Source organism: Bacillus sp. FSL K6-1145, assembly GCF_038003425.1.
Classification (GTDB): Bacteria; Bacillota; Bacilli; order Bacillales; family Bacillaceae; genus Bacillus; species Bacillus pumilus.
Genome location: NZ_JBBOPC010000001.1, coordinates 3114261 through 3229603, shown reverse-complemented (window position 1 = coordinate 3229603; position 115343 = coordinate 3114261). Strand labels below are relative to the sequence as shown.

Genomic DNA, 115343 nt, shown 5'->3' with positions numbered 1-115343 from the left:
CAATCTACAGAAGAAATTATGAACATGCTTGAGAAAAAGCTTCATAATCGAGTGGTTTATGGAGTCGGCAATATTCATGGTGCCGCTGAACCGTTAATCGAAAAAATTCAAGAATACAAAATTAAGCAGCTTGTCAGCTAGGAGGAAATATAGAAAATGTTCGGATCAGATCTTTATATCTCGTTAATTTTAGGTGTTCTACTTAGTTTAATCTTTGCAGAAAAAACAGGAATCGTACCAGCTGGACTTGTTGTCCCAGGTTATCTGGCGCTTGTATTTAACCAGCCAGTCTTCATTTTAGTTGTCTTATCTGTCAGCTTGCTTACGTATGTCATCGTTCGCTTTGGTCTATCGAAATTTATGATTTTATACGGACGCAGAAAGTTTGCTGCAATGCTGATTACAGGGATTGCCTTAAAGCTAGTCTTTGATTTCTTCTACCCAGTGGTCCCATTTGAAATAGCAGAATTCCGCGGAATCGGTATTATCGTTCCTGGATTGATTGCAAATACGATTCAAAAGCAAGGTCTTACGATGACCCTTGGAAGCACGTTACTTCTAAGTGGTGCAACATTTGCCATCATGTATGTTTACTATCTATTTTAAGATAAGGTGTGTCCAATGATGAATAAAAAATTGAGCTTTCAGGAAAAGCTGCTGAAAATCACAAAGAACCAAAAGAAAAAAACGAATAAACACGTGCTGATTGCTTTACCGATCGTCATTGCTTGTACATTTCTATTTACGTTTATCGGGCAAGCAAAAGTGCCAACTGTACAAAAGAATCCAGAAAACATCCTGACCGCTTCGTTTGTCGGTGACATTATGTTTGGAAGAAACGTAGAGAAAGTAACCGATCGCTATGGAAAACAGCATCTCTTTCGCTATGCCAAGCCATACTTCGATGTGTCAGATTATGTGACTGGTAACTTTGAGCATCCAGTCGCATCAGACCGGGAACAAGCGGCGCAAAAGAATATTCATTTAAAAACGGATGAGGATTCGGTCAAAGCGTTGAAGGATTTGAATTTCTCTGTATTAAACTTTGCGAATAACCATGCGGCAGACTATGGTGAAAAAGGGCTGAACAAAACGATTGATGCCTTTAAACAAGCTGACATGGATTATACAGGCGCAGGCCATAACCTTCAGGATGCGAAGCAGAACATTTCGTATAAAGAAGTAAATGGTGTCAAAATCGCTACACTTGGTTTTACTGATGTGTATGGGAAAGATTTTAAAGCAACGAATCGCCAGGCCGGTATCTTGCCAGCCGACCCATCTATCTTTATTCCGATGATTTCGCAGGCTGCTGAAAAGGCAGATGTCGTCGTTGTTCATGCTCACTGGGGACAGGAGTACAACAATGAGGTAAACGATAGACAAAGAGAATTGGCAAGAGCGATGTCTAAGGCTGGTGCTGATATCATTATCGGTGCTCATCCGCACGTTCTTGAGCCAATGGAAGTCTATAACGGCACGGCGATCTTCTATAGCTTAGGAAACTTTATTTTTGACCAAGGCTGGTCAAGAACACGTGATTCTGCACTTGTTCAGTATCATCTGAATGAAGATGGAAAAGCGACATTTGAAGTGGTCCCAATGTACATCAAAGAAGCAACACCTGCTCCGGTTAAAGCAGGATCATTTGAATCAAAATCCATTATCCGTATGCTGACAAATGGTACGAATGCGGATTGGAAAGAAAAAGACGGACACATTTTCTTTGAAGTAGATCACGCTGATAAAGTTAAACACTTAAAAGAAAACGGAGGGAAAGAGAAGAAATGAAATTTCTAAAAGCAAGCTGGCCGTTTGTTGCGTTAATTTTAGTCTTTGTCTTTATGTCTGCTTTTAAATTTAGTGACAGCCTCACAGATCATGAAAAACAAAAGATCTCGGTTGAAATGCAGAAAATCGAACAACAAAAACAGTCAAAAACGGAAGCAAGTAAATAACTCTAACGAGCATAGAGGGCACGCATTGCGTGCTCTTTTTTGTCGAAAAAAGGTGTAAAAGGTTAGGTGTCATGCCGAAACTATAGAAGAAAGGAGGGGAAAGATCATGAAGTGGAAAGGAATATTGATTGGTGGGTGCGCGCTCGTAGGGCTGATGTTCATGACTCAATCAGAAGCAGTTGCTCAAACAGCGTCTCCTTTGCAGCAAGCGGAAAAGCTGATTGGAACACCTTATCATAAAGGAGGAACCGATCCAAAAACGGGCTTTGACGCATCAGGGTTTACGCAATATGTGTACAAGACATCAGGCGCTTTTGATTTGCCGCGGAAGGTAATCGATCAGTATCAGATTGGAAAAAAGGTATCATGGGACAAAGCCCAGCCAGGTGACCTTGTATATTTTCGAAGCCTTGAAGAAACAAAGGATATCCCGACACATGTAGGATTTTACGCTGGTAACGATCAGGTCATTCACATCACGCTTAGTCAAGGTGTGGTGAAAACAAACGTCAGCAAAAGCAAATACTGGACGGACCGATTTTATGCAGTCAAACGACTTCCCGGCACACCGAAAATCTCGGATAATCATCTTGTGAAAGATGCGATGAAATATGTAGGTATTCCTTATGTATTTGGTGCAGCAGACCCTAAGAATGGCTTTGATTGTTCAGGCTTTTTACAATATGTATTTGAAAAATCACTAGGGATTTATTTGCCTCGAAGTGCTGAACAGCAGTGGATGGTTGGAGAAAAAGTGGCATTAGATGATATACGTCCTGGGGATTTTGTCTTTTTTAGCAACACATATAAGCCAGGCATTTCTCATGTAGGGATGTATATTGGGGGCGACCGTTTTATTCATGCGAGCCGTTCGGAAAGTGTCACGATTTCTTATTTGTCCGAATCGTATTGGCGCGAAAAATGGACAGGTGCGAAACGATTAACAGAGCTGAAATTAGCAAAAGAAGACCCGATTGTCTCAAAAGCCGCTACGTATATTGGAGAAGTTCCTTATGTCAAAGGTGGGACGAATCCAAAGCAAGGCTTTGACACAGCAGGGTTCACACAGCATGTGTATCGTGAAGTGCTTGGTATTGAGCTGCCTCGTTATGCGTCAGGTCAAGTCAAGGCAGGTACGCCTGTGAAACGGTCGGAGCTGAAGCCGGGAGATCTCGTTTTCTTTAGTGGAACGTCATTGATACCGGCCATTTATGCAGGATCAAATCAAGTGATTCATATGACCGTCTCAAATGGTGTCGTGCTTACGAATATGAAAACAAGTACGTACTGGAAGGATAAGTATGAGACGGCTGTTAGAATCAAAAAATAAAGAAAAAGCCCGATCCACGCTCGTATCGGACTTTTAGACTTCTCTTTAGGCGCTGATCAGACAAGCGTCTTTTTTTCGTGGAATTGATTTTGTAAAAGGAGATCAATAAAGTAAGCAACACCGTCTTCATGATTGCCTTTTGTAATATAGGTGCTCTTGTCTTTAATGACATCAACGGCATTCCCCATTGCAATGCGGTGGCCTGCTTCCTCAAACATGGATAGATCGTTGGGGCTGTCGCCAATCGCATAAATATGTGAGCGGTCTACGCCGTAATGAGCTGCGAGTTTTTTGAGAGCATGTCCTTTTCCAGACTCTTTTGGAAGAACCTCAATGATATGTTTTCCAGAAGAGGTCAATGAAAGCTCAGGCATTTCCGCGAGAAGATCTCGAGCTTCCTGTAGTTTGTTCATATCAAACGAGAAGCAGAGTAATTTATAGGTCGCTTCATTCGACCCAAAAATCTGACGAATATCATCCACTGGTTTGATGCCGAATTGTTTGAATTGAGTCATTGCCCCTTCCCATAAATCAGCTATATCTTCATTTGGATTCGCGCTTTTGATCACATCAAATTCTGCTTTCAGCTTCTCTTTTCCATCAAAAGGAGAGAGGAGCGCATCGTCCGTGTAAACCTCAAAGTAAATGTTTCGTTCTACTAAAGCCTGAGCCGCTCGTTTTCCTGCTTCTTGGTCAAGTGTGATACGGCTGAAAAGTTCGTAACCTTCTGTATGAACGGTTCCGCCGTTTGCTGCAATAATAGGGATGTCCAAATCGCCAAGCAGTTCCTTCACGTCAAAAGTCGCCCGCCCTGTACAGATGGTGACAATATATCCCGCTTCCTTCGCGCGGATCAATGCCTCCCTGTTTTGAGCAGATATTTCACTTTTTGTATTTAAAAGTGTACCGTCTAAATCAATCGCAATCATTTTTTTCATCGCTGTCAAATCCTCCTTCATGCATGCAATAGCCTCTTCAAAGTATGTACGATTTCGTTCATTCTCATGAGCAATACGATGCTTGTCCTCTCTATCAAGGCTAAACAAAAATGATCGAATGATCAAGGAAATAAGCCAAAGGGGAAAAATCTGCATCATCGTCAGCAAGTAAAAAAGCGCCCCTTAGGGACGCTTTCAGCGTGTAGACAAACCCTCGCATTCGGTGTCAGTCCTGTGCGCCGATGCTCACGAATATTAAATTCGCTCCGCTTCTGTGCTCGTTCTTCCTAGAGTGCAAAGGTTTTCTATCACGCTGAAAAGAAGACAAAGGGCTAAAATAAAAACCAATTTAGCCCTTTGTCAACAATCAAAAAGCGCCCCTTAGGGACGCTTTCTGTTTATGATAATTCAAGCTGCTTCTTCAATTCAGTCTTCACTTCGTTTAGCTGGTTTTGATCCAATTGGTAATAATAAACTCCGTTTGGCTGGTAATCAGAGCCTTTCAGCTGAATGGTATCAACCGATTTCAATGACGTCAGAAGCGGGAAAAGCCCGACTAGCTCTTTCATTGAAAGGTTGGTCGCGACATTATCACCAAGTGTATCAATGATATTGTCATATGACGGAATAGATGTTAACGATTTTGATTTATCAAAAATGGCTTTTAATACTTCCATTTGACGCTGCCCGCGCATTAAATCACTATCTGCTTTTCTTGTTCTCACATATGCAAGAGCTTGATCACCGTCTAGTGTATGGGTTCCTGTTTGAAGCTGTACCTTGCCCTTTGTATCTTTTAGAACCTGTTTAACTACATATTCATCCTTGACGTTAATAGAGACCCCGTTTAGTTCATTGACGATCTCTTTAAATGCTTTGAAATTACTTTGGATCACAAAATCAACCGGAATATCTAGTAAATCTTCGACTGTACTTAAAGTTAAATCTGCACCGCCAAATGCGTGTGCATGTGTAATTTTGTCATAGCCATGCCCTGGAATATTCACGTATGAGTCCCTTGGAATGCTTAATAATTTTACGGTTTTATTTGTACGATTGACGGTTGCTAAGACCATCGCATCGCTTCGTGCTTGTTTCACTGTTTCGCCCGGTCTGCTGTCAATACCAAGCAGCAAGACAGAAAAGCTGTCTTTCCCAGGATCGAATGCTTCAATCCGTTTGACAGATTGAGCGCCGCGATCTAAAGATACTTGTGCTTTTTTTGCAGCGCTTGTCACTTTATAGTAGGCATAGCCTGTGACAGAAGCGGTTGTCAGTAAAAGGATACCGACTATAAATAGAGTGACTTTCACCCATGGTTTTAAACGCTTTCTTCCTTTGCGTTTGCTTCTTGATTGATCCATATATTTTAAACCCTCGCTATGATTTTTATAGTAAAGATGTCCTTCTTTTTGCTTACAAACTAAAACAAATATACCTTAAAACGGGATATAGTGCGACGTTTTTTTCACTAACGCTTAATTGACGTTTCCTTATCGTAAAAAGTTTCAATGATACGCAAATGAAATATATTTGTCATAAAACATCGAAATGTTTGAAGTGACAGAAAGTGAGGAAAATGATTTTTCATAGAGAAACATCCAGTACATACAGAACAAAAGAGGGGTTATGAACATGAAAAATCGGAATGGATGGCTTTATTTTTTCGGCGCACTTGGCGGCGCCTTATATGGCTATGATACAGGTGTCATTTCTGGCGCCATCTTATTTATGAAAGAGGATTTAGGGTTAAACGCATTTACAGAGGGACTTGTTGTCAGCTCGATTTTAATCGGAGCGATGCTCGGTTCCTCTTTATCTGGAAAGCTGACAGATCAATTTGGGCGGAAAAAAGCCATCATCGCCGCAGCGATTTTATTTATTATCGGCGGATTTGGTACAGCCCTTGCTCCGAATACCGAAGTGATGGTCTTATTCCGAATTGTGCTAGGACTTGCTGTCGGGTGCTCGACCACGATTGTTCCATTATATTTATCTGAACTTGCTCCAAAGGAATCGAGAGGTGCACTGTCCTCATTAAACCAGCTCATGATCACATTTGGTATTCTTCTCGCCTATATTGTGAATTACTCTTTAGCGGATGCAGAGGCATGGCGCCTGATGCTTGGAATTGCGGTCGTGCCTTCTGTGCTTTTATTATGTGGGATTATGTTTATGCCGGAAAGCCCCCGCTGGCTGTTTGTCCATGGACAGGCAGACCGTGCGAAAGAGATATTATCTAAACTCAGAAAGAGTAAGCAAGAAGTGGAAGAAGAAATTTCAGACATTCAACAGGCGGAAAGTGAAGAAAAAGGCGGTTTTAAGGAATTATTTGAGCCATGGGTACGCCCAGCATTAATCGCTGGTGTCGGTCTTGCCTTTCTGCAGCAGTTTATCGGTACCAATACGATTATTTACTATGCACCAAAAACATTCACAAGCGTTGGCTTTGGTAATTCAGCGGCCATTTTAGGAACCGTCGGAATTGGGGCTGTGAATGTTGTCATGACGTTTGTGGCGATTAAAATCATTGACCGTGTAGGGCGTAAAGCGTTGCTCTTATTTGGGAATGCTGGCATGGTCCTTAGTTTAATAGTCCTGTCAGTGGTCAATCGATTTTTCGAGGGGTCAACAGCTGCGGGATGGACGACTATTATTTGTTTAGGGCTCTTTATCGTCATCTTTGCTGTCAGCTGGGGTCCTGTCGTTTGGGTCATGCTTCCTGAGCTGTTTCCGGTACATGTCCGAGGAATCGGTACAGGCGTCTCTACCTTCCTCCTTCATACAGGGAATTTAATCATCTCGCTTACATTCCCAACTTTACTGAGCGCGATGGGTATTAGTAATCTTTTCCTTATTTACGCGGTCATCGGCGTAGGCGCCTTCTTGTTTGTGAAATATATGGTGACTGAAACGAAAGGGAAAAGTCTTGAAGAAATTGAAGAAGATTTAAAAAAGAGGAACCGTTCTGTCACAGGTGACGAAGGAAAAACGGTGTGAACAATGACCGGCTGCCCGCATGCAGCTGGTTTTTCTTTGTTAAACAAACGTTTAATCAAGAAAGGACAATCTCTCATCTTCTGAACGTGCTGCATATGACATACATATGGAATAGGCGGGCGAAAGGTGGAAATGAGATGAAAGGGAAAACGAGCATTGTCATCCTGACATATAATGAACTGCATTTAACGAAAAAATGTATCGACAGCATCAAGCAGCATACCCGAAGTGACCAATATGAACTCATCATCGTTGATAATGCGTCAACCGACGGGACGAAGGAATATGTGAGAGAGCTGAAAGATGTGATTTTCATAGAAAATGCAGAAAATCGAGGCTTTGCAAAGGGCTGTAATCAAGGAGCAAAAAAAGCGACTGGGGATAGCATTCTCTTTTTAAATAACGACACGATCGTCACGGAAAACTGGCTTTCTCCATTAAAAGAGGCGTTATTTGCATCAGAACGTATCGGGATGGTAGGGCCAGTCTCCAATTATGTGAGCGGTCCTCAAATGGTCGAGCCAACGTATACAGATGTAAAGGAGCTTCCAGCCTTTGCGAAGAATTATACGGCTGCAAAAAAAGGTCAGAGAACTTATGTACATCGGCTTGTGGGATTTTGTCTGCTTGTGAAAAGAGAGCTCATTGAAGAGGTGGGTTTATTTGATGAGAGGTTCGTGTATGGATCTTTTGAGGATGACGACCTTTGTTTGAGATCCTTGCTGAAGGGATATCAGCTTCAAATCGTTCACGATTCATTTGTGCATCATCACGGTCATGCAACCTTTCGAGCGAATCAAGAAACGAACATCTCTACATTGTTTGCGGAGAACAGGCTTCGGTTTTTAGATAAATGGGGCATTGATCTTAATTTGATGACCCCTCATCCGTACTTTGCGGCTCTGCTGCCTGAAGATGCTGTTTGTGTACTGGATGCGGGATGCGGCGCAGGAGCAACAGGGCTTGAACTAATGAATCGGCAGTCTGTTGACATGTACGGAGTAGAGGCTGATCCATTAAAAGCAGCCATTGCAAAGGCATATTACAAAGAAGTCATCGAGGCAAAAGCAGATGAGTACCCGTGGTTAGAGAAAGAGGCTTTTTTTGATGCAATCATTTTTTCGGATGTTTTAGAGCATGTGTCAGATCCTTGGCACATCATTGAACAAGCGCACGCATCTTTAAAGCCAGGCGGTGTGATCATTTGCTGCCTGCCCAACATGATGCATGCGGAGGTGCTTTTTCCGTTAATGACAGGGGATTTTACGTATCAAGATGTAGGAATTTTAGACCGAGGTCACCTGAGGTTCTTCACACCAAATACCATGCGTGCGCTTTTCCCAGACCATTTGTTTGAACGGGTGATCGAGCAGAGGATCAATGTTCCGATTGATCAAAACGTCCAATTGTTTTTTGACGAGGTGGCAAGAGTAGGAGTGTCACTTGGCTTTCAAACAAAAGCGTTGACTGATCAAGTGACTCTATATCAGCTTTTACTTGTCGTGCGTAAAAAAGGCGGCTCCCCTTCGGGATAACCGCCTTTTTGCTTTACCATTTAAAGCTTTTTGTTGCACCTTCTGCACCAAAGTTCAAGATGCTGACTTTGACATCGTAATCAATGGCTGCTTCTTGGAAGAGCCTATCCCACTCGGTACCATGCTGATTCCAATAGTCAGGATATTTCATACGGAATTGCTGGTTAAACAATATGGGATCAACGCCCACTTCTTTTTGCACATGATGGATCGCTTTTTGAATGCGTTCTTTAATGTTATGAGCAAAGATCCGCTCAAATCGTTTGATATACTGCTCATCGAATGAGTTTTCAGGAGGATATTGATCCTCAGACAATTTTCCATTTGTTTGTACGCTAATTTTAAAGGATACCTTTCCATTTTTCAGATAGGGCTCGACCTTCGTTTTTGCTTTTTTGATTTCATACGTTATCGGATAACCTTTGTAGGTGGCAGGTACAACGCCGCCTGAAATTCGGTCCATCACCCAGTTTAAAGATTGGACATCCTTCGCAGGGATGAAACCGATCAGCTTACGTGTTTTTCCGTGAATGATGCCTGCTCCATCATAAATAAGTTCACCGTCTATCGCATCTACACTTTGCACAAGGAAACTAACGCCCATCTGAAAGTAATCAGACGCCCGGCCAATACGTGTTGGCGGTACGATCTTTCCGTTAAAGCTTCGATTTTTAGATGTTTCGAAGATATGCTCAACTGGGACCTTTTGCTGTGATTTCAATTTTTGGTTGACGACTTTTGACGCATCTCCTCGTGTCACGAGGAGATAGCTGCTGCGCCGAACCTCATCATCTCGAATAAAATGATTGAGTGTTCCTTGAATATCGTGATGCTCCGCCTGAGTTTTACCAAACAAAAAGATTTTCAAGTGATCACTATAGATCGGCGGGTCCTTCAAGGCGACATTACTGACAGCCTCCAGCACATTTTTTCCCTTCGAGACAACATTCACATAGCTGGGAGAATCGGCTTCTTGTGTTCCGCCTGTTTTCGGTACAAGGTTTTGGTAGGTCAGCTTAACGCCATCCTCGTCTTCCTCGTCAATACCAACACCGCGTACAAACGATAGTTTTTCAATATCCTTTAAATCCCAGCATCCTGCTGATAGAAGAAAAAGGCAGCAGGAAAAAAAGAATAACAGTACACGCCTTCCTCTCATGCAGAACGACCTCCCCATTTTTTGCGTATCATCAGCAGAACAGCTGTAATAAAAGGAATGGCTAAAACCGCGAACAATGCGTAGCCGAGTAAAGTAGAGTAGTAAAAGACTTCATTGATATTTTTCGGAAATAAAGAGAGGGCAGAGGTAATCAAAAACAGCAGCCAAAGCAGTCTCGTTACATTGGTCGTCTTAAAGACTGTGTGGCATCCTTTAATGGCAAATTGGAAAAAGCCAAGCATGCAAATAAACTGCTGGCACGTCCAGATCGTCAGTAAAAAAATATCAAATCTTTCAATGAAGACCCCTTCAAGTTCTAGTGCTTGAATGAGTGAGACAGTGGGCCAGGTGAGGGATTTTGTTTCTCCCACTGTCATGGAGCCAATCACAATAAAAAGTGTGAGCGAGTACACGAGGGTTGTAATTCCAACTCCAATGGCAGCGGCCCATTTCGCCTTCGACCATTTGTCTTTATAAATGAGTGGTACAACAAACAAAATGACCTCAAAGCCTGTAAATTGAATAAATGTTTGAGAGAACAAATTACTGAAATCTTTAAACCCGTGCGCCATGACAGGACGTAAATAATCAAAATCAAATATTTTCAGACAAAACAGCATGAGCCCAATGTAAATGATCAAGGCGATGGGATAAATGTACGTGACCATTTTGACGACTGGAAAAATACCACTTTTCAAATGATAGATCGCCACGAGAAGAAAAATCATCACAATCACTGCCATGGGAGTTGATTCCAGCAGGAAAAACTGAACCACTTCCCCAAGGACACGCGCTTCAAAGCCGACAATGCCTAGTAAATAGGAAATCAGCATTAAATTAAAGATCGTGCCAACGATTGCCCCTGCTCCTTTTCTATTTGACTCAAAAATGGTGTCTGGTGCATTTTTTTCAGCAATCCATCCTAACAAAAAAGCAACGAAAGCAAAGATGACTCCCTGTATTAATACAATGATCCAGCCATCAGGGAATCCTGAATTGGCAGAACTGCGAGGAATGGTTAAAATTCCAGCGCCTATCATTGTAGAGCTGCACAGAATGGTGACTTGTAACAATGATAGCTTCTCAGCTCTGTACATCGTTTAATCTCCTTGTCTTTTGAGATTTTTTATTTTTGCTGTTTTCGGTCTCGATTTAAATAGCCCAATTGGTAAACGTACGTACGTATCCTTTAAATCTGAAAACGGTGAAGACAAAACAGGTGTGAAATAGTCAAAACCAAAGGTCTTTAATTGCATCAGGTGACAAAGCACAAATAAATAACACATGATTAAGCCATATAACCCAAACATCGCTGAACTGAAAATAGCCATAAACCGCAAGATGCGTAGTGGGAAACTAAAGTCATAGGATGGTGCCGTAAAGTCAGCAAGTGCAGTCAGCGACACAATAATCACCATTAAGGCGCTGACGATATTGGCTTGGACAGCCGCCTGACCAATGATGACGCCGCCAATGAGCCCAATTGTCTGCCCGATGGCTCTAGGAAGCCGAAGTCCAGCTTCTCGCAGCAGCTCTATCGTAAAAGACATAAGAATCGCCTCAACAACAGGAGGGAACGGAACATTCTGCCGGCTGCCTGCGATGGTGAGTGCCATCCGTGTGGGTAATAAGCCTGGATGATAAGAGACAAGTGCAATGTAAAGCCCAGGTAAAAAAATCGTGAGCAGCACGGCGATATAACGGAGTAAACGTAAAAGAGTCGCGCTAGTCCATCTCTGATAATAATCTTCAGGTGATTGCATCAAGGCTGTAAAGGTCATCGGTAAAATGAGCGCAAAAGGAGTGCCATCGAGTAAAATTGACACTTTTCCTTCAAGCACAGATGCAATCACTCGGTCAGGACGTTCTGTATTTTGAATCTGCGGAAAAATGGAGATGTGGCTGTCCTCAATTAGCTGTTCAATATAGCCGGTTTCAGGGATGTCATCCATTTTGATTTCGGTCATACGTGATAAAACATCTTCTACTAATTTAGGGTCAACAATATCACGAACGTACACAAGGGCTGCGGACTTCTTATTGCGAGTACCTACATTTACCTTTTGAATGACAAGGTTTGGGTCGTTTGCCCGCTCACGGATCAAAGCCGTGTTTTTTTCAAGATTTTCAATAAAACCGATCCGAGGCCCTCTTACAAGGACTTCCGATTGTGGCTCTTCTACTTCTCTAAATTGAAAAAGGTTCGTTTGGAGCGCAAGTGCTTGAGTCGCGCCATCTACAAATAAAATAGCCCTGCCGTTATATAACTGCTCGATGGCAAGGTTCATATCCTCCAGCACGTCATTTTGGATGCCAAAGAACGTTTTAGACAGGGCTGGAAGCGTACTAGAATCAACCTCGGTGATAGCCAGTTCCTTTTGCATGGGTGAAATGATTTGTTTGGAAATCATCTCAAATTCTGTGAGTCCTTCAACGTACATGAGACATGCAGAGATAGCAGAAGGGCCAAATGAAAATGAGTGGAACACGATATCATCACTTTTCCCAGCAAAGCTTTTGACGCGCTTGATGACGGACGCTATATCTTGTTCAATACGACTTTTCATAATACCTCACCCTCATGTCATGTTTTTTATAGAGTGACTCGGATGGTGGAGAATTATGCAAATAGAAAAAAGAGAATCCCTGCAAATAGGAATTCTCTCGTCTGTTTATCTCGCAAGCCAGCCGCCATCAACCGCTAAAATATGACCGTTCATATAATCGGAGGCTGGTGAGCTAAGGAAAACAGCCGCACCGGCTAGATCCTCAGGCTTTCCCCAGCGCCCGGCAGGGATTCGTTTGAGAATCTCTTCATTTCGATTCTCATCGTCCCGAATGGCTTGCGTGTTATTGGTCGAAATGTAACCAGGAGCGATCGCATTCACTTGTATATGCTGGTTCGCCCATTCGTTTGCAAAAGCCTTCGTCAGCCCTGCGACTGCGTGTTTACTTGCTGTATAAGCGGGGACAAAGACGCCGCCTTGAAACGATAGAAGGGAGGCGATATTGACGATTTTCCCTTGCCCATTTTTCAGCATCTGCCGCCCAACCCTTTGAGTGAGGAAAAAGAGACTATTGATATTCACATCCATGACCGTATGCCAATCTTCCTCTGAATAATGAGCGGCCTGCTCTCTTTTAATGGTGCCAGCATTATTGATTAAAATATCGATCGTATGCTTTTGTAACATGGCATCGACAGCCTGCTTTGCAGTTTGAGGGTCGGAAAAGTCAACCTGAACCGCATGAAACGAGCGGCCCGCCTGTTCGACTAGCGCTTTCGTTTCCTCAAGCGGTGTGTGGTGGTATGTGCCAATAATATCTGCGCCTGACCTGGCAAGCGCCACAGCAATGCCCTGCCCAATGCCGGTTCCAGGGCCTGTCACAAGGGCTGTTTTGCCTTCAAGAGAAAAGAGGGACGCTACATAGGATGCTGTCGTCATCACATTACCTCAGCTGGTCCATTGGGACAAAGTCCATATCTTTAAACGTATAGTTCTCGCCCGCCATCGCCCAAATAAATGAATAATTCGCTGTACCCGAGCCTGAATGAATAGACCAGGCAGGAGAAATGACCGCTTCCTCATTGGCCACAACGAGGTGTCTTGTTTCAGATGGCTCCCCCATAAAATGAAAGACACGAGCATCTTCTTCGATATCAAGATATAAGTACACTTCCATACGCCGATCATGAATATGAGCGGGCATCGTATTCCACGTGTTATTGGTTTCCAGCTGAGTGATTCCCATCATGAGCTGACAGCTTTGGATGCCGTTTGCGTGGATGACTTGATACAGGTTTCGTACGTTTGAAGCAGACGCTTCCCCTAAGTGATTCGGTGTTAATTCAGCGATGGCTGCTTTTTGCGTAGGGTACGCTTGATGAGCCGTGGCGGATACAAGATAGAACTTGGCTCCCTCGCCGGATGAACTAGCAAACTGTACATCTTCGTGTCCAAGCCCAATATATAAGAAATCTTTGTGCTCCAGTACAAAGGCTTCACCATCGACAGTGACTGTTCCTTGACCGCCGACATTTACAATGCCGATTTCTCGTCTTTCAAGGAAATATTCTGTACGTAGAAAGTCGCCGGCATCTAATTTGAGCGGCTCTGCAGATGGCATGACTCCGCCAATCACCACGCGGTCCTCATGTGAATAGTAGAGCTTTAATTCACCGCTGACGAATAGTGTAGGAATATGAAAATGACGACGAAGTTCCTCTGTTGTAAAACGTTTGACCTGCTCAGGATGTACAGCATAACGATTTTCCATTTGAAATAAGCCTCCCTTTCCATCTGAAACAAAGTATGGGTATTTTATTTGGTATCGGTTTCAAGGAAAATTTTAGAGGAAAAAGAGCATGCCGTCAACCGTTATTTTGAAATCGCTTTCTTTTTGTTTATTTAAATGTTTTTTTGCCATCTCCAAGCAAAAAAATCTTCTGGAATTCAAGAAATTATGATATGCTCTTTTTAAGTTATTTGAAATCGGTTTCGAAACAAATGAGAAGACATTGATTGTGGGAGTTTTTTGAATGAAAGAGAAAAAGCAAACGAAAGTGACCATCAACGAAGTGGCCGCTTATGCAGGTGTTTCAAAATCAACTGTATCCAGATATATCAATGGCAGAACAAATGAAATTTCTACTGAAAAGGTCAAAAAAATTAAAAAAGCCATTGAGGAACTGCATTATCGTCCGAGTCAGCTCGCACAAGGTTTGAAAGTAAGAAAAAGCAAGGTCATTGGGTTCATTGTAGCCGACATTACGAACCCATTCTCTGTAGCGACACTTCGCGGAGTCGAAGAAATTTGTGATGAATATGGATACAGCATCATGGTATGCAACACAGATAACCGACCAGAAAAAGAACGAGAAATGCTCCTCAAGCTGAATGCACATTATATTGAAGGGCTCATCATCAATACGACAGGTCAGAACAATGACATTCTGCAGGATTTGAAGGAAAACGGTGTGCCGATTGTCCTTGTTGACCGGAAATTACCTGAACTAAAAGTCGACACAGTGACAACGAATAACCGTGATATCACCATCCAGTTGCTTCAACAAATGTATGAGAAAGGCTATGAGCACATCGCCTTCTTTACTGAACCGGTCGATGGAATCAGTCCTCGTGAAGAACGAAAAGAAGCATATGAACAGACAGCCATGAGTAAATATAAGAAGCCGCTCATTGCAGAAATTGATTTGAAACAAAAGGAACAACTGCGAGAAGAGCTTGTCCATTTTGTACAATCAAGCCAGCAAAAAAAAGCGATTTTAGCAGCCAATGGATTACTTATGCTGAAGCTGATCAGTGAGCTTGTAGAACTCGGGTTAAAGATTCCAGAAGATATAGGCATCGCAGGCTTTGATGATACAGAATGGTATAAGCTGATTGGGCCTGGAATCACAACGGTTGCCCAGCCATCTCATGAAATGGGGAAAGCCGCCATGCAAAAAATCAAGACTCGGCTTGAAGGGGATGAAAGTGCGCCCCAAACCATTCAGCTTGATGGAGAAATCATCGTAAGAAAATCCTTATAAACAGACAGAGAAGAGTATACATACGTGCATGCTCTCTCTTTTTCAACTGATTTGAAACCGGTACCAAGAAAGGGGAGAAATGAGTGAAAGCATTGGATGCGGTCACATTTGGGGAATCAATGGCGATGTTTTACGCAAAAGAAGCCGGAGAGCTTCATCAAGTGCATACATTTCAAAAGGCGCTTGCTGGTGCCGAAAGTAACGTGGCAGTCGGTTTGGCGAGGCTAGGTTTTGATGTGGGATGGATGAGCAAAGTCGGAGCAGATTCACTTGGCACATTTATTTTAGAAGAGCTTCAAAAAGAAGGAGTCGATACAAGTGCAGTGATCCGTTCAAATGATGGGTCTCAAACAGGGATTTTACTTAAATCGAAAGTGATGGATGGAGATCCTGACGTCACGTATTATCGCAAAGGCTCTGCTGCGAGCACAATGAGTCCAAGCGACTTTCCCGCGAATTATTTCAAACAGGCAGGCCATCTCCATATGACAGGTATTCCACCTGCATTATCCAATGAAATGAGAGCGTTTTCTTTTCATGCTCTTCAGAAGATGAAAGAAGCAGGCAAAACCATTTCATTTGATCCAAACCTTCGGCTGCAGCTATGGGAAGAGGAGGAAGATATGATCCATACAGTGAATCAGATGGCTTTTCAAGTAGATTGGTTTTTTCCGGGGCTTTCAGAAGGGCAAAGGCTCACAGGCTATCACGAGCCGGAAGAGATTGCCGATGTTTATTTGCAAAAAGGCGTCAAGCTTGTGGTCATTAAGCTTGGTGCAGAAGGTGCCTTTTATAAAAGTGCAGCCAGTCAGGGGATTGTGAGCGGCTTTTATGTGCCAAATGTCGTGGATACAGTCGGTGCCGGTGATGGGTTTGCCGTGGGGGTTATCAGCGGTTTACTGGACGGTTTATCATATGAAAAATCTGTGATAAGAGCCAATGCTGTAGGGGCTCTTGCGGTGATGTCTCCAGGCGATAAGGACGGCCTGCCTACTCGGGAAGAGCTTCAGGCCTTTATGAAAGACGCCAAACGATATCAGAGACGGGAATATATGAAGGGGGACGAAGGATATGGGAAAGTCAGCAAGTTTGAGCGTTAAAGAACATCTCGCGGCTTGTAAGCTGATCGCAGTGGTGAGAGCGGGGAGCGAAGCAGAAGGCATTGAGATCATAGAGCGTTTAAAGAAAAAGGGCGTTCGTGCCATTGAAGTGACGTATACCACGCCCAATGCGGAACGCATCATCGCATCCTTTCAGCATGAGCAAGATCTGATTGTAGGAGCGGGCACAATCACCACCCTTCAGCAGGCGCAATCAGCCATTGACGCAGGCTCGCAATTTATTGTCAGTCCAGGGTATCTCCCTGTCATTGGAGAGCATCTCTCATTTCACAACACACTCTATGTACCAGGTGTCCTCACCCCAAGTGAAATCATGCAGGCAAAAGCAGCTGGATACTGCTTGCTCAAGCTTTTTCCAAGCGGCTCCTTCGGGTTATCCTATATGAAAAACTTACAAGGCCCATTTCCAGACATTGAATTTATTCCAACGGGTGGGATTCATCCAGCTGATGTGCCAAAATGGCTGAAAGCAGGCGCAGTGGCTGTAGGGGTCGGAAGTCAGCTGGAGAGCAGTACAGCAGAAGAATTACAAGCGGTTCTTTCTTCATAAATAAGCGCTATCAAATGAACAACTGGCAGATGGATGCCGGTTGTTTGTTCGTTTATCTGACATAACAGCAGGTGAATGGTGACTCTTCACGTACAATATTTGTGAAGGAGTGATAGATGTGTACATTCAACAAGATACACTCACGGATGGACAAATAGAGCAGCTGATTACCGCTCATATAGAAGAAATGAAAGAGCATTCCCCGCCAGAAAGCATTCATGCCCTTCCGTTAGCTGATTTGAAAAAGCAAGATGTCACAGTGTGGAGTGTGCGGGATGGAGAAGAGCTTCTTGGCTGCGGAGCGTTAAAGGAGCTGTCAAGTGATCACGGCGAAATCAAATCCATGAGGACCGCAGCTCACCATATGCGAAAAGGTGTAGCAAGGTATATGCTGAACCATCTTCTCCAAGAGGCAAAAAGGCGCGGCTATTCACGTATCAGCTTAGAGACAGGCGCGATGTCTTTCTTCGAGCCAGCAAGAAAACTATATGAGAGTGTTGGGTTTTATATTTGTCCGCCTTTCGGTTCATATCACGAAGATCCAAACAGTTTATTTATGACAAAGGAATTATAGAGGTTGAGAGAGTATGCTTATAAGCAGCTCTTTTTTTATGCGCAATTTTTGAAAGGGGGAGGATGTGGTGAAAGTATCAAAGTGGATCGGGGTGGGCGCCTTTCTCACTTTTTGTGTCGTATCTGTCATTTTTTTAACATCATTAGGTCAAGATTTATTTAAAATTGAAAACGCTTCCGAAAAAGCGTCAACAACTTATCAATATCACTTTGTCCTTGTACCGGAGGAGCTTGATAACGAATATTGGCAGCTAGTACAAAAGGGAGCTGCTGATGCGGCAGCCGCTCATCACGTGTATTTAGAATATTTGGGTCCGAAGCAAGCCGATATAGACGACCATTTGAAAACCATTGATATGGCAATCGCAGGGCATGTCGATGGCATTATGACACAGGGACTTGATGCGAAAAAATACAAACCGCTTTTTCAGAAGGCGAGGGAAAAGGGCATTGATGTTGTCACCGTTGATACGGATGCAGAGGGGAGTAAGCGTCAAGTGTATGTAGGCACGGACAATTATTATTCTGGCTTTATCGCAGGACAGGCACTCATCGCAGATACAAAAGGCGAACAGTATGTAGGAATTGTCACAGGCAGGCTTGATGCCGTTCATCAAAAGCAGCGCGTCAAAGGGTTTGGAGATGCCGTCGCCGCTGAAAAACGCATTCATATTGCTGGAATAGAAGAATCAGCCATTACCAAATCAGGGGCCTCCGGTGCCGCGTATAAACTATTAAACGATCATGCGAAGCTTACCGCATTTTACGGCACGAGTGCATTAGATGGTGCAGGGATTATTCAAGCAACAGCGCAATATCAATCGTCCGCAGATATCTATGTACTCGCATTTGATACGTTGCCAGATACGATTCAGGCGCTCGATGATGGAGAGATTGATGCAGTCGTTGTTCAGCACCCTTATGAAATGGGCTATCAAGCAGTGGAATCGCTTGTGCGTTTGCAAAAAGGTGAAAAAGAAGAACCGCTTCAGTACACAGGAACGAGTGTGATTCGGCGCGAGGATCTGCCGCTGCAGCAAACAGACAGAAGGCAGGGGGTGCAGCCGTGAGAAGGATTCGAAGTAAATTGCTACTGGCATTTTTGACCCTTGTGTTCCTTGGCAATGTGGCCGCTTTTTTCGTCTATTGGAGCAGCTCGAATATCACATCAGAATATAGCAGAAGCTTTCGTTCTTTTCTCCTGCTTAATGATATATCGACAGAGGCAAAAACGATGTATGAAAAGGTCAATGCGTATGCGATTGAAAAGGATCAGCAGTTTGCCAAAGAATATCTAGCTTCAAAACAAAAAATGAAATCCTACGACCAGGCATTGCGAAAAGATGCCGGGCTTCATGCGGCCATTCCTTCTATCGAAAAATACCAATATATGATGCGGACGCTCATCAATGAAAGTGATGCGACCATGACACATGTAAAAGAAGGGAAAATCAAAGAATATGCAGCAAGTGTGAAGGAAGTAAGAACCGTCTCCTCCTACATACAAGAGCAAACGATGACCCTGCTTGATGATGAATTGTCTGAGTATCAAGTACTCTATCAATCTCTGCAAAAAAGACACCAAACCTATGCGCTCTTTACCCTATGTTTGTTTACGCTGTCCATTGGGGTCGCCTTATGGATGGCGTATATGATTGCTGGCGGGATATCAAGACCGATCGTCCATCTCTCTCGAAGCGTAAAGGAAGTATCAGAAGGAAACTTTGATGGAGCGAACTTGCATGTCACCTCAAAGGATGAAATTTCTGTATTAAATGAGGCTTTTCAGCGAATGCGACAAGAGATGAAAATGATGATTGAAGAGATGAAACAAAAGGCAGCCTTAGATCAAAAAATCAAAGACATGAAGCTGAAAACGCTGCAAAACCAAATGAACCCACATTTTTTATTTAATACCTTAAACATCGTCTCACGCATGGCTTACTTAGAATCAGCGGATGCCACATCGAGGTTGATCCAATCTGTTTCCACTCTCATGCGTTATTCGCTGTCAGCTCTCAGTGCATCCGTTACGCTCGAACAAGAAGTAAAAGTGGTCAAAGAATATTTTCATATACAAGAAACGAGATTTGCCGATCGTATCACATGCAAAACGATCATAGATGAATCGTGTTTATCTGTACATATCCCAAGTCTCACCTTACAGCCGCTTGTTGAAAATGCCTTTATTCATGGCGTCGAACCAAAGGAGGAAGACGGGCTTGTCGAACTCTCGATCTATCAAGAAGGCGGCTATGTGATGATTCGGATTCGGGACAATGGGATGGGAATCAACGAACAAGAGAAAAGGAGATTGCTATCAGAAAAAGAAGAGGAATATCCAAACATCTTGAGTAAAGGGCACTCGACAGGGATCGGTCTTCGCAATGTGATGTCAAGGCTGCATTTGTTTTATGGGGTAAAAGATGCCCTGCAAATTGACTCAAAGCCAAACGAAGGCACCACCATTCAATTGGCTATTCCGATGAAGGAGGGACCATCATGCTGAACGTGCTGATTGTGGATGATGAAAAAATAGAACGGCTAGCGATGCGGAAGTTCATGACGGATTGGCTTCCAGAGTGTCATATCGCAGGAGAAGCTGAAAATGGAAAGAAAGCGGTTGAATTCGTGCGAACTGAGCCCGTTCATCTTGTGCTCATGGATATTCAGATGCCGGGAATGGATGGACTCACAGCGATCAAGCAAATCAAAGCGAGCAGCCCTCATACAAAATTTATTATGCTGACAGCCTACGATACGTTTGATTATGCCAAGCAAGCGATGCAAGAAGGGGTGAAGCAATACCTCGTTAAACCGGCTGACAAAGATGAAACCATCGCCGCCATTCGCACGGTTGCGGCAGAGATTCAGCAGGAGGCGTCTCAGCGGCAGGCGATGGCGGCCGGTCAGCAGTCAAATTGGCTTGAAGCTCATGTCATAAACGGTCAATCCTATACCTCAACGGAGTTTCAACAACTGTTTCATGAATTCGAAGCAGGTCTTGTCATCGCTGTACAGCGGACAATCAGGGATCAGCTGTTGATTGATTTACAGACATCTCCCCTTTTTCATACAGTGCCGATTCAGGTGAGTGGTGAGCTGTTTACATGTCTTATTTATCGTCACCAAGCGCCTGGTCAGTTAAAGGCAGATGTCCTGCAGGCGATTCGAACCGCCACAACAAACGATCAGCCTTCACCTGTCGTTGGCATAGGACACCCGGTCTCAAATCCGCTTTATCTTCAGAAAAGTGCAGCAGAGGCGAAGCTTGCCTATTATCAGCGGAAAAAGAGCCCCGGCGTTGTTCGTTATGGTTTTTACCAAACAGAAGAACAGTCTCATCCATTGATCCATCTGCCTGAGCTTGCAGACGATATGATGCAGGCAATGGAAGAAGGGAGAAGAGAGGATGCGCTCGCTTTATTCGATGCCTTTGAGCTAGAGGGGGCGACCCTGTCACAACTAAAAGAGCTGCTGATTTTATTTAAATCACGGCTCCGAACAGACTGGCCAATATTAACGATCAGCACCGCTGCTGAATGCCGTCAGTGCTGTGAATATTTATTTGACGTGTACGAAGCAAGAAACCAGACTGTGAATGATATCGAGCGGGCAAAGCGCTACATCAAAACGCATTTTTGTGAACAGATCACGCTGGAGCAGACTGCGGCCTATGTTGATTTAAGTCCGACCTATTTTACAAAAAGGTTTAAAGACGAGACAAGGCTGACATTTAAAGAATATGTGACGACCTGTCGGCTGGATAAAATTAAAAAACTTCTCAAAGACAGCTCGCTTAGTTTAAAAGAAATTACCTATCAGGCAGGATACACAGACCCCAATTACGTCAGCCGTGTGTTTAAGAAGATGGTGGGTTGTTCACCGAAGGAATATCGAAAACAGACCGTAAAAAAATGAAGAATTTCATAAAAAAGTGAAGAAGTTTGCCTAAAAAAAAGAGAGGATCTGCCATTATACTTATCTTGATAACGCTTACAAAATGAGGATGGGGGATCAATCATGAAGGTTAAATTAGGCTTTACGCTGTTAGTGCTCTGTATGCTTATCGTCACTGCCTGTAGTTCATCGACGAGCTCAGATGCGAAAAAAGAAGGTGGAGCAGAGAAGCTCGACATTTTCTCTTGGTGGACTGGAGCAGGTGAGGAGGACGGACTGAAAGCACTCATTCAATTGTTTGAAGAGAAAAATAAAGATATTCCAATTGAAAATGCAGCTGTCGCAGGTGGTGCTGGTACAAATGCAAAGGCTGTTCTGACTAGCCGGATGCAAGGAAATGACCCGCCAGCTACATTCCAAGTACATGGCGGAGCGGAGCTGAATGAGAGCTGGGTCGCAGCAGGCAAAATGGAGCCTCTGGATGATCTATATGAAAAAGAAGGCTGGAAGGACAAATTTCCAGAATCACTCATCGACCTTGTCAGCAAAGATGGGAAAATCTATTCAGTACCAGTGAATATTCACAGGGGCAATGTGCTTTGGTATAACAAGAAGGTATTTGACGATGCAGGCTTAGAGCCACCAACGACCTTTGATGAATTTTTCAAAACAGCAGATGCATTAAAGAAAAAAGGCATTACACCGCTCGCACTTGGGGATAAAGAGCCTTGGGCAGCAACACATTTGTTTGAGAGTGTGCTGCTCGGCGTTTTAGGCGCTGACGGTTATCAAAAGCTTTGGGCTGGCGACATGAAAATGGATGACGCAAAAGTGAAGGAAGCGGCAGACATCTTTGGACGTATGCTTGAATACGTCAATGATGACCACAGCTCACGTAACTGGCAGGATGCCTCGCAGCTCGTAGCAAAAGGAGACGCTGCAATGAATGTCATGGGCGACTGGGCGAAGGGGTACTTTGTGAATGATCTGGATCTGAAGGTGAATAAAGACTTTGGATACGTGGCGACTCCTGGCACAGAGGGAAGCTTTATGGTGATCACCGATACATTTGGACTGCCGAAGGGCGTGAAACAGCCAGAAAACGTGAAGAAATTCTTATCTGTCTTAGGATCTGTGGAAGGACAGGATGCATTTAATCCGCTGAAGGGATCGATTCCAGCACGTGTGGATGCAGATGTTTCTAAATATGATGAATACGGAAAATCGGCGATGAAGGCATTTAAAGAATCAAAGCTGGCGCCGTCTCTCGCACATGGTTCAGCTGCTGAAGAAGGGTTTGTGACAAAAGCGAATCAAGCCGTCAATATCTTCGTCACACAAAAAGACAGCAGCCAGTTTGTTTCATCTTTAAAAGATTCAATGAAATAAAGACGAGGAGGCGGCGACTAAGCACCGCCTCTTTTTTAAAAAGGAGTGTAGCTTCATGCGTATGGATACATCGCCGATCACAAAAGCAGCAACACCCAAAGTCAAACGTGTGCGGAAAAAATGGAGTGGGGATCAGCTGCTTGCGCTTCTATTTTTAGCCCCGTCGGCTGTTTTATTATTCATCTTTGTTTACGGCTTTATTGGCTGGACAGGGTATGTGTCATTATCAAATTGGACCTCGCTTGTTCCTGATTTCTCTTTCGCAGGTCTTCAAAACTATATGATGCTGTTTCAAGATTTCCGCTTTCAGTCAGATCTTCGAAACACGGTCTTTTTCACTCTATTCTTTATTGGAGCCGTTATTGCCTCTGGGCTCGCACTTGCGATTTTACTAGATCAGAAGATCAAGGGTGAATCTCTATTTCGGAATTTATTTTTCTTTCCAATGGCCCTTTCCTTCGTTGTGACAGGGGTCGTCTGGCAATGGATTTTAAACCCGTCCACAGGGGTGAATCTATTTTTAAAGACGCTTGGTATCCAGCCTAAGTGGTACACGGATACGAACATTTTAGCTGGATTTGTCTGGGGGAAAATTGAGTTTGGTGTCCCTGCAGCAATGATTGCAGTCGTGATTGCAGCTGTTTGGCAGATGACTGGATTTTCTCTAGCAATGTATTTGGCGGGTTTGAGAGGCATTCCAGAGGAAGTAAGAGAGGCTGCTAGAATGGATGGCGCAACCGAGTGGCAGATTTACTGGAAGATTATTTTTCCTCTATTAAAACCGATTACTGCAAGTGTCATTATCATCATGGCTCATATTTCATTAAAGATTTTCGATTTGATTTACTCGATGACAGGACCGGGTGCAAACTTTGTCACAGATGTTCCGGGCGTTTACATGTTTGAAATGACCTTTAGAGGAAACCATTATGCAGGCGGTGCCGCCATCGCGATTGTGATGCTGATCTCTGTTGCGGTCTTTATCGTGCCATATCTCCTGTCGAGCCGGAAGGGGGCGTCATCATGACAGCTAGATGGTTTGTCCGTCCAGTCCTTTATGCTTTATTGATTTTGTGCAGTCTGTTTTTTCTGATGCCAGTCTATGTCATGCTCGTCACAAGCTTGAAGCCCTTAGGTGAAGTGACCCTTGAGAAAATGTGGGCGCTGCCGTCAACACTCGATTTTTCAAGCTATCAAATCGCATTTGAAAAGCTAGCGCCCAATTTAATGAATTCTCTTTATCTAGTCATTCCGGCTACCTTATTGTCAGCTGTCTTAGGGGCGATGAATGGCTATGTCCTATCAAAATGGCGTTTCAAAGGATCAGAAGTGGTCTTTACGCTGATGCTGTTTGGAATGTTTATTCCATATCAAAGTATCCTCATTCCACTCATTCAATTTTTACGCGAAGTCGGATTGTATAATTCGATTCCAGGTTTGGTGCTTGTCCATGTCGTATATGGACTCCCAATCACAACGCTCATGTTTAGAAACTTCTATGTGAGCATTCCTGATGAAATGATTGAATCGGCAAAAATGGACGGCGCAGGGTTTATCGGGATTTTCAGACATATGATTCTTCCGCTTTCGATCACAGGATTTGTTGTAGTCGCCATTTGGCAGTTCACAAATGTGTGGAATGAGTTCTTATTTGCAGTCACGATGACCACTGCGGAGCATCAGCCAGTGATGGTTGCCTTGCAAAATCTATCGGGCAGTCAAATTGTGCAATGGAACGTCCAAATGGCAGGGGCAATATTGGCCGCATTGCCGACACTCTTGGTCTATATTCTGCTCGGAAAATACTTTGTCAAAGGGCTTCTCGCAGGCTCTGTTAAAGGATGAAACATTTTAGTGTTATCGTTTTCATTTGGTGTACTGAAAGGATTGACTTCTCTTTAGATAGCGTCATAATAAAAGTTGAGACTTGCTAGTTTTCATCAAGCTTGGCAAGGATTATCAAAGGGTAGCAAAGGGAGGAGTCATCCTGAATGAAGCAGTCACCAATTTTTTTACTGCCTGAATTGAAGGAGAGAATATGGGGAGGTACAGCCTTAAGAGATCAATTTGGCTATGATATTCCTTCTGATCAAACGGGAGAATGCTGGGCAATTTCTGCTCATCCAAACGGACCAAGTGTCGTGCAAGACGGTCCATATAAAGGGAAAACGCTGATCGAACTATGGGACAATCACAGAGAATTGTTCGGGGGAATAGAAGGCGATCGATTCCCGCTGTTAACCAAAATTTTAGATGCAAACCAGGACTTATCCGTTCAAGTTCATCCAGATGATGATTATGCGGAAAGACATGAAAATGGCGAGCTTGGAAAAACAGAGTGCTGGTATATCATTGACTGCAAAGAAGGAGCAGAAATGATCTATGGGCACAATGCAAGAACAAGAACTGAGCTTGTGACCATGATGAACAGTGGAGATTGGGAAGGTCTTTTACGTCGTGTGAAGATAAAGCCTGGTGATTTTTATTATGTGCCAAGCGGTACCATTCATGCGCTTTGCGAAGGAACGCTTGTCCTCGAAACGCAGCAAAGCTCAGATACCACCTATCGGGTATATGATTATGAACGAAAAGATCAGAATGGCAATGAACGTGAACTTCATTTTGCGCAAGCCATTGATGTCACAACGGTTCCCCATGTAGACGGGTATGCAGATGAATCAATTGAAACACGCCGTGGGCTGACCATTCGAACGTTTGTTGAAGCAGAGTATTTCTCTGTGTATAAATGGGAAATTGATCAAGCAGTGGAGCTTTCGCAAGATTATTCATTTTTGCTGTGCAGTGTAATTAGCGGGGAAGGGGCTCTAACGCATGATGGACATACATATCCATTGCCTAAAGGAGCTCATTTTATCCTGCCAGCTGAAACAGGAAGCTTCTCAATTGAAGGAACTTGTGAGCTGATTGTATCGCATATATAAAGAAAAAGAGGACTTTGAAGGGGTCCTCTATTTTTCTATTGCATAAATGACTTGAAAGAGTACTTGTTTTTGTCGATAAAGAGATTAGTAGACTATTATGCAAAGTAAGAGAGGGACAGTGAACGTGAAAAAAACCATCAAGATTATGTTACTCGCAGCTGCCTTTGGTATGACAATACAGACGGGCAAAGAAGTGCAAGCAGCCTCCTATGTCGATCAATCCATTTACACGATGAACACCTCAAAGGTATTTACAACAGAATCAGAAGTAAAAAAAGCAGTGGAAACATTGAAGAAGGACAAAAAGTGGACAGCCACTTATCAAACCTCAGGAAACACGTCGACCTATCAGCTCACTGCCTCAGGATATGAGTCACAAGCAGCAGCGAGTGCAAGTGCAGCTGCATTAAAAAAAGAGACGGGTATGAGCGGTACGGTGTCGCCAGTAGGTGACCGCCTTCCATTACAAAAGGTCGTATCTGACCCCGTCAATGATGAAGCTCAGGCGAAAAAGCTCTCACTCGAGCTAACGAAAACATCAGGACTCAATAGCACCTATGAAGTTATCAATCAAAGCAGACCTTCTTATCAGGTCATTTCAGGGACCATTGATTCTGAAACGAAAGTCAAAAATATTCAAACCGAATTACAAAAGCAGGCCGGTGTCACTAGTACATACCAAACTGAAAACAAAGCAGGCACTGTGTATCAGCTGATTTCAGGCGGTATCGTTGGGCAAAGTAAGGCGAATACGATCCTGCAAGGCTTTCAAAAAGAGTCTGGTTTAAAAGCGGTGCTTCAAACGGTGACAGCAGGCAAGCCATATTACATCGTCACATCAGCTGCACAAGCGAACCAGTCAAAAGCACAAACGCTTCTTACCCAGCTTCAAAGAGAAGCAAAGATCAGCGGGAAGATTCAAAAGACAGGCGCTTTAAAAAATGTGTATCGCTTGGAATCAGGCTATTTCAAAGACAACAAACAGGCATCCTCAGCTGCGGCCCAGATTAAGAAACAAACCGGCGCTACAGGGACTGTGCAGCGAGTGGGAAAAACAAAAAATTATATCGTGAAGCTCAATCAACTGAACGATACAGCATACGGAAAAACGGTGGCCTTTTTCAAGAAAAAGAAATGGCGCTACACATCGCAAAAGATCTCTTCTACACAGCCATATCAAGTAGTGACTGGAAACCTATTAGGAGATGATCAAGCGAAAAAAGCAGCAGCTTTCTTCCAAAAGAAAAAGGTATCAGCAACAACGAAAAAAACAGGTAAAGCATCTGACAGCACGTATCGACTTGTCGTCAATCAATCAGCGGAGCAAGCCAAAATAAATAAAGGTGCCGCATATTTAAAAACGCAGAAAGTGACAAGCAGCATTACAACTGGTAAGGGCCAAGCTGTCAGCAAAACGTATAGTCTCAAGACAACACCTGTATATGAGCAAAGTAAAGTCAAGCAGGCTCAAGAGATTATCAAGAAAAATGGCGTTGCCAGCAGTACAAAAACGTTGACAGAAGCGGTTAAACAATACCGGATCACGACAGAGCCGACGGTGAATCAGACTAAACTGAATCAAGCGCTAAGCTATTTAACGAAACAAAAAATGAAAGCAGCTGCTCAAAAAACAGGGACAACTGATTATGGTCAATATCAGATCAAAACAGGTGCCATCTCAACAGCTGCATTGCGCGATCAAGGCATGGCATTTTTCAAAAAACGGAATGAACCAGCTGCCTATCAAACAACAACGAAACCAACCTACAAAATCAACATTACGCAGCAATTCACAGGATTACCAACTGTAAATGCAGCGATTGCTTTTGTGAAAAGTCAATATGGCTGGACAGCTACAGCCGTAAAAATCAAAAATGGCCCAATGGTCATGCAAACGAACTACAACCTCACTGTCAATGAGATGGTGAACAAGCAAATGAAGGTGTCACCACAGACAGATGGCGTAGCCTATGTCTATGCACCATATGTCGACCCGGCGACGTCAACTGTGAATACGGACGGCTTAAATGTTCGTTCGACACCTGATTCGAGCTCTGCGAGCAACATCGTGGCGCAGCTGAATAAAGGAGCAAAAGTGAAACAGCTTGGGAAAGAAGGAAACTGGATCAAGATCAGCCTTGGCTGGAGAAATGCAAGCTCAGCAGAGGTGCAAAAATATGTAGATCCAGCCAATATTGCTGAGGGCACTCAATCTTATTTTCAATTTCTGAAACTCTCTGAAGCTGCGAATCTCAATCCGGCAGAAGTCAATTCAAAGATTCTAGCAGGCAAAGGGATTCTTGCAGGTAAAGGACAAGCCTTTATTACGGCAGCGAAAACGTATCATATCAACGAAATTTATCTCATTTCTCACGCGTTGCTTGAAACAGGTAACGGAGGTTCCATTTTAGCGAATGGTACGATGTTTAATGGAAAGAAAGTATATAATATGTATGGCATTGGCGCATACGACAGCAATCCGAATTACCTCGGTGCAAAATATGCGTATGAACAGCAATGGTTCACGCCAGAGGCAGCCATTATTGGCGGGGCAAAATTCATTGGCAACAGCTATATCAATCACGCCACATACAAACAAGATACGATTTATAAAATGCGCTGGTCTAGTTCAGCGACTCATCAATATGCAACAGATATTGGCTGGGCATATAAGCAAGTCACTCGTATGTATAGCTTGTATAACTTACTTGATAACTATACGCTCTATTACGATATCCCGGTTTATAACAAATAAAAAAACGTCCGTGCTTCCTAATGAGAAGCCGGACGTTTTTTGTGTAAGAGCTGCTGTTCAATAAAGAATAAGAGCTGCTCACTGGACCTTCCCTTTGAATATTGATTCCATTCCTCGGCGAAGGTTTTAATTCGTTTTAGTTGATCTGATTCATGAAGTAGCTCCTTCAAGAGCATGCTTTGAGTGATACAAGCCTTCCCAGGAATGATGTCCTCATACCGATCGACTAAGCCGCGTTTCTCTCGATAAGTGTCTAAGTCATAAGTGAAGAACAAAACAGGCTTTTCAAGCAGTGCATATTCAAACACAATCGATGAGTAATCTGTGATCAGGACATCGCATGCACAAAGCAATGGATAAAGCGGCTGATCGGACACATCAAATATCCATTCATCGTCTGTTTCCGCCTTCGCTAAATGTTTGACCGCAGGATGAAGCTTGACGAGCAGAATATAATCTCCGTTTAGCTCTGTTTGTAATTGCTCCTTTGAAAAAGGCAGGACAAGACTGTCCATTGCAAAGTCTCGATAGGTCGGTGCATAAAGCAGGATCTTTTTCCCTTTAGGAAAATCATTCGGCTTCAAGGAAGACGGGCGCTGGTCATAGTACACATCCGTCATCGGTACACCTGTTGGTAAAAAACGTTCATCATTCACCCCAAACGAAGACTTAAAAATCTCGCGCATATGATCTGAGCCTGTAACGATATAATCGAAAGACGCATAGACTCGTTTGAACCGTTTGATGTCACGAGGACTTCGTTCCGAATTTGAAGCATCTTCAAGACCGAATTTTTTCAACGCCCCATTGGCATGCCATACTTGAATACAGGTGGTAGAAGGACGTTTTTTGAGTACGCTTGTCATGAGAAAGTAATTATCTGTCACGACAACCTTGCTTTTAAACATCGTATAAATACATTGAATGAGATGGAGAGGATTTTTTTCATGAAAATAGCGAAATGACAGATGAGACTCGTCCTTTTCTATCGCAGAAGCATGCTTCGTATAGAGGACAGTAAGCTTCATCGTCATGTTCGCCTGTTGTTGATAAGTATCAATAAGAGCAGCTGCATTCTCTTGAAATGAAACAAGCAGCGTCACCTGGTTTTCACGCGGTTTCACGCCGCTCATCAGCCATCCAATAAAAGAAACGAAAGCTGCATAGCTTGAAATGATCATTGAGCGTATATTTATCATTGGTCAGTCTCTCACAGCTGCTTCGTCTGATCCTTTACTTGCTCAGGATAGTAACGTTTTTTCCCTTTGTTTTCTTTCAATACGGCAAAAGCGTATTTAGGAATATTCAACATTCGCTTCCATCTCCATGGATTCACAACAAGTCTGTACAGCCATTCTGTATTTGTTTTAATCATCCAGCGTGGTGCACGCTTCACCGTTCCGCTAAATACATCAAAGCTTCCGCCTAAACCGATGCAAACAGCCTGCGGGAATAAATGACGGTATTCATAAATAAAGTTCTCCTGATTTGGATAACCTAAAGCAACGAACACCATATCTGCTTTCGAGCGAGCGATTTGTTTTGCTACGAAACGTTTATCTGCTTGATAACCGTCACAGCTGCCTGCAATGACCACATTTGGATATTCCGTATCAATTCGCTGTTTAACAGCCTCAAGCACTTCTTTTTTCGCCCCATATAAAAAGATACTTTTAGACTGCTTGTTTGCTAGATCAAGCATAGACATGAAAACATCAAAGCCAGCAATTCTTGACTTCAGCGGACTTTGTGTCAAACGTGACATTAAGACGACGCCTACACCATCCGGCAGCACATAATCCGCAGAAGAGACAACTTGATGATACGTCTGATCCTTCATAACAGCATAGCCAATCTCTGGATTGACAGTCGCAATCATGGCGCCTCTTCTTTGAGAAATATGATGGTGATTCATATAGCTAATAAATTCATCTAGGTCGCCATTTACATAAGAAAGGTTAGAGACCACTTCTGTTTGCATTGTTTAGACCTCCTTTTTCATCTTGTTATCTATGAACGTTCATTGTAAATTCATTCTTCGTCTACTCATCATTTTATCACAGATGCTCCATGAAATATTAACAATAACTTTACAAACCTTTAAATTTCATGACATTTTCATCAATTCATAAGGAGGCTGCTGCGAGAAACATTGATTCTTCGGACTTTCGCTTCTGCGCCCAATAAATTGGAAATAGTTTGTCTTTACATCTGCTTAACGTTTGATGGGCGCTGTGATATAATGAGGTTCCGAAGAGCGAAAAAATACGAACGAAGATCATAGGATTACGGATAAACGTTACTGCATGAAAGCAGTTGAATAAGGAATGAAGAAAGGAGTTCATGTTTGCGATGAAGAAAGTTATTACTTACGGTACATTTGATTTATTACACTGGGGGCATATTAAGCTGCTCGAACGTGCAAAGCAGCTTGGAGATTACTTAGTGGTGGCCATTTCGACAGATGAGTTTAACTTACAAAAATCAAAAAAGGCTTATCATAGCTACGAGCATCGAAAGCTCATTCTTGAAACGATTCGTTATGTAGACGAAGTCATTCCAGAAAACAGCTGGGATCAAAAAGTCCGTGACGTGCAAGAGCACGATATTGATGTGTTTGTCATGGGAGATGACTGGGAAGGTAAATTCGATTTCTTAAAAGAGCATTGCGAAGTCGTGTACTTGAAAAGAACAGAAGGCATCTCGACAACACAAATTAAGGAAGAAATTGCTGGACTTTAATAGATCAAAAAAAGTACTTCTTATCTTTTGGTGAGAAGTGCTTTTTCATGTAAAATACAATGAGCAAGTTATCATTATTTTTAAGGAGAGCTTCCTTTGTTTCAAAATTGGATGAAGAAAAAAGTTGAACACACATTGGATCAACCTGAACAACATGAAACAATGACATCAGTTGACATGCCTGATATGGACTACTACTTTATCATGGGTGATGTACCAAAACAGGATGAGCACTTAACGAAGTCTTTAAAAGCGAGATTAAAGCCATTGGCGGACAAACATAAACGTAATGCCATTTTAACTTTGAATTATGATGCAAATGTGAAAGAACATATTCATAGCTTGGAGGAGACCCTTCTGCACCAAGTTGACATCTTGAATGTATTTGAGCACTATATTCTACCGGAAAGCGGAAGTAAAAGGCGTTACTCGGAATTTATCATCGGTACATCTTTTCAATCGATCAATGAAGCAGTGATGCCAGCAGAAGAATCAACAGTGCAGGTGACGAGATATGAACTGCCATCTTCCCCTATTTGTTATATTGATCAATATAATGAAGAGCAGGAATTAGTAAAGAGGGAAGAGTACAATTGGCAGGGCGTTTTGTGCAGAGTACAAAGCTTTGTTCCTCATACAGGTGCCCTATACTTGGAAGAACTAATCAATGACGATGGCAATATCTATATGGAGATCATCTACCCTGGAGATACAAAAAAGAATCCAGTGCGGCATATTAATTGGTATAAAAAAACAGGAATTCAAACTTTTACAAAGAAGACAGATATAAAGCAACGATGGTTATCTAGTATTCAAACACAAAATGACCGTTTGAAACTGATGATTACAGAAGACCGGGATCAAGACCGTCACCTGTTTAAAATCAATCAGCCCGAAACAACGTATTACGCTGCATTTGTACATGACGCACATTATGAAGAAGATCCGCATCAACTCAATTCTCAATATGAAGAATTATTTAAACAAATAAGAAAACAGCAAGTGGATGCCGTCTTCTTTGGAGATACTAAGCATAAGGTAGATGTTGAGAAGGTATTGGGAGAACAAGCCTATTTTTATCTTGTGCCTTCTGACGAAATGTCTCTTTGGAATACAGCACTTCATCATATGCTCGAAAATCGTGAGCGTAAAGATGAACTGAGAAGGATCGTGGACCGCATGAAATGGGTTTTGCGTGATCTAAGCGCTGAACATCATGTTCTTCATCTTCAGCTTGAGCTGAATGACCAAATGAGTCATGCGGATCATGTGCAAATCGATTTCGCAGGATATGATCGAGTGAATGGAGCTGAAATCATATCTCAAACAATCGATGAAAACCATCAAGTCAGCTTCCCAATTGGGCATTTTCAAACAAAGAAAAACATTGAAACCAATCAAACAAAATACGTTGATTTTTACATTCGTTTTAAAACAGAAGAACTTCAGGAAGTTTTGCAGCGTCTAGAAGTAGAGGAAGAGCTGCTCACCAATAAACCATCGTCAATCGATGGGTGGTCGTATCAAACGAAACAAGGAAACTATTCTTGGAAAGTAAAATAATGTGACAACACAACGGTAAGATTTCTGAACAGAGGAGATTAACGATTAATGATTGAAGAGGGAATTCATAAGAAGAGTGTCGTTGAAGGGTTAAAAAATCATCATGAGAAACTAGAAATGCTTATTCGCATCGACGATGACATGCCATTAACAGATAGAGAATTTTATTTGTTTATGAGGGAAAGGGTATCAAAACAAGAGCTTTTCCTTCCGCTTGTTCATCAAGAAGACAATCTATTCAAATTGGTATTGAGTGAACCATCGCTTCCGCTTGCATTAGAGCAGGGTCAGACATACAACCTGTATGTGACGGACTATCTGAGTGCAAACAAAGAAGAGGATGAGGACGAGCTTGAGGACTCAGCCTATGATTCTGATTCGGAAGAAGAGGAAGAAGAACTTAAAGAAACGGATCATGCCGAAGTAGAAGAGAAGACGTCATACTATAAACGCCGTTTAAAAATGGAAATAGAGAAGCCAGAGCTGACTTATTTAGAAAATAAAGACGCGATGCTGTATGTCATCCCGTATCGTACGGATAAAGGAAATGCATCGTTTAAAATCAAGCGTGAGCTAAAGGTTGTGAAATTCAATCATATCGAGCTCAACAAAGAATGTACGTTATCTTTATCTGGTTATGCAGGCGTTCTCAGTGCAGAGCATCCTTATGAAATCAAGGAAGTAAAGCTTCTAGTGAAGAGAAATGGCGAAGAGCCAATTGAGCATCGCTTTCCGGTAAATATGACCCCAATAAAAGATGAAGTGGTCAAATACCGTGATGATCAACAGGTACCTCAGCTTTATCAATTTCTAGCAGAAGTTCCTTTAGAGGAATTGACCTATTCGTTAAACAAACGTTTTGTATATCGCTTCTATTTTGAATTTATTTGCGATGTAGGTGGAGTAGAGGAGACTTTAACGACCACTTCTCTAGTCCTTGGAGATCGCTCAAACAAACTCAAAGGGCTTGTTCAAATTCATAAAAGAAATGATGTACCGATTCGATATGAGGTGTATCGAAAGAAAAAAAGACAAACGCTTGGCATTCGAATTAATGATTATACAATGAAAACACGTGCGAAGTACTATGTCAAAAGCAAGTGGAAGAAGTTCAAAAAGCAAATCGGTAAAATCAAAAAAGTCCGTAACCGTCTTGTAACAAGGACCTTTAAAACGACCTTTCAGCTGGCGAGCAAGCTGTCTGTGAAAAAGAAAACCGTTATGTTTGAAAGCTTTAATGGAAAACAATTTAGCTGTAACCCACGTGGGATCTATGAGTATATGAAAGAAAATCATCCTGAATATACGTTGATCTGGAGCGTGAAAAAAGGGCACGAAGCACCGTTTAAGGAAAAGGATATTTACTATATCAATCGTCTGTCATTGAAATGGATTTTTGCGATGGCAAGAGCTGAGTATTGGGTCGTCAACAGCCGTTTGCCGCTGTGGATTCCAAAACCAGAGCATACAACATACTTGCAGACATGGCACGGTACGCCGTTAAAACGACTGGCGATGGATATGGACGAGGTGCATATGCCTGGAACAAACACGAAAAAATACAAAAAGAATTTCACGAAGGAAGCGTCGAATTGGGACTACCTCATTTCTCCAAATGCTTACTCGACTGAAATCTTCACACGTGCCTTCCAATTTCAAAAGACCATGATTGAGTCAGGATATCCGAGAAATGACTTCCTTCACAATCAAAACAATGAAGAAACGATGAGAGCACTCAAACAAAAGATGAACCTGCCGCTTGATAAAAAATTGATCTTATACGCTCCGACATGGAGAGACGATCAATTTTATAAAAAAGGGCAGTACAAATTTGATTTAGACCTTGATTTGCATGAGCTGAGAGCCGCTATCGGAGATGAATATATTATCATTCTGCGTATGCACTATCTAGTCGCTGAAAATTTTGATTTAGGACCATATGAAGGATTTGCCTATGACTTCTCTCATTACGAAGATATTAGGGATCTTTATATGATTTCTGATCTGCTCATCACTGACTACTCATCTGTATTCTTTGATTATGCAAACCTTAAACGTCCGATGCTATTCTATGTGCCAGACATCGAAACATATCGTGACAAGCTGAGAGGCTTCTACTTTGACTTTGAACAGGAAGCACCTGGACCTCTTGTGAAAGAAACAGCCAGCGTCATTGACTGGGTAAGAGAAACAGAACAGCCAACCTTTACTTTGCCAGCTTCATTCGCACCGTTTTATGAGAAATTCTGTTACTTAGAGAGTGGGGAGTCTTCGAAGCGTGTGGTGGAAGTGGTGTTTTCTGAAAAATAGTTTAAAAAGTACCGTTCTTCACCTTTGAACGGTACTTTTTTGTGTTTTTTATTCCAATGTACACATATTTAAAAGTTATGGTAAAAATAAAAAAACATAGAATTTTAACAGTAAACATGCTAAATTTAGATAAGATTATCCGGTAATGTAAATTTGCTGAAAATAATATAGAGGTGCTTCAATGTACAAACTTTATCATAATTTTTTAGAAATTCTTAATTTAGATGAACACAAGTTAGTTATATATATTGATAACATAGAGAAGTTGTGCACTTTTGAATTTAAAGAGCTAAATGTAAATGAGTCAAAGTGGATTTGTGAAATTGATGTAAAGGATCAGATGATTTTTGAATCCACAATAGACAATTCTAATGAAATGATCTATCTCTATGCAAAGGAGCATAACCTGTATATTGTCAAAGAATGCTCAGACATGATCCAGCCGGATCAAATACTTCCTATTGAAATTAACAATCAATTTGCTGATATTTATGTCAAGCAATTAGGGTTAGATCGCTATGGCTTATACAGCGGCGAAGAGGAACTGTTATTATTTTCAGGGCTACTGAATGTAGATGAGATCAATCGGAATTATAAAATAGATTTGCCCATTAAAGAGGTAGATAGACGATTTGTGGATATCTCCTTTATCGGATACAGTATTTTCCATTTTGTGATTACCTATGATTGTCAGAATAAGGAGCTAAATGTAAGGAAAATTTTGTTTGATGTGATGCAGGAACATAAAGATATTGAAGTGACTGTGAATAATCGTAATCAAATCAAAATATCAAATAAAGTGACGGATCAAAAGAAAATCGTCAACTTTAGACTCGTTCCTAGATATCAGCCGCTAAAAGTTTTTGGTAAAGATACCTTGGAGCAGTTCAAAGATGACAATATTCTCAATATCTTGGTGATTAATAAGCAAAGATATTACATCTATGTCAGAACGAATGGCGTTTACTTAGTGAGAGGAAACCCATATCTCGTTACAAAACATACGTCGAGATTACGCATCTTTAGTATGTTTAATAGTTTTTATGTTTATGGAAGATTGACGCATTATGCGTATAATTCAGACCAAAAATATGAATATCTTTACATTAGAAACTCTGAGCACCAGCTGGCGAAATTTATAAGACCATTTAGAAAGATTAAATTCTTGAAAAGATATGGTTTCTTTAAAATTTCGTTAAACGATCTTGATTTAGATAGCAGAATCCACAATAACTTGTTCGTAGGAAATGATCACCGAATTATCCATAGTTTAAGGTTGAGAAAGAGGGATAAAAAGGTCAAAACATATATCACGAAAAAGAATGGGGACAAGCTGCAAGTCCTAAGAACCAATCTATTTGGAAATGTGACATCAACCATTATTCCTTATTCACAGGAATATTCTTTATTTAGTAAAGTGAAAATAAAAATAGCGAGTATCCTATCATCATTCTATAAAGACAAAAAGTATCGTGTGAATTTGTTTTTTGAGAAAAAGAGTGATAAAGCAGATGAATCAGCTATTAGAGTGTATGACTATGTACAGGAAAATTGTCAAACAGACTCAAAAAATTACTTTATTCTTAATAAGAAATCAAACGCATATCCAGCATTGAAAGCGAAATATGGAAAGGGTATCATACCGAAATACAGTCTCAGACATTATTTAAGTATATTTAATGCCAGTTATTTTATATCAAGTGAATTATCTAACCATGTTCTGAATGATAGGTTGTATATTGACCATCTCAGAGAGAGAATCATGAGTGTCCCACTCGTCTTTTTACAGCATGGCATTATGTTTGCTAAACCGGTTGATAATCCAATGGCCTTTGGATTCCATAAAGACAAGAATCAATACAATATTTATAAATCAGTCATCAGCTCTGAATTAGAGGCCGGTGAATTTTATAAAATGAACTATGATCGTGAGGATTTGATTTTGACAGGTCTGGCAACCTTTGATCATGCCAAATTAGTAGACGGTGCAGATAAGATCGCCTTTATGCCAACTTACCGATATTGGGAAGAGGGACTTATTTATACAAATAGAATTGAAGAAACATCTTACTATAGAGTTCTAATCAAAATCATCAAAAGCTTTGAAGAAGCAGGTCTTCTTGATCGTCTGTTAATTGTACCGCATAACAAATTTTCACAGTACGTTTATCAAAATCTGCCTCAGTATAAACATATTATTTCTGATAACCCATCGGAAGCGCTAAAAGTGTCAAAAGTGTTTATTACTGATTATTCATCTGCTATTTATGATGCACAATATAGAGGTGCCTACCCTATTTTTTATTGGGAAGAAAAAGATTACTTGATTAGACAGTATAAGGCGATTCCTCCTGTAAACGATGAAAATGCACCAGGACCGATAGCATATAATACACAAGAGCTGATTCGAATCGTGAAACATGCGATCGATTGTCAGTATGTTGTGGAAGATGAATATAAAGAAAAATACCTGAAAATCAACAGCTTTAACGATAATCAGAATACGAAAAGAATTACGGATTTCTTAAAAGAACACCAAATTATCTAATATGTGAGGACCCTCTGAATCAACGATTGAAAGGATTCAGGGGGTTTTTGTCTTCTAGTTTGACGTGCATGACTTTTGTTATAAGATGAAATGTGCATCGTTATCTGTTACAATTATGAGCGGTGCTTTTTAAAAAAGTAATCCCAAAAACTTATATCTAAGGAAGATTAGAATGAACGCAATGTTGACGATATTAAAGGAGCAAATCAGCTCATTTCCGCTGATTATGCGACTTGCTGTTTATGAAACAAAATCAAAATATCAGATGAATTATTTAGGTGTTTTATGGCAGTTTTTAAATCCATTGATTCAAATGCTGGCTTACTGGTTTGTTTTTGGTCTGGGAATTCGCGGAGGACAGCCAATTGTCATTGGAGGGATGGAAGTTCCGTTTATCATTTGGATGCTGGCTGGATTAATCCCTTGGTTCTTCATTAGTCCGACGATACTTGATGGATCAAACAGTGTGTTTAAACGTATTAATATGGTATCGAAAATGAATTTCCCGATTAGTGCGCTGCCGTCTGTAGTGATTATGTCCAACTTGTTCAGCTACTTTGTCATGATGGGTGTCTATCTGATTGTGCTGATTTCCTATGGCATATATCCTGATGCGCACTGGCTACAATATATATACTATCTTATTTGTATGATCGCGTTTATGTTTTCGTTTAGTTTGTTTAATTCCACGATTAGCGTACTCGTGAGAGACTATCAATTTCTTTTACAATCAGTGACACGTTTACTTTTCTTTTTGCTGCCGATTTTTTGGAATATCTCAGAGAAGCTCACTGGAGACAAAGCATGGATCGGGGATATACTAAAATTGAATCCTCTTTTCTACATTATTGATGGTTTTAGAAATAGCTTGTTAAAGGGAGAATGGTTCTTCCATGATGTGAAATATACGCTTTATTTTTGGCTGATCACGCTACTTCTTTTAACAGTTGGTTCATTGCTTCATATGAAATTTAGGGATAAATTTGTCGATTTTCTTTAAAAAGTAAGGAGATTATACGATGAAACTAAAGGTTTCGTTTCGAAACGTATCCAAGCAATACGTCCTATATAAAAAGCAGTCAGATAAGATTAAAGGGCTGTTTTTTCCTAATAAAAATGAAAAAGGTTTCTTTGCTGTTCGTGATGTGTCCTTTGATGTATATGAAGGCGAGACGATTGGTTTTGTAGGGATCAACGGATCTGGAAAATCAACGATGTCGAATCTTCTTGCGAAAATCATTCCACCGACAAGTGGTGAAGTTGATATGGACGGTCAGCCTTCGTTAATTGCCATTGCGGCAGGGCTAAACAACCAATTAAGCGGGAAAGACAACATTCGCCTCAAGTGCTTGATGATGGGGCTGACGAATAAAGAGATAGACGAACTATATGAAAAAATCGTAGAGTTTGCGGATATTGGTGACTTTATTGATCAGCCTGTGAAAAGCTATTCAAGCGGAATGAAGTCACGTCTTGGCTTCGCCATTTCAGCGCATATCGATCCAGATATCTTGATTATTGATGAAGCGTTGTCTGTTGGTGACCAAACCTTCTATCAAAAATGCGTGGATCGAATCACAGAATTTAAAGAACAAGGGAAGACGATCTTTTTTGTCAGCCATTCCATTAGCCAAATTCAAAAAATCTGTGACCGAGTGGCTTGGATGCATTATGGTGAGCTTCGTATGTTTGATGAGACGAAGAAGGTCGTGAAAGAGTATAAGGAGTTTGTTGAATGGTTTAACAAGCTTTCTAAAAAAGAAAAAAAAGAATATCAATTGAAACACAAAGAAGGTCGCAAAGGTGTACAAAAAAAGACAGAGAAGGTGTCTCGATATGATGAGAACGGAAAACGACGTTCCTTTTTTGGACCAGCCTTTCAAGTGACGATAATAGCTGTTTTAACGATTTTACTTGCCTTATCGATGTTTTCGGATCGTCCACTTCGTACACTGGCGACGTTTGGCGCCATCCCAGCAGATAAGACAGAATCGCCTCAGTCAAAGAACCAGCTAACAAAAGGGGCGCCTGATATGAAAAAGGTGGATCGACAGACGCTTGTCACGGCAGATCCACTCACGGTGTACAAAGATCAAGCCATGAAAAAGAAGGCAGGTGTCACTTTGCCATTCGGGCAAGAGATACAAGCTGTCGCTGAAAATAAACAAACCGTTCAAATCAAAACAGCATCAGAGACGTATTTTGTCAAACCTGAAGGGCTTCAACCTGCAGAGGAATTAAAGTCTTTATCCATTGGACCTGGACAGTTCAACTCGTATGTATCGCCCGCATCTGCTGGCTCGTATGAGTATTTACTTTCTTTCCTTGGAAAAGAGGAATCTGTGCTTAAGCAAAAAATGCAAACGCTGAGCTCGATCAAAAGTGATCAAGGCGGTACGATTGAGCGATTGACCACAGAGAAAACTGACTATGTCATTCAAAATGGTCAAGCAAATGCTATTGTCTTTCATGAGGTGATGCCGATCTCTCCTTCGACACTTGGACTGACAGAACAGAAGGTTTGGATGAATGAGAAACAAACGAAATTCGCAGTAAAGGGCGAAAGCAATCTGTTTGTCATTGATAATGAACAGCATACACTGACGATTTCAGTGATGAAATAAAAAGCTGCCGATTCCGACAGCTTCAGCGTGTAGACAAACCCTCGCATTCGTTGTCAGGTCTGCGCGCTGGTGCTCACGAATATTCAATTCGCTCCGCGCCAGTGCTCGCCCTTCCTAGACTTCAAAGGTTTTCTATCACGCTGAAAAGAAGACAAAGTGCTAAAATAAAAATCATTTTAGCACTTTGTCAACAATCTAAAGCTGCCGATTCCGGCAGCTTTTTTTAATTCACTTCTTCTTTTTCGAGAAGCTGTTTCATAAATGGAATGAGTTTCTTTTTCAGATCCTCATCTTGAAGGGCAAACTCGAGAGTCGTCTCGATGAAGCCTTGCTTCTCACCAACATCGTATCGTTTTCCTTCAAAATCATAGGCGAATACACGCTGGATATCATTCAGCTTTTGTATGGCATCTGTCAGTTGAATTTCCCCGCCTGCACCAATTTCTTGCTGATCAAGGTACATAAAGATCTCTGGCGTGAAAATGTATCGTCCTAAGATGGCTAGATTGGATGGTGCTGTACCTTGCGGCGGCTTTTCTACAAAGTTTTTCACTTGGTAGCGGCGTCCTTCTTGTGTAAGAGGGTCGATGATCCCGTAGCGATGCGTATCGCTGTCTGCTACCTGCTGAACACCAATCACAGATGAAAGGGTCTTTTCGTATTCATCCATCAGCTGGCGAAGCCCCGGTGTTTCCGCTTGAACAATATCATCACCTAATAAAACGGCGAATGGCTCATCACCGATAAAATTGCGTGCGCACCAAACAGCGTGTCCAAGTCCTTTAGGTTCCTTTTGACGTATGTAATGAATGTCAGCAATGTTAGAGGATTTTCTCACCTTCTCTAGAAGCTCGCTCTTCCCTTTTTCCTCCAGGTTGCGCTCTAGCTCTGGTGCAAAATCAAAATGATCCTCAATGGCTCTTTTTCCTTTTCCAGTGACGATAATAATGTCTTCAATTCCTGATTCAACAGCTTCTTCAATAATATATTGAATGGTTGGTTTATCAACGATTGGCAGCATTTCTTTAGGCATAGCTTTTGTTGCAGGGAGGAAACGTGTCCCAAGACCTGCAGCTGGTATAATGGCTTTACGTACTTTTTTCAATGAACTTTGCACCTTCCTTACATAGATAACCGATTTAATCACTCAATGTTTGTTCGTGGTCGTCTGTTTAAAGTGTAACTTACAAATCATAGGAAAGACAAATGATTTCACTAAAATGAATTTTAGATAATTCATATTTTATATGTTAAATGTAAAGGAAAGAGAAATTTAACGTTAATTCAATGTAAATTCTTTTTTTATACCATTAAATTTATCCTCCAAATTGTGTATAATTGAAAGTACTATACTAGGAAAGAGGATTAAACAAGTGAAAAAACTAAATGTAATGACTATTTTCGGTACTAGACCTGAAGCGATCAAAATGGCACCACTTGTCCTTGAATTAAATAAACATCCACTGATAAATTCGATTGTCACTGTGACAGCCCAGCACAGAGAAATGCTTGATCAAGTTCTTGAGGCTTTTTCAATTACGCCAGATCATGATTTAAACATCATGAAGCAGCGCCAGACATTATCTGAAATCACATCAAATGCACTGTTAAAGCTAGACCAATTATTCCAAGAAGAAAAACCTGATATTGTCCTTGTCCATGGGGATACTACAACAACCTTTGCAGGAAGCTTGGCAGCATTTTATCACCAAATTTCAGTTGGGCACGTCGAAGCAGGATTGAGAACACACAATAAGTATTCGCCGTTCCCAGAGGAATTGAACCGTCAAATGACAGGCACTATTGCCGATATTCATTTCTCTCCTACAGAGGAAGCGAAGCAGAATCTTTTAATTGAAAATAAAAAAGAAGAGACCATTTGTGTGACAGGGAATACAGCGATTGATGCCCTGCAAACTACAGTTACTGAGCATTATCAGCACCCTATTTTAGAGAAAATAGGCACGGATAAAATGATTTTGTTAACGGCCCACCGCAGAGAGAATCTCGGCCAGCCGATGAAAAATATGTTTAGAGCCATTAGACGTGTTGTAGAAGAGTTTGAAGATGTTCAGGTCGTTTATCCTGTTCATTTAAACCCTGCCGTACGTGATGCAGCTCAGACAGAATTTAGCGGTCTCGATCGTGTACACTTAATTGAACCGCTTGAAGTCGTTGATTTCCATAACTTTGCTGCCGCTTCGCACTTTATCTTAACGGATTCTGGCGGTGTACAAGAGGAGGCGCCTTCTCTAGGTAAGCCAGTTTTAGTGCTCCGTGATACAACAGAACGTCCAGAAGGCGTGAAAGCAGGCACACTTAAGCTTGCAGGTACGGATGAAGAGACCATTTACAAAATGGCTAAAGAGCTGCTAGTAGATCAGAAGGAGTATGACAGCATGTCGAAGGCGTCTAACCCTTATGGTGACGGACAAGCATCGAGACGAATTGTCGAGGAGCTCCTCCATCGATTTGGATTAAGTGAAGAAAAACCTGCCCCATTTAAATCATAAAAAAAGAAGACAAAGAGCTAAAATAAAAACCATTTTAGCCCTTTGTCAACAATCTGAGACTACATTCATGTAGTCTTCTTTTTTTACTGCTCCAAACTGTCCTTCAATTCCTTCTTCACTTTAGCCAAACTGCTATCATCAAGCTGATAATAATAGATATTATTGATGCGTGCTCCCGTTCCTTTCAGCTCGTGCTGCTTCACACGCTGTCTTGCGTCACGGTAGTCATTCATCATCGTCCACATATCATCAAATGACATATTAGTCTTCATATTGTTTTCCACGACTTTGAACATATCGCCGAACTTCGTAATAGATGAAATGTTTGCCCCTTTAGCAATGATGCCTTCAATGACTTGACGCTGCCTTTGCTGACGTCCGAAGTCACCCTTTGGATCTTGTTTTCTCATCCTTGTGTAGGCGAGGGCTTGATCGCCATTTAGATTAATTTCTCCTGTACCAAATGAATGACCATCATAGCTGAAAGCAAATGTGCTGTTCACTGTAATGCCGCCAAGTGTATCGACAATATCCTTAAAGCTTTCCATATTGACTTTCACGAAGTAATCAACAGGTACATCAAGCAATTCCTCTACAGTATCAGCTGCCATTTGTGTGCCGCCGAATGCATAGGAGTGGTTGATTTTATCCATTGTGCCTTTTCCGACAATTTTCGTATACGTATCACGCGGGATACTCACCATCTCAGTCGTTTTGGTTTTTGGGTTAACGGTCATGTATATTAATGTATCCGCACGGCCGCGGTCATTTTTTCTTTCATCAACACCCATGACTAAAATAGAAATCGGGTCTTTCTTATTTAAATCGACATCTTTGTCACGCTTATCTGACTTCTTTAAATTCTCCTGAATGCCTGCCACGGTTGATGCTGCTGTATTCCAAAGATGATATGCATATCCGCCAGTTGCTAATACGAATAAGCCAATAATCGATAAAACAATCCAAAGAACCTTTTTCTTCTTTCGTTTTCTTTCAGCTCTCATAATGTCCCTCACCTTTTCTATGATTCTTCCATGATTATAGGTTTACGAATCTTGATAAACAAGTTATTTTTTTACTCTGAACCTAGATATAGACGTTGTAACAAAAAAAAGGTTTCAAAAAACCTTAAATTTACCTTAAAATATTAAGTTATAAGACGATACAAAGACATGAGGTGAAAAAAATGAAGAAAATCGTCGTTTTACCGTTCTTAATACTACTACTTGGTATCGTGCTCACAGCATGTGGAACGGCTGAGCAGTCCTCGGGAGAAAACAAGACAAGCAGTTCAACTCCTCAGGTGCTGGAAGAAAAAGCTGAATTTATTGGAATGGCTGATGCACATACAGTCGAAGTGAAAAAAGTGAATATGACCTTAAGCTATGAATTTACGGATAATTTTAAAGATGTGTTAAATGAATTCAAACCAGGAGACAAAGTAGAAATCTCTTACTTTATCAATGACAGTGGTCAAAAGGAAATTCAAAAGATTGAAAAACAGAAGTAAAAAAGATGGGCGGGATAAACAAAATTGAAGAAAACAGGCGTTACACTTATTGTTCTCATGACAATGACTCTACTAATCGCACCCTTTCAGTCTGCCATGGCTAGCTCGACAATTTCAGTGAAATTGTCTAATTATATCGGAAATAAAAAAACGATGGATCTATCCACAGCTGGAGAATACAAGCTGTCAGGATCGAATGTGGCTGTCACGAAAAGATATGATGGCAAAAATCGATACGAAGTTGCCAATAGCATCGCGTCTGCCGGCTGGAAGAATCCATCAACAGTTGTCATTGTGAGCCGTGATGCATTTGATCATGCCATTTCTGTATCACCGTTAGCTTACAAACTAGGCGCACCCATTTTGTATACAAACATTGAAAAACTAACAAAAACAACTGAAAACCAGCTGAAGAAAATGAAGCCGGATAACATCCTAATCGTTGGTAACACGAAAAGCATTTCAACAGCTGCTGAGAAATCTATTAAAAAGTATGGGAAAGTCAGACGCATTAGTGGAAAAGACAAGTTTGAAATCTCCCAAAAAATTGCTAAAGAAATGGGTAACTATAAGCAAGCTGTCGTTGTCGGTGGAAACTCATTTATGAATGGGATTGCGATTGCATCCTATGCATCGAGAAAGGGATACCCAATCCTGTTAACAAAAAAAGATTCCATTCCGTCTTACAAGCTGCCAAGCAAAGTCATCATCATCGGTAGTACGAAAAGTACGGGACAAAAAGTAGAGAATCAAATTAAAAAAACGTCACAGGTAACAAGAATCAGTGGTGCCAATCGCTATGAACTCTCTGTGAATATAATGAAGAAATTAAATATCAATGCAGATAAAGTTTATTTGGCAAAAGCCTCTAGCTATATTTATGCTATGCCGCTGTCTCAATTGGCAGCAAAGTCTAATAGTACTGTTGTGTATGTGAAACCGGATTCTGTCACAGCGTCACTAAAAAAACTGCTGAAAGAAAAGGGTACATATGCTTATCACCTTGCTGGTAGCACAAGTGCGATTAAAGATAGCTTGAAGAACTCATTAGCCAAACAAGTCTATCTGAAAAAAAATCAAAACTACCAATTGAATATTTCTAACGGAAAAATTTCATTAAAAGGCATAAAGACGTATAACAATGTAAGAGTTGTTCCTGAGAAATATTCAACGAAAAATATCCTTCAAATTGCAGGGAAGCCTTACCTAGGCAGCGTCAACTTTGCAATTGAATCAGGTTATATCAGGCCGACTCTCGAAAATATTCCATTTGAAGACTATCTAAAAGGCGTGGTACCAAATGAAATGCCTGCAAGCTGGCATGTTGAAGCGCTAAAAGCACAGGCAGTGGCCGCTAGAACGTATTCAGTGAAAAGTATTGGAAAAGTCGTACCTGATACAACTGCCTTCCAAGTATATGGAGGATATAACTGGTACACAAATTCGACAAAAGCTGTCGATGCCACAAAAGGGAAAGTACTGAAATACAACAATCAGCTCATTTCAGCCACCTATTATTCTAGTAATGGCGGATATACAGAGGCAAGTGAAGAAGTGTGGGCAAATGCACTGCCGTACTTAGTGGCCAAAAAGGATACAAAAGATCCGATCAATGCATGGACATTAAAACTCTCTAAAAAACAGCTAGGCACAACATTGACTGCTAGTACAGCAGCATCTCAGTGGTCTAAGGCAAAAGAGACAAATGCAACGGATCTTGCTGGTCTCAAATCATGGCTGCTCAAAAACAAAGAGACAGCTGCATCTGATATGAAGATTGCATCCATCTCAAGCCTGACGTTCTCAGGAAAAACAAAAGGACAACGTGCGAAGACGGTATCAATCAAGCTGACATATCATCTGAAAAATAAAACAGGCACATATGCAGTAAACAAAAGTACAACGGCAAGTATGAAGATGACCGAGTTTAGATCCATCATGGGCGCAACAAAGGTGAAGAGCACATTTGCGTCAGTCAAAAACAATACAAATGACTTTACGATTTCAGGAAAAGGATATGGTCACGGCATTGGCATGAGTCAATACGGTGCCAAAGCTAGAGCAGAATCTGGAAACTCATATTCTTCCATACTTTCGTTCTACTATCCAGGTACAAAACTAACAAACTATTAAAGGGTTAAAGGAGGACATAGATGATGCGCTCAATCATGAAAACAGCCATCCTCAGCCTCATCGCCATTTTCGTTATTGTTCCAACAGCTTCAGCAGATAATTCAGTCTCACGAATTGATGGCGGAAGCAGATATGCTGTAGCAGCAAACGTAGCGAAAAAGGGATGGGGAACTGCAAGTACAGTCGTAATAGTAGGGAAAACTGCGTATGCAGATGCCACAGCAGGGATTCCACTTGCACACCAAAAAAATGGACCAGTTCTTTATACAAACAGTAAGAGTCTTTCAGGTGATACGAAAAAAGCCCTAAAGGCTTTAAAAACAAAGACAGTGATCGTTTTAGGCAGTACATCAAGTGTGTCAAATAACGTAATCAATGAAGTGAAGAAGATGGGCATCTCTACACAACGTATTTCAGGAAAAAATCGATATGAGCTATCTGCAAATATCGCGAAGAAAATGAAAAAGCCAGCAGGCGTCGTTGTCGTTGAAGGTTCCTTCTATGCTCATGGGATTGCAATTGCACCGGTAGCAGCACAAAAAGGTTTCCCGATTCTCTACACAGATAAAAAGGGACTTCGTTCTGAAATCGCATCTGTTGCAAAAGCAAGCAATGTCAAACAAACCATTGTAGTCGGCGGAGAAAATTACGTCACAAAAGCAGCTTATAATCAATTGAAATCTCCAACACGAATTAAAGGCTCCACTCGTTATGACGTTGCCGCTAATATTGTGAAAAAGTATAATATGAGCACGAACAATACCTATGTAGGAAGAGGGTTTGGCTACGCCACTTCATCTTCTGCTGCAGGGATCGCAGCGAAGCAAAACAAAGCATTGCTTCTAACGAATGAAAAAACATTACCAAAAGTAACAAGAGCAACCATTAGCAGTAAAAAAATCACCAAATTCACTGTCGTAGGTAGTGCAAATACGGTGACACCAACTGTTGTGAATCAATTGAAAAACCCTGTCGTCGGGAAAAAAGTATTCATTGACCCAGGTCATGGCGCACATGATTCAGGAGCTGTAGGCTACGGGTTATATGAAAAGAACTTGAATTTAGATGTAGCTAAGCGTTTAAATACGAAATTAAACAACGCGGGTGCACTTGTTACCATGTCAAGAACATCAGACACATTTGACAGTCTTCAAACACGAGTGAGCAAAGGTGCGTCAGCAAATGCAGATATCTTCATTAGTGTCCATGCAAACTCAAATGATAACAGCAGTGCAAACGGAACAGAAACGTATTATGACAAAACATATGCGTCTGCAAACAGCTTGAAGCTTGCGCAAAACATTCAGCCGAAAATGGTCAGTGCACTTGGTACAAGAGACCGTGGTGTGAAAACAGCTGGATTCTACGTGATTAAATATTCTAAAATGCCGAGTGTTCTTTTAGAAACTGGTTTTGTGTCAAGTCCAGTTGATTCAAACATCTTGAAATCGGCTACGTATAAAGATCGTTTAGCGTCAGGCATTTCAAGCGGTGTGTCAGGTTACTTTAGATAAGAAAATACAAACATGAGGGGTGCCTCAGATACTCCTCTTAGGCTGCTCGAGAACGTCTCTCGGCAGCCTTTTTTCAAAAGTCTATGAAGTGATCGGGTCGTCAATAATGTGTCAAGTTAAAAATACATTTCATTTCTAGTTATCTTTGTTATAATTGAAACATAAAAGGTGAATGGTTTACGCATGAATCTAAGCGACAGCCAATCGACAAATCATGAAGAGGTGACAATTTTGAAAAAATTAATCACAATGCCGTTTCTAGTATTGCTTCTAGGTGTACTACTCACAGCATGCGGCACAACAAATCAATCAAGCGACAACAATAAGGATGACAGCAAAAAGGAAACAACCGAAGCAGCTGATCAAAAGAAAGAAAATGCTTCAGAGAAAAAGGAAAAAACAGAAGATCAGTCATCAAATGAAAAAGCAGATGATCAAAGCAAAGAAACAGTTGCTCCAAAAGAAGAGCAATCTGGTCAATCTGATGAAGACGCAAAAGACAGCTCAAGTAAAGAAATCACAAAAGAAGAACCTACTAAGGAACAATCAAAAACTGATTCTAAAACAAAGAAAGAATCAACAACAAATAAGAAAAATGAAGTTACTAAGGAAGGCACATATGTCGGCTTGGCTGATGGACATACCATTGCTGTGAACATTGATGGCAAAGAAGTTGCTATTCAATTCGGAAATACGTTTTCTAAACAAGTGAACAGCTTAAAAGAAGAATCAAAAGTGAAAGTCACTTATACAAAAGATGCAAACGGAACCCTTCGATTAAAAACGATCGAATCCGTTAAAGCAAAATAAAAAAAGACCCAGAGACCCGCAGAATTGCGGGTCTTTTTTACGTTGAAAAGGGCATAACTTGATATAAGTGCACATTCTTAACACAGTTTTACAAGACTTAACAGCGCATTTACATTTGCTTAATGTTGCTCTGCTAAACTGACTTTCATAGAACATCTCTTTACACAACAACTACTTTGAATGGTGAGGTGCAGGTCAGTGAGTGCAGAGAAAGCGATGAATCTTTATAGAGAATATGAAGTGAGACGAAACCACTCTTTTGCCTTAACAGAACATATGGTTCGTTATTTATTTGCAAAACGTTTCATAGATTTAATGTTCTCGTTCATCGGATTGATGTTGAGTACGCCAATCATTTTGCTGTTTGCTCTTTTGATTAAGCTGGAAACATCGGGACCAGCCTTTTATATGCAGGAGAGGGTCGGGAAAGACGGTGTTTACTTTAAATTATGGAAGCTCAGATCGATGAGAACCGATGCTGAAAGCGGAGGAGCGAAATGGGCACAAAAAAACGACCCACGTATCACCAAAGTGGGAGCCTTCATTCGTAAAACAAGAATCGATGAACTCCCTCAATTCATCAACGTGTTAAAAGGAGAAATGAGTATCGTAGGTCCGCGTCCGGAAAGACCGATGTTTACCGCAGAATTTAATCGGACGATTCCAGGTTTTACGAAAAGATTAACGGTCAAGCCGGGACTGACAGGTCTTGCACAAGTAAATGGAGGATATGAAATGAGTCCAAGTGAAAAATTAACACACGACTTACAGTATATTCAAAACTTGACATTTTCTCTCGACACGAAGATTATGGTAAAAACGTTAAAAGTCATCATGACGGGTGACGGAGCCAGATAAGTAAAGTAGGGAAGAGAAATGGCAAGTATGAAAAAACACATACTAGGCGGGGCAAAATGGACAAGCTTGTCCGCATTCATCATTACGATCATCCAAATTGCACAGTTCGCCTTTTTAGGGAACGTGATGTCACTGAAAGAGTTTGGACTCGTTGGCATGATCACAACTGTCACAATATTTACGCAGATTTTACTTGATCTAGGGATTGGGGCAGCGATCATCCAAAAGGAACAAACAACAGAACGTCAATTATCTACATTATATTGGATCAACTTACTCACTGGCATTATCTTATTCTGTTTACTCATTCTAGTAAGCCCAATGATTGCCGCCTTTTATAACCGGCCAGAGCTGGAGGGTTTGCTCAAACTATTATCGATCATGTTTCTGATTGCACCAATCGGCCAGCAATACCAATACATGATGCAAAAGGACTTAGCCTTTAAAACATTAAGTGCCATTGAAGCCATTGCAACTATGATATCGCTGTTTGTTTTACTCGCTTTGGCCTTCTTCATCAATCCGATTGTAGCCTATGTCATTTCTCAAGTGCTTCTGCAATCTGGAAAAGGGCTTATGTATGCCGCAGCTTATTGGAAGAAGTGGCGCCCAGCACCTGTTTTTGCATTAGGAGAAGTGAAAGAATTTTTCTCATTCGGTGCATTCCAGCTCGCATCCAGACTAGTCAATCGAGCAGGATCGAACATAGACATGATTTTAATCGGCCGGTTTCTAGGAGCAGAAGCGTTAGGTATTTATAGCTTGGCGTATCAAATCGTGACGATCCCCGTGCTAAAGATTAACCCAATCGTGACGAGAGTGGCTTTCCCGGTTTTCGCAAAAAGTCAGCGAGATCACTCCATGCTGCGAGAGGGCTTCCTCAGTATGACGAATATGCTCGCATTGATTAGCTTTCCGTTATTAATCGGTCTTGCTGCCGTATCAGATAGCTTTATAGAAGTAGTGTTTGGCGAGAAATGGCTCGTAGCTGTTCCGGTTCTTAATATATTGTGCATTGTCGGCCTTCTGCGTGTGCTGATGAATCCAAACGGGTCAATACTCCTTGCAAAAGGGAGAGCGGACTTAGCCTTTTATTGGGATACGGGGATGCTTCTTGTGTATGGATGCGCCTTATACGCAGGTGTCAGCACAGGCAGTCTGCTCACAGTAGCTTGGGTTTACTCAGGTGTCAGCCTGCTCAACTTCATTGTCGGCAGATGGCTCATGGCGTATGTCATTCAGCTAGATATGAAGGTTTATTTAAAATCACTTGGCAAGCCTGCTGCTATGACGCTATTGATGGCCGCCTGTGCGGTAGCCCTGCATCAAGGCATGAAGCTGACGTCAGCCGACATTTTACTTCAATTAGGATTGACGATTTGTGTCAGCGCAGCATTGTATGGCTTGCTGCTCATCAAAATGTATCCGCAGGTGGCAGGCAAATTATTGAGAAGAGGTCGTTCGTCATGAAGGTGCTGTGGCTGACAAGTGTATATCCTAGTGAAAAACATCCAAGTGAAGGCGTATTCCATGAAACGCAAGTGCAGGAGCTGCTCAAACAAGGAATACAAGTGACCGTCATCTGTCCCAACCCGGTCAATCCACCGGTTTTGCGGATGCTGAAGGCGTCCTATCGGCAGAAAAAGGATCTGCCCGAGCAGGAAGTGAGAAACGGAGTGACCGTATACAGGCCGCCCTATACAGCGCTCCCTGGACAGCTGAAATGGGCACTGCCGAGTAAACGAATAGCTTCTACTGTTCTCAGCGCCATGCAGCGTTATCAGCTGTCACCAGATTTTATCCATGCTCACTTTGCGATGCCATCTGGCGGAGCGGCGGCTGTGATTCAGAAAAAAACGCAAATTCCTTATCTTTTGACCTTACATGGCAGTGATGTGAACGTGTATCCGGGCTATAGCAAAGGGGCACATGCAGCCTTTGAAACGGCGGTGAAACAGGCATCTGCTGTTCTGACGGTGAGCGAGGAGCTTGCTAAAAAGACAAATGACATGACAAAGGTAGAAGCGAAATGCCTCCCGCTCGGTATTCCGCTCCAGTCATTTTCTAAAACGGAAGAAGATCAACAAGTCATCAGGAAAAAGTTAGGCTTACCCCTTCACGACAAGCTCGTTGTCTTCGTCGGGCGATTAGTCAAAGAGAAGGGCTTACTTGAATTAGCTGATGCTGTCAGCGGCTTGGATGGTGTGAAAGCAGTTTTTGTTGGAAAAGGTCCCCTTGCAAAGGAGCTCACAGAACGGGCTGGAGCATCTATTCTACTCCCAGGGCAGGTGCCGAATGAGCAGGTGAAAGACTACTTAATCGCATCCGACCTGTTTGCACTTCCTTCTTATAGTGAAGGGATGCCTACCGTCGTCCTAGAGGCGCTCGCTTTAAAAGTACCTGTCATTGCGACACGAGTTGGCGGTCTCCCAACCTTATTTTCTAGCTATCAACACCTGCTCATTGAACCACGTTCGACAAGTCAGCTGAAAGAGGCCATTCACGCCTACCTTTATGAAAACAGATGGAATGAGCAAGTGAAAAGCGATCTTCATCAAATCGTTCATACAGAATACTCATCAGCAAATAATACGAAGCAGCTCATACAGCAATATGAAAAGGTGCTTCATCAATCAAGATCCATCGTTTAAACAAGATGAAATGTGCAAAGAATGATAGATAAACAGCTTGGAACGGACAATATGCTTTTACTGAGAGGATGAAAAATGTTGAAGAAAATTGCTGTGATTGGAACAGGGTATGTCGGGTTAGTATCGGGTACTTGTTTTGCTGATATCGGAAATCGTGTCATCTGCTGTGACATCGATGAATCAAAAATCAACAGCTTAAAAAGTGGTGTCGTTCCCATTTATGAACCGGGTTTAAAGGAATTGATTGAAAAGAATACGGAAGAAGGAAGACTGTTTTTTACAACCAATATTCCTGCTGCTATCCGGGAATCAGAGATTATCTATATTGCTGTAGGGACTCCGATGACAGCACAGGGGGAAGCAGATTTAACGTACGTGAAAGCTGTCGCTCAAACAATTGGTGAACATCTAAATGGCTATAAAATCATCGTCAATAAAAGCACAGTACCCGTTGGAACAGGCCGGCTCGTTCAAGCCATTGTCGAAAAAGCATCGCGCAGTAAATATCCTTTTGATGTCGTATCCAATCCAGAGTTTCTCAGAGAAGGATCTGCCATCCAAGACACGATGAATATGGAGCGGGCAGTAATCGGCTCGACAAGCACCCATGCGTCGACCATCATCAAAAGATTGCATGATCCGTTTCAAACAGAGGTTGTGGAGACCAATTTAGAAAGTGCTGAAATGATTAAGTATGCTGCAAATGCCATGCTTGCCACAAAAATCTCATTCATCAATGACATTGCAAATATTTGCGAGCGGGTGGGCGCTGATGTTGAAAAAGTTAGCGAAGGCGTTGGATTAGACAGCCGTATCGGGCATAAATTTTTAAAAGCGGGCATTGGATTTGGTGGGTCTTGTTTCCCGAAAGACACGATGGCTCTTCTCAAAATTGCCGAAACAGCTGGCTACCGGTTCAAGCTGATCGAGTCCGTGATTGAAACGAACAATCACCAAAGAGCGCACCTTGTCAGCAAATTGATGAGTGTATTCGGTGATATTAGAGGAAAAACCATCTCTGTTTTAGGTCTCGCATTCAAACCGAATACGAATGATATGCGTTCTGCACCTGCATTAGACATTATCCCAATGCTGAGAGAGCTGGGTGCTTTTGTGAAGGCCTATGATCCGGTTGCTTATGTAGAAGCAGAACGAGAGCTTGGCCCGCAGGCTGTCTTCAGTAATGACCTGTATGAAACAGTAAAAGATACGGATGCTTGCCTCATCCTAACAGAATGGGATGACGTACAGAAGATGGATAAAGATCAAATCAAGCAGCTGCTTCGTTCACCGATTGTAATTGATGGAAGGAATTTGTTTGATCCAGCAGAAATGAAAGAGAGAGGATTTATTTACCAGTCTATCGGCCGCCCAGGCGTATGGGAAGCAGAATTGGTATCAAAGGCACAATAACAGGGGGAGCTTGGATGAAGAAAGTATTGGTTACTGGGGGAAGCGGATTTATTGGATCACACACGGTAGAGGCTTTACTAGAAAAAGGCTACGAGCCCATCGTTCTTGATAACTTTTCAACTGGATCTCGGGGAAATATTGCCCACCTTTCCGTTCAATGCATTGAGGCAGATGTCACAAAATCAGAAACGGTCGATTTGATCAAACAAATAAGACCGGATTATATCATTCACCTTGCAGCACAGGTGAGTGTCGCCGTGTCTGTTCAGAATTTCGTTTATGACGAAGAGGTCAATATCAAAGGGTCCCTGCACGTCATGAAAGCAGCGGCTGAAGCAGGGGTGGAGAAGGTGGTATTTGCCTCATCGGCAGCTGTCTATGGAGATCCAGTGTATTTGCCAGTGGATACCGCTCACCGGCTAAAGCCTGGTTCGCCTTATGGTTTATCGAAACTCACAGTAGAGCGATACTTAGAAATGGCAAAATCACTGTATGATGTGGACTATTGTATTCTTCGGTATAGCAATGTTTATGGTCCGCGACAAGATGCACTTGGCGAAGGCGGGGTTGTCTCTATTTTCTCTGATAAGTTTGCAAAGGATGAGGCTCCTTTCATTTTCGGAGACGGAGAACAAACAAGAGATTTCATCTATGTAGGTGATCTAGCAGCGGCTAATGTTGCGGCTTTAACAGCTCAATCAAACGTTTGTTTAAATATCTCGTGTGGTGATTCAATCACTGTGAATGAGCTGTTTCAAACGATGAAGCGAGTAACGAGGTCGCATCTTGAACCAATTTACAAGCCGCAGCGTGCAGGAGATATTGTGCATAGTACATTGGCAAATGAGGAAACGAAACAAGTCTTAGCATGGGAGCCTGTTGTGAGTTTACAGGAAGGTTTGGCTCGTACCATTTCCTACTATGAACAGGAAGTCAAGGCTTAATCCCTCAAATCGGATGGGTTGCTTAGGAGGAAAATGGGTATGAGTGTGAAGCATACAGCATGGCAAATCATGATTGGATGTATATTGTTTGCAGCAGGGATCGGTCTTGTACAAATGGCAGCCGCGCAGCCCGTCGGGTTAAAGAAGATGGTGGCTGTTCCAGTTATACTTCTGATCCTGTCGGCTGCTCTCGTGTTGATGAAGCTGTACATGAATGGTGAGCAAATCTTCATGTCAGTCATCTATCTTTTGATTACATTGACCTTTCTCAACAACGCTTTCTTTTCTATTAGTGCAGGATTCTTTAGTCTTTTTCTCTACCGTATCATGCTCATCGCCGCCTTTGCTTTATTTATATGGCGGATGAGAGATCAGGGGACGTACATATCGCAGTGGCAGCAGATTCGTGTCAAAGGAATTCTTGGTTTTTTCGCTGTATGGTTTCTTTACGGTCTCATCTCACTGCTTTGGGCTCATTCTGTCACAGACGGCCTGAAATATATGTCCCTTCTTGCAATGGGGATGGGATTTGTCTTTCTAGTCGTCATGTATATTCAGCGAATGGATCAAGTGGTGACCTTTTATAGCATTTGGCTGGTCATGACTGTGTTTGTGATGGGGATTGGGTTCTATAATCATTTTACATTGAACCATTTACCGAATACCTCATTGTATCTAGGGCCAGCGTATAAACAGCACTATCCTACATCTGTCTTTTTTAATCAGAATGACTTTGCAACGTTTTTATCGATTAGTTTCTTCTTATATCTAGCATGCATGCGTCAAATGAAAAACGGTTACATCAAAGCGTTTGGATTATTAGGTGCAATCGCCGCGCTGTATCTCATTTTGTTAACCGAATCCCGCGCTAGTCTGCTTGGGATATTTGCAGGAGTGGCGATCTATGTGTGGCTGCTGCTGCCGCGTTTTCTCAAAAAGTGGTCAATCATTGCAGCAAGCGGACTTGTCGTCATCGGTATCGCTGTTTTTTCAGCTAAGATTTATTCGGTCTTTTATGACTTGTTTCTCGCTTCTCAGGTCGCGCATTCTTTTAGTGAACCACTCCCGTCTAACATCGCGAGAGCGAATTTAATCAAAAATGCTTGGCACTTCTTTACGAATTCATACGGATTCGGAGTTGGAGCGGGGAATGTGTCTTACTACTTAGCTCACTTTTCGATCTTTGACACAGACCAGGTCGTAGAAGTGCACAATTGGCTGCTGGAATTGATGACGAACTTCGGATTTGCAGTCATGCTGGGCTATATCTCTGTATACGCCTATCTCATGTTCACACTGTACAAACAATACCAATGGGCTGACACAAGATCGGCAAAAATGATCATTGAGGGGTTGTTTGCAGCCATGCTGAGCTTTCTCGTTTCAAGTATCAGTCCTAGCTCTGTCTCGAATTTATATTTCCATTGGGTATTTTTAGGACTGGTGATCGCAGCGGTGAATATGTTGAAAAACAAACAACGACTCAAGCTATGGTAAACCGTGTGTGATGCTGCGTTTGTATGGCTACACTAGTGAAAGAGCAAATACGTCAATGTTGGGAGAATGAACATGTCTGGTTTCATATCTAGGATAGGGAAGCGAATCAAAAAGTACATCGTATGGCTCATACTGCTGCCTGTCGTATTAGGCGCCTTTGGTTTCTTTTTTGCTAAAGGAACTACGCAGCAGTCTAGTTACACAGCTGCTGTTACTCTCACTCTCGGTAAATATGATGATGGGGTGTATAACAACATGGCAGAAGTGACATCTCTATTAAAAAGCGATGCATTTCTAAATGAAGCACTCAGTGATGTGAAAGAAGAAGAAAGACAGGATGTGAAAACTCGTCTCATCCTTACTAATCAATCAGATACACAATTACAGCTGTCTTTCACGGATGCCGATAAGGATCGTGCTTTGGCTGTCGTGAAGCAAGTGTCGGATACATTTCTCAAGCAAGATAAAGCATTATTTACAAAAAGGCAGCAGGTGATTGAAAGTAGATTAGCTGCTCTTGAAGACGAATCGGTCAGCAATGATTCCAAAGTCGATAAAGAACGATTCTTATATGAATTGGAGTCAACAAAGCTTGGAATGAAACAGGCAAAAATTGTTGATCCTGCACAAGTACTTGATGAAGGCAATAAAGGCATGTCAGCCAAAAAACGGGCACTTCTTGGGCTTGTCATTGGCTTTAGTATCTCGCTTATGTTTGTGGTCTTACCCGAAGTGTTCAAAGAATCTTAATAATGAACTGGAGATGAGTCTTAGGTGAACAATCAACCGTTAGTATCCATCATTACACCTGCGTATAATGCGGAACGTTATTTAACGGATACAGTTCATTCCGTCCTTGCCCAAACCTATTCCAATTGGGAGCTGATCATTGCAGATGATTGTTCTACAGATGGAACTCGAAAGCTATTAGGGGATTTAAGTCAAGCGGACGACAGAATCAACGTCATTTATTTAGAGGAAAATGGGGGAGCTGCCATTGCTAGAAACGCAGCCATCAAACAGGCAAAAGGACGCTTTATCGCTTTTTTAGACAGCGATGATATGTGGAAAGAGACGAAGCTTGAAAAACAGGTAGACTTCATGCTGACAAATGATTATGCCTTTACATTTACGGCATATGACATCATTGCAGAAAACGGAGAACCATTAGAAAAAACCGTCACTGCGCCAGCGAGATTAGACTATAATGAAGCCCTGAAAAACACCATTATAGGCTGTTTAACGGTCATGCTTGATCTTCAAAAGGTAGGACATGTGGAAATGCCGAACATTCGCACAAGGCAGGATTTAGCTACATGGCTGTCTATATTAAAAAGAGGATTTACAGCCTATGGTATGAGTGAACCGCTCAGTGAATATCGCATCGTTGGGAACTCCATCTCTAGTAACAAGTGGAAAGCAGCGAAAAAAACGTGGTTTGTCTACAGAGAAATTGAGCAGCTTCATTTTGTCAAAGCGTCTTGGTGTTTTATGCACTATGCGACAAATGCTGTGAAGAAGCGCTTATAAACAGAAGGGAAAAAAGGTGATAAAGGTGAAAGCAGACTCGATCATACATGTTGTCGTAGCGACGGGAGAATGGGGACAGGACGGACTGAGGTACAGACGGCATCGGCTGGCCGAATTTCTAGCATCTGATCCAGAAACAAAAGAGGTCATCTGGGTATGCCCGTCATCATCTCGTCATACAGCTCCCTTTCAGCCCATAACAGATCGAATGAAGCAATTGACCATTCCTGATGTGCTCAAGAGCAAATTATTTCGCTTTGGTCGATATCAAGACATGTTCTATATTCATAAATTATCCCCTCTCCTTGAACATTTGCGGCATGAGGAGAAGAAGGGGATCGCTGTTTGTTTATGGTATACGTTTCCGGGCTTTCCGCTCTTATCTTCTTTATTTGAATGGAAACATATTGTCTATGATTGCAGTGACCTGTGGGGAGAGCCGATAAGCGGCAACCATAACATCCTTTCTTATATGAGGCAGCGTGTCATTGTCAAAGCAGAAAATCGAATCATTAAATACGCACACAGCATTACATGCTCTTCTCAATATTTACACGATCAAATCAAAAAACGTCTTATGGGAGAACCGAAAGATGTGTTTACGGTGGAAAATGGCGTCGAATACGATGTGTTTGCGAAAAGCAATCTTCCGTGCAAAGAAGATGTGCTGGAAGGAAGAGAAGGGACTGTGCTTGGTTTTATCGGAGGAATCAAGCCAAAGCTCGATTTTGACATGATGGCTGAAGCTGCTCGCATGCGGCCTGATTGGACATTTTTATTTGTCGGTCCGGATGGAACGAATGGAGATCCATCTTTTCAGCATGCACTCAAACTGCCTAATGTGATTTGGACAGGTGCTGTTGCTCCAGAAGAAGTGCCTGCTTATATGAAGCTAATTGATGTAGGTATGATGCCATATAAACAATCCCCTTACAATCAAGCGGTGTTCCCTCTCAAGCTTTATGAATTTTTAGCCGCTGGAATACCGGTTGTCGGTTTAAATCTCCCATCAACGGAAAGGCTAAAAGAGAAGGATGTGTATGAATATTTAGAGGGCGATGATCCTGCGCTCTTCGTAGAAGCCTGTCTGAAAGTGATCAGCAAAAAAGACGACACGAGCTATAGACATCTAAGACAAAGCCGAGCGAAGAAAAAAGATTGGCACGCGCTGTTCACAAACATGGTGGAACTAACGAATATTAAAGAAAACGCATAATTCATTCGGGATTGTGCGTTTTTATTTGTTTCTTCCTCACAGGGGGAGCTTGTGATCATCCTCTATTCAATTGTATAATGGAAAGAGCGGCCAATATACAAAATACAGATTTCAATTTAGAAGGAGACTGACCTATGGATTACGAACGCGCCTTATTAGCGTTTTTTGTCTCTCTGGCTACAGTTTTAATTGTGACACCAATCGTCAAAAAGTTTGCAATTAAGATTGGTGCAGTGGACCAGCCGAATAAACGAAAAGTTCATGATAAAGTAATGCCTCGAATGGGTGGTTTGGCAATTTTTATTGGAGTAGCGGCTGGAGCATTAGCAGGCGGGCTGTTTCTACATAATAAAATTACAGCAATTTCAGTTGGTGCCGTACTCATCGTCATTTTAGGTATATTTGATGATAAATATAATTTAAGTGCAAGATTTAAATTTCTCGTACAAGTCCTAGTTGCTTGTTTGATTGTGAGCACGGGCTTAAAAATGGACTTCTTCTCTGTTCCTTTTTTAACAGATCGAATTGAGTTAGGCTGGATGGCATATCCCCTCACCGTGCTATGGATTGTGGGTATCACAAATGCCATTAATTTAATTGACGGCCTTGATGGACTAGCTGCCGGTATTTCTGTCATCGGTTTATCAACGATTGCAGTGATGGCATTTTCTGCTGATAAGATTCTGATTCTTTCTTTATCTCTTGTCGTCATTGGCAGTACGATCGGCTTTCTCTTTTACAACTTCCATCCGGCGAAGATTTTTATGGGAGATACCGGTTCGCTATTTTTAGGCTATATGATTTCGGTGCTGTCACTTTTAGGGTTATACAAAAGTGTCACTTTGTTTAGTGTTGTTGTTCCTGTGATCATTCTAGGTGTTCCTATATTTGATACGACCTTTGCAATCATTAGACGCATATTAAACAAACAGCCCATTTCATCACCGGACAAATCCCATATTCATCATAGACTAATGGCCTTTGGCTTGTCCCATCGCATGGCTGTCATCGTGATTTACATGATTGGCTTAGTCTTTAGCTTAAGTGCGATTTTGCTGACAAGCGCGACCATTTGGTTATCGCTGATCATTATCTTTTTACTGGTGATGTTTATGCAAGTGATTGCGGAAGTCACGGGTTTGGTCAACGAAGAGTTCAAACCATTTACGAAATTCTATAAACGAATGGTGAAAAGACAATAAAAAACAGCCCGTTCCTAGGAACTGGGCTGTTTTATTATTGTCCTGATGTGCTGGAAGGATTAGTTGTATCACTTGATCCTGTTTCACCAGAGGATGGATTGGTTTGTGAATCTGTTTCAGTCGAAGATTCAGTAGGAAGCTTTAAATGCGTCCGTAATGCATTTTGTACGTTAGCTAGATTGGTTTGATCTGGCTCAAAGTAATACGTTCGATTTGGTCCTAAATAAAGATCCGACCCTTTAATAGAAAGTGTTTCTGTGTCGTCTCCCTTAAACCCGCTGTAGATTTGCTGAAGCGCTAGACCTTCTGTGATACGGAAGTTGGTCGTAATATGATCACTGACTTCTTTAGCGATATTATCCACGTTCGCGATGTTATTTGCCTTCGACATTTGATCAATCATTGCACGTAAAATTTGTTTCTGACGATCATTACGTCCGAAATCACCGCGTGGATCTTGTTTTCTCATCCGCGCGTAAGCAAGTGCTTCTTCCCCGTTTAAATGCATATTGCCTTTTTTGAAATAAATCTTTTTCGATTTTTTCACATCACTTTTTTCATTGAAGTCAAATGGAACATCGATATCAATTCCACCGACTTCATCAATGACATCCTTGAATCCGTCAAAATCAACGGTCGCATATTTATCAATCGGAATATTCAAGAATTGTTCGACAGTTTCAATCGTTTCGTCTTTACCGCCTTTAGCATATGCTGCATTGATCTTTTCTTTACTTCCTGTCGTGTCACTTGCAAGCTGTACGCGTGTGTCACGGGGGATACTAACCATTTTCATCGTTTTGTCTTGAGGGTTAATTGTTGCGACAATAAGTGAATCTGAACGGCCATGATCACCATCTGTGGCATAATCCTCAATTCCGACAAAAAGTACAGAGAAGGGTTTCTTTTTAATATCAATGACCGCATCACGAAGCTTCGATTTCTCTCCGCGGTTTAGTTCGTCATATGTTTTGTCAGCGGCTTGAAGTGTATTGACTATTTTATAGACTGCAAATCCGCCCATGCAGATGATAAGAAGCAAAAATAAAACCAGGATACGTTTGAAAATTTTCTTCTTCTTACTCTTTTTCTTTCGTACACGCACTTTTACTCGTTGTGCCATTCATCTGTCTCCTTTATCGGACCAATGTCCTTTTCTAAATAAATCAGTTCGCCTTCTTTTGTAACACTCTTTCCATTTGTCAGCTCAGTCATCCATTCAATGAACTGCTCTGTTTGTGTTTCTTCTACATACGTCTCAAAAATAACATCTTCTGCATAATGAATTTCTTTTAGCTGAAAAGATGAGGCTCTAAGCTCATTCTCTACCTTTCCAAGCCATGTATAATCTATTGTTGTGTGCATCGTACGCATTAAACAGCGCTCTACCATCCCAACATGGTTGATGGCTTCTGATACAGATTTTCCGTAGGCACGAATCAATCCACCGGCGCCTAGCTTAATACCGCCGAAATAACGAGTGACTACTACGACTGTATCTTTCAGCTTCCGTTTTTTTAACACTTCAAGCATTGGCACACCTGCTGTACCACTTGGTTCACCATCATCATTCGCTTTTTGAATCAGGTCATGTTCTCCAATGAGATAGGCAGAACAATTATGTGTGGCATTCCAATGTTGTTTTTTAATGGATTGTATAAATGCTTGTGCTTCTTCTTCTGAGACAGCACGCTGTATATGACAAATAAAACGTGATTTTTCAATGACGATCTCATGCTCGCCACGACTTTTTACTGTAAGATAGCGATGCAGCAAAAGACATACCCTCCTGAAAAGCAAATTGTAAGACTAGAGAAAATTTGCATTGATTTTAGAATTTTACAGCGTATTTTGTTATGATGATAGGGGTAGAAAAAGGGTCGTCATAAAAACTTCATGATTTATACGCATTCTTTCATTATAATTCGACATAAAATGCAGATCAATGACATTTATAATAAAAAAAGATGACATCACTGTTACGGGAGGGAAAAGCCATGACAACACCTAAAATGGATCCGAAATTATTGGATTCAATCATCATGAAAATGCTTAGTACAGTTGATGGCAGCAAGGACGAAGTATTTAGGATAGGCGAACAGTCCCGTCAACAATATGAAAGCCTTGTAGAAGAGCTGAAGCAAATCAAGCAGCAAGTAAACGAAGTAATTGATTTTGGGGATAAACTAGAAGTCCATACGAGACATGCTAGAAATCGCTTATCTGAGGTCAGCAGAAACTTCAACAAATTTAGCGAAGAAGAAATACGGGAGGCCTACGAAAAAGCACATAATCTGCAAGTGGAACTCACTATGATCCAGCAGCGCGAAAAGCAACTGAGAGAAAGAAGAGACGATCTGGAAAGACGATTGTTAAGCCTACAAGACGTCATTGAACGCTCTGAAACGCTTGTGAGTCAGATCACAGTTGTTCTCAACTATCTCAATCAGGACTTACGTCAAGTTGGCGTGTTACTTGAAGATGCTCAAGCAAAACAAGATTTTGGACTTAGAATTATTGAAGCCCAAGAAGAAGAACGCAAAAGGGTATCCCGTGAAATTCACGACGGTCCGGCCCAAATGCTGGCAAACGTAATGATGCGTTCCGAATTAATTGAACGGATTTTCAGAGACCGTGGGACAGAAGAAGGCTTTAAAGAAATTAGAAGTCTCAGACAGAATGTGCGAAATGCTCTGTACGAAGTGAGAAGAATCATTTATGATTTAAGACCAATGGCTTTAGATGATTTGGGTCTCATTCCGACGCTAAGAAAATATTTAAACACAATCGAAGAGTATGATGGAAAAACCAAGATCACGTTCCAATGCCTAGGGGATACAGAAAGCGAAAGAATTGCTTCTCAATTTGAAGTGGCACTGTTTAGACTAGCCCAAGAAGCTGTCACAAATTCACTAAAGCATTCCGAAGCTGAAGAAATCTCTGTAAAAGTAGAAGTGACGAAAGACTTTGTTACGTTAATTATCAAAGACGATGGAAAAGGCTTTGATATGAAAGATGTGAAAACAAACAAAAACAAATCCTTCGGTTTACTTGGCATGAAAGAACGCGTAGACTTACTTGAAGGTAAAATGACCATAGACTCAAAAATAGGTCTAGGGACATTCATCATGATTCGCGTGCCATTAACATTGCAAAATAAAATTGTAAAATAGAGACAAAAGACATATTGACCATAAAGTTCAGGTGTAGAACAATAAACATGGGGAGGCGTAGCTTGTGACTAAAGTAAATATTGTAATTATTGATGATCACCAATTATTCCGTGAAGGTGTCAAACGGATTTTAGATTTTGAACCTACTTTTGAAGTAGTTGCAGAAGGAGACGACGGAGACGAAGCTGCACGTATCGTAGAACACTATCATCCGGATGTTGTCATTATGGACATTAATATGCCGAATGTAAATGGTGTAGAGGCTACAAAGCAGCTAGTTGAGCTTTATCCCGAATCAAAAGTCATTATTCTATCTATTCATGACGATGAAAACTATGTGACACATGCATTGAAAACAGGAGCAAGAGGCTACCTGTTAAAAGAAATGGATGCAGACACGCTCATTGAAGCAGTGAAAGTCGTAGCTGACGGAGGATCTTATTTACATCCGAAAGTTACTCATAACTTAGTAAATGAATTCCGACGCCTAGCGACTAGTGGCGTTTCAGCACATCCACAGCATGAAGTATATCCTGAAATTCGCAGACCACTTCATATCTTAACGAGACGTGAGTGCGAAGTACTTCAAATGTTAGCTGACGGAAAGAGCAATAGAGGAATTGGTGAGTCGCTCTTTATTAGTGAGAAAACAGTCAAAAACCACGTGAGTAACATTTTACAAAAAATGAATGTAAACGACCGTACACAAGCTGTTGTTGTAGCAATTAAGAACGGCTGGGTAGAAATGAGATAATATTCCGGACAAGTACTCCTTTTTCGCCTGTTTTTGATTCTCTCACATGTTAATTTGAGAGAAATGATAGGTAGATAAGGAGTCTTTTTCGGATATAACGGGCTTGCCTATTGATTAGGCAGGCTTTTTTGATTACTATTATAAATCTAATGAATAACAATGATCATTCTTTGAAAATAAAAAAGAGCAACTTAACGGATAAGGAAGGTATTTAAGAATGAAAATAGCCGTTGTAACAGACAGTACTGCTTATATACCACAAGAGCTGCGTGATAAACATCATATTCATATGATCCCTCTGAATGTCATCTTTGGCAATGAATCATACCGTGAAGAAATAGAAATGGATTGGAAGACATATTATGAAGAAGTCAAAAAGCATAAAGACCTTCCAACCACCTCTCAGCCTGCTTTTGGTGAACTAATAGAATTATATGAAAAACTAAGTGAAACATATGATGCCGTGATTAGTATTCACCTTTCTAGCGGAATTAGTGGAACATATAATAGTGCAGCCTCAGCAAATGACCTAGTTGACGGAATTGACATTTATCCGTTTGATACAGAAACTAGCTGTATGGCACAAGGTTTTTATGTGATAGAAGCTGCTGAGAAAATCCAAGCTGGTGCTTCTCCAGAAGAAGTGTTAGCCCATCTCAATTACCTGAAAGAGAATCAGAGAGCTTATTTTATGGTAGACGATTTAACTCATTTACAAAGAGGCGGCAGATTAAATGGTGCTCAGGCTTTTATTGGGAGCCTCTTAAAGGTAAAGCCTATACTGCATTTTGACAACAAGCTAATTGTCCCTTTTGAGAAGATTCGTACACGGAAAAAAGCCATTTCACGTATGTTTGAACTATTTGATGAAGATGCATCGCGTGGTGTCCCGATGAGAGCAACAGTGATACATGGAAATAGAGAAGAAGAAGTAGACGATTTGATTGCGCACTTATCAGAAAAATATCCTCATGTTGAATTTTATAAAAGTTATTTTGGTGCTGTAATCGGCACTCATCTAGGCGAAGGCTCTTTAGCTCTTGGCTGGCTGATTAGATAAATCCTAAAAACCTCTTTTCTCTTAGAAAAGGGGTTTTGTTTTTCTTTTTTAGCTGTTGGACGAAAGGTCATGTCTTTGCGCATAATAGGCAAACATCAGTTGAAAGGTGTTTGTTGAAATTGAACATGGACAAAGCAATGGAACTAAGGAAGCACCTGGAGTCACGCCACCTGCTTACTGCTGAAACAAGATGCTCACAGTCTGATTTGGATTGGCTGGAGGAGAAAGGGTTAGTTATCCGAACACCTGCTATTGAGAGGAAAGCAAATGGTCTTATTTGCTGCAGATGTGGTGTATCAAAAAATCGGTACTTTGCCCACTCTTCGTGTGACAAGTGTCAAAAAGATTGTGTGTATTGTAGATCATGCATCATGATGGGGAAAACAACGGAATGTGGCTTTCTTTATGAATGGACGGGTCCACAAATGGAAGAAGCATGTCACTCGGAATTAACATGGCAGGGAAACCTGTCTAAAGGACAAAAAAGAGCGTCAGAGAAATTGATCGAAGCGATAAAAAACAAATCTGATCTACTCATCTGGGCAGTTTGCGGGGCAGGGAAAACAGAGGTGCTTTTTCACGGAATAGAATATGCCTTACATCAAGGAATGAGTGTCTGCATTGCGACACCTAGAACTGATGTTGTCCTTGAACTAGAGCCGCGGCTTAAAAAAGCTTTTCAAGGAATGAAAATAGCTGTTCTTTATGGAGGAAGTCCTCAAAGGTTCCAAATAGCACCGTTAGTAATCGCTACAACTCACCAGTTGATGAGATATAAACATGCATTTGATGTGCTCATTATAGATGAAGTCGACGCCTTCCCTTATTCAATCGATGAACGTCTCCAATTTGCTGTTTTAAAGGCAATGAGAAAGAAAGGGGTTAGGGTTTATTTAAGTGCGACGCCGTCTAAGAAAATGATAAGAGATGTATCTCGTGGACAACTAGAAGCCATAAAAATTCCTCTGCGCTTTCACCAACAACCTTTACCGGTCCCATCCTTTCAATGGATTGGACATTGGAAGAAGAAATTAAAAAAGAATCAGCTCCCACCTAAAGTAATGAATTGGATGCAGAAACATATTACAAAAAAGAGAAGGGTTTTACTTTTTGTTCCTTCTATTTCTACTATGAAGAAGGTAACGAAGGTTCTTAGAAAGCACCATTTAAATGTAGAAGGGGTGTCTGCTGATGATCCAGATAGGAAACAAAAGGTCCAGCAATTCAGAGATTACAAATACGATGTACTAGTTACAACCACAATTCTAGAAAGAGGTGTAACCATTTCAAATGTGCAAGTGGGGGTACTAGGTGCAGAATCTACTATCTTTACAGAAAGTGCACTTGTTCAGATTTCTGGTAGAGCAGGTAGACATCCCGATTTTTTTAAAGGAGATGTTTTCTTTTTTCATTTTGGTTTAACGAGAAGTATGAAGCAAGCAAAGAAGCATATTGTAAAAATGAATGATACAGCTGAAAAAGAGTTCTCCGAAAAATAATGTAGGTTCAACTAAATTTCATGGTACATTTATATTCACAATACACAAATGGCAGGAGAGACAAATATGCTACTCAATGCAAAAGAAACACTACTCAAGGAAATCCTCTATCAATATCTCAACCAATTAAACATGATTTGTCACTGTGAAAAGTGTATAGAAGATGTATTAGCGATTTCACTAAATCAAGTGAAGCCTCAGTATATAACAGATATCGATAAAATATCTTACAGTAAATCTGAGATGGTGGACAAACAGAAGAATACGGCCATGCTGGTCATTCTGACAGAAGCCGCCTCAAAGGTCTCCACATTTCCAAGATGCGAAAATCGTCTGCCGATAAATAAGGATAACAATTGATCTGCCTCATTTGTGAGGGACATTTTGTCGCTTCTTTTACATGGAAATCATTACTTCTATTAAATGATGATCGTCTATGTATAGCATGTAAGCATCACCTAGAAAAAAATCAACGCCCGATTTGTCCAGCCTGCGGGAGAGCACAGTCGAACGATCAATTATGTCAAGACTGTTCTATGTGGAAAGAACGCCCTGATTCTACTACAGTACTTGTGAAAAATAGGTCTGTCTATGCTTACAACGATTTGATGAAAGATGTCCTTTCCCGCTTTAAATTTCGAGGTGATACAGCTTTAGCTGAGCTTTTTAAACAAGATGTCCGAGCAGTATTTAAGCGCTCTTTTTCAATGAAAGAACCTGTCCTGATCCCGATTCCTTTAAGTAAAGAAAGACTAAAGGAAAGAGGGTTTAATCAGTCCGTCATACTTGCTTCCTTGATTGGTGAGCCGATCCTTCAGCCACTTGTAAAAATACATCAAAGCAAACAGTCCAAGAAAAAGAAAAATGAACGTTTAGATCAAAAAGGAATGTTTCAAATCACGCAGACAAATGCGATCGTTCAAAGGGAAGTTATCTTAATTGACGACATTTATACAACAGGGGCCACCATTTATGATGCGGCGAGAATTTTAAAAGAAGCAGGTGCCAAAAGTGTTTCCTCTTTTACGTTGATCCGTAGTTAAAATTCAGGATAATTAACCGATAATAAGAAGAGAAAATAACGTAAGGGGTTTTGGTTATGAATCAATTGGCAAACTGCCCGCAATGTAATCAGCTGTTTTTAAAAACGACCATCCAAACGGTTTGTAACAAATGCTTTGAAGAAGAAGAACGTTCTTTTGATATCGTTTATAAATTCTTGCGAAAGCAAAGTAATAGACAATCAACCATTGCTGAAATAGTAGATGCAACAGAAGTTGATGAAGAATTAATCTTGAAATTTATCCGTTTGAAAAGACTTCAAATTAGCCAATTTCCGAATATCAACTATCCTTGTGAAAGATGTGGCCAACCGATCAGAAAAAACAAGCTGTGCAGTCAATGTGAACAGGACATTCAGTCGCAAATGAGTCAAATGAACCAAGAAGAAGAGCGTAAAAGGGAGATTGAATCTAGGAAAAAAGACACCTATTATGCCATTAATCCTAAAAACGATTGATTCCCTAAACTAAGTTGCAGTTTGGTCGATAAAATGGATAGAATCAAGACAGACTGTAACGGAAAGCGAGAGGAATCCCGTGAAAATTAATCGATATGGAACACAACCAGTAAATCCTTACAAGAAAACATATGAGAAACAAACGTTGCAATCAAATCAAGCAAAATCAACTGATAAAGTCGAAATTTCTAAAAAGGCAATCGAAATGCAAAAGGTGCCGAATATCATGAAAGAACGCCAAGATAAAATAGACCAAATTAAAAAAAGCATTGAAGCTGGAACATATCAAGTAGATACAAAGGGCATTGCTGATAAAATGCTGAATTTTTATAAACAACAATAACAAAAGGGAGTAGCGTGAATGTCAGTTAAAATAATCATTGAAGAGCTGCATCGTCTCTATGGATTGCATGAACAGCTTTTGAAGCTGTCGAAAGATAAAACAGAAATGCTGAAAAGTAATGAGATTGATGCTCTTTCAGAGGTTCTGAATTTAGAGCAAAAATATATTCAGGCCATTTCTCAATTAGAAGAAAAAAGAATTGAAGCGACAGTTCAATTTTTACAAAATGATGAACCGCCAACCATCACCGCGTGTATCGAAAAGGCTGAAGGTTCGGATCAAGAAGAGCTCATTTCATTATATGACAAATTAAAAGACATCATGGTGGAACTGAAAGATGTAAATGAACTGAACAAACAGCTCATTCAGCAGTCGCTTCAATTTATTTCACTGACATTCGATCTCGTTAACCCTAATAAAGAAAATATGAATTACGGACAAAATGGTCTTGAGAGTTCAAAGCCTAAACAGCAGAGGGCTTTGTTTGATTCAAAGGCGTAAACAAGGAGGATACCAATGGGTTCTACATTCATGGGACTAGAAACGGCAAAAAGAGGAATCACAGCCCAGCGTGCAGGGCTTTATGTCACATCAAACAACGTCTCCAATGCAAATACAGATGGCTACTCAAGACAAAGAGTTACCTTTAAAGCAGATAATCCTTATCCAGTCATTTCAGTTTATGACGGCAAGACGTATGGCCAAATGGGGACAGGAGTTCAAGTTGGAACCGTTGAAAGAATTCGAGACAGCTTTTTAGATCTGCAATTCAGAGATCATAACAATAACTTGTCCTACTACTCAACAAAATCTGATGCCCTTTCGCAAATGGAGGGAGTCATGAATGATTTGACGGATGAAGGCTTAAACAGAGCTTTTGATAACCTTTGGAAATCATTGCAGGTCCTATCCGAAACCAAAAATGCTGATACAGCGTCTGCGCGTACAGTTGTTAAAACCAGTGCACAGGCTTTAGTAGATCAATTCCGTCTACTTAATTCTTCTTTAACAACGATACAAAAGAATTTAAAAACAGAACTCGATTCAACAGCCAAAAATGTGAACACGATTTTATCTCAAATAGATGAAGTGAACAAACAGATTGCAGCAGTTGAGCCAAACGGATATCTTCCAAATGATCTATATGATACGCGTGATGCGTTGGTAGATCAATTATCTTCACTTGTTGATATTAAAGTGAGCTACAATCCATCTGGCGGAAATGCACTCAAAATTGCAGAAGGAACTGTCAACATCGACATTATCGGTGCAAATGGACAATCTGCTGGAACGATTTTGAATGGCATTACGAACGAAAAATCTGAACTGCAAATCTCGTATGATAATACAACGGGACTTGTTAACTCACTTCAATTCGGAACAACAACCATTGCAGCAGATCAGCTTCAAGTGAATGGTAAAGTAAAAGCACTTGTTGAGGCTTATGGCTACATGTCAAATGGTGCTGAAAAAGGCATGTATCCAGACATGCTTGCAGAGCTTGATGAAGTAGCACAAGTCTTCATGGATACATTTAATGATGTGCATAAGCAGGGTTACACATTAAATGGCACAAGTGGACAAGACTTTTTTGATATCGAGAATAATAATGATCTGAATAAAGGTTTAGCTGCTCGTATCAAAGTGAGTGATGTTATTTTAGCATCAACAGATAATATTGCAGCATCTCTCAATCAAACAAAAGGTGACGGTTCGAATGCTACGAAATTAGCTGGTATTCAAGACTTAAAGGTACCAATCGGCGGCAATACAACGACGATCCAGGATTACTACCAAAATGTCATTGCTGAGATGGGGATTCAAGGGAAAAAGAACATAACGCTAGAAAGCAGTTCAGCCGCTCTTGTCAATTCAGCCAATGAGCGTAGAATGTCAACGAGTGCTGTTTCCATTGATGAAGAAATGACGAATATGATCCAATTTCAGCATGCATATAATGCAGCTGCGAGAGTTGTGACATTACAAGATGAAATATTGGATAAAGTAATAAACGGCATGGGTGTCGTAGGAAGGTAGGTATAACTGATGCGAGTCACACAAGGTATGATTTCTCAAAACTCACTTCGTAATATTAGTAAAAGTTATGAAAAACTTTCTAAAATAAATGAGCAAGCACAAACAGGGAGACGTTTCACAAAAACGTCTGATGATCCCGTTGCAGCAGTAAAAAGCCTTCAATATAGCACAGCAATGTTTCGAAATGATCAATATCAAAAAAACTTAAATGAAGCACAGAACTGGATTGATACATCTGAAACAAGTGTCACTGAAATCATTGATATTATGTCAAATGTACGAGATAAAGTGCTTGATGCGGCTAATGGAACAAAGCAGCCAGAAGATTTAGCAGCTGTCGGCGTGGAAATTGGTCAGATGAAGAAACAAATCATTGACGCGATGAACACTCAGATGTTAGGCAAGTTCGTATTTAATGGAACAAATACAAATGTCAAACCAGTTGTTGAGAACGCAGATGGTACGTTTACGTTTAACTTTGAAAACTATACAGATGCAAATTCTGTTAAGTCGAACATTTCTGATGGTATCACTTTAAATGTGAACTCAAATCCAATTTCAGCGTTTGGTGGACAGTCTGCCAGCGGTCAAAATGTCATTGAAATGCTGACGGATTTAGAAAACTCATTGAAAAATGGAACGTTCGCAAATTCTGATGATGCGTTAGGAAGTATCGATCAGTTTAAAGAAGTGATGAGTGCTGAGCGCTCGGACTTAGGAGCCCGTTCAAATCGTGTTGACTTAGTAGGCAGTCGCTTGACTTCACAATTCGAAGTACTGAAAAATGCCAAATCAGATAATGAAGATGTAGAAAGTGAAAAAGCAATTATTGATCTTCTTCAACAAGAGGTTGTGAATAGAGCTGCTTTAGCAACGACGGCTAAAGTTATTCAGCCATCCCTTGTCGATTTCTTAAGATAATAAAAAGCATCCGTTGGGTGCTTTTTTGCATCATGGAGGTGTACCTATATGCAAATCCCTAGATTGTTAATGCAACAAACCTATGCAAAGCTGCAAATGTCGACAACTCCTTCTCGGCAAGAAGTAGAGCAGCCAAGAGCAGACCTTGAGATTCAGCAGCCCAGAGCCGTCATGAATATGACAAGGACACCGTCAAAATTAACAATAGATCAAACCGAAGCATTTGCCGATATGGATATCAAGTCAATTTTTAGGCGTTCTGAAGAATGGGCAGCTGAGGGGAAACGTGCTGTTGGAGAGGGAATGGGCCGAAGAGCGGAAGAAGGCAGTGAACTCATCAAGATCGAGAATGGTGGGAATGCAATTGCCGAGTTTGCCAAAATCAATGGCACTCCTCCAGCCAAACAATTCAATATTGGTGTGATCCCTTCATTCTTTAGTGTGAAAATTCACTATCAGCCATCTGAGCTTCAAATTGAAGTGGAGCCTCAAAAAGCTATTATAGAGGCAACGCCTCATAAACCAATCGTTAACTACCAGCCAGGTAAGGTCAATATTGATATGTTACAATACCCAGATTTAAAAATAGAAGTTGACGAAACGGGCCAAAATGGTGATAAGGTATAGTTAAGAAAAATGAAAAAGGTCGTGAATTATGATCATTCAAACAAAATACCATGGTGAAGTGACAATCGAAGAGGAGCAAATCATCAACTTCTCTAATGGAATACCAGGATTTCTGGATCAAAAACAGTTTGTCATTTTACCTTTATCAGAAGAGTCTCCATTTTTAGTTCTTCAATCATTGAAAAACGCAGAGTTAGGCTTTATTGTCAGCAGTCCGTTTTTATTCTTCAATCAATATGAATTCGATCTAGACGAAACGGTCGTAGATATTCTAGAAGTAGAAGATGCCAATGATGTGGAAGTTATGGTGATTTTAACAATGGAATCTTCTATTGAAAAAACGACAGCCAATTTAAGAGCGCCTATTATTGTGAACCGGAAAAACATGAAAGCCAAGCAGGTGATTTTGCATGATTCAGCCTATCATACAAAACATTTGTTAGAGGTGGCATCCTCATGTTAGTTCTCTCGCGTAAATTAAACCAGTCGATTCAAATTGGCGATGATATTGAAGTCAAGATTATTTCGATCGAAGGCGATCAAGTGAAAATCGGGATTGAAGCTCCTAAGCACATTGATATTCACAGGAAAGAAGTGTACCTGTCTATTCAAGAAGAGAACAGTCGTGCTGCGAGTTTATCCGTAGATCTCCTCTCTCAATTATCCTCACAAAAAAAGTGAGGATTTTTTTATCTGATTCAGCTATCCATCTCCACGTTTCTGTGTGGATGTTCACCATCTATATGAAACTTTAACAAATCGGTCCATCTATATTTAATTTGAAAATTCCAAGCCGATATAAAAGGTAGATTAAAGCACAGGAGCTGAATAACTATGTCTGTTGGTAAGTTGACATCGCTAGAGCCAATTATCGATGCATTTCAAACCCGTGTTTCTAATAACCAGAATGACAATGCAAACTCTGATTTACAAGCAAATGGCAAGGTCGTTTCAAAAGAAGAAATTGAAAAAACGCTTCAAGGAGCAAACAAGCTGATTGAACCCACTCAATTTCATCTGCAATTTGAATTACATGAAAAACTCAATGAATATTATGTCAAAGTCGTAGATAACCAAACAGAAGAAGTCATTAGAGAAATTCCTTCCAAGGAATGGCTTGATTTCTATGCGGCAATGACAGAAATTGTCGGTTTATTTGTAGATAAAAGAATGTAAGTGAAGGGAGAACATAAAAAATGGTCAATCGAATTACTGGTTTTTCAAATGTGTTTGATATTGATGAAATCGTATCAAAACTAATGAAAACTGAGCAAGCACCACTTGATAAAATGACACGCCAGAAACAAACACTTGAATGGCAAAGAGACAGCTATCGCGAGGTAAATTCGAAAGTTAAAGAATTAGATGATTTGATCAACAGTTTAAACTTAACGCTTCCAAGTACATATGGTGCAAAAAAGGTGACAAGCTCTAATGAATCTGCTGTCACAGCAACTGGATCAACAAATGCTGCCTCTGGCTCAATCCATGTCACCCAATTAGCGACAGCTTCTGTCTTCAAATCGTCTGGTACTTCTGGTTTTACACCTGCAAATGGCACGTTTACATTCGAGGTGACGACACCAGATTCGACAGAACCGAAAACGGTGACGATCAATACTTCTGATACCGATACAATTGATGACATTGTGAAAAAGCTGAACAACTCGCAATTAGGTGTGACAGCTTACAAAGGACAGATCTTTGACGGATCTAACTACGTCGATACGGTCGCTCTCACTTCACGGACAACAGGTGAAGGTGTCAGCATTAAAGCTGCTGATGGTAATTCAGCTTCATTCTTCACTCAATTAGGCTTCCAAGTAGATGGAGATAACAAATTAGTAGCGACCACTCAAGGACAAAAGGCACAATACGAGATTAATGGCTTGAAGATGGAAAATAACAACAATACCTTTACGCAGGCTGATATTACGTACGAGCTTAAAGGAACAACGGATCAGCCTGTCAGCTTAAACGTTTCAACAGATGTCGATACAATCTTTGATAAAATTAAACAATTTGTTGATAAATACAATGAGCTCGTTGAGCAGGCTAATGGTAAAGTCAATGAAAAAAGAAATAGAGACTATCATCCTTTAACAGCAGAAGAGAAAAAAGGGATGTCTGAAAAAGAAGTGGAGCTATGGGAAACAACCGCGAAGTCTGGCTTACTGAGAAGTGATTCCATTTTACGAGCTGGTGCCTCTAAAATAAGAAGTGATTTTTATGCTGATATTACGACAAGTGATGCGAATAAAATCCAACTCACACAAATCGGTATCACGACATCATCCAAGTATAAAGAAGGCGGAAAGCTTGAAATTAATGAAAAGAAACTGAGAGAAACCCTTGAAAAAGACCCGCAGAAGGTCAGTCAAATGTTTATCTCAGGATCGTTAAATGTGGATTCAAAAGATAAAGACAAAGCGCAGCAGCAATATCAAGAACAAGGCATCATTTATCGTGTCAAAAACTCCTTATCAGCCTTCACGAAGAGCATTCAAACAAAGGCGGGAAGCACAACGATGGAATTAAAGGAATACGGACTTGGTAAGGACCTTGATTCTTTGACCAAACGAATGGGTACGTTCCAAGACCGTTTGAAGATGGTTGAAGCCCGTTACTACAAAAAGTTTAACGCCATGGATAGCGCGATTCAAAAGCTAAACAACCAATCTGGCTATCTTTCTCAACTGCTTGGACAATAATTGGAGGTTTATAACATATGGCAATTCAGAACCCTTATGCCGCCTATCAGAAAAATTCTATTGAGACTGCAACACCTGCCGAGTTGACGCTTATGCTTTATGAAGGCTGCTTAAAGTTCATTAGACTCGCGAAGTATGCCATTCAAAAAGAGGATGCAGAAACGAGAAATGTGAACCTGAAAAAGGCTCAAAACATCATTCAAGAATTAAATGTCACCTTAAATCGTTCTTATGACGTATCAAATAGTATGGCAAGTATGTATGATTACATTTATCGCAGACTGATTGAAGCCAATCTTCAAAATGACGAAGAGATGTTGAATGAAGTAGAGCAATACGTAACTGATTTTCGTGATGCGTGGAAGGAAGTTATTCAAACCGATCGAAAAGGGCGCCACCACTCTATCGGGGGATCTCTATGAGTATTGTGGACCAGCTGCATGACCAAACATTAAAAATGGCAGCCGAAATAACGGCAAATCCGCAAAGTGACACCTTGGTTGAAGACTTTGATGCCTTTTTAATTGAGAGAGACGAATTAATGAGAGATATTCAGCATGAACTGACGGATCAAGAAAAAGAGAAAATCAAAGAAATCATCCAAACAGATCAACAGATGGCGAAGCAATTAACTGTGATCCAAAATGGGATCAAAGCAGATATTCAAGCCATTCAAAAAAAGAAAACAAAACAGCTGAATTATCAAAATCCATACCAGCCTATGACGAGTGACGGCGTATATTACGATAAACGGAAATAATTAGGTGAGACCTGTGGCGTATCGTTCAGATGACTATATTTTATTAACCACATATTATGAACTTCTATTTACGATAGAAGAGAGTCTAAAATATTTAGATGAAATTGAGAAGGATTTTGCTAAAACAGAAGGGGATCGGATCTTTAATGATCTGATCCATGCCTTCTTTCATTTAGAGACAACACATCCCCTTCTGCTTTCAATTATAGAAAATGAGCACTTTGCCAAAACGATTCGTTCGTTTGATCAAATTTTTTTAAGTTTTGATATACTAGCTTTCTATACATTCCCTTCAATACACTTCCAATCATTCCTTAAAGCATATTTTATACCTGAATATAGAAAGTGGATGGATGAAATACATGCCTGTATGAGGCCGTATGTCATTCATTAATTTTTGTTCAATTCAGACTTTCGGAGGAAATTATGAGACTAAAAAATCAATTTTTGTTTGGGCTTATTGTCATATGTGTATTGTTTGTCAGTATTTTAGGATTCTCAAGCTTTATCTATTACAAAACAGATCAATCCTATAAGACGCTTCTTAGCAAAGAAGTAAAGCTTTATCAAACCTCATTAGAATTAGAGGCACTTTTGCAAAAGCAGGAAGCACAAATTAAAACATATGTTGTCGTGCAAGATGCTGAAAATTTACAGAAAATTGAGCAAACATATGAAGAGATTAATAAAAAAACAACGGAAGCTACAAAAATGAGCTCTGTCAAACAAGCAAAAAATCTATTAGATCAAATCTCAGAAAAGAATTATCTCTACTACACCTCAACGAACCGACTATTTAATTCATTGAATATGCAAAATCAAAAAGAATTTAACACACGCCTCAATCAAGAATTACAACCTATCGAACAAGAAATACATACCTTTACAAAAGAATTTGCTCAAACTCAGTTGAAGCAACGTGACCAAAAAATCAATCAGCTCAACCAAGACAGTAATCAATTACTATTTACTCTCATTCTAGTTAGTGCGGTCATTATTGTTGGCTTTTTGTTGATTGGGACAAGATTTGTTTATCGTATGACAAAGCCGATTGTGTCTGTCACAAATGCTGCGAGAAGGATGGCAGATGGAGACCTTACACTTGAAGAGATTGAAGTGACCTCTAAAAATGAGATTGGTCAACTCGGTACTGCTTTTAATCAAATGACAAAGCATTTGCGTCAGCTCATTTTACAGGTGCAACATGGATCAAGACAATTAGCTGATTCTGCTGCTCAGTTTGAGGAAACGATTCATCAAACCATATCGGCCAGTGAGCAGACATCTAGCTCGATTGAACAGGTCAGTGAAGCTTCACGTGAACAATCAAACGCGGTCGGAAAAGTAGCTTCTGCCATTCAAGAAGTCTCGACTGGTATGCAAAATGCAGCTGAACACACATCCGATGTTTCGGGTCACTCAATTTCAGTGACTGAAAAGGCTGAAGAGGGTGCAGCGCTTATTCAGCAATTCGTAAAACAAATGAGCTCTATCAAAGCGTCTGTGAACGAGCACCATTCCACAATGGCTCATGTACAAGCCCAGTTTACAGGCATTGAAGATTTGTTAGGTCATATCCATGCCATCGCTGATCAAACGAATTTGCTTGCTTTAAATGCTGCTATTGAAGCGGCAAGAGCAGGAGAGCATGGGAGAGGCTTTGCGGTGGTAGCAGATGAAGTGAGGAAACTGGCGGAAGAATCTAGTCAGCTGACAGATCAAATTAGTCAATTGCTCGCGAACGTGAACAAAGATACTGAAAAATCATCACATTCGATGACAAAGGTTGAGCAGGATGTAGCAGAAGGTGTGAAAGTATCGCAATTGTCAGAACAGAGCTTTCATGAAATCCTGGAATCTATTCGTGATATTTCGATGAAAGCAGAGGAACTTTCAGCTACTGCAGAGGAGATTTCAGCTAGTACAGAGGAAATATCTCAGACGGTTGGGGTCATTGAAGAAGGAGCCAAACGCAATTCAGAAGAGACGGAGTACATGTCTGCGGCTGTAGAAGAATCATTGGCAGCAAATGAAGAAATGAAAGCAGCGGCGGAGGATTTAAAAACCTTATCTCAATCGCTGAAAACATCAATATCATCTTTCACCATTTAAATGTGCGCTGGTCTTTTTCAAGAATGAGCCGAATATATATTCATCACCTATCAATTAACAATTGATGCACCGCAAAATTCGACAAATTTCAATAAAAATTCACATTTTTTTTACGTTTGAGCAGGAGAAAAGGAGGGAAAAGTAGAAATAGGTTTACATATCCTTAATTTTAAAGGAGGCGTTCTTTACATGAATTACAATGTCAGAGGAGAAAACATCGACGTAACACCTGCACTAAGAGATCATGTCGAGAAAAAAATTGGAAAGCTGGAGCGTTATTTTGAGACAGACGTAGATGCTTCAGTCAACGTGAACTTGAAGTTTTACAATGATCAAGAATCTAAAGTTGAGGTTACCATTCCAATGACTGATCTAGCACTTCGAGCTGAGGTGCATAATGAAGATATGTACAATGCAGTAGACCTAGCAGCCAGTAAATTAGAACGTCAAATTCGAAAACACAAAACAAAAGTAAACCGTAAATTCCGCGAACAAGGTGCCAAAAAGCACTTATTTGCTGGAGGAAATGGGACGGCTGACGTAGCTGTTCAAGATGACGAAGAAATTGATGAAACAGAAATCGTCAGACAAAAACGTTTCAATTTAAAACCGATGGATAGCGAAGAGGCCATCCTTCAAATGAACATGTTAGGTCATAGTTTCTTCGTCTTCACAAATGCTGAGACAAATTTGACCAATGTGGTCTATCGCCGAAATGATGGAAAATATGGACTGATTGAGCCGAACGCTTAATCTGATCTAAAAACAACCTAAAAAAAGTAAACCCGTTCCCTCCATGAGGGGCGGGTTTTTTGTGCGAAATCATTGCAAATTCTTTGGAAATGAAGGAAGGTATGGTATGATAAATGCAGGTAAATATGGACCTGTCAATCTTTTGGACATGCCGAAAAATTGCATGAAATAGAGGAGCGTTATTATATGCTTGGAATCTTAAACAAAGTGTTTGATCCTACGAAACGTACGATCAGCAAATATGAAAAAAAAGCAAATGAAATTGAAGCTCTTGCTCAAGATTTTGAGAAATTATCTGACGAGGCTTTACGAAATAAAACGAACGAATTTAAAGAAAAACTTGAAAAAGGACAATCCGTGGATGACCTGTTGGTTGAAGCATTTGCAACGGTTCGCGAGGCATCACGCCGCGTGACAGGAATGTTCCCATTTAAGGTGCAGCTCATGGGGGGGATCGCGCTTCATGAAGGCAACATCTCTGAGATGAAAACAGGTGAAGGTAAAACGTTGACTTCAACAATGCCTGTTTATCTAAATGCTCTTTCTGGAAAAGGCGTCCACATTGTGACAGTCAACGAATATTTGGCAAGCCGTGATGCAGAGGAAATGGGCAAGATTTTTGAGTTTCTTGGCTTAACGGTTGGCTTAAACTTAAACAGCTTAGACAAAGATGAAAAAAGAGAAGCATATGCTGCTGATATTACGTATTCTACAAACAATGAACTTGGCTTTGACTATTTACGAGATAACATGGTGCTTTACAAAGAGCAAATGGTTCAAAGACCGCTTCATTATGCCGTGATTGATGAGGTTGACTCCATCTTAGTTGATGAAGCGAGAACACCTCTTATTATTTCTGGACAAGCTGCGAAATCCACAAAGCTTTACGTACAAGCCAATGCATTTGTTCGTACATTAAAAATAGAAGATGATTTCACATACGATATTAAAACAAAAAGTGTACAGCTGACAGAAAGTGGAATGACCAAGGCGGAAAAAGCATTCGGCATCGAAAACTTATTTGATGTCAAACATGTCGCACTGAACCATCACATCGCCCAGGCGCTAAAGGCACATGTTGCGATGCAAAAAGATGTGGATTATGTCGTTGAAGAAGGTCAAGTCGTTATTGTTGACTCGTTCACAGGACGTCTAATGAAAGGACGCCGTTATAGTGAAGGTCTGCATCAAGCCATTGAGGCAAAAGAAGGTCTCGAAGTGCAGAACGAAAGCATGACCCTTGCAACGATTACATTCCAGAACTACTTCCGCATGTATGAAAAGCTTTCTGGTATGACGGGTACAGCGAAAACGGAAGAAGAAGAATTCCGTAACATTTACAACATGCAGGTTGTGACAATCCCGACCAATCAACCAGTGGTTCGTGATGACAGACCTGATTTAATTTACCGCACAATGGAAGGTAAATTTAAAGCAGTGGCTGAAGATGTTGCGCAGCGCTATATGACAGGGCAACCAGTGCTTGTCGGAACAGTAGCGGTTGAGACGTCTGAGCTTATTTCTAAGCTGCTTAAAAATAAAGGGATTCCTCATCAAGTGTTAAATGCGAAAAACCATGAGCGTGAGGCACAAATTATTGAAGAGGCTGGTCAAAAGGGTGCCGTCACCATTGCGACCAACATGGCAGGACGTGGTACGGACATCAAGCTTGGCGAAGGCGTCAAAGAGCTTGGCGGTCTAGCTGTAATTGGGACAGAGCGTCATGAATCACGACGTATTGATAACCAGTTGCGTGGACGTTCTGGTCGTCAAGGAGACCCAGGGATTACCCAATTCTATCTCTCCATGGAAGATGAATTGATGCGCCGATTTGGTGCAGAGCGTACGATGGCCATGCTTGACCGCTTTGGCATGGATGACACTACGCCTATCCAAAGTAAAATGGTGTCTAAAGCCGTTGAATCATCTCAAAAACGCGTTGAGGGGAACAACTTTGATTCCCGTAAACAGCTTCTGCAATATGACGATGTGCTTCGTCAGCAGCGTGAAGTGATTTACAAGCAGCGCTTTGAAGTCATTGATTCTGATAACTTAAAATCGATTGTGATCAATATGATTCAGTCTTCAATTGAGCGCGCTGTTGGTTCTTATACGCCGAAAGAAGAGCTTCCAGAAGAGTGGAAACTAGATGGTCTTGTTGAATTAATCAACACGAACTATTTAGATGAAGGAGCCATTTCGGTCAAGGATATTTACGGTAAAGAAGCAGATGAAATCACTTCCTTCATTATGGATCGTATTAAAGAAAAATACGATGCAAAAGAAGAAACATATGGCGATGAACAAATGCGAGAATTTGAAAAAGTCATCGTTCTTCGTGCGGTGGATTCAAAGTGGATGGATCATATCGATGCAATGGATCAACTGCGTCAAGGGATTCATTTACGTGCGTATGCACAAACAAATCCGCTTCGTGAGTATCAAATGGAAGGATTTGCGATGTTTGAGCACATGGTCGCTTCAATCGAAGATGATGTGGCCAAATATGTTTTGAAATCAGAAATCCAAAACAACTTAGAACGTGAAGAAGTCGTTCAAGGTCAAACAACAGCTCATCAGCCTCAAGAGGGTGATGAGGAGAAGACAGTGAAAAAGAAGCCGGTACGTAAAGTCGTAGACATTGGTCGAAACTCACCATGTCACTGCGGAAGCGGCAAGAAATATAAAAATTGTCATGGGAAGACAGAATAAGTAATGGAAAGAGGTGAAAACCTCTTTCTATTCATGTCAGCCCTACATCTATGAGGTGAAGGATATGGAATTAGTAGAAATTAGACAAGAGCTTGAAAATATGGCTAGCAGGCTAGCTGATTTTAGGGGGTCTCTTTGACCTCGAAACAAAAGAAGCCAAAATTGCAGAACTCGAAGCGACCATGTCAGAGGCTGATTTTTGGAATGATCAGCAAAAGGCACAAGGCGTCATCAATGAAGCCAATGCACTAAAGGATAATGTGAATTCATACCATGAGCTCAGTGAATCTCATGAAGAGCTGCAAATGACACATGACCTGTTAAAGGAAGATTATGACGAGGAGCTTCATGTAGAGCTTGAGAAAGAGCTGAAGAACTTAACTAAGCAATTTAACGACTTTGAACTGCAGCTTCTCTTAAGTGAACCATATGATAAAAACAATGCCATCCTTGAGCTTCACCCAGGCGCAGGCGGTACTGAATCACAGGACTGGGGTTCTATGCTTCTGAGAATGTATACTCGCTGGGCAGAGCGCAGAGGCTTTAAGGTTGAAACGCTTGATTACCTTCCTGGTGATGAAGCAGGAATTAAGTCTGTGACATTGCTCATTAAAGGGCATAACGCATATGGATACTTAAAGGCAGAAAAAGGGGTCCATCGTTTGGTTCGTATTTCTCCTTTTGATTCATCTGGCCGTAGACATACTTCTTTCGTTTCCTGTGATGTCATGCCTGAGTTCAATGAAGAAATCGATATTGATATTCGAACAGAAGATATCAAAGTAGATACGTATCGAGCAAGCGGTGCAGGTGGACAGCACGTCAATACGACTGACTCTGCCGTTCGTATCACACACATTCCAACCAATGTCGTGGTGACATGCCAAACAGAAAGATCACAAATCAAAAACAGAGAACGTGCGATGAAAATGCTGAAATCGAAACTTTATCAAAGACGGATCGAAGAACAGCAGGCTGAATTGGATGAAATTAGAGGAGAGCAGAAAGAAATTGGCTGGGGAAGCCAAATTCGCTCTTATGTATTCCATCCGTATTCTCTTGTGAAAGACCATCGAACCAATACGGAGATGGGAAATGTTCAAGCGGTCATGGATGGAGATTTAGATTCATTTATCGATGCTTACTTACGTTCGAAATTATCATAAAAACTCGGCTTCTTGCCGGGTTTTTTTTATTGTGAGAAAATATAATGAATATAAAGGAATACATACGCCATACTGACTCTATATCCTTTGTATGATGAAATTAGCAAATAAAGGGGGAAATATTTTGGGATTAACAACATTACAAGAGACGTGGGATCTAGATGCCTTTTTTAAAGGAGGCAGCGCTTCACCAGAATTTAAAACATACTTGCAACACATTCAGCAGCTATTAGATGAATTACGACAAAAGGTCGATGCCTTTTCAAAAGAAGATACACACATTGAAAGCAAATTAACGTCTGTCCTTGACACGTATGAAACCACATATAAAAAACTGTCTCAAGCAGGTTCATTTGTTTCCTGTCTTCAATCTCAAAATACAAAGGATATGAAGGCTGGCAGTCTTCGAGGTACGATTGCTAAGCTGGAAGCTGATTTAGGTACCATTCTTGCGCTGTTTGATCAGGCGCTTGCTGCCATCTCTCCTGGAAAATGGGAGGATCTCATGAATTCAGAGGCCTTTTCAGATGTTCGCTACATATTAAATGAACGCAGAGAACGCGTGAAGGATCAATTGCCTGTTGAACAAGAAACATTGATTCAAAAGCTAGCCGTAGATGGCTACCATGCGTGGGATGAGCTTTATTCTAGCTTAGTGAATAAGATTACGATTCCGTTTGAACAACATGGTGAAACGCAGATGATCTCTGTCGGCCAAGCGGAAAATGCGATGGATGATTCAGACCGTGAAGTCAGAAAGGCTGTTTATCATAACCTAGAGCATGCATGGACGCAGGACGAACATCTATTTGCAAGCACGCTCAATCATTTGGCAGGTTTTCGTTTGCAAGTATATGAAGCAAGAGGCTGGGATCATATCTTAAAAGAGCCGCTTGATATTTGCCGGATGAAACAAGAAACCCTTGATGCCATGTGGTCTGTGATTGATGAACATAAGCAGCCATTCATTGATTATTTACATCGAAAGGCTGACATGCTTGGAGTGGATAAGCTAAGCTGGTTTGATGTTGGGGCTCCTATTGGCAGTGAGACCAAGATTTATCCGTATCAGGAAGCAGCTGCTTTTATTGTGAAGCATTTCGCTGGGTTTGGAGAAGAGCTTGCTGCTTTTACAGAAAAGGCCTTTAATGAGCGTTGGGTAGAAGCTGAGGATCGCCCGAACAAACGAGTAGGCGGTTTTTGTACAAATTTCCCTGACAGCGGAGAGTCCCGTATTTTTATGACCTTCTCAGGAAGTCCATCCAATGTGGCGACACTTGCGCATGAGCTTGGTCATTCGTTCCATCAGGAAGTGATGCAGGATGTTCGCATTCTTAATCGCAAATATGCGATGAATGTAGCTGAAACGGCGTCGACATTCGCAGAAATGATTGTGGCTGATGCTTCATTGAAAGAAGCGGCAAATGAAGAGGAGCGCCTCAGCTTGTTAGAGGATAAGCTGCAGCGGAGTGTAGCTTTTTTCATGAACATTCAATCTCGTTTCTTATTTGAACAGCGTTTTTATGAAGAGCGTAAACAAGGAGAAGTGCCGGCGGATCGGTTGAATGAGCTGATGGTAGAAGCGCAGAAAGAAGCCTTTGGCGACTCACTAGATGAATACCATCCGCATTTCTGGGCGTCTAAGCTGCATTTCCATATCACGGGTGTACCGTTTTATAATTTCCCGTACACATTCGGCTACATGTTCTCACTAGGAATTTATGCAAAGGCCTTGCAGGCTGGTACTTCGTTTGAAGAAAAGTACATTGCATTATTAAAGGACACAGCTTCAATGACAGTAGAAGATTTGGCCTTTAAGCACTTAGGTGTCGATCTTACCCAAAAAGACTTTTGGGAGGAAGCCATTAGCCTCGCTGTAGAAGACGCTGAAGAGTTTTTAGAAGCGACGAAAAAGTGAAAATGAAAAGCCCCCATTACGGAAGCTTTAGATTGTTGACAAAGGGTTAAAATGATCTTTATTTTAGCCCTTTGTCTTCTTTATGGAGCTTTTTTGCTGGTTTTTAGCCATCCAAGCATCGTCTGAACGATATCCTTTTGCTGTGTGAGGGCTTGAATGTCCGCTGGCTGATCACCTTTTTGTTTACCATACATGCCAAACTGAGCATGGTTCCCGCCTTTTATTTCATGATAAACGGTTTGAGACGGCAAATTTGTTTTCGATTGCTTGATTTTCTCTTGTGTCGCAAGTCCATCCTTTTCACCTGATATAGAGAGGACGTTCAAGGAGGATGATTTCAGCTCATCTGATGCTGGATAAGACGCAAGGAAAAAAAGACCGTCGAGCTGGCGCTGGTTTTTTTCTGCAAACATAGCGGCGGCTGTTCCGCCTAGTGAATGACCGCCAATATACCAGTGTTTGATCGTTTGATGATCTTTTATGATATCTTGTGCTTTATTTGTATTAAAAATCGCAAACGAAAATGGCATGTCAGGGATAAAGACAGAATAGCCTTTTTTCATCAATTCATTCCCAATATAGGCGTACGAAAGTGGTTCTACCTTTGCTCCTGGATAGAGAATGATGCCCGTATCGCTTTTAGTTGATGCAAATGTATATACGTCGTTTTTATGTTCCACTTGCTCGATGTTCACTTGCTTTTTTAAAGCGGCAGATGGTCCGTATGTAAAGCGGCTCCATGTATAGAAAGCACCAAAAGCCAAAATGATCAGTGCCTGTGATCTTCAGTATTTTCTTCATCGCATGTCCCTTCTTTCTCATGTACATATTAAATATACCATCATTTGCTCCTATGCCAAACGGCAAGCACGCTGATCCGTTTGTGTGATAAAGTATTAATCCATTAGCACTGCATTTGGCTGTTATTTACATTCGTAATTGGAGGGCTTAAAATAGGTGTGCATTCAGAAGTAACGGAGGAAGACAGACATGAAGCAGGGACATTCACAATTATGGATTGAAGCGAAAAATTACTTGTTCATTTTAATTGGATCAGCCATTGTGGCGATTGGATTTAATACGTTATTATTACCGAATCAGATTGCCGCAGGTGGTGTGAGCGGGATTAGTACGATTATGCAGTCATTCGGCTTTGAGGCGGCATATGTGCAGTGGGGGCTCAACATTCCGCTGTTTATCGCGGGCTTTTATTTATTAGGCGGTACATTTGGCGTGAAAACGCTCGTTGGCTCTATTTTCTTACCTTTGATGGTGTTTGTCACAAGGCATATTGCACCTGTGACACATGAAGCACTCTTAGCAGCTATTTTTGGCGGAGTGGTGATTGGGATCGGCATAGGGCTCGTGTTCCTTGGAAATGGGTCAACAGGTGGAACGGCGCTCGCTGCCAAAATCATCAATAAATATACAGGCCTCACGCTTGGTACCTGTTTAGCAATGATGGATGGCCTAATCGTTCTGGCTGCGATGACTGTTTTTGGGATTGAAGAGGGACTGTACGCTGTCATTGGTGTGTTTATTTCAAGTAAAACGATTGATGTCGTACAGGCCGGCTTCAGTCATTCGAAAATGGCGATGATCATTACAGGGCATGAGGATGAAGTCAGACAGGCAGTTTTTGATCAAATTGACCGTGGTGTCACAAAAATCTCAGCAGTTGGAGGATATACCGATCATGACCGTCCAATTCTAATGTGTGTCGTTGGACAGTCACAATTCACAAAGTTGAAACAAGTGGTGAAAGCAATCGATGCATCAGCATTTGTCATCGTAATGGATGCAAAAGAGGTGCTTGGTGAGGGTTTTAAAAGGGCGTAAACAAGGATATAATAGCGTTGACCAAATGATTGTAAGGGAGGGAAATTGATGCAAAAGAGTGGATTAATGATGCTGTTTGCAGCGATGATTCTTGTTCTTGCGGCTTGTGGAGGAAATTCAAGCAGCAGTGACAGTGACAAAGAAGGCAGCAAAAGTGCTTCAACTGTGAGCAGTGGTGAGGAAATTTATCAGCAAAACTGTATTGGCTGTCATGGGAAAGACCTATCTGGCGGAGGCGGACCAAGCCTGAAAGAAGTAGGAAAGAAATATAATGAAAGCCAAATTGCAGATATTGCACAGAATGGTAAAGGCTCTATGCCAAGCGGAATGGTAGATGAGAAGCAAGCAAAAGAAGTAGCAAAATGGCTTGCAGAGAAAAAATAAAACCTTTGTCTAATCGACAAGGTTTTTTTGTTTTTATATGTAGAAAAAGACTTTTGGATAGTATGAAAACGTATTATATTAAGTTTTATTTAAAAAATAAGGGTAAAAAGACATATTTTTCGGTTTTAAATGTTGTTTTTACCTTTTAACGATAAGTTTTGAAATATAAATGTAATACCATTGCGTCGATTCATGACGTATAATTGGAGTTGTTGAAATTTAGACGATTCAATTTTTTCATCTTTTTGGATGAAAAGGACATAAATTGCTTGTACGTATCGAAGGGTATGTGCGTGACCATACATAACGTTTTTTGACGATAAGTGTCAAAACATCATGATAAGCTGATTAGTCAGCAATAAGAAAAGATTAGGTGATTACATGATTGAAATGAAGGAAGTCTACAAGATCTATTCTAACGGTGTAAAGGCGATCAATGGAATCAATGTCTCTATCCACCCAGGAGAGTTTGTGTATGTTGTTGGTCCCAGTGGTGCTGGTAAATCCACTTTCATCAAAATGATGTATCGTGAAGAGAAGCCAACCAAAGGGAAAATCTTAATTAATAGCAAAGATTTAGGCTCGATTAAGGAAAAAGAAATCCCTTACTTAAGAAGAGAAATTGGCGTAGTATTCCAAGATTTCAAACTACTTCCAACCCTCACAGTGTTTGAGAACGTGGCATTTGCTCTTGAAGTCATTGGGGAACAGCCTCATATCATTAAGAAAAAAGTGCTGGATGTACTTGATTTGGTACAGCTCAAGCACAAAGCACGACAATTTCCTGACCAGCTGTCTGGCGGTGAGCAGCAGCGTGTATCTATCGCTCGTTCGATCGTGAATAGTCCTGAGGTAGTCATTGCAGACGAGCCGACAGGAAACCTTGATCCAGACACATCTTGGGAAATCATGAAGACACTCGAAGAGATTAATAACCGAGGAACAACAGTCGTCATGGCGACACATAACAAAGAGATTGTAAACAGCATGAAGAAACGCGTCATCGCAATCGAAGATGGAATGATTGTGCGTGACGAAGCAAGAGGGGAGTACGGCATTTATGATTAAAACTCTCTCGCGGCATTTACGTGAGAGCTTCCGTTCACTTGGAAGAAACACGTGGATGACATTTGCATCAATTAGTGCGGTCACTGTCACATTAATTTTAGTTGGGGTTTTTCTTGTGATTATGCTCAACTTGAACAACATGGCATCGAACGCTGAAAAAGAAGTAGAAGTAAAAGTGTTAATCGAATTAACGGCGAATCAAAAGCAGCAGGATGAATTAAAAGCAGAAATTGATAAGATTCCTGAAATCAGTGATGTCAAGTACTCATCTAAAGATGACGAACTAAAAGCGCTGATTAAAAGCTTTGGTGAAAATGGACAATCCATGGGACTTGTTGATCAAGAAAACCCATTAAACGATGCGTTTATTGTGAAAACATCAGATCCACACGATACACCAAAAGTAGCGAAGAAATTAGAAAACCTAAAAGGTACGTATAAAGTAACCTACGGAAAAGAAGAAGTCAGCCGACTCTTTAATGTGGTTGGAGTGGCGCGGAATGTAGGGATTGCGCTCATTATTGGGCTTTTATTTACAGCCATGTTCTTGATCTCTAATACGATCAAAATTACGATTTTTGCTAGACGTAAAGAAATCGAGATTATGAAGCTCGTAGGTGCAACGAACTGGTTTATCCGCTGGCCATTCTTCATTGAAGGATTACTGCTTGGTGTATTTGGTTCCATTATACCGATTGCTCTACTGCTTGGCACATATCAATATGCAGTGGGCTGGGTGGCACCGAGAGTACAAGGCTCATTTATTTCCATGCTTCCATATAACCCGTTTGTCTATCAAGTTTCACTGGTCCTTCTTTTGATCGGTGCAATCATTGGTGTATGGGGAAGCTTGACGTCCATCCGTAAATTCTTAAAAGTATAAATCTATTTTTGATGGCAGCACTCGAGAGTTTGATAGAAGGTGTGACCGGTTGAACCGATTCATCCGGTCGACTCTTCATGCAGACAGTTGTCATAGGAGGGGAATATCGTTTTGAAAAGAAAGCTGATGATGGCTGGAATGGCAGCGTTTATTGGAACAACGTGGCTATATATTCCAGGGAACGAGAATCGTGCATTCGCATACGAAGACCTAGATCAAAAACGTCAACAAATCGAAGAGAAAACATCAAAGACTGAATCAACTTTGAAGAAAAAGAAATCAGAGCTAGCTAAGCTTGAAAAGAAAGAATCCAAGCTCAAAAAAGAAATTGAAAAGATTGACCACAAGGTAAGTGCTGCAACTGAAAAAGTCGCAGAAAAAGAAAAAGAAGTCAAACAAACGAAGCAAGAGATCAAGAAACTAAAAAAAGACATTCAAGTCATCAATGATCGAATTGAAAAAAGAAAAGCTATTTTCAAAGATCGAATTCGTTCGATGCAAAAAAGCGGCGGTACGATCAACTATTTAGATGTGCTGCTGGGTGCTCGCAGCTTTAGTGATTTTGTCGGTCGTGTTGGAGCTGTTACAACCATTGTCGAAGCAGACAAAGACATGATTACAGAACATGAAAATGATTTAAAGCTGGTGGAGCAAAAAGAAGCAGAGCTAAATAATCAGCTAAGTGGACTTGAAACATCTCTGAAAGAGCTAGAAGAGTTGAAAAAGGATTTGTCTAAACAGCAAAAAGAAAAAGAAAAAATCTTAGGGAATGTAACAGATAAAAAGAACCATGCCCATGATGAATTAGGCAAACTTGAAAATGAACAAGAAATTTTAGCGAACCAAAAAGCGGCTGTGAAGTCTGAGGAAGCACGCCGCCAAAAGGAAGAAGCAAAGAAAGCAGAACAAGCAGCTGCTGAAAAAAGTGCACCTACACCTCAAAGTGGCGGTTCAGATCAAGTATCTGATACACCAGCAAGCAGCTCAGGCTTTATTAAACCAGCTGCTGGCCGATTCTCATCTGGCTTTGGCGGACGTTCTGGCGGAAACCACTTCGGATTAGATATTGCAGCAAAAGGCACAGTATCTGTCGTCGCAGCTGCATCTGGAACAGTCACGAACTCAAGCTACTCATCGAGCTACGGGAATGTGATATTCATTACGCATAATATCAATGGACAGACCTTTCAAACGGTATATGCCCACCTATCTACAAGAAGTGTGTCCACAGGGCAGAGAGTCGAGCAAGGACAATTCCTTGGATATATGGGTAATACAGGCCAGTCAGATGGTCAGCATCTCCATTTTGAAATTCATAAAGGATTATGGAATGGCGCAAAATCAAATGCAGTCAATCCAGCGCAATATATTCGCTAATCAAAAAGCCGATAACATCACGTTATCGGCTTTTTTTATTCTAAATAAAATTAAAATAACAGCAGTAAACCGGCAATAATAGGTGTTAACAGTACAGCCGATTTCAATAAAAGCTTCGGTGCAAGGCGTGTAAATTTTGCGCCAATATATGCGCCTAATACTGTTCCGATTAAAATTTGAATGAGCAAGATAAAATCAACATAGCCCTCTGTAATATATCCAATTCCACCACCGATGGAAATTGGAATAATGACAAGCATCGTCGTGCCAACTGCCTGTCGAATGGAAAGTCTCAGTAAAATCAAAAGTCCTACTTGGATAAATGGTGCGGACCCGATACCAAACATACCTGACAGCAATCCGGATACAAGTCCTAAAATAATACCCCTTATGAGCAGCTGACGTGAAGAAAGCGGCTGCTGCTCAGCTTCTTCCTTCAGAACAAATAATTTGATCATCATAAACACAGCGGATAAAAAGAGCATGCCAGCTGTTAAATAGTGCAGATTTCCTTCTGGAATAAAAGGAGCAATCTTAGCTCCTGCAAAGGAAGCCACACAAGCCAAAGCTCCGACAATCAAACCAGATTTCAGCTGAATATTCCCTTCCCTGTAGTGGCTGTATGCACCTGATAACGTCGTAAATGCCATTGCGGCTAAAGATGTCCCAAGTGCGGTATGGATAGGGATATCAAAAATTAACGTAAGCAATGCGATGACAAAACCAGCACCGCCTGCTCCTACAAATCCTAATAAAATTCCTAATAATAGCATCGTCAATATAATATACATAGCGAAGACTCCTTCTCGATCATAACAAAATAAAAATTACACCTAATAAAATAATTAGTCAAGCCTTCGCAGCAGAATGTCTTTACATGAAATCCCTTCTTCTGGCATATAATAACTCAGGTCATCAGGAAGAGTTGAAGAAGGAGGCCAAATATGAAAAAACAAATCGCATCTATTATGGCAAGTGTCGTTCTATTAATCAGTGCAGGGGTGATGACGCATAAAGAGGGAACTCATGCGGAGTCACCGCAAGCAGCTGCTGCAATGGCTGGACAAGCTCAATCAAGTGATAAGGCGAAAGAGAATGGGATGGAGAAAATTGAGAAAGCCTATGACCTTATTTCGAATGAATATGTAGAGGAAGTGGATCGCCAAAAGCTGCTTGAAGGCGCCATTCAAGGAATGCTTTCAACTTTAAATGATCCGTATTCAGTATACATGGACAAGCAAACCGCCAAGCAATTTTCTGATTCGCTTGATTCTTCTTTTGAGGGAATTGGGGCAGAAGTGGGGATGGATGAAGGAAAAATCATTATCGTCTCTGCCTTTAAAAAATCCCCTGCAGCAAAAGCAGGTCTAAAGCCGAAAGATGAAATCATCAGCATTGATGGTGAGTCGATGAAAGAAAAAAGCTTAAACGATGCTGTACTGAAAATAAGAGGGAAAAAAGGAACATCCGTCGCTCTGAAAATCAGACGAAATGGGATTGAAAAAGAGTTAACATTCCATATCAAACGAGAAGAAATCCCACTTGAAACCGTGACTTCCTCTGTGAAAGAGGTAAATGGTCATAAAACAGGCTATATCGCGATCTCAAGCTTTTCAGAAGATACTGCGAAGGATTTCACATCAAGCCTGAAACAGCTCGAGAAAAAGGGCATAGAAGGTCTTGTGCTTGATGTGAGAGGAAACCCTGGCGGCTATCTGCAAAGTGTAGAAGACATTTTGAAACATTTTATTACAAAAGATCAGCCTTATATTCAAATTGCAGAACGGAACGGCGACAGGAAACGCTATTTTTCAAAGCGGAAAGAACAGAAGCCTTACCCAGTTAATGTCTTAATTGATAAAGGCAGTGCATCCGCTTCTGAAATACTCGCTGGTGCTATGAAAGAAGCCGGAAAATATCAAGTCGTCGGTGATGTCTCCTTTGGGAAAGGCACTGTGCAGCAGGCGGTTCCAATGGGTGACGGCAGTAACATTAAATTAACGCTGTATAAATGGCTCACGCCAAAAGGAAATTGGATTCACAAAAAAGGTGTCGTACCGACGATTGCGATTCATCAGCCAGATTACTTTACTGTAGGACCGCTTCAGCTAAAAGAACCACTTCAGCTTGATATGAACAATGAAGAAGTAAGACAAGCACAGACGCTATTAAAGGGCTTGTCATTCGACCCCGGCAGAGTAGACGGCTACTTTGATGAAGAAACGAAAAAGGCGGTATTAGCCTTCCAAAGCACATACAATCTCAACAAATCAGGTGTAATTGATCTGAAGACAGCGAAAATGATGAACAAAATGGTGGATGAAGTGAAATCCTATGAAAAAAATGATCTTCAACTGCAGACTGCACTAAAAGCACTATATCTTAAAAAATAAAGAGGCGAATAAATGCCTCTTTTTTTTGGTTCATAAGTGTCACAAACATGTAATAGTTTATTCTTAAAAATAAATTATATCGAGAAATATATTCATTTATTTTACAAAAAACATAACATTCCTTCGATTTTACCCGATAACATATTTATATAAGAGACTTTCTGTTGATTTAAACATGTCATGAAAATGAAACTTTTGAAAGTTGTATGTTACATAAATAATTCTTACAATATAAAGTAGCACTCATTTTAAATATTTTATTTTTTGCGGATATTCAGCTTGAGCATTAAGCTGTACCGAGGTTTGCGCTTTTCTTAAAAGAACTAGTAAATGGGGGTACACAATTGAAAAGGGCAAGTATTGTGAGAGAGAAAAAATATTACGAGTTGGTAGAGGAGCTTAAGAGTCGTACGAAAGATGTGACGTTTTCCGCTACAAAGGCATTAAGTCTGCTCATGCTGTTAAGCAGGTACTTGGTCAATTACACAACGGTAGAATCAGTCGACGAAATCGATGAAGACTGTGCTGAGATATACTTCAATTATTTAATGGATAATCATAAGAGACTTGGTATAAACTTAACCGACATCAAGAGGTCGATGCAGCTGCTCGGCGGGATACTAGATGTAGATGTCAATCACTACTTAAAAGATTTTTCACTGTCGAATGTCACACTTTGGATGAATCAGGAGAAATAAACCTGGTGTCAAGCATCGATTTATTTGATAGAATAAGAGAAAATGCTTGACTTGGGCGGTGAACGATAATGAGCTCGGAGTGGATGGGAGCTGGATTAAAAGCGGTCGGTCTGTTTTTAATCCACCCTCTTTTTTATTTCATGATATTAATCAGCCTGTTACATGGCTACATCCGCGTAAAGCGGGAGAGAAAAGCGTTTCAAACAAGAATAGAAGATGTATACGATGAACTTAAATTTACATATTCAAAGGGATGGATTCTAGGGATTTGCCTATCCGTCATTTCAGTAGGCTTAGGGATTGCCCTCCCGCCTGGATTCATCGTGCTGATTGCAGCGATGACCATTGTTTGCTCTTTATTCTTTAAGGCGAGTGCGCTTTCGTCTGCATACACACTCGGTTTCAGCTTTATTGCGGCACTTGGACTGATGTATTTCCAAGTGAGCCATTCATGGTTGCCGCAGCTCTCAATGATGAATACATCAGCCGTTGTTATTCTGCTAGGACTTTTATTAATGACCGAGGGGATTCTAGCCTATCGAACGGCGCATTTACGAACATCGCCTGCAATGGTGATGAGTGCGAGAGGACTTTTGATTGGCCAGCAGCGGGCAAATCGTCTGTGGCTTTTACCGCTTGTTTTGCTGATGCCGGCAGGTGAATTTACTTCTTCTCTGCCATGGTGGCCGGTGCTTCAAGTACACGATCAAAGCTTTTCATTTATTTTGATTCCATACATCATCGGTTTCGGGCAGCGGATTCAAGGATCGCTGCCAATTGTCAGCATTCAAATTACGGCACGGCGCATTCTCATGCTAGGACTCGCTGTTGCTTTACTAGGTGCTGCAAGTATTTGGTTTACGCCGATTGCATGGGCAGCTGTATTGATAGCGATTGCCGGAAGAGCTTTCCTTTCATGGAAACAGAGAGTCAACGACAATGCAGCTCCATTCTACTTCTCTAAACGTAATCAAGGGCTAATGGTGCTGGGAATCATTCCGAATACACCTGCAGCTGATTTAAAGCTTGAGATCGGAGAAGTCATTACAAAGGTGAATGGAATTGAAGTCAAAACCGTTTCGGAATTTTACGAAGCCCTTCAAACCAATCGTGCTCTGACAAAGCTTGAGATCATTGGCTTGAATGGTCAGACAAGGTTTGAGAAACGTGCTTCTTACGAAGGGGAGCATCATCAGCTTGGCATCCTGTTTGTGAAGGATGATCCACAGCAAGAATCAACGGCGATTTCATCATAAAAAAAGCTGCTAGAGATGGCAGCTTTTTTCTTTTGGACGCGCTTCTTTTCCATAGGATTCGCCCCATTCACGCATAGCGAAGATGATAGGCTTTAACGTATCTCCTAAAGAAGTGAGTGAATATTCGACACGAGGAGGGACCTCCTCATAGACTTCTCTGTGAACAACGCCGTCTTGTTCTAGCTCGCGCAATTGCAGCGTAAGAACACGCTGAGAAATCCTTGGCAGAAGCCGGCGTAATTCGTTGTATCGTTTTGGACCGCAAGTCAAATGATAAAGGATCACTCCTTTCCATTTTCCTCCTATTACACTCGTTGTGGTGGAAACGGGACAGCCATGATTGACAATACTGACTGGATTGGATGGTGCACTCATCTTTACACTCCTTTCTAAGGCGAAATGGGTGATAAACGAACATGATTGTACCTAACGAACAAAAATGTGCGTACTTGAATCAAAGGAAGTTTTTCTTTTACCATAGAGGTATCACATCACACATTCGGGTTGTTTGTTTTCTTATCATAACAATTTCTATATGGGAATGGAAAGAAATTGGATTGGTGAAACTTCACACCCTAATCGTTCACTAGAAAGGATGAATACCATGCGAGACAAAGAGCAATTAAAAAAAGAAATCATTGAGGCGTATGAATTCCGTCATGCGACAAAAGAGTTTGACCCGGCGAAAAAGATTCCAGAAGATGACTTTGCGTTCATTTTAGAGACAGGAAGACTTTCGCCAAGCTCTGTCGGATTTGAGCCTTGGAAGTTCCTCGTCGTTCAAAATGAAGCATTTAGAGAGAAATTAAAAGAATATACATGGGGTGCGCAAAAGCAGCTTCCAACTGCCAGCCATTTTGTGATCATTTTGGCAAGAACAGACGCCCGGTACGATTCAGCATATGCAGAATACATCAACAAGGAAATCAAAGGAATGACAGACGAAACGTTTGAGATGGTAAAAGAACGCTACAAACAATTCCAAGAGAATGATCTTCATTTGATGGAAACTAACCGCACGCTCTTCGATTGGGCTTCCAAACAAACGTATATTGCCCTTGGAAATATGATGACAGCCGCAGCACAAATCGGCATCGATTCATGCCCTGTTGAGGGATTCAGCTACGATGAAATTCATCGTATGCTTGAGGAAGAAGGATTACTTGAAGATGGTCAGTACGACATCTCTGTCATGGCTGCCTTTGGGTATCGAGTCATTGAGCAAAAGCGCGGCAAAACGCGTCGTCCAATGGATGAAGTAGCCATTTGGATTCGTTAAAAGAAAATGTCTGAAAAAGGCTGTTGACAATTGTGTGGTTAGTCAGTATATTTAAAAAATAAAATCTTTGATAAATAGACAAATTGACTATAAAACGCTTTGACTTGAGAATAGTAAATGAATATCCGTTTTCTAAGAGAGCTGCGGGTTGGTGCAACGCAGTAAAACGAATCATTGAACTCGCTCAAGGAGCGGCAAGACTGAATGAATAGTAAGTCTTTACGTGTGACCTCCGTTATCGGGTTTCAAGTTGGATTCAGCTATGTCTGAGTCAATAAGAGTGGTAACGCGGTTGCAAGGTCAGTCGTCTCTTCAAGGAGATGACTGGCCTTTTTATATGCTTTTATCTTATATTTGTCTGAAGATTCAAATTTAAAGGAGCTATAGAAAATGGAAAAGGAACATGTGCAATTAAAACGAACAATGACGTCAAGGCATATCATGATGCTCGCACTTGGCGGTGCCATCGGTGCTGGTCTGTTTAAAGGAAGCAGTTCTGCCATTGATATCGCGGGTCCTGCTGTCATTTTGGCATATATGATTGGTGGTCTTATTTTATTATTTATTATGCAAGGACTTGCCGAAATGACAGTTGCACGACCTGGCGCTAGAACATTCCGTGATTTAATTGAACCTGTGTTAGGCAAATACCCCGCCTATTTCTTAGACTGGATCTATTGGAAAATGTGGGTGTTGAACATTGCAGCAGAAGCGATCGTGTCTGCAATCTTTATTCAGTACTGGTTCCCACAAGTACCGATTTGGACACTTGTGTTGATCATTTCACTTGTTGTGACATTGATCAATGTTTGTTCAGTCAAAATGTTTGCTGAAACAGAGTACTGGTTAGCTTCTATTAAAATTGCTGTCATTCTTTTATTTATTATCATTGGGTTAACGATGCTGTTTGTCTCATTCGGACAGCATGCAGCACCGGGATTATCCAACTTAACCGAACACGGAGGATTTTTTCCGAATGGAACAGGCGGCTTAATTGCGGCAATGCTGGTGGTCGTGTATTCATATGGTGGAACTGAAATGATTGGGGTTACATTAGCAGAAACGAAAAACCCTGAAAAAGTCATCCCAAAAGCCATTCAAAGTACATTTGTACGAATCATCGGTTTTTATGTACTTCCGTTCTTCATCATCGTCAGCTTAATTCCTTGGAATCAAGTAAACAATGAACAAGTGAGCCCATTCGTCACGGTGTTTGCAACGATTGGTGTGCCATATGCAAGTGATATCATGAACGGGATTATTCTATTAGCAATCTTGTCTTCTATGAACTCTGGTCTGTATGCTTCTTCAAGGGTACTATTTACACAGGCAATGGATGGCCGTATATGGAAGGGCTTTTCGAAGCTGTCGAAACAGCAGGTGCCAGTCAGAGCGATTCTAGTATGTACATCTACTTTGTATGTAGCCGTATTAATCTCTCTTTTTGTAGGAAGTCAAACCTTTAATTATTTAATGGGATCTTTAAGCTACACGGTCTTATTCATCTGGTTTATTATTGCTGTCGGGCATCTAAAGTCTCGAAGCGTAGCAGCACCAGGAGGATATCGCGTCAAGCTGTATCCTTTCACAACATGGTTTTCTGTCATTGCGATCATTGCCATTTTTATCGGTGTTGTATCAACAACTCCGATTGTCCAAACCTTGGTCACAATGGGTATCTATCTCATCATTACGCTTTCTTTCTTCATCAATAGAAAGCGGTTTGAAACAGCTGTTTAATTTAAAAGCGTGCAGGACTCTTGAAGAAGGTCTCGCACGCTTTTTTAATGTAGTTTTATTGTTTGAACGAAAGCAATCGACTATCCTTTTGAAAGGAATTGATGCATAAAAGTAGATGATCAAAAAGATGCCGAAAATAGCTGTTCAAATTTAGGCGACTGATGCGTATATTTGGATTAAACGAATGACCTTACCTAAAAAATCTAATTGGTTATATCGTTGGCAGGTTTTCAACGACTGGAGTATTTGGCAGCTGGATGATGGCTGTCGTACCGCATCCTGGCTCAGATTGAATATCGAACGTGCCATGATGTTTTTTCATGATTTGATAGACAATAGCTAGTCCAAGACCTGAGCCGCCATCTTTTCTCGTACGTGCCTTATTTACTCGATAAAATCGCTCAGAAACATGTGGAAGGTCTTCTTTTGGAATGCCGTTGCCCTCATCTGTCACTCTCAATTCAGCTTTATGTTGGTGAACTAGTAATTCAATCGAGACCGATTTTCCAGAGGGAGTGTAATGAATGGCATTGTCCAGTAAATTACGAACCACTTGTTGCAGCCGATCGCTATCGCCATACACAATACAATCCTCATCAAGTGTCCGTTTCAGATAAATGCCCTTTTGATTAGCGATAAATGCCATTTGATCAAGAACGTCATGAATCAGCTGAGCAAAGACGATTGGCTCCATCGTTAGTGGATAAGAATCTCCTTCTAGCTGCGCAAGGTCTAAAAGATCATGCACAAGTCGGCTTAAACGTGCGGCCTCATCCTGGATGATGTGCATTCCTTTTTTTTGATCAATGATCCCTTCTTCAATACCTTCAGCATATCCTTTCATATAACTTAGCGGAGTCCGAAGTTCGTGGGAGACATTCGCAAGAAATTCCCTGCGGTGCTGCTCAACTTTTTCAAGGGTAGAAGACAGTTTGTTAAAAGAGCGGCTCAGCTGGTTTAATTCATCTCCGTTTTTGGTCACAGCCATCCGTTTTGAAAAATCGCCAGATTCCATTTCCATCGCAATTTCTTTCATTTGATTAATTGTCCGAACGACTTTATTGGAGCTCTTATATCCGATAAAGAAAATCAGGAGCAGAATTAATAAAATGGATATGCCAAGTGTCAATCTGATTTGGACAAAGGGTTCATATACATCCGATAAGGGCATGGATAGAAAAATTGTCCCTGATAGCTCATCTTTGCTTGAGAAAACAGGGATGGCGATGCCAAGAATATCTTGATGAAACTGTGAGTGTTCTCTAATCAACACGACGGTTTCCCCCTGAAGGAGCTTTTGGCGTTCCTTGAACGTAATGAGGTTATCATTTGTGTTCGTATCAAAAGGAAGACCACTTGAAAGCTCCATTGGGTCATCTGTAAAAATAATGTTCGCCTGACTCGAGTCGTTAGCCCATTTTACTCTATCGGTAAAATACGTATCTTTCCCGTGTTGATGATAAATTTGTGCCAGCTTTTTACCTTGTAAACTTAAGGAATCAATCTGCTTATCAACATACAAGTGCTGGTATAAGTAATAGGTGAGGGCAAGAGCTGAGGCAGCAACGATTCCGGTCACTACAAGGATTAAGAAGAGCACTTTCTTTTTAATCGATAAAGGCTTCATTCTTCCTCCTCAAACTTATAGCCGACACCCCAAACGGTTTTTATATGCCGTTCCGCTCCCTTTAATTTCAGTCTCAGCGTTTTGATATGTGTATCGACTGTTCGTAAAGAGCCGCTCGTAGAATGTGATTCCCACAATTTTTGATAGAGCTGTTCTCGTGAAAACACTTGGCCTTGATTGAGTAAAAGAAACATGAGCAAATCGAATTCTCTTCTAGTTAAATTGATGGGCTCCTGATGGATATAGACTTGTCTACCATCCTGATCAATCTCCATGTCACCAAACTGTATGCGGCTGCGCTTTAGCGAAAGACCTCTAATTCGTCTCAAAGTTGTTTCAATTCTTGCTGCAAGCTCACGTAGACTGAAAGGCTTCATGATGTAGTCATCCGCACCAATTTCTAGGCCTCTAATTCGATCCTCCTCATAACTTCTAGCTGTTAAGAATAAGATGGGGATTTGAGATGTTTGCCTGATACGCTGGCAGACTTCAAATCCATCCATATCAGGCATCATGATATCTAGTACTACAAGGTCAACGGGTTCCTTTTCAAGCTGACGTAAGGCATCCATTCCATTACTAGCTGTGATGATGTGAAAGCCTTGTCTTTTTAAGAAGGATCCGATTAACTCAAGCATATCGAACTCATCGTCTACAATTAAAATATGCATTTGTTCTTTCATTTCTTTTCCTCCAACACGATAGCATAAGGTCCTGATGGGACATTCAGTCGATTTTTCATCATGAATGTATGTTTATCGATAATTGATACTGAATTGTCATCTAAGTTACTCACATATATTGATGTGGTATCAGCGGTGATATAATTCGGATTTTGACCAGTTTCAACAGAAGCAAGCTGCTTATTCGTCTCTGTATCTACTTTGTATAGCGTATGATCTCCATGACAAAGTACATATAAAGTAGAAGAATTTTTCTCTGAAAAGAATGCAACAGGCATAACGCCTAGTTTTATTTCTCGCTGCTTTTTACCTGTTTGAGGGTCGTAAGCAAAAATGCTCTTATTTAAGGTGCCTGGTTTACCGTGACCACCGATCCAAATGGATTGTCCATCAAAATGAATACCAGATGGTCGTTCAAGTACAGAGAACGTACGTATATGTTTTTCCTTCTCAATATCTATAACAGAGACAGTATGACTTTCTGCATTTAAAACAAATAAAGTACCTGACGGAGAAAGTGTCATAGAAGAAGGTAACTTTCCGGTCTTCACAGTTGCTTTTATTTTTTTACGCTGCGTATCAATAAAATAAACGACGTTTTTCTGCGAATCTGCTGCAATTAAGGTGTGAGAAGCTGCATCATATGTAAGGGAAGTCAGCCCTTTATTCACATCCATATAATCTGTTGCTGTACCTTTTTTTAAATTAATTTCGATAAGCGATTCTCCTTCTTTACTAGTTGCGATGATGACGTCTTTGTTGATTTGGATAAGATCAGTGAGCGGATGTTTTAAATCAACGGAAGAGATCATTTTATTCTTTTGTAAATCAACTATTGAAAAGGAGGCTTTTTTTAATTGAGAGATGACCGCGATCGATTGAGAGCTGTCAGGTGGAGTAAATTGCTGGTCTTTTCCACAGCCTGACAGGAATAACAATAGAGCTGATAAATAGATCACAACATATTTTACACGTTCCATTCTTCCGCTCCTTTGCGTCCTCTATTTTCAAAAAGCATACCACAAAAATTGTGAAAAAAAATCGAAGTTATCAATGCTGAAAGAGATGAAAAACAGATTTTAGGTGGATGAATGAGGACAATTCGATTTAAAGTTCCTTTTTTGTCTATTCATGTGGCATTTTTTCATCTTTAAAAAAGGATTTTCAATATTTGATTCCTGTGCCAGCTATAGCTTACAGTGATAAAAATAATGAAAACTCCCCCGCTCTAAATCGCCATAGAGCGCAGGGAGTGATTAGGCAGAATGCCCAGATGATGGAGAGGTAGATTTCGTTTTGACGCGTTGGGATAAAAGGAAGCCAAGGATTCCTGCGCCCATTAATACAATAAATAAAGATTGGAAACCACTCATGATACCAATCAATGTCGACGAAATGATACTGCCAAAATATCGAAAGGTTGAGAAAATACCAGATGCCGAACCAGTTAAGCTTTGATCAACAGCTGTTAAAGAAGCCATCTGCATACTTGTCATACCAATCCCTGATGAAATTCCACCTGCGACTAGTGTCACGATAAGCAGTGGTAAGGTTGGGTACTGACTCAGTGTAATTAACATGATGCCTGATAAAGTAAGGCAGAGAAATGAAAAGCGAATCATTTTTTTCGCGCCTTTTTTTGGATGGAGTCTTGCGCCTAATAAACCGCTAAGAGACATACAAAGAGAAAATATCGATAGAATCATACCGCTTTTTGTATGAGAAAGCGCAAGTTGTTGTTCCATAAACAGCGGCATAATGAGAAGGATGGCATACATCACAAAATTACTTAGCATGATCGACAGATTCGCATTTGTAAATGAACTGTTTTTAAATAGGGATAAATCGATAATGGGATTCTTTACTTTCCGTACATGTTTAAAGAATAAAGGAATGACAATCAATGCTAGAATGCCATAAATTAAATATTCATTTAGTAGCTGGCTTTTTGAGCATAAAATGATTGTGGCAATTCCGATGGTTAAATACAATGAACCGATCATATCTACCCTTGCATGTATGCGTGTATGCTTTATGTTTGGAATGAGCAAGACGCCGGTGACTAGTGTAAGAAACAGAAATGGAATATTTACTAAGAATATGGAATGCCAATCAAAACTCTGAATGAGAATCGATCCAATAAATGGCCCAAGTGCGGCACCAATACCAGCACCAAATCCAAAGTAACCCATTGTTTTAGATAGCTTTTCGGGTGAGACTGTTGCACGAATCAAAGCAATGCTATTCGGTGTTAAAATAGCCCCGCCAGCTGCTTGAATGGAGCGAAAGATGATGAGAAATGCTAGATTAGGTGCTAAAGCACAGCCAATCGAGCCGATTAAAAAGAGTGTCACTCCGGTTAAATACATGCGGCGGTGTCCATATATATCTCCTAACTTACCAGCGATAGGCTGTGTGACCGCCATGACAATAAGATAAATCGTGACAACCCAAGTAATGTTTGAAATGGATTGATCATAATAAGTTGATATGGATGATAAAGCGACTGCGATCATCGTTGAGTTGACCGGAACTAGTATAGCTCCAAGTAACAAAGAATAGATGATCAAATTCTCTTTTTGCAATTTCAATGTGTATACCACCTTTTGTAAAAAAGAAGAATTCCACCCTTTAAGCGGGAGAAATTCCTCTCATGAAAATGTGTGTGTATGTCTCAATAAAATCATCTTTTTGTGTTAATACGAGCTGGAAGTCTTGCTCAAGCTGCTGAATAAAAAAACCGAAATACGTACTAATGAAAATGTCTGCATAAATGTCTTCTTTTCCTTTTAAGACATGATGCAAAGCACTCATCTTTTTGAAGTATTGTATCAGCATTTCCCTTAGTTCTTGAGGATAAATTTTTTCATGACTGGTCAGATCTTTAAACATAGCCGGTTCTCGCATGCTGATATAAATGAATTCTTTTTTTGAAGTTAAATGTTCAAGGATATAGGAACCGAGAAACTTTAAATCGGTGTATAAATCCCCTTTAAATTCTGCTTCTAAGGTTTTCGTCGGCGTTGATTTCATTTTCATAATGGCAGCAATAACGCCGCGTTTGTTTTTAAAGTTGCGGAAAATTGTTGCTTCACTGACATTCGCTTTTGTGGCTATTTCTTTTGTTGTGGTTTTTTGATAGCCCTTTTCAGTCAATAAATCCATTGTTGCGCGAATGATTCGTTGATTTGTAGATTTTAACAAGCATACTCACCTCAGGTTATGAATGTGTTTGCAACAAAGTAAGTATACCGATAAAACCTATGACCGCCAATATGATCCAAAACGATAAAGTTAGACACGTGCATGCTGTTTTAATATCTGAATGCGTCCATTGCTTCCATCTACTGTCACAAGGTCACCGGATTGAAGTGTTTCAGTCGCTATTCGGGTTCCTAGGACAGCTGGCATCATATACTCTCTAGCGATAATAGCTGAATGAGACAAAATGCCTCCAGCATCGGTGATGACTGCTTTTGCATCTCTAAATAAGCTCGTCCATAAAGGTGTGGTTGTTTTGCAAACTAAAATATCATCCTTTTGAAATTGTGAGAATTCCTCAGCACATGTAATGACTTTTACTCTTCCAGAAACAATGCCGCTAGATGCGCCAATTCCATAGATCATATCACTTGTATTGTTTTCATTTTCTCTTAATGAACCGAGCATTCTTTCTACTTGCTGCAATTCAGCTTCAGTTGGGGTACCCATATAAGCTGGTGGTTGGATGGCTTCATTATCTTTCATGTCAATTTTTCTTTGTGCGATGACCGTATCAAATGATGTAGAGGTTGTGAGCGCTGTGTGTACCTCCTCATCGTAGAGGTACCATAGATCTTCTGGATGAGGGATCGCTCCTTTTTGTACAAGAAGTTCACCAATCTTTAATAGATATACCCTGGCTTTAGCATCTAACATGGCATCAATATAGAAGTGGTGATCGTCACGGATATTAGTGGCCTGTAGGGCGAATTGGTAAAGAGTCTCAAATTTCGTTTTAAACGCTTCATCCTTCACTTGGCTCATAAAATGTTCATATGTCTCTTGTCTTTTGATGACGGCTTGTGCAAATTCTTCATCAAAATCACTTTGGTGTTGAATATTGTTTCTGATGATATCTAGTATAAACTCAGGGTTTTCCACCCATGTCTCTTCCGTAAGGTCATGACTTTTAACAGATCGCCAGCCATAGACTTGAAGAAATTCTTCTAATGTCGAAATGAAGTGTCTGCCTTTTTCCGATTGAGTGAGTGCATCAAGCAGTGCTGGATTCTTTTCATGGTTCATAAATGCTTGATGAAGTTCAGTATCTTGATGGACACTCTTTGCAAAATCAGATAGCTTCTTGTCTGTTTCAAGAGATTTGTTCATCACGCCTATCATCATCTCATGCAGCAGGATCACTTGTGATTGATCACCAGTATACGTCACAAGCATGTCTTCAATCATAGCCGATAAAATGACTTGAGGTATGACAATATCAAAATGATCATCGTATGCTTGTATATAAAAAGTCTTTAATTCTTCGAAGCCGACGATGGCGTCTTCAATGGTCATCGTTTCCTTCATTTTATGATCGAGTTTTTCGTAAAAGGGAAAGAAATTTTTCTCTAAAATCTCATACATACGTTCACTTAAATGCGGAAATAACTCAAATATGCTCTCATCAAAAACTGGTGCAGCTTCTGCACTTGCTTCAGGCAGTGACGGTGATGAATACAGGTGACCTCTATAAAGCTTGATATCTTTAATATTCAGATCAGGCACTTGATATTTTTCACCATTTTTCTTCATACCGCTTTTTAATGCTGGGATGATCAGGCTTGAAAAGAGAGGACTTGTTGGGCCCGGCAGATGATCGTCCATTGAGATCCAGAAATCCTGCAGCTCGTCTGGCTGCATTTGAAAAGAAGCGCCCGCTGTCTCATCTGCTGCTTTTGAGAGGGCTGCGGTAATCGGCCTGGCTTGAAGTAAATAAAATGTGCCATTTGCTATTCCAAATTCGATATCGACGCTATGACCATAAAGTGCTTCTACTTGTTTGGTGATTTGCGTGATTTCTTCTAATTGCTCATCATTCAGGCAAAACTGACCAGCCATTTCTTCCGTTACTGCTTGTTCAATGACACCTTCTTGATAAGGGATAATTTGCAGCTCTTTCGTTCCAAGTGATTTTTCAATAAAAAGTGTCTCTTTGTCTATAACAAATGTGTCAGGCGTCACAAGCCCGGAGACGATTGCTTCTCCTAGTCCATAGCTTGCTGTGAGCATCATTTCATTTGTTTTTCCTGTTACGGGATTCTCGCTAAAGATGACACCGGAGACGTCAGAATGAATCAATCCTTGAACGACAACAGCCATGAGCGGCATCTCTTCCTCGTTTTCATCCATCTCTTCCTTATATTCTGTCACTCTTGCTCCAAAATAAGAAGACCAGCATTCTTTGACAGCCTGTAAGAATTCTTCATTTGTTTTGATATTTAAATAGGTCTCGTACTGTCCTGCAAATGAGGCGCCTTCGAGATCTTCAGCAACAGAAGAGGATCGAACTGCAACTGAGGGATAAGTCTTCCGCAATGATTGAAAGGACGAAAGGAGTTCTGCTTCCATTTGAGAAGGAAACGATGCTTTTTTGATTTTGTCAGCAAGGTTTTGTTCAGTTGGATGCAGGTTGTGATATGAAAGAAAGCTTGAAAAGCTGTTGGTTTTGATAATAAATCCATCTGGGACTGGCAGGCCGTGATTGTTTAATTTGATTAAATTCAGGCCTTTTGCCCCTGCGAGTGCTGCGGATTCTTCAGCCGCATGAAATAAAACTGAATACATGGGAATGCCCCCTTATCCAAATAGCCAATGGTTTGTCTGTCTCTCTATCGTTTCTAAAATGATAGTGCGCACTATCATTTTAATCATAGGATTTATTGGATGTTACTGTCAAAGACGGAAAGACCTATCTTTACAAAGGGGACATTCTCACTAATTTCCTTCTATATCTATAACAAAAGTCTCCGAACAGAAAGAAAAATAGGTGAAATTGAAAACTGTGAATTGTTCAATATGCCAATCTTTACTATAATCAAGGGAGTAGACCAAGAAGAGGGAGGGTTTTTGTGATTACAAAAGCCATATTTGCACTTGTTTTTCCTTTCCTGCTCGTTATTTTATTTTCAAAGGTTACTTATAATCATTATGTGGGCATTGCATTAACAGCAGCGCTTTTATTTGCCTCGTACATGAAGGGCTATACAGAAACCTACTTTATTGTGGGATTAGATATCATTTCTTTAGTAGCTGGGGCATTATATATGGCTAAAAAAGAAATTGAAAAGAGAGAAAGGGCTGAAAAAAATCATTGATATCATCATCAAGAGCGTGTTAGGCAGAAAGATGACGTTTTATAAGCTGTGCTTACGAATTCTAGTGAGTGCAGCTTTCTTTTGTTCTCTTTTTCTGCTCATCGAATATCTCTCACCAAAATGTTCCATACTGAAAGGAAGGTTTTCGCAAGAGGGTTATTTGGTATTGAAGAGAGGGTATGACTGTATTGGAAATAAAAATCAAGTAAGAGCCGAACTTTAGTTCGTATTTTTGTGTTCTTTTATGATAATATATTCATTAGATAGATTTCGTAACGAAACGGAGGCTTTGATGTGAGTGACCGCTTTGAATTAGTTTCTAACTATCAGCCCCAAGGAGATCAGCCGAAGGCAATTGAAAAGCTTGTTGAGGGGATCCATCAGGGGAAACAGCATCAAACGCTGTTAGGTGCTACAGGTACGGGAAAGACCTTTACTGTATCCAACCTGATCAAAGAAGTGAACAAACCGACACTTGTCATTGCGCATAACAAGACACTTGCCGGTCAGCTATACAGCGAGTTCAAGGAATTTTTTCCGAATAATGCTGTCGAATATTTTGTGAGTTACTATGATTATTACCAACCAGAGGCGTATGTGCCTCAGACTGATACATTTATTGAAAAGGATGCCAGCATCAATGATGAGATTGATAAGCTGAGGCACTCCGCTACGTCCTCGTTATTTGAGCGGAGAGATGTCATCATCATTGCCAGTGTCTCCTGTATTTATGGCTTAGGTTCGCCAGAGGAATACCGAGAGCTTGTGCTGTCTTTACGTACTGAAATGGAGATTGAACGCAATCAGCTTCTTCGTAAGCTGGTGGACATTCAGTATTCTCGTAATGATATAGATTTTCAGCGCGGAACCTTCCGAGTACGAGGAGACGTCGTTGAAATTTTTCCTGCTTCACGTGATGAACATTGTATCAGAGTGGAGTTTTTCGGTGATGAAATTGAACGTATTCGTGAAGTGGATGCACTCACTGGAGAAATACTCGGTGATCGTGAGCATGTGGCTATTTTCCCAGCATCTCACTTCGTCACAAGAGAAGAAAAAATGGAAAAAGCGATTATTAATATTGAACAAGAGCTTGAAGAGCAGCTCGAAAAACTTCGAGATAATGGAAAATTGCTAGAAGCGCAGCGCCTTGAGCAGCGGACAAGATATGACCTTGAGATGATGAGAGAAATGGGCTTTTGTTCAGGAATCGAGAACTACTCAAGGCACCTGACCTTGCGTCCTCCTGGTTCAACACCTTACACATTGCTTGATTATTTCCCGGATGATTTTATGATTGTTGTTGATGAGTCACATGTGACGATCCCGCAAATCCGTGCGATGTACAACGGGGACCAAGCAAGAAAGCAAGTGTTGGTTGATCACGGATTCCGTCTGCCTTCAGCACTTGATAACAGACCGCTCACCTTTGATGAGTTTGAAAAGCATATTAATCATATTGTGCATGTATCTGCCACTCCTGGTCCTTATGAGCTTGAGAAAACACCTGAGGTTGTGGAACAAATTATTCGTCCAACAGGTTTACTTGATCCAATCATTGAAGTGCGTCCGATTGAAGGGCAAATTGATGACTTAATTGGAGAAATTCATGCGCGGGTTGAGAAAAATGAACGTGTGCTTGTGACGACGCTGACGAAGAAAATGTCTGAAGATCTTACAGATTACTTAAAAGAGATCGGAATCAAAGTTAATTATCTGCATTCAGAAATTAAGACCCTTGAGCGGATTGAGATTATTCGCGATTTGCGTCTTGGAAAATATGATGTGCTTGTGGGAATCAACCTTCTTCGTGAAGGACTGGATATTCCAGAGGTCTCGCTCGTGACGATTTTAGATGCAGATAAAGAAGGCTTCTTACGCTCTGAAAGATCCCTCATCCAGACGATAGGCCGTGCCGCGAGAAATTCGGAAGGCCGGGTCATTATGTATGCAGATAAAATGACCAAATCAATGGATATTGCGATTCAAGAAACGAAGCGAAGACGAGAGCAGCAAGAGGCGTATAATGAGAAATATGGAATTACTCCGCAAACCATCCATAAGAAAATTAGAGATGCCATTAAAGCAACAAAGATACATGAAGAATCGGAAGAATATGAAACAAATGCAGCACCAAAGCTGTCAAAAATGAGCAAAAAAGAACGAGAAAAAGTGATCGAAAAGGTCGAGATGGAAATGAAAGATGCAGCAAAAGCGCTTGATTTTGAAAAAGCAGCAGAATTAAGAGATCTATTGCTAGAGCTAAAAGCGGAAGGATGATTGCCTGATGGCTATGGAACGAATAGAGGTGAAAGGTGCTAGAGCCCACAACCTTAAAAATATTGATGTGAATATCCCGCGTGACCAGCTAGTGGTCATCACGGGTTTATCTGGTTCAGGAAAATCGTCTCTTGCCTTTGATACCATTTATGCAGAGGGTCAGCGCAGGTACGTTGAATCTCTTTCAGCGTATGCGCGCCAATTTCTCGGTCAAATGGATAAACCGGATGTAGATGCCATTGAAGGTCTTTCTCCGGCGATTAGTATTGATCAGAAGACGACGAGCCGGAACCCTAGATCAACAGTTGGAACCGTTACTGAAATCTACGATTATTTACGACTCTTGTATGCTCGAGTTGGGAAACCTATTTGTCCGATACATGGGATTGAAATTACGTCCCAAACGATTGAGCAGATGACAGATCGTATTTTAGAATATCCAGAAAGAACGAAATTGCAAGTGCTTGCGCCGGTCGTATCTGGCCGCAAGGGGACACATGTTAAAGTACTTGATCAAATTCGAAAGCAAGGCTATGTGCGAGTAAGAGTCGATGGAGAGATGGAAGATCTATCAGAAGAGATCGAGCTTGAAAAGAACAAGAAGCATTCCATTGAAGTCGTGATTGACCGAATCGTGGTGAAGGAGGGCGTTGCGGCTCGGCTGTCTGACTCCCTTGAAACGGCGCTGCGACTAGGTGAAGGCCGTGTGATGATTGACGTGATTGGACAAGAAGAGCTGTTATTCAGTGAACATCATGCCTGTCCGCACTGCGGATTTTCTATTGGTGAGCTTGAGCCGAGAATGTTTTCATTTAATAGTCCTTTTGGTGCCTGTCCGAGCTGTGATGGGCTTGGCTCTAAACTAGAAGTTGACCCTGAGCTTGTCATTCCTAATAAGGATTTGACGTTACGACAGCATGCCATTGCCCCTTGGGAGCCGCAGAGCTCACAATACTATCCTCAGCTTCTTGAGGCAGTATGTACACATTACGGCATCGACATGGACATTCCAGTGAAAGATATACCGTCGCATTTATTCGATAAAATTTTATATGGCAGCGGCTCTGAACGGATTTATTTCAAATATGAAAATGATTTTGGTCAGGTACGTGAAAATGAAATTGAATTTGAAGGTGTTCTTCGTAACATTGAACGACGCTATAAAGAAACCAGCTCTGATTATATTCGTGAGCAAATGGAAAAATATATGGCGAACCAGCCATGTCCGACATGTAAAGGATATCGTCTGAAAAAAGAGACGCTTGCGGTTCTGATCAATGGCAAACATATTGGAGAAATCACTGATTTGTCTGTCTCTGATGCCCTTGATTTATATGGTGAAATCGAGTTGTCTGAGAAAGATTTGCAGATTGCTCAGCTTATTTTACGTGAAATCAAAGAGCGCTTGTCCTTCTTAAATAATGTGGGATTAGATTACCTCACATTGAGCCGGTCGGCTGGCACACTATCCGGAGGAGAGGCGCAGCGGATTCGTCTGGCGACTCAAATCGGGTCAAGGCTGACAGGTGTTCTTTATATATTAGATGAACCATCTATTGGTCTGCATCAGCGTGATAATGACCGATTGATCGGGACATTGAAAAACATGCGCGACATCGGGAATACCCTCATTGTCGTAGAGCATGATGAAGATACGATGCTAGCCGCTGATTATTTGATTGATATTGGACCTGGAGCAGGAGTTCATGGAGGAGAAGTGATTTCAGCTGGAACGCCGGAAGAAGTCATGAAGGACAAGAAATCTTTAACAGGACAATATTTATCTGGAGAGAAATTTATCCCGCTGCCGATCGAAAGAAGAAAGCCTGACGGCCGCTATATTGAGATCAAAGGTGCAAAAGAAAACAACCTGAAAAACGTCAATGCGAAGTTCCCTCTAGGCGTCTTTACAGCTGTGACCGGGGTGTCTGGTTCAGGGAAAAGTACGCTTGTGAATGAAATTCTATTAAAATCACTTGCGCAAAAACTGCACAGAGCGAAGACGAAGCCAGGACATCACAAAGAAATCAAAGGAATGGATCATTTAGATAAGGTGATTGATATTGATCAATCTCCAATCGGCCGTACGCCAAGATCCAACCCTGCCACGTATACAGGTGTATTTGACGATGTGCGGGATGTGTTTGCACAAACCAATGAAGCAAAGGTACGAGGGTATAAAAAAGGGAGATTCAGCTTTAACGTCAAAGGTGGACGCTGTGAGGCATGTCGCGGAGATGGCATCATTAAAATCGAAATGCACTTTTTACCTGATGTGTATGTGCCTTGTGAGGTGTGCCACGGGAAACGGTATAACCGCGAGACACTTGAGGTCACATATAAAGGGAAGAACATTGCTGATGTGCTTGAAATGACCGTGGAGGACGCACTCCAATTTTTCGAGAACATCCCGAAAATTAAGCGGAAGCTTCAAACGATTTTTGATGTTGGACTAGGGTACATTACACTTGGACAGCCTGCGACGACATTGTCCGGGGGAGAGGCCCAGCGTGTGAAATTGGCATCTGAGCTTCACCGCCGTTCAAACGGAAGGTCTCTTTATATTTTAGACGAGCCGACAACAGGTCTGCATGTGGATGATATTGCCCGTTTATTAAAAGTGCTTCAGCGTTTGGTCGAAAACGGAGATACGGTGCTAGTGATTGAGCATAACCTTGATATTATCAAGGCTGCTGATTACCTCGTTGATCTCGGACCAGAGGGCGGTGCTGGCGGCGGAACGATCATTGCCTCTGGGACTCCTGAGCAAATTGCAAAAGAAAAAGCTTCTTACACTGGTCGATACTTAAAGCCTATTTTAGAGCGTGACCGTAAACGAATGAAACAGTTGGTCAAAGAAACAGAAAGTGTGACTTCATCATAAAAAAACCCCTCGTTAAGAGGGGTTTTCTTTTATTGCGCATCTTCCTTTGGCATTAAATGACTGAGCTGCGTTAAATCCTTTAAAATATGCGTGCTGCTGCTGTCGAGCAGTACTTTTAAATAACGGATATCACCATACTGTGGATGAGACGGATGAATGGTCTCAAGCTCCCTGATCATATCGCTGTTCATGCTTTTTTGTTTCTGTATAAGGTCTAAAAGCGTTTGAGCCGTGTGGTTAGTATTATGATGATCTGTCAAAATAATTACCCCCTATAATGATAATCACCATCTTTTCAACATATTTTAAAGGGTAATCCGTGAAGAATCTACACTTAGGTGCAAAAAGATGTAATTTGTGTCTAAGGTCATATGTAAATTGAATGATTTTGAAACTTTTGATACGCAATAAACGTATGAGTTAGAAAGGAATTTTCATCATGAAGGAGCGAATATATATGAATAGAGATCAGTCGATCATTGCATCAATTTGTTATTTCAGTGTATTTTTTATGCCGTTTATTGTACCGATCGTGGCATATTTTGTAGTCGACCAAAAGGAACCGAAACGGCACGCGTTGCGAGCATTATGGTCACATGTTTTGCCAGTCGCAGCGTGCGTGTTGCTGGTTTTTGGGTCTATCCCATTTTTATTGTCGACACAGGCAAGTGACTCACTTATGCCAGTGATCACGATGCTCATCTTGTCCTTTTTAGTCGCTATTGGCTTTTTGATCTCTGTCATTTGGAATATCATTCAAGGTATTAAAGTACTTCAATCCATCAAATCGTAGGAGGGGCTTTGTATGAATGAAAAAGAACGCATTTTAAAATTAGTAGAAGACGGGACATTATCTGCAAAAGAAGCGATTACGCTGCTTGAAAAATTGGAGGAAAATCCGTCTTTTTCATTAGAAAAATCAACGGTTGATCACACCTTTCATGAAGAAAAAGCAGGCACGGAGAGCAAAGGAACTGGTACAGAAAATCTTGGTGCAAAGCTGTTTGGGTGGTTAGATTCTGCGGTGAAAAAGGTGAAAGACGTAGATCTTGATTTGAACTTTGGACAGTCGGTCGACGTTGATCACATTTTTCAGTTCAAAGACGCCTCGCTCTCTCATTTAGATATTCAATTGGCGAACGGCAGTCTCAATGTGATGCCTTGGGACGATGGCGATATTCGAGCAGAATGCCATGCGAAAATCTACCGTGCAGAAGACGGAGAGCAGGCAAGACAGCAATTTCTCAATCAATTGGACTGTGGCCTCGAAGGAGATAAATTTTTTATCCGGACCGAAAAGAAGACAATGAAAGTCAATGTCACTTTATATGTGCCACGTATCCAATACGATAAAATCAAGGTTAAGCTGTTTAATGGTCCGATCCGCGGGGAAAAGCTAAAGACAAAAGAACTTACTGCGAAAACCACCAATGGTGTTGTCTCTTTTGCCTCTTTACAGGCGGAAAAGGTTGGAATTGAAACAGCAAATGGACAAATTAAACTGGCGGATCACGAGTGTGGTATGATTGAAGTAGAAACCATTAATGGGCTTATTGACCTGCGCGGGAAAAGTGAGTCAATTGATGCCCAAAGCTTTAACGGAAACATTGCTGTTCAGCTGTCGGATGAGAAGTGCCGTTCCATTTATGCGAAAACGACAACAGGCAGTGTGGACGTCCAGATCCCGCGTGCTTGTGCAGTGACCGCTGAGCTGAAAAGCAATCTTGGGTCTATTTCTCACGATTTGCTTGATGCAGAGATGATTAAAGAGAAAAATGAGACATTACAAAAAGAGAAAATGATCAAAGCCAACCAACAGGCAGTGAACAGTATATCCATTTTTGCAGAAACAAAAACAGGTTCAATACAAGTAAAGCACCAATCAGACAAGGAGTGATTCTACATGAAGAAGCTTTATCGTTCAGCAACAGATAAAAAAATAGCGGGTGTTGTTGGTGGACTTGCCGAATACTTAAGGGTCGATGCATCTCTGCTTCGCATATTAACGGTCATCATCGGATTTATGACAGCATTTATGCCAATTTTCTTGGTCTACTTCATCTGGTATTTTGTTGTTCCGGAAGAAGGCACTAACTAAATGCTTAGATGGATCGTCAGTATTTTAGTCAATGCATTACTTTTAATCGTCATTGCTGGATATTTTGATTCAGGCATTCTGCCAGGGCTTGGGAGCGTATATATTGAAGGGTTTGGCGCAGCCATTGTGGCAAGTATCATTTTATCCTTGCTCAATATTTTAGTGAAGCCGTTTTTGATCATTTTAACGCTTCCAGTAACCGTTCTTACACTAGGATTGTTCTTATTTGTGATTAATGCCATCACACTTATGATGACATCAAGTTTTATGGGCGATAGTTTTAATATTGATGGGTTTGGAACGGCCATTTGGATGGCTGTCATCTTATCCATTTTCCATCTGTTGATACAAAAAGGAATTGTGGAGCCGTTAGCGAAAAAAAGCTAACGGTTTTTTTTTGACCCATTTTGTATCGTTTCTCCGTTTCATCTGACATAAAAACTTCCTTCAGGAGACACAATATCCGAAGGGAGGCGGTGCACGATGGTGAACGTGAGCAGACAAATCATGCTTTTATGTTTTTTTATCATTCTTTTTTGTTTCAATCAGCCTGCTTCAGCAGGGCCTTTTATTCAAACACAAGTCAATATACCGGACAAGCCTTTTTCTCCTTTTATCTTTGATCCCTTTCATGTGGATGTCCGTCCAGTTCTAGGGGAAAAAAGCCGTGATCTCCAGTTTCGTGCGTCGATTACGGATCCGGAACAAATTTTGTCTGCGAACTTGTATTATAAACAAAGTGATGAGCTAGGGTACCGTTTGATCCCAATGGAACGGCTGCCAGGTATGAAGCCAGAATTTACAGCGAAAATTCCGCCAGATCAATTATGGAATTCAACCGTTCGTTACTATACAGAGTTTCTTACGCAAAAGTCCGTGATCAAAACGGCAGAACAATCTGTCCACTTAAATGGATTTGAAGAGGATCTTTCGCGCATTCCGGACTTAGTCATCACAGAAATTGTTGTCAATTCAAAAAATCGCAAAGGCAAAGATGCATTTGAATTTATTGAGGTATATAACACAACACATGAGCCTATCTCTCTTAAACATTATCAGCTTCGCTACCGCAATCCTGCACAAGGAACCGAAATGGATGATGTGTATTCCTTTCACACAAATCCAGTCACTCTTTCACCTGGAAAACCGTATGTTTTCTGGCTGAGGAAAAAAGGACAGGAGCATTTAACTGTAGCGGACTTCAATGCCATGTACAAAAGTCAATTAAAAGAGGGAGAGCATGTATCTGTCATCGAAAGCAAAGGGCTGTCCAACTCTAAATCTCGTCTTGTTTCCATTACAACGAATATAGGGGAGGAGATTTCTTCAGCAGCATTTCGCTTAAAGCCATCATGGTTTAGTGAGCATAAATCTTTGCTGTTCAAATATCCAATGGACGGTACTTCGCAAATGAAGCTGATCTCGAAAATTGAAGAAGAGCCTACGCCTGGCAAAGTGCTAAAAGCACAAATTCCATCTGAGAAAAAAGAAATTTCTCAAGATATCCATAAACCTGTGATTGAAGATATGACAGTGAGGAAACCAGTGAAACCAACTGAAAGCATAGAGATTAAAGCAGATGTACAGGATGATCAGGTCGTCAAAACCGTCAAGCTTCGCTATCGGACAAATCGAAAAGATGATTTTAAGGAAATACTGCTTCAAAAAGATCATAATGACCGATTATTTCATCATATTATTTACTCACCTGAGTTGATTGGTAAAGAACAATTGGAATATCAGCTTGAAGCGTCAGACGGTGAAAATACAGCAATGACGATGAAAAAAATGATTGATGTGGAGCAAGTTAGCAAAGCTCATGGCCTTCGATTCAATGTAGAAGAAGGAGATACGGTTTCAGGATTATATCCATTAAAAGCAACGTCTGATCAGAAAAAAAGCATTGAATTATTGATAGATGGAAAGCGGAATCAGCAAGTGTTTTCTGCCCTTGAAGCAGATCCATATATTGCATTTGATGTCAAAGGGACAAATTTATATTTTAAAAATGGTGTGTCCATAGGTAAGCACTTACTTTCAATTTTTGATGATTCGACAAAAGTGTATCGTACCTATACAATGCCAATACCAGAAGCAGAGATGAAAAAAGCAGGTCTCCAATCGATCTCCTTCCATGCAGGAACAAAATCTTCT

General features: G+C 40.9%; 105 protein-coding genes and 1 other annotated feature (2 of these 106 cut by a window edge). Of the genes, 82 read left to right on the top strand and 23 right to left on the bottom strand.

What is annotated here, in order from left to right; translation table 11 throughout:
- From pgsB to MHH41_RS16395, 5 genes are all read left to right on the top strand, one after another.
- On the top strand, positions 1–141 hold the final stretch of the coding sequence (pgsB, locus tag MHH41_RS16415) for a poly-gamma-glutamate synthase PgsB (RefSeq protein WP_012011489.1). Its footprint begins 1041 nt before the window's first position; only the last 141 of its 1182 coding nucleotides appear in the window; the start codon falls outside the window, past its left edge; its stop codon occupies positions 139–141.
- 15 nt (positions 142–156) lie between these two features.
- Positions 157–606 carry a poly-gamma-glutamate biosynthesis protein PgsC gene (gene pgsC, locus MHH41_RS16410; RefSeq protein ID WP_003213696.1) on the top strand — a complete coding sequence of 150 codons (450 nt, stop codon included), beginning with the start codon at positions 157–159 and terminating at the stop codon, positions 604–606.
- An 18-nt stretch (positions 607–624) separates the two neighbouring features.
- On the top strand, positions 625–1791 hold the full coding sequence (locus MHH41_RS16405; RefSeq protein WP_137054309.1) for a CapA family protein: 1167 nt from the start codon (positions 625–627) through the stop codon (positions 1789–1791).
- Positions 1788–1958: a hypothetical protein gene (locus tag MHH41_RS16400; protein WP_003213661.1), complete on the top strand. Its 171-nt coding sequence runs from the start codon at positions 1788–1790 to the stop codon at positions 1956–1958. The genes MHH41_RS16405 and MHH41_RS16400 overlap by 4 nt, the downstream gene beginning before the upstream one ends.
- A gap of 106 nt (positions 1959–2064) precedes the next feature.
- On the top strand, positions 2065–3288 hold the full coding sequence (locus MHH41_RS16395; RefSeq protein WP_340866565.1) for a C40 family peptidase: 1224 nt from the start codon (positions 2065–2067) through the stop codon (positions 3286–3288).
- A 56-nt stretch (positions 3289–3344) separates the two neighbouring features.
- Here MHH41_RS16395 and MHH41_RS16390 read toward each other — a convergent pair whose 3' ends face one another.
- Together MHH41_RS16390 and MHH41_RS16385 are read right to left on the bottom strand one after the other, a co-directional pair.
- Complete coding sequence (locus MHH41_RS16390) at positions 3345–4226, bottom strand: Cof-type HAD-IIB family hydrolase (protein ID WP_253622095.1); 882 nt, start codon at positions 4224–4226, stop codon at positions 3345–3347.
- A 398-nt stretch (positions 4227–4624) separates the two neighbouring features.
- Positions 4625–5590 carry an LCP family protein gene (locus MHH41_RS16385; protein WP_268459194.1) on the bottom strand — a complete coding sequence of 322 codons (966 nt, stop codon included), beginning with the start codon at positions 5588–5590 and terminating at the stop codon, positions 4625–4627.
- A gap of 271 nt (positions 5591–5861) precedes the next feature.
- Between MHH41_RS16385 and MHH41_RS16380 the strand changes: the two genes are divergently transcribed.
- Together MHH41_RS16380 and MHH41_RS16375 are read left to right on the top strand one after the other, a co-directional pair.
- Entirely contained in the window at positions 5862–7226 is a 1365-nt protein-coding gene (locus MHH41_RS16380; RefSeq protein WP_106035676.1) for a sugar porter family MFS transporter, read from the top strand.
- Between the two features lie 137 nt (positions 7227–7363).
- The gene (locus tag MHH41_RS16375) at positions 7364–8761 is read left to right on the top strand and encodes a bifunctional glycosyltransferase family 2 protein/class I SAM-dependent methyltransferase (RefSeq protein WP_253622097.1); all 1398 of its coding nucleotides are present in this window, start codon (positions 7364–7366) and stop codon (positions 8759–8761) included.
- Between the two features lie 13 nt (positions 8762–8774).
- Here the strand turns inward: MHH41_RS16375 and MHH41_RS16370 are convergent, their stop codons facing one another.
- The 5 genes from MHH41_RS16370 to kduI form a co-directional block, all read right to left on the bottom strand.
- Positions 8775–9920, bottom strand: a complete 1146-nt coding sequence (locus MHH41_RS16370) for a Ger(x)C family spore germination protein (RefSeq protein ID WP_268459195.1) — start codon at positions 9918–9920, stop codon at positions 8775–8777.
- Positions 9917–11017 carry a GerAB/ArcD/ProY family transporter gene (locus MHH41_RS16365; protein WP_212045610.1) on the bottom strand — a complete coding sequence of 367 codons (1101 nt, stop codon included), beginning with the start codon at positions 11015–11017 and terminating at the stop codon, positions 9917–9919. Before MHH41_RS16365 ends, MHH41_RS16370 begins: the two co-directional genes overlap by 4 nt.
- A gap of 3 nt (positions 11018–11020) precedes the next feature.
- Positions 11021–12487: a spore germination protein gene (locus tag MHH41_RS16360; RefSeq protein ID WP_212045609.1), complete on the bottom strand. Its 1467-nt coding sequence runs from the start codon at positions 12485–12487 to the stop codon at positions 11021–11023.
- Positions 12488–12592: 105 nt separating this feature from the next.
- Complete coding sequence (kduD, locus tag MHH41_RS16355; RefSeq protein ID WP_137054315.1) at positions 12593–13366, bottom strand: 2-dehydro-3-deoxy-D-gluconate 5-dehydrogenase KduD; 774 nt, start codon at positions 13364–13366, stop codon at positions 12593–12595.
- Positions 13367–13370: 4 nt separating this feature from the next.
- Positions 13371–14198 (bottom strand): 5-dehydro-4-deoxy-D-glucuronate isomerase, encoded by an 828-nt coding sequence (kduI, locus tag MHH41_RS16350; protein WP_003212793.1) that lies wholly within the window; start codon positions 14196–14198, stop codon positions 13371–13373.
- Positions 14199–14460: 262 nt separating this feature from the next.
- Between kduI and MHH41_RS16345 the strand changes: the two genes are divergently transcribed.
- From MHH41_RS16345 to MHH41_RS16290, 12 genes are all read left to right on the top strand, one after another.
- Positions 14461–15471, top strand: a complete 1011-nt coding sequence (locus tag MHH41_RS16345; RefSeq protein WP_050944382.1) for a LacI family DNA-binding transcriptional regulator — start codon at positions 14461–14463, stop codon at positions 15469–15471.
- 83 nt (positions 15472–15554) lie between these two features.
- Positions 15555–16571 carry a sugar kinase gene (locus MHH41_RS16340; RefSeq protein WP_340866564.1) on the top strand — a complete coding sequence of 339 codons (1017 nt, stop codon included), beginning with the start codon at positions 15555–15557 and terminating at the stop codon, positions 16569–16571.
- Positions 16543–17142 (top strand): bifunctional 4-hydroxy-2-oxoglutarate aldolase/2-dehydro-3-deoxy-phosphogluconate aldolase, encoded by a 600-nt coding sequence (locus MHH41_RS16335; protein WP_340866563.1) that lies wholly within the window; start codon positions 16543–16545, stop codon positions 17140–17142. The genes MHH41_RS16340 and MHH41_RS16335 overlap by 29 nt, the downstream gene beginning before the upstream one ends.
- A gap of 118 nt (positions 17143–17260) precedes the next feature.
- Complete coding sequence (locus MHH41_RS16330; RefSeq protein ID WP_050944379.1) at positions 17261–17716, top strand: GNAT family N-acetyltransferase; 456 nt, start codon at positions 17261–17263, stop codon at positions 17714–17716.
- A 67-nt stretch (positions 17717–17783) separates the two neighbouring features.
- Positions 17784–18785, top strand: coding sequence for a sugar-binding protein (locus tag MHH41_RS16325; protein WP_340866562.1), 1002 nt, complete (start codon positions 17784–17786; stop codon positions 18783–18785).
- Positions 18782–20224, top strand: coding sequence for a sensor histidine kinase (locus MHH41_RS16320; protein ID WP_340866561.1), 1443 nt, complete (start codon positions 18782–18784; stop codon positions 20222–20224). The genes MHH41_RS16325 and MHH41_RS16320 overlap by 4 nt, the downstream gene beginning before the upstream one ends.
- Positions 20218–21636 carry a response regulator gene (locus MHH41_RS16315; RefSeq protein WP_340866560.1) on the top strand — a complete coding sequence of 473 codons (1419 nt, stop codon included), beginning with the start codon at positions 20218–20220 and terminating at the stop codon, positions 21634–21636. Before MHH41_RS16320 ends, MHH41_RS16315 begins: the two co-directional genes overlap by 7 nt.
- A 102-nt stretch (positions 21637–21738) precedes the next feature.
- The gene (locus MHH41_RS16310) at positions 21739–23004 is read left to right on the top strand and encodes an ABC transporter substrate-binding protein (RefSeq protein WP_268459201.1); all 1266 of its coding nucleotides are present in this window, start codon (positions 21739–21741) and stop codon (positions 23002–23004) included.
- A 61-nt stretch (positions 23005–23065) separates the two neighbouring features.
- Positions 23066–24031: a carbohydrate ABC transporter permease gene (locus MHH41_RS16305; protein WP_050944699.1), complete on the top strand. Its 966-nt coding sequence runs from the start codon at positions 23066–23068 to the stop codon at positions 24029–24031.
- On the top strand, positions 24028–24849 hold the full coding sequence (locus MHH41_RS16300; protein ID WP_050944374.1) for a carbohydrate ABC transporter permease: 822 nt from the start codon (positions 24028–24030) through the stop codon (positions 24847–24849). The genes MHH41_RS16305 and MHH41_RS16300 overlap by 4 nt, the downstream gene beginning before the upstream one ends.
- 146 nt (positions 24850–24995) lie before the next feature.
- On the top strand, positions 24996–25946 hold the full coding sequence (manA, locus tag MHH41_RS16295) for a mannose-6-phosphate isomerase, class I (protein ID WP_340866559.1): 951 nt from the start codon (positions 24996–24998) through the stop codon (positions 25944–25946).
- A 124-nt stretch (positions 25947–26070) separates the two neighbouring features.
- Positions 26071–28701, top strand: a complete 2631-nt coding sequence (locus MHH41_RS16290) for a glucosaminidase domain-containing protein (RefSeq protein WP_340866558.1) — start codon at positions 26071–26073, stop codon at positions 28699–28701.
- Between the two features lie 17 nt (positions 28702–28718).
- Here MHH41_RS16290 and MHH41_RS16285 read toward each other — a convergent pair whose 3' ends face one another.
- Together MHH41_RS16285 and MHH41_RS16280 are read right to left on the bottom strand one after the other, a co-directional pair.
- The gene (locus MHH41_RS16285; protein ID WP_326849219.1) at positions 28719–29900 is read right to left on the bottom strand and encodes a CDP-glycerol glycerophosphotransferase family protein; all 1182 of its coding nucleotides are present in this window, start codon (positions 29898–29900) and stop codon (positions 28719–28721) included.
- Between the two features lie 11 nt (positions 29901–29911).
- Entirely contained in the window at positions 29912–30682 is a 771-nt protein-coding gene (locus MHH41_RS16280) for a WecB/TagA/CpsF family glycosyltransferase (protein ID WP_003213336.1), read from the bottom strand.
- Between the two features lie 371 nt (positions 30683–31053).
- Between MHH41_RS16280 and tagD the strand changes: the two genes are divergently transcribed.
- The 6 genes from tagD to tagH all read left to right on the top strand — a co-directional run bounded on the left by tagD (position 31054) and on the right by tagH (position 40488).
- On the top strand, positions 31054–31443 hold the full coding sequence (gene tagD, locus MHH41_RS16275) for a glycerol-3-phosphate cytidylyltransferase (RefSeq protein ID WP_008343212.1): 390 nt from the start codon (positions 31054–31056) through the stop codon (positions 31441–31443).
- A gap of 96 nt (positions 31444–31539) precedes the next feature.
- Positions 31540–33006 (top strand): alpha-glucosyltransferase N-terminal domain-containing protein, encoded by a 1467-nt coding sequence (locus MHH41_RS16270; RefSeq protein WP_340866557.1) that lies wholly within the window; start codon positions 31540–31542, stop codon positions 33004–33006.
- Positions 33007–33054: 48 nt separating this feature from the next.
- Positions 33055–35316 (top strand): CDP-glycerol glycerophosphotransferase family protein, encoded by a 2262-nt coding sequence (locus MHH41_RS16265; RefSeq protein WP_340866556.1) that lies wholly within the window; start codon positions 33055–33057, stop codon positions 35314–35316.
- Positions 35317–35497: 181 nt separating this feature from the next.
- Positions 35498–37864, top strand: a complete 2367-nt coding sequence (locus MHH41_RS16260; RefSeq protein ID WP_251190744.1) for a CDP-glycerol glycerophosphotransferase family protein — start codon at positions 35498–35500, stop codon at positions 37862–37864.
- Between the two features lie 172 nt (positions 37865–38036).
- On the top strand, positions 38037–38864 hold the full coding sequence (locus MHH41_RS16255; RefSeq protein ID WP_003213689.1) for an ABC transporter permease: 828 nt from the start codon (positions 38037–38039) through the stop codon (positions 38862–38864).
- Positions 38865–38883: 19 nt separating this feature from the next.
- Positions 38884–40488 (top strand): teichoic acids export ABC transporter ATP-binding subunit TagH, encoded by a 1605-nt coding sequence (tagH, locus tag MHH41_RS16250; RefSeq protein ID WP_212045593.1) that lies wholly within the window; start codon positions 38884–38886, stop codon positions 40486–40488.
- A 223-nt stretch (positions 40489–40711) separates the two neighbouring features.
- On the opposite strand, the gene galU is transcribed toward tagH, so the two are convergent.
- The gene (galU, locus tag MHH41_RS16245) at positions 40712–41593 is read right to left on the bottom strand and encodes a UTP--glucose-1-phosphate uridylyltransferase GalU (RefSeq protein ID WP_034660174.1); all 882 of its coding nucleotides are present in this window, start codon (positions 41591–41593) and stop codon (positions 40712–40714) included.
- A gap of 268 nt (positions 41594–41861) precedes the next feature.
- Between galU and wecB the strand changes: the two genes are divergently transcribed.
- Positions 41862–43001: a non-hydrolyzing UDP-N-acetylglucosamine 2-epimerase gene (wecB, locus tag MHH41_RS16240; RefSeq protein ID WP_050944364.1), complete on the top strand. Its 1140-nt coding sequence runs from the start codon at positions 41862–41864 to the stop codon at positions 42999–43001.
- A gap of 83 nt (positions 43002–43084) precedes the next feature.
- On the opposite strand, the gene tagU is transcribed toward wecB, so the two are convergent.
- Positions 43085–44005 (bottom strand): polyisoprenyl-teichoic acid--peptidoglycan teichoic acid transferase TagU, encoded by a 921-nt coding sequence (tagU, locus tag MHH41_RS16235; RefSeq protein WP_050944362.1) that lies wholly within the window; start codon positions 44003–44005, stop codon positions 43085–43087.
- A gap of 182 nt (positions 44006–44187) precedes the next feature.
- Between tagU and MHH41_RS16230 the strand changes: the two genes are divergently transcribed.
- The 14 genes from MHH41_RS16230 to MHH41_RS16165 all read left to right on the top strand — a co-directional run bounded on the left by MHH41_RS16230 (position 44188) and on the right by MHH41_RS16165 (position 60279).
- The gene (locus MHH41_RS16230; RefSeq protein WP_340866555.1) at positions 44188–44511 is read left to right on the top strand and encodes a LytA; all 324 of its coding nucleotides are present in this window, start codon (positions 44188–44190) and stop codon (positions 44509–44511) included.
- Between the two features lie 24 nt (positions 44512–44535).
- The gene (locus tag MHH41_RS16225; protein ID WP_113387420.1) at positions 44536–46644 is read left to right on the top strand and encodes a SpoIID/LytB domain-containing protein; all 2109 of its coding nucleotides are present in this window, start codon (positions 44536–44538) and stop codon (positions 46642–46644) included.
- 23 nt (positions 46645–46667) lie between these two features.
- Positions 46668–48158 carry an N-acetylmuramoyl-L-alanine amidase gene (locus tag MHH41_RS16220; RefSeq protein WP_044140362.1) on the top strand — a complete coding sequence of 497 codons (1491 nt, stop codon included), beginning with the start codon at positions 46668–46670 and terminating at the stop codon, positions 48156–48158.
- Between the two features lie 222 nt (positions 48159–48380).
- Positions 48381–48968: a hypothetical protein gene (locus MHH41_RS16215; RefSeq protein WP_223251195.1), complete on the top strand. Its 588-nt coding sequence runs from the start codon at positions 48381–48383 to the stop codon at positions 48966–48968.
- Positions 48969–49166: 198 nt separating this feature from the next.
- Positions 49167–49826, top strand: coding sequence for a sugar transferase (locus tag MHH41_RS16210; protein WP_289408640.1), 660 nt, complete (start codon positions 49167–49169; stop codon positions 49824–49826).
- Between the two features lie 18 nt (positions 49827–49844).
- Entirely contained in the window at positions 49845–51296 is a 1452-nt protein-coding gene (tuaB, locus tag MHH41_RS16205; RefSeq protein WP_340866554.1) for a teichuronic acid biosynthesis protein TuaB, read from the top strand.
- Positions 51293–52477, top strand: coding sequence for a teichuronic acid biosynthesis protein TuaC (gene tuaC, locus MHH41_RS16200; protein WP_340866553.1), 1185 nt, complete (start codon positions 51293–51295; stop codon positions 52475–52477). The genes tuaB and tuaC overlap by 4 nt, the downstream gene beginning before the upstream one ends.
- Positions 52478–52552: 75 nt before the next feature.
- Entirely contained in the window at positions 52553–53890 is a 1338-nt protein-coding gene (gene tuaD, locus MHH41_RS16195) for a UDP-glucose 6-dehydrogenase TuaD (protein ID WP_137054332.1), read from the top strand.
- Positions 53891–53904: 14 nt separating this feature from the next.
- Positions 53905–54834 (top strand): NAD-dependent epimerase/dehydratase family protein, encoded by a 930-nt coding sequence (locus MHH41_RS16190; protein ID WP_106035662.1) that lies wholly within the window; start codon positions 53905–53907, stop codon positions 54832–54834.
- A gap of 39 nt (positions 54835–54873) precedes the next feature.
- Complete coding sequence (tuaE, locus tag MHH41_RS16185) at positions 54874–56331, top strand: teichuronic acid biosynthesis protein TuaE (RefSeq protein ID WP_212045590.1); 1458 nt, start codon at positions 54874–54876, stop codon at positions 56329–56331.
- Between the two features lie 72 nt (positions 56332–56403).
- The gene (tuaF, locus tag MHH41_RS16180; protein ID WP_106030077.1) at positions 56404–57081 is read left to right on the top strand and encodes a teichuronic acid biosynthesis protein TuaF; all 678 of its coding nucleotides are present in this window, start codon (positions 56404–56406) and stop codon (positions 57079–57081) included.
- A 24-nt stretch (positions 57082–57105) separates the two neighbouring features.
- Positions 57106–57861 carry a teichuronic acid biosynthesis protein TuaG gene (tuaG, locus tag MHH41_RS16175; protein WP_050944347.1) on the top strand — a complete coding sequence of 252 codons (756 nt, stop codon included), beginning with the start codon at positions 57106–57108 and terminating at the stop codon, positions 57859–57861.
- 25 nt (positions 57862–57886) lie between these two features.
- Positions 57887–59077, top strand: coding sequence for a teichuronic acid biosynthesis protein TuaH (tuaH, locus tag MHH41_RS16170; protein WP_226805380.1), 1191 nt, complete (start codon positions 57887–57889; stop codon positions 59075–59077).
- Positions 59078–59211: 134 nt separating this feature from the next.
- Positions 59212–60279: a glycosyltransferase family 4 protein gene (locus tag MHH41_RS16165; RefSeq protein ID WP_003212692.1), complete on the top strand. Its 1068-nt coding sequence runs from the start codon at positions 59212–59214 to the stop codon at positions 60277–60279.
- 34 nt (positions 60280–60313) lie between these two features.
- On the opposite strand, the gene MHH41_RS16160 is transcribed toward MHH41_RS16165, so the two are convergent.
- Together MHH41_RS16160 and MHH41_RS16155 are read right to left on the bottom strand one after the other, a co-directional pair.
- Positions 60314–61402, bottom strand: coding sequence for an LCP family protein (locus MHH41_RS16160; RefSeq protein ID WP_212045589.1), 1089 nt, complete (start codon positions 61400–61402; stop codon positions 60314–60316).
- Positions 61387–62055 (bottom strand): YigZ family protein, encoded by a 669-nt coding sequence (locus MHH41_RS16155; RefSeq protein WP_003212936.1) that lies wholly within the window; start codon positions 62053–62055, stop codon positions 61387–61389. The genes MHH41_RS16160 and MHH41_RS16155 overlap by 16 nt, the downstream gene beginning before the upstream one ends.
- A 221-nt stretch (positions 62056–62276) precedes the next feature.
- Between MHH41_RS16155 and MHH41_RS16150 the strand changes: the two genes are divergently transcribed.
- The 24 genes from MHH41_RS16150 to MHH41_RS16035 all read left to right on the top strand — a co-directional run bounded on the left by MHH41_RS16150 (position 62277) and on the right by MHH41_RS16035 (position 84344).
- Positions 62277–63452: a sensor histidine kinase gene (locus tag MHH41_RS16150; RefSeq protein WP_003213166.1), complete on the top strand. Its 1176-nt coding sequence runs from the start codon at positions 62277–62279 to the stop codon at positions 63450–63452.
- Between the two features lie 64 nt (positions 63453–63516).
- Positions 63517–64206: a two-component system response regulator DegU gene (degU, locus tag MHH41_RS16145; RefSeq protein WP_008348273.1), complete on the top strand. Its 690-nt coding sequence runs from the start codon at positions 63517–63519 to the stop codon at positions 64204–64206.
- Positions 64207–64423: 217 nt separating this feature from the next.
- Complete coding sequence (locus MHH41_RS16140) at positions 64424–65266, top strand: DegV family protein (protein WP_003213402.1); 843 nt, start codon at positions 64424–64426, stop codon at positions 65264–65266.
- Between the two features lie 374 nt (positions 65267–65640).
- Entirely contained in the window at positions 65641–66765 is a 1125-nt protein-coding gene (locus MHH41_RS16135; RefSeq protein WP_310025511.1) for a DEAD/DEAH box helicase, read from the top strand.
- 66 nt (positions 66766–66831) lie between these two features.
- Entirely contained in the window at positions 66832–67125 is a 294-nt protein-coding gene (locus tag MHH41_RS16130) for a late competence development ComFB family protein (RefSeq protein WP_106066158.1), read from the top strand.
- A gap of 176 nt (positions 67126–67301) precedes the next feature.
- Positions 67302–67808, top strand: coding sequence for a ComF family protein (locus MHH41_RS16125; RefSeq protein ID WP_340866552.1), 507 nt, complete (start codon positions 67302–67304; stop codon positions 67806–67808).
- Between the two features lie 56 nt (positions 67809–67864).
- A complete protein-coding gene (locus MHH41_RS16120) occupies positions 67865–68284 on the top strand; it encodes a TIGR03826 family flagellar region protein (RefSeq protein ID WP_003212865.1) in 420 nt (139 codons plus the stop codon).
- A gap of 79 nt (positions 68285–68363) precedes the next feature.
- The gene (gene flgM / locus MHH41_RS16115) at positions 68364–68627 is read left to right on the top strand and encodes a flagellar biosynthesis anti-sigma factor FlgM (protein WP_003213252.1); all 264 of its coding nucleotides are present in this window, start codon (positions 68364–68366) and stop codon (positions 68625–68627) included.
- A gap of 18 nt (positions 68628–68645) precedes the next feature.
- On the top strand, positions 68646–69128 hold the full coding sequence (locus MHH41_RS16110; RefSeq protein ID WP_050944342.1) for a flagellar protein FlgN: 483 nt from the start codon (positions 68646–68648) through the stop codon (positions 69126–69128).
- Between the two features lie 15 nt (positions 69129–69143).
- Complete coding sequence (gene flgK, locus MHH41_RS16105; RefSeq protein WP_003213544.1) at positions 69144–70664, top strand: flagellar hook-associated protein FlgK; 1521 nt, start codon at positions 69144–69146, stop codon at positions 70662–70664.
- A gap of 9 nt (positions 70665–70673) precedes the next feature.
- A complete protein-coding gene (gene flgL / locus MHH41_RS16100) occupies positions 70674–71585 on the top strand; it encodes a flagellar hook-associated protein FlgL (protein WP_137054345.1) in 912 nt (303 codons plus the stop codon).
- A 48-nt stretch (positions 71586–71633) separates the two neighbouring features.
- Entirely contained in the window at positions 71634–72212 is a 579-nt protein-coding gene (locus MHH41_RS16095; protein ID WP_003213106.1) for a DUF6470 family protein, read from the top strand.
- 28 nt (positions 72213–72240) lie between these two features.
- Complete coding sequence (gene fliW / locus MHH41_RS16090) at positions 72241–72675, top strand: flagellar assembly protein FliW (protein WP_340866551.1); 435 nt, start codon at positions 72241–72243, stop codon at positions 72673–72675.
- Positions 72669–72893, top strand: a complete 225-nt coding sequence (gene csrA, locus MHH41_RS16085) for a carbon storage regulator CsrA (protein WP_003212955.1) — start codon at positions 72669–72671, stop codon at positions 72891–72893. Before fliW ends, csrA begins: the two co-directional genes overlap by 7 nt.
- Before the next feature lie 153 nt (positions 72894–73046).
- A complete protein-coding gene (flaG, locus tag MHH41_RS16080; RefSeq protein WP_003213002.1) occupies positions 73047–73388 on the top strand; it encodes a flagellar protein FlaG in 342 nt (113 codons plus the stop codon).
- Between the two features lie 20 nt (positions 73389–73408).
- Positions 73409–74923, top strand: coding sequence for a flagellar hook-associated protein 2 (locus MHH41_RS16075; protein ID WP_226804186.1), 1515 nt, complete (start codon positions 73409–73411; stop codon positions 74921–74923).
- 17 nt (positions 74924–74940) lie between these two features.
- Positions 74941–75345, top strand: coding sequence for a flagellar export chaperone FliS (gene fliS / locus MHH41_RS16070; protein WP_003212886.1), 405 nt, complete (start codon positions 74941–74943; stop codon positions 75343–75345).
- Positions 75342–75683, top strand: coding sequence for a flagella biosynthesis regulatory protein FliT (gene fliT / locus MHH41_RS16065; protein WP_003212921.1), 342 nt, complete (start codon positions 75342–75344; stop codon positions 75681–75683). Before fliS ends, fliT begins: the two co-directional genes overlap by 4 nt.
- Positions 75684–75696: 13 nt before the next feature.
- Positions 75697–76077, top strand: coding sequence for a hypothetical protein (locus tag MHH41_RS16060; protein ID WP_003213093.1), 381 nt, complete (start codon positions 75697–75699; stop codon positions 76075–76077).
- Between the two features lie 32 nt (positions 76078–76109).
- On the top strand, positions 76110–77795 hold the full coding sequence (locus MHH41_RS16055; protein WP_003213333.1) for a methyl-accepting chemotaxis protein: 1686 nt from the start codon (positions 76110–76112) through the stop codon (positions 77793–77795).
- 189 nt (positions 77796–77984) lie between these two features.
- Entirely contained in the window at positions 77985–78548 is a 564-nt protein-coding gene (hpf, locus tag MHH41_RS16050; protein WP_003213481.1) for a ribosome hibernation-promoting factor, HPF/YfiA family, read from the top strand.
- Between the two features lie 186 nt (positions 78549–78734).
- A complete protein-coding gene (gene secA, locus MHH41_RS16045; protein WP_106030064.1) occupies positions 78735–81260 on the top strand; it encodes a preprotein translocase subunit SecA in 2526 nt (841 codons plus the stop codon).
- Positions 81261–81324: 64 nt separating this feature from the next.
- Positions 81325–82426 (top strand): peptide chain release factor 2 gene (prfB, locus tag MHH41_RS16040; RefSeq protein ID WP_106030063.1). Its coding sequence is split into 2 segments (ribosomal slippage): positions 81325–81396 and positions 81398–82426, totalling 1101 coding nucleotides; the frame shifts between segments, so codons are not numbered across the junction.
- Positions 82427–82550: 124 nt separating this feature from the next.
- On the top strand, positions 82551–84344 hold the full coding sequence (locus MHH41_RS16035; protein WP_137054349.1) for a M3 family oligoendopeptidase: 1794 nt from the start codon (positions 82551–82553) through the stop codon (positions 84342–84344).
- Positions 84345–84424: 80 nt separating this feature from the next.
- On the opposite strand, the gene MHH41_RS16030 is transcribed toward MHH41_RS16035, so the two are convergent.
- Entirely contained in the window at positions 84425–85108 is a 684-nt protein-coding gene (locus MHH41_RS16030) for an alpha/beta family hydrolase (protein WP_340866550.1), read from the bottom strand.
- Positions 85109–85334: 226 nt separating this feature from the next.
- Here MHH41_RS16030 and MHH41_RS16025 point away from each other — a divergent pair, with 226 nt between their 5' ends.
- The 5 genes from MHH41_RS16025 (at position 85335) to MHH41_RS16005 (ending at position 89895) form a co-directional block, all read left to right on the top strand.
- The gene (locus MHH41_RS16025) at positions 85335–86183 is read left to right on the top strand and encodes a YitT family protein (protein ID WP_003212797.1); all 849 of its coding nucleotides are present in this window, start codon (positions 85335–85337) and stop codon (positions 86181–86183) included.
- Positions 86184–86231: 48 nt separating this feature from the next.
- Positions 86232–86567, top strand: a complete 336-nt coding sequence (cccB, locus tag MHH41_RS16020; protein WP_003212771.1) for a cytochrome c551 — start codon at positions 86232–86234, stop codon at positions 86565–86567.
- Positions 86568–86948: 381 nt separating this feature from the next.
- On the top strand, positions 86949–87635 hold the full coding sequence (gene ftsE / locus MHH41_RS16015; protein ID WP_003213646.1) for a cell division ATP-binding protein FtsE: 687 nt from the start codon (positions 86949–86951) through the stop codon (positions 87633–87635).
- Complete coding sequence (ftsX, locus tag MHH41_RS16010; protein WP_034620145.1) at positions 87628–88518, top strand: permease-like cell division protein FtsX; 891 nt, start codon at positions 87628–87630, stop codon at positions 88516–88518. Before ftsE ends, ftsX begins: the two co-directional genes overlap by 8 nt.
- A gap of 111 nt (positions 88519–88629) precedes the next feature.
- Positions 88630–89895, top strand: coding sequence for a murein hydrolase activator EnvC family protein (locus MHH41_RS16005; protein WP_106030060.1), 1266 nt, complete (start codon positions 88630–88632; stop codon positions 89893–89895).
- Between the two features lie 50 nt (positions 89896–89945).
- Here the strand turns inward: MHH41_RS16005 and MHH41_RS16000 are convergent, their stop codons facing one another.
- The gene (locus tag MHH41_RS16000) at positions 89946–90686 is read right to left on the bottom strand and encodes a sulfite exporter TauE/SafE family protein (RefSeq protein ID WP_003213751.1); all 741 of its coding nucleotides are present in this window, start codon (positions 90684–90686) and stop codon (positions 89946–89948) included.
- 153 nt (positions 90687–90839) lie between these two features.
- Between MHH41_RS16000 and ctpB the strand changes: the two genes are divergently transcribed.
- The 3 genes from ctpB (at position 90840) to MHH41_RS15985 (ending at position 94242) form a co-directional block, all read left to right on the top strand.
- Positions 90840–92288 (top strand): carboxy-terminal processing protease CtpB, encoded by a 1449-nt coding sequence (gene ctpB, locus MHH41_RS15995; protein ID WP_340866549.1) that lies wholly within the window; start codon positions 90840–90842, stop codon positions 92286–92288.
- 344 nt (positions 92289–92632) lie between these two features.
- Positions 92633–92986, top strand: a complete 354-nt coding sequence (locus MHH41_RS15990; protein ID WP_007500014.1) for a swarming motility protein SwrAA — start codon at positions 92633–92635, stop codon at positions 92984–92986.
- 68 nt (positions 92987–93054) lie between these two features.
- Positions 93055–94242, top strand: a complete 1188-nt coding sequence (locus MHH41_RS15985; protein WP_226804174.1) for a PDZ domain-containing protein — start codon at positions 93055–93057, stop codon at positions 94240–94242.
- 9 nt (positions 94243–94251) lie between these two features.
- On the opposite strand, the gene MHH41_RS15980 is transcribed toward MHH41_RS15985, so the two are convergent.
- Positions 94252–94617, bottom strand: coding sequence for a winged helix-turn-helix transcriptional regulator (locus MHH41_RS15980; protein ID WP_050944318.1), 366 nt, complete (start codon positions 94615–94617; stop codon positions 94252–94254).
- Between the two features lie 229 nt (positions 94618–94846).
- On the opposite strand from MHH41_RS15980, the gene MHH41_RS15975 reads away from it, so the two are divergent.
- Together MHH41_RS15975 and MHH41_RS15970 are read left to right on the top strand one after the other, a co-directional pair.
- Complete coding sequence (locus MHH41_RS15975) at positions 94847–95521, top strand: NAD(P)H-dependent oxidoreductase (protein WP_340866548.1); 675 nt, start codon at positions 94847–94849, stop codon at positions 95519–95521.
- Between the two features lie 90 nt (positions 95522–95611).
- Positions 95612–95836 (top strand) — a binding site (T-box leader).
- Between the two features lie 75 nt (positions 95837–95911).
- Positions 95912–97261 (top strand): amino acid permease, encoded by a 1350-nt coding sequence (locus MHH41_RS15970; protein ID WP_050944314.1) that lies wholly within the window; start codon positions 95912–95914, stop codon positions 97259–97261.
- A gap of 211 nt (positions 97262–97472) precedes the next feature.
- Here MHH41_RS15970 and MHH41_RS15965 read toward each other — a convergent pair whose 3' ends face one another.
- The 6 genes from MHH41_RS15965 to MHH41_RS15940 all read right to left on the bottom strand — a co-directional run bounded on the left by MHH41_RS15965 (position 97473) and on the right by MHH41_RS15940 (position 105397).
- Positions 97473–98888 carry a HAMP domain-containing sensor histidine kinase gene (locus MHH41_RS15965; RefSeq protein WP_106032161.1) on the bottom strand — a complete coding sequence of 472 codons (1416 nt, stop codon included), beginning with the start codon at positions 98886–98888 and terminating at the stop codon, positions 97473–97475.
- A complete protein-coding gene (locus tag MHH41_RS15960; protein ID WP_050944310.1) occupies positions 98885–99571 on the bottom strand; it encodes a response regulator transcription factor in 687 nt (228 codons plus the stop codon). Before MHH41_RS15960 ends, MHH41_RS15965 begins: the two co-directional genes overlap by 4 nt.
- Entirely contained in the window at positions 99568–100551 is a 984-nt protein-coding gene (locus tag MHH41_RS15955; RefSeq protein WP_003213342.1) for a YncE family protein, read from the bottom strand. The genes MHH41_RS15960 and MHH41_RS15955 overlap by 4 nt, the downstream gene beginning before the upstream one ends.
- 276 nt (positions 100552–100827) lie before the next feature.
- The gene (locus MHH41_RS15950) at positions 100828–102162 is read right to left on the bottom strand and encodes an MFS transporter (RefSeq protein ID WP_137054353.1); all 1335 of its coding nucleotides are present in this window, start codon (positions 102160–102162) and stop codon (positions 100828–100830) included.
- A gap of 40 nt (positions 102163–102202) precedes the next feature.
- Positions 102203–102775 carry a TetR/AcrR family transcriptional regulator gene (locus MHH41_RS15945; protein ID WP_050944304.1) on the bottom strand — a complete coding sequence of 191 codons (573 nt, stop codon included), beginning with the start codon at positions 102773–102775 and terminating at the stop codon, positions 102203–102205.
- A gap of 90 nt (positions 102776–102865) precedes the next feature.
- Entirely contained in the window at positions 102866–105397 is a 2532-nt protein-coding gene (locus MHH41_RS15940; protein ID WP_137054354.1) for a PEP/pyruvate-binding domain-containing protein, read from the bottom strand.
- Positions 105398–105681: 284 nt separating this feature from the next.
- Here MHH41_RS15940 and MHH41_RS15935 point away from each other — a divergent pair, with 284 nt between their 5' ends.
- From MHH41_RS15935 to uvrA, 3 genes are all read left to right on the top strand, one after another.
- The gene (locus tag MHH41_RS15935) at positions 105682–105927 is read left to right on the top strand and encodes a CsbA family protein (protein ID WP_340866547.1); all 246 of its coding nucleotides are present in this window, start codon (positions 105682–105684) and stop codon (positions 105925–105927) included.
- A gap of 294 nt (positions 105928–106221) precedes the next feature.
- Entirely contained in the window at positions 106222–108207 is a 1986-nt protein-coding gene (gene uvrB, locus MHH41_RS15930; protein ID WP_050944300.1) for an excinuclease ABC subunit UvrB, read from the top strand.
- A gap of 7 nt (positions 108208–108214) precedes the next feature.
- Positions 108215–111091, top strand: coding sequence for an excinuclease ABC subunit UvrA (uvrA, locus tag MHH41_RS15925; RefSeq protein ID WP_340866546.1), 2877 nt, complete (start codon positions 108215–108217; stop codon positions 111089–111091).
- A gap of 29 nt (positions 111092–111120) precedes the next feature.
- Here uvrA and MHH41_RS15920 read toward each other — a convergent pair whose 3' ends face one another.
- Positions 111121–111351 carry a hypothetical protein gene (locus MHH41_RS15920; protein ID WP_003213489.1) on the bottom strand — a complete coding sequence of 77 codons (231 nt, stop codon included), beginning with the start codon at positions 111349–111351 and terminating at the stop codon, positions 111121–111123.
- A gap of 197 nt (positions 111352–111548) precedes the next feature.
- On the opposite strand from MHH41_RS15920, the gene MHH41_RS15915 reads away from it, so the two are divergent.
- The 5 genes from MHH41_RS15915 to MHH41_RS15895 all read left to right on the top strand — a co-directional run.
- Positions 111549–111884, top strand: coding sequence for a hypothetical protein (locus MHH41_RS15915; RefSeq protein ID WP_012011387.1), 336 nt, complete (start codon positions 111549–111551; stop codon positions 111882–111884).
- Positions 111885–111896: 12 nt separating this feature from the next.
- Entirely contained in the window at positions 111897–112988 is a 1092-nt protein-coding gene (locus MHH41_RS15910; protein WP_251190770.1) for a DUF4097 family beta strand repeat-containing protein, read from the top strand.
- Between the two features lie 6 nt (positions 112989–112994).
- The gene (locus MHH41_RS15905; protein ID WP_003213763.1) at positions 112995–113189 is read left to right on the top strand and encodes a PspC domain-containing protein; all 195 of its coding nucleotides are present in this window, start codon (positions 112995–112997) and stop codon (positions 113187–113189) included.
- Complete coding sequence (locus tag MHH41_RS15900; protein WP_003213568.1) at positions 113190–113576, top strand: phage holin family protein; 387 nt, start codon at positions 113190–113192, stop codon at positions 113574–113576.
- Between the two features lie 96 nt (positions 113577–113672).
- Positions 113673–115343: the 5' end (the start) of a metallophosphoesterase gene (locus tag MHH41_RS15895; RefSeq protein ID WP_340866545.1), read on the top strand. Its footprint extends 2187 nt past the window's final position; only the first 1671 of its 3858 coding nucleotides appear in the window; it begins with the start codon at positions 113673–113675; the stop codon falls past the right edge of the window.

Excerpts from the sequence above, each read along its gene's own strand:
- pgsC (WP_003213696.1), top strand. The coding sequence starts at position 157 with ATGTTCGGATCAGATCTTTATATCTCGTTAATTTTAGGTGTTCTACTT.
- MHH41_RS16405 (WP_137054309.1), top strand. The coding sequence starts at position 625 with ATGAATAAAAAATTGAGCTTTCAGGAAAAGCTGCTGAAAATCACAAAG.
- MHH41_RS16400 (WP_003213661.1), top strand. The coding sequence starts at position 1,788 with ATGAAATTTCTAAAAGCAAGCTGGCCGTTTGTTGCGTTAATTTTAGTC.
- MHH41_RS16395 (WP_340866565.1), top strand. The coding sequence starts at position 2,065 with ATGAAGTGGAAAGGAATATTGATTGGTGGGTGCGCGCTCGTAGGGCTG.
- MHH41_RS16390 (WP_253622095.1), bottom strand. The coding sequence starts at position 4,226 with ATGAAAAAAATGATTGCGATTGATTTAGACGGTACACTTTTAAATACA.
- MHH41_RS16385 (WP_268459194.1), bottom strand. The coding sequence starts at position 5,590 with ATGGATCAATCAAGAAGCAAACGCAAAGGAAGAAAGCGTTTAAAACCA.
- MHH41_RS16380 (WP_106035676.1), top strand. The coding sequence starts at position 5,862 with ATGAAAAATCGGAATGGATGGCTTTATTTTTTCGGCGCACTTGGCGGC.
- MHH41_RS16375 (WP_253622097.1), top strand. The coding sequence starts at position 7,364 with ATGAAAGGGAAAACGAGCATTGTCATCCTGACATATAATGAACTGCAT.
- MHH41_RS16370 (WP_268459195.1), bottom strand. The coding sequence starts at position 9,920 with ATGAGAGGAAGGCGTGTACTGTTATTCTTTTTTTCCTGCTGCCTTTTT.
- MHH41_RS16365 (WP_212045610.1), bottom strand. The coding sequence starts at position 11,017 with ATGTACAGAGCTGAGAAGCTATCATTGTTACAAGTCACCATTCTGTGC.
- MHH41_RS16360 (WP_212045609.1), bottom strand. The coding sequence starts at position 12,487 with ATGAAAAGTCGTATTGAACAAGATATAGCGTCCGTCATCAAGCGCGTC.
- kduD (WP_137054315.1), bottom strand. The coding sequence starts at position 13,366 with ATGACGACAGCATCCTATGTAGCGTCCCTCTTTTCTCTTGAAGGCAAA.
- kduI (WP_003212793.1), bottom strand. The coding sequence starts at position 14,198 with ATGGAAAATCGTTATGCTGTACATCCTGAGCAGGTCAAACGTTTTACA.
- MHH41_RS16345 (WP_050944382.1), top strand. The coding sequence starts at position 14,461 with ATGAAAGAGAAAAAGCAAACGAAAGTGACCATCAACGAAGTGGCCGCT.
- MHH41_RS16335 (WP_340866563.1), top strand. The coding sequence starts at position 16,543 with ATGGGAAAGTCAGCAAGTTTGAGCGTTAAAGAACATCTCGCGGCTTGT.
- MHH41_RS16315 (WP_340866560.1), top strand. The coding sequence starts at position 20,218 with ATGCTGAACGTGCTGATTGTGGATGATGAAAAAATAGAACGGCTAGCG.
- MHH41_RS16310 (WP_268459201.1), top strand. The coding sequence starts at position 21,739 with ATGAAGGTTAAATTAGGCTTTACGCTGTTAGTGCTCTGTATGCTTATC.
- MHH41_RS16305 (WP_050944699.1), top strand. The coding sequence starts at position 23,066 with ATGGATACATCGCCGATCACAAAAGCAGCAACACCCAAAGTCAAACGT.
- MHH41_RS16300 (WP_050944374.1), top strand. The coding sequence starts at position 24,028 with ATGACAGCTAGATGGTTTGTCCGTCCAGTCCTTTATGCTTTATTGATT.
- manA (WP_340866559.1), top strand. The coding sequence starts at position 24,996 with ATGAAGCAGTCACCAATTTTTTTACTGCCTGAATTGAAGGAGAGAATA.
- MHH41_RS16285 (WP_326849219.1), bottom strand. The coding sequence starts at position 29,900 with ATGATAAATATACGCTCAATGATCATTTCAAGCTATGCAGCTTTCGTT.
- MHH41_RS16280 (WP_003213336.1), bottom strand. The coding sequence starts at position 30,682 with ATGCAAACAGAAGTGGTCTCTAACCTTTCTTATGTAAATGGCGACCTA.
- tagD (WP_008343212.1), top strand. The coding sequence starts at position 31,054 with ATGAAGAAAGTTATTACTTACGGTACATTTGATTTATTACACTGGGGG.
- MHH41_RS16265 (WP_340866556.1), top strand. The coding sequence starts at position 33,055 with ATGATTGAAGAGGGAATTCATAAGAAGAGTGTCGTTGAAGGGTTAAAA.
- MHH41_RS16260 (WP_251190744.1), top strand. The coding sequence starts at position 35,498 with ATGTACAAACTTTATCATAATTTTTTAGAAATTCTTAATTTAGATGAA.
- MHH41_RS16255 (WP_003213689.1), top strand. The coding sequence starts at position 38,037 with ATGAACGCAATGTTGACGATATTAAAGGAGCAAATCAGCTCATTTCCG.
- tagH (WP_212045593.1), top strand. The coding sequence starts at position 38,884 with ATGAAACTAAAGGTTTCGTTTCGAAACGTATCCAAGCAATACGTCCTA.
- tagU (WP_050944362.1), bottom strand. The coding sequence starts at position 44,005 with ATGAGAGCTGAAAGAAAACGAAAGAAGAAAAAGGTTCTTTGGATTGTT.
- MHH41_RS16230 (WP_340866555.1), top strand. The coding sequence starts at position 44,188 with ATGAAGAAAATCGTCGTTTTACCGTTCTTAATACTACTACTTGGTATC.
- MHH41_RS16220 (WP_044140362.1), top strand. The coding sequence starts at position 46,668 with ATGCGCTCAATCATGAAAACAGCCATCCTCAGCCTCATCGCCATTTTC.
- tuaB (WP_340866554.1), top strand. The coding sequence starts at position 49,845 with ATGGCAAGTATGAAAAAACACATACTAGGCGGGGCAAAATGGACAAGC.
- tuaC (WP_340866553.1), top strand. The coding sequence starts at position 51,293 with ATGAAGGTGCTGTGGCTGACAAGTGTATATCCTAGTGAAAAACATCCA.
- tuaD (WP_137054332.1), top strand. The coding sequence starts at position 52,553 with ATGTTGAAGAAAATTGCTGTGATTGGAACAGGGTATGTCGGGTTAGTA.
- MHH41_RS16190 (WP_106035662.1), top strand. The coding sequence starts at position 53,905 with ATGAAGAAAGTATTGGTTACTGGGGGAAGCGGATTTATTGGATCACAC.
- tuaE (WP_212045590.1), top strand. The coding sequence starts at position 54,874 with ATGAGTGTGAAGCATACAGCATGGCAAATCATGATTGGATGTATATTG.
- tuaF (WP_106030077.1), top strand. The coding sequence starts at position 56,404 with ATGTCTGGTTTCATATCTAGGATAGGGAAGCGAATCAAAAAGTACATC.
- MHH41_RS16165 (WP_003212692.1), top strand. The coding sequence starts at position 59,212 with ATGGATTACGAACGCGCCTTATTAGCGTTTTTTGTCTCTCTGGCTACA.
- MHH41_RS16160 (WP_212045589.1), bottom strand. The coding sequence starts at position 61,402 with ATGGCACAACGAGTAAAAGTGCGTGTACGAAAGAAAAAGAGTAAGAAG.
- MHH41_RS16150 (WP_003213166.1), top strand. The coding sequence starts at position 62,277 with ATGACAACACCTAAAATGGATCCGAAATTATTGGATTCAATCATCATG.
- MHH41_RS16140 (WP_003213402.1), top strand. The coding sequence starts at position 64,424 with ATGAAAATAGCCGTTGTAACAGACAGTACTGCTTATATACCACAAGAG.
- MHH41_RS16135 (WP_310025511.1), top strand. The coding sequence starts at position 65,641 with ATGGGGAAAACAACGGAATGTGGCTTTCTTTATGAATGGACGGGTCCA.
- MHH41_RS16130 (WP_106066158.1), top strand. The coding sequence starts at position 66,832 with ATGCTACTCAATGCAAAAGAAACACTACTCAAGGAAATCCTCTATCAA.
- MHH41_RS16125 (WP_340866552.1), top strand. The coding sequence starts at position 67,302 with ATGTGGAAAGAACGCCCTGATTCTACTACAGTACTTGTGAAAAATAGG.
- MHH41_RS16120 (WP_003212865.1), top strand. The coding sequence starts at position 67,865 with ATGAATCAATTGGCAAACTGCCCGCAATGTAATCAGCTGTTTTTAAAA.
- MHH41_RS16110 (WP_050944342.1), top strand. The coding sequence starts at position 68,646 with ATGTCAGTTAAAATAATCATTGAAGAGCTGCATCGTCTCTATGGATTG.
- flgK (WP_003213544.1), top strand. The coding sequence starts at position 69,144 with ATGGGTTCTACATTCATGGGACTAGAAACGGCAAAAAGAGGAATCACA.
- flgL (WP_137054345.1), top strand. The coding sequence starts at position 70,674 with ATGCGAGTCACACAAGGTATGATTTCTCAAAACTCACTTCGTAATATT.
- MHH41_RS16095 (WP_003213106.1), top strand. The coding sequence starts at position 71,634 with ATGCAAATCCCTAGATTGTTAATGCAACAAACCTATGCAAAGCTGCAA.
- fliW (WP_340866551.1), top strand. The coding sequence starts at position 72,241 with ATGATCATTCAAACAAAATACCATGGTGAAGTGACAATCGAAGAGGAG.
- csrA (WP_003212955.1), top strand. The coding sequence starts at position 72,669 with ATGTTAGTTCTCTCGCGTAAATTAAACCAGTCGATTCAAATTGGCGAT.
- flaG (WP_003213002.1), top strand. The coding sequence starts at position 73,047 with ATGTCTGTTGGTAAGTTGACATCGCTAGAGCCAATTATCGATGCATTT.
- MHH41_RS16075 (WP_226804186.1), top strand. The coding sequence starts at position 73,409 with ATGGTCAATCGAATTACTGGTTTTTCAAATGTGTTTGATATTGATGAA.
- fliS (WP_003212886.1), top strand. The coding sequence starts at position 74,941 with ATGGCAATTCAGAACCCTTATGCCGCCTATCAGAAAAATTCTATTGAG.
- fliT (WP_003212921.1), top strand. The coding sequence starts at position 75,342 with ATGAGTATTGTGGACCAGCTGCATGACCAAACATTAAAAATGGCAGCC.
- MHH41_RS16055 (WP_003213333.1), top strand. The coding sequence starts at position 76,110 with ATGAGACTAAAAAATCAATTTTTGTTTGGGCTTATTGTCATATGTGTA.
- hpf (WP_003213481.1), top strand. The coding sequence starts at position 77,985 with ATGAATTACAATGTCAGAGGAGAAAACATCGACGTAACACCTGCACTA.
- secA (WP_106030064.1), top strand. The coding sequence starts at position 78,735 with ATGCTTGGAATCTTAAACAAAGTGTTTGATCCTACGAAACGTACGATC.
- MHH41_RS16025 (WP_003212797.1), top strand. The coding sequence starts at position 85,335 with ATGAAGCAGGGACATTCACAATTATGGATTGAAGCGAAAAATTACTTG.
- cccB (WP_003212771.1), top strand. The coding sequence starts at position 86,232 with ATGCAAAAGAGTGGATTAATGATGCTGTTTGCAGCGATGATTCTTGTT.
- ftsE (WP_003213646.1), top strand. The coding sequence starts at position 86,949 with ATGATTGAAATGAAGGAAGTCTACAAGATCTATTCTAACGGTGTAAAG.
- ftsX (WP_034620145.1), top strand. The coding sequence starts at position 87,628 with ATGATTAAAACTCTCTCGCGGCATTTACGTGAGAGCTTCCGTTCACTT.
- MHH41_RS16000 (WP_003213751.1), bottom strand. The coding sequence starts at position 90,686 with ATGTATATTATATTGACGATGCTATTATTAGGAATTTTATTAGGATTT.
- ctpB (WP_340866549.1), top strand. The coding sequence starts at position 90,840 with ATGAAAAAACAAATCGCATCTATTATGGCAAGTGTCGTTCTATTAATC.
- MHH41_RS15985 (WP_226804174.1), top strand. The coding sequence starts at position 93,055 with ATGAGCTCGGAGTGGATGGGAGCTGGATTAAAAGCGGTCGGTCTGTTT.
- MHH41_RS15980 (WP_050944318.1), bottom strand. The coding sequence starts at position 94,617 with ATGAGTGCACCATCCAATCCAGTCAGTATTGTCAATCATGGCTGTCCC.
- MHH41_RS15975 (WP_340866548.1), top strand. The coding sequence starts at position 94,847 with ATGCGAGACAAAGAGCAATTAAAAAAAGAAATCATTGAGGCGTATGAA.
- MHH41_RS15970 (WP_050944314.1), top strand. The coding sequence starts at position 95,912 with ATGGAAAAGGAACATGTGCAATTAAAACGAACAATGACGTCAAGGCAT.
- MHH41_RS15965 (WP_106032161.1), bottom strand. The coding sequence starts at position 98,888 with ATGAAGCCTTTATCGATTAAAAAGAAAGTGCTCTTCTTAATCCTTGTA.
- MHH41_RS15960 (WP_050944310.1), bottom strand. The coding sequence starts at position 99,571 with ATGAAAGAACAAATGCATATTTTAATTGTAGACGATGAGTTCGATATG.
- MHH41_RS15955 (WP_003213342.1), bottom strand. The coding sequence starts at position 100,551 with ATGGAACGTGTAAAATATGTTGTGATCTATTTATCAGCTCTATTGTTA.
- MHH41_RS15940 (WP_137054354.1), bottom strand. The coding sequence starts at position 105,397 with ATGTATTCAGTTTTATTTCATGCGGCTGAAGAATCCGCAGCACTCGCA.
- uvrA (WP_340866546.1), top strand. The coding sequence starts at position 108,215 with ATGGCTATGGAACGAATAGAGGTGAAAGGTGCTAGAGCCCACAACCTT.
- MHH41_RS15915 (WP_012011387.1), top strand. The coding sequence starts at position 111,549 with ATGAATAGAGATCAGTCGATCATTGCATCAATTTGTTATTTCAGTGTA.
- MHH41_RS15910 (WP_251190770.1), top strand. The coding sequence starts at position 111,897 with ATGAATGAAAAAGAACGCATTTTAAAATTAGTAGAAGACGGGACATTA.
- MHH41_RS15905 (WP_003213763.1), top strand. The coding sequence starts at position 112,995 with ATGAAGAAGCTTTATCGTTCAGCAACAGATAAAAAAATAGCGGGTGTT.
- MHH41_RS15900 (WP_003213568.1), top strand. The coding sequence starts at position 113,190 with ATGCTTAGATGGATCGTCAGTATTTTAGTCAATGCATTACTTTTAATC.